Raw genomic sequence first — 83823 nt, 5'->3', positions numbered from 1 at the left:
CACCAAGTGCGCGGCTTCCTGCCGGTACTTCGGGGTGTAACTCTTCCTCTTCGCACCCATGAGGGCATCCTTCCCTGCCAGGCCGAAACCTGACGATCAGGATGTCCACCGAACGGGGTCAACCTCAAGTAGGTGCGCAGCGTCTTGGCGTCGCGGTTATAGGCATCGGTCGAGACGGTGGTGCGGTTGTCGCGCGCCTTGGCCATGGAATCGAAATCGTTGCCGATCGCCAGGATGTACTTCTTGAACGTGGGATTGTTGTAGTTCGTCGTCAGCTTGCGCAGGTCACGCGCGGTGGTGCGGAAGTTGTCACCGGCGGAGTCGAGCTGGCTGGTGATCTGGGTCTTCACCGCGGCATTCCAGCGGGTGACGGCGGCATTCATCTTCGTGTTGGCGGTGAGGCACTTGCTGACCAAAGCGGTGTCCAGGGCTGGTGTGCTCGACGTCGCGCCGCTGGAACTTGGACCACCCGAGCTGGAGGTCGCCCCGCTCGAGCTAGGCGCCGCGCTCGAGGTCGTGCTGGGGGTCGGCGCGGACGACGACGTCGAAGCCGACGACGAGCTGGTGCTCGAGCTAGTGGTGGAGCTGCTGGCCGGGCTGGAAGAGGAGGCGTCGGTGCTGCCACCGCAGGCGGTGAGGCCGAGGGCGGCCACCGCGATCACGGCAGCGGGCGCGAGGCTCCGGGACGTCGGTCGTGCGAGAGTCATGTCTTCCACCATGCACAGCCCGCCAGCGACACACCAAATCGAGCGGCGGCGCGAGCGGCCGGGTCAGGGTTCGAACGGATGGCCGGTCGGGCCGTCATACGGGTCGTTGCCGTCGATTCCCGGACCACCCAGCGGCGCTCCCATCCAGGATCGGGTGACCCACCCCGAAGCCGGCTCGCCCTCGACGACCACGATGCCGGTGTTGGCCAGGGGGTTGTGCCGGGCGAAGTTCATCCCGAGGTTGTGCGAGCGGATGCACGTCCAGGTGCGGATCATCGCGCCGTGGCTGACGAGCACCGCGTGGCGGGTGCCGGAGCGCGCGATCTGCTCGACGCCCGCATCGAATCGGCGCAACACCTCGTCCCCGGTCTCGGCACCCGGCATCCGCACACCGGTGTCGCCCTGCGACCAACTCCACAGGACTTCGAGATAGCGCTGCACGCTCTCCGGATCGGTGTGCTTTTCGACCTCACCGGCCTGGATCTCGTGCGCACCGGCGAGCGTGGTCGGCAGCAGGCCGAGCGCGGACGCGAGCGGCGCGGCCGTCTCGTGAGTGCGCAGCGCACCGGACACCCAGATGCTGTCGATCGGGTCGCCGTCCAGCTCACGCAGCAGGTCGGGCAGCGCCTGCGCCTGCTCGCGACCTCGGTCGGTCAGACCCGGGCCCGGCAGGGCGGTGTCCAGCGAGCCCATGACGTTGGCAGGGGTCTCGCCGTGGCGGATCAGCGTCAGGCGCATGGCCCCCATTCTGCTCGCCGGGGATGGCCGCCGGTTGGCCGGGAGTCAGCGGGTGGCTCGCACCTGGGCGTCGAGTTCGCGCAGCCGGTCATGGGCGGCCGGGTCGGGCTGCGGCTGGCGCACGCGTTCACCGAGAGCGGCCACCTCGTCCGTGTCGAGCCCGTGTGCCTTGGCGCCTCGCAGACTGCGGCCGCTCAGCAGATCGGGCAGCCGGAAGGTCGGAGCCGATCCCCGGCAGTCCACGCCATAACGCACCGAGGGTTTCGCCGGTATGCCGGCCGTCTCGCGCCTGCCGTAGCTGTCGAGGACGGCGCGGGCATACGCCCGGTGACCGAGCGGGGCCGGGTGGAAGGACTCCTCGACCGGCCAGGAGACACCCCTGATCCACTCCACGCGTTCGCAGACACCTTGCCCGGTGAAGGCGCTGCGCACGTCGAGGAAATCGGCGCCGCTGTCGCGGGCGGCGGCGCCGATGACGATCGCGAGCTCGTCCGCGGCCTGGTTCATCCGGCCGATCTCGTGCGGGCTGAAGAAGGTCGCCAGGTTGCAGTCCTCCGGCCGGTCCCACAGTCTCGGATAACCGGCCACGATCAGCCGCGCGTTCGGTGCCTTGGCGCGCACCGCGGCATACAGCGATCGCAGTCTCTCGGGCAGCACGTCGCGGATCACCCAGGCAGCCTCGTCGAGCACGTCGTCGGAGTCGCCCATCCACGCCGGCAGCGCGCAGCGGGTGAGCACCTGGGCGAAGCCGGCGTCATTGCCCCCGACCGTGATCGTCACCAAGGGCGTGTCAGCGCTCAGCGAATCCAGTTGATTCGCAAGCACATCCGCGATCGTCGCGCCGAGGCAGGCGTTGAGCACCACGTCGCGTCCCAGCGCGGTGCCGACCTGGATCGGGTATGCCGACCGCGACCGCCAGCACAGCCCGTCAGGGTCCGGTGAGCCGACGCCCGCGGCATACGAATCTCCAAGTCCGACAATCGCATCCACGTGGCCCATCCTGACCCAGAACCACGCGACCGCACGCGTGCCGTCCCAGCGCGGCGACTATTGCACCGTGATGCCGACGGGGAAGCCCGCGCACGAGCCCTCGCCGTCGCCGCAGCGCACCTGGAAGCTCAGCGAGATCCGGCCGGCACCGGTCGCGGTGCTGCGGGGCACGGTGAACTCGTGGCGGAGGGCCTTCGGACCGGTCCGGCCAGAGCCGAGCTCCAGTTGTCGTTGACTCGCGTCCACCAGCACCACGCTGTATGCCGTGCCCGATGGGCACCGCTCGACCGCCGCCGTGAGCGCTACCCGCTGATCACGTTGTGCCACAGACGGATTCAGACGCAAGGCGCTGGCGAAGCACGCGGGATCCGGAGTCTTCGAGCAACTGGTCAGCGCGACACCGGAGCCGGTGACCACGAGCAGGAGCGCGCCGACGCCCGCACGCGCCCGCTGCCTCGGCGCACGCCGCAGCCACCTCCGGTCGAGCCGTGCTGCGTTCATGTGCGACCTCCCCACCGTCGAGGCTAGGGCGAGCTATGTCGCGCGGTCCAGCATCAGCACATCCACATGCCACAGGAGGCGCACAGAAACCGCAAAGCACCGGCGAGCAAAGTCCTCGACATGAACACTTCACTCGGCTTCCGCCGCACCACCCGCGCCATCGTTGGCGCAGCGTCCGTCGCCCTGCTCGGCACCGCCGCGATCCCCACCGCCGAGGCATCGGCTGCTGGCGTCGCGACCCAGCGGATGCGTTATGTCGCAACGCAATCCGCTGCCGTGAGCCCGAGCGCGCTGCCGTCGGCGTCCACCGCCGGTCCGCGGTATGTCGTCACCGAGTCAGGTCTGCTGCGCCGCCGCTGACCAGAGGAAGAGCGCACGCCCGGGGCAGTGGTTTCGACGCGGCGCTCGCGAGCTCGCGCCTTGCCCTTCGACACGCGCTCCTCCGTCGCGCTGCTCAGGACGCCGCTCAACCAGCAAAGAGGGGCTCAGAGCTTCGGGTAGCGACCGGCATTCACGTCGTCGACATAGCCGTCGTAGTAGGGCACATACCCACGCTCGGCGTCAGTCAGCACATACACCTGGCCACCGGCCTTGTCACCGAAGCCGGAGTCACGCAACTCCACCTTGCGGGACTTGAAGGTCGAGGTGTGCTCCAGCGAGTCGACCACCCGCACGAACAGCGGATAGGCGTATGACGGGAGCCGCTCGGCCACGTGCTTGGCGAGCTCCGGCCCTTCGATCGACGCGCCTTCGCGCAGCACGACCGCCGCCATACCGGCCTTGCCGTCGGCACCCGGCACGGACACGCCATACACGGTGCAGTCCTCGATTTGCGGCTGGTGTGCGAGCAGCGCCTCGACCTCGGTGGTGGCGACGTTCTCGCCCTTCCAGCGGAAGGTGTCACCGAGCCGGTCGACGAAGGCTACGTGCTGGAAGCCCTGGTCGCGCACCAGGTCGCCGGTGTTGAACCACGCGTCGCCGTCCTTAAAGGCGCCGCGGATCAGCTTCTTCTCGGTGGCATCGGAGTCGGTGTACCCATCGAAGGGCTGCCGGTCGGTGACCTTCGACAGCAGCAGGCCGACCTCGCCCTTCTTCACCTTCTTCAGCCGACCCTGCGCGTCCCGCACCGCGTCACCGGTCTCCGGGTCGTACTCGACCACCTTGTAGGGCAGCGGACAGGTGCCCGCGGTCTGGTCGATGTTGTAGGCGTTGATGAAGGCGATATTGCACTCCGAGGCGCCATAGAACTCGGCGATCCGCTTGATCCCGAAGCGCTCCTGGAATTCGTGCCAGATGTCCGGGCGCAGGCCGTTGCCGACGACCACGCGCACCTTGTGCTGCTTGTCGACCGGTCGCTCGGGCTGGGCCAACAGGTAGCGGCACAGTTCTCCGATGTAGACGAACGCGGTGGCGTCATACGCGATGCAGTCCTCCCAGAACTTGCTGGCCGAGAACTTCGGCGCGACCGCCATCGCGGCGCCACCGTTGAGCACCGAGGTGAGCCCGACGGTCACCGAGTTGTTGTGGTAGAGCGGCAGCGGGCAGTAGAGCGTGTCGTCGCCCTTGAGCCGCACGCCCAGCGCGCCGAGCCCGGAATAGGACTTCATCCAGCGGTAGTGGCTCATCACCGAGGCCTTCGGCATGCCGGTGGTGCCCGAGGTGAAGATGTAAAGGAAGGTCTCTTTGCCCTGGATCTCGCTGGTGATCGTGGGGTTGCGGTTGTCCGCGGACTCCGCCTCTTTGCGCAGCTCCTCGAAGGTGATCACCTGCTGGCGCGTGGCGATCTCACCGGCCGAGTCGAGGTCCTCGCGCAGCGGAGCGTCGAGCACGAGCAGCTTGGCCTGCAGGATGCCCAGGCTGTGCGCGAGCACGTCACCGCGCTGGTTGTAGTTGAGCAGGCCGGCCACCGCGCCGATCTTGGCGGCGGCCAGCATGACCAGGATGTTCTCGATGTCATTGCGCGCCATCAGCGCAACCACGTCGCCGCGCCGGACCCCGCGCGCGGTGAAGACCGAGGCATAGCGGTTGACCAGGTCGTTGGACTCGCCATAGGTGAGCACCCGGCCGCCCTCGCCCTTGAGGAAGTGGCGGTGCGGGTGGGCGGCGGCGGCCTTCTGGAAGGTCAACCCCGCCGATGTCTTGTCGCTCGGCTTGCGCAGCAGCAGCCCCGGCGCGCCCTTCAAAATGCCGGGCAGGTCGGGCGCCATGCCGAGCATGCTCTTGCCGAGATCCAGCGCGCTGACCTTGCGGCGGGTGTCGGTGCTCATGGGGGTCCTCCTCGTGCGGGTTACTGCCAGGTAGGTTATCCAGATCACACCGCGGATATGCCGGCTGCGCGCGAATTGCTTGGATCTGTCCGCAGTTCGGCACGACCGGTGGCGCGCAGCCGCGGACGCGCGAGTTCGCAATCCGGTTGACCCCGTATGCCGTGAGCCGTCAGGCTGACACTCGTCATGAAGCACTGAGACCTCACCTCGCTCGCGTCCGCGGCGCTGCCCGGCGAGCCTCCGGCTACCACCGAGGTCTCCACATGTCTGCCATCTCCCCCGCTGCACTCGTGCTCCGCGACGTCCACCGCACCTTCCGCGATCGCGTCGTCCTCGACGGCATCGAGCTGACCGCCCCGCCCGGACAGCGCGTCGGCCTGGTCGGTGAGAACGGCTCGGGCAAATCCACGCTGCTGCGGATCGCCGCGGGGTTGGACGTTCCCGATGGTGGCGAGGTGCATCGGCCGGCCGATCTCGGTTATCTCGCGCAGGACACCGGCCTGGGCACCCGGCATACCGTCGGGCGGGTCCTGCGGGATGCGTTGGCGCCATTGCACGCCATGGTCACCGAGGTTGAGCGCGCGGCCGACGCGCTGCCCACCGACGCCGCGGCCTACGACCGGGCGCTCGAGGACGCGACCAGCCACGACGCCTGGGACGCCGACCGTCGCGCGCAGGAGGCCGCGGCCCGGCTGGGGCTGGAGCAGATCGACCCCTCGACCCGGGTGGGCGAACTGTCCGGCGGGCAGCGGGCCCGGCTCGCGCTCGCCGCGCTGCTCACGCGCCGGCCGGCCTGCCTGTTGCTGGACGAACCGACCAACCACGTGGATGACGACGGCCTGGACTTCCTTGAGTCACAGCTGCTTTCGATGCCGGGTGTCGTGCTGATCGCGACGCACGACCGGGTGCTGCTCGACCGCGTCTGCACCACGATCGTGGACCTCGACCCGTCGCATTTCGGCAGCGACGGGGACGGCGGTCGCGTCTTCACCGGCTCGTATGCCGCCTATGTCCGCGCCAAGGAACAGGCGCGCACGCAATGGCTCGAGGCGTTCATCGCGCAGCGCGAGGAGCTGGAGGAGTTGCGCAAGGCGGCACGCACCACCAACCTCGACATCGCGCACGACCGCGGGCCCCGCGACGGCGACAAGTACATCTACGGGTTCAAGGGGTCGCGCGTGCAGGCGACGGTGTCCCGGCGTCGGCGCAATGCCGAGCAGCGCATCGCCGCCGTCGAACGCGAGCTGATCCCCAAACCGCCTGTGCCACTTCGGTTTCGGGGTGCGATCGCGGGCGCGGCCGGTGCGTCCGCCACGGTTCGTGACCTCTTTGTCGAAGGCCGGGTCGCCGTGGACCGGCTCGATATCGCGACGGGCGACAAGCTGCTGCTCACCGGCCCGAACGGCTCGGGCAAGTCCTCGCTGCTCGCGGTGCTCGCCGGCCGGCTCGCGCCGGACCGGGGCCGGCTCGACGTGCACGTGCGCCGGGTCGGGTTGCTCCCGCAGCAGGTGACCTTCACCGACCCGCGAGCCCTCCCGGTCGACCTGTATGCCGCGACCGATCCGCCGGTGCCGCTGCGCGAGCTCGGGCTGTTGCACCCGCGCGATCTTCGCTCAGCCGTGGGCGAACTTAGTGTGGGACAACAACATCGGCTCGCGCTGGCGCTCCTGCTCGCCGAGCAGGCCGACCTGCTGCTGCTCGACGAACCCACCAACCACCTCTCGCCCGCGCTGGTCGAGGAGTTGGAGGCGGCCGTGCGCGAGACCACGGTGACGGTCGTGATCGCCAGCCATGACCGGTGGCTGCGTGCTCGCTGGGAAGGGTCGGCATACCGGCTGTGAGAGCGGCAGGCGAGCCGGTCGGCATACGGCAAAGGAAAGACCGTCGAGGGTCTCCCACCTCACCCTTCGATCATGCAACAGTGTCCGGTGGCAATCCACCGTGATTGCCGCACATCTGCATGCGCGGGCGCCGCCGGACGGCCCCGCAGAGGAGGTTTCGAGTGTCCAGCCTCGACGGGGCGGCAGCGCCCCACACTGATCAACCCGAGTTGCGCCGACATGTCGGCCTGATCGGACTGCTCTTCGCGAGCGTCGGCTCGATCATCGGCTCCGGCTGGCTGTTCGGCGCGATGAACGCGGCCAAGCAAGCCGGACCGGCCGCAATGATCTCGTGGGCCATCGGCATGGTGATGATCCTGATCATCGCGCTCGTCTACTCCGAGCTCGGCACGATGTTCCCGGTGTCCGGTGGCGTGGTGCGTTTCCCGCATATCGCCTTCGGCTCGTTCAGCAGCTACCTCGCCGGGTGGATCCTGTGGATCGCCTGCGCCACGGTGGCGCCGATCGAGGTCGAGGCGGCGCTGCAGTACGCGACCAAATACGCGCCGTTCACGACCGAGCACATGGTGAACGGCGACAAGGTGCACACGCTCACCACGCTCGGTTACATCTCCGCGGTGATCCTGATGGCGCTCTTCGTCCTCATCAATTACTTCGGCGTGAAGTGGTTCGAGAAGATCAACACGATCCTGGTGTGGTGGAAGCTGCTCATCATCACCGTGGTGATCATCGCCTTCCTCTTCGCCCAGTTCCACGGGTCGAACTTCACCTCCGGCAAGGGCGGGTTCATGCCGTTCGGCTGGGAGGGCGTCTTCACCAGCATCGCGACGTCCGGCATCGTGTTCTCCTTCCTCGGTTTCCGTCAGGGCATCGAGCTCGCCGGTGAGACCGACAACCCCAAGCGCAATGTCCCGATCACCGTCATCGGGTCCGTCGTGCTCTGTGGCCTGCTCTACATCGGCCTGCAGGTGGCCTTCATCGGCGCGCTCAACGGTGGCGACTTCGCCAAGGGCTGGGACGCGCTGGACTTCAAGGACTCCTTCGGCCCGCTCGCTGCGGTCGCGACCACCCTCGGCATGGCCTGGCTCGCCTACCTGCTGTATGCCGACGCGATCGTCTCCCCGGGTGACACCGGCCTGATCTACACCACGGTGACTTCGCGCGTGTCCTACGCCATGGCGCGCAACGGCAACGCTCCACGGGCACTGGCCAAGACCAACAAGAACGGCGTGCCGTTCATCAGCCTGGTGGTGGCCTTCGTGGTGGGGTTGATCGTCTTCCTGCCGTTCCCGAGTTGGCAGCAGTTGGTCGGCTTCATCACCTCGGCGACGGTGCTGTCCTTCGCGTCCGGGCCGCTGGTCGTCGGCGCGCTGCGCCGCACCAAGCCCAACGCGCCGCGGCCGTTCCGCTGCCCGGGCGGCGACGTGCTGCCGCTGCTGGCCTTCATCTGCTCCAACCTGATCGTCATCTGGTCGACCTGGACGATCAACTTCAAGCTGTTCATCACCGTGCTGCTCGGCCTGGTGCTGCTCGCCGTCATGAGCGCGATGGGCCACGCCAAGCCGCCGTTCGAGTGGAAGTCCGGCGCGTGGATGCTGCCGTGGCTGGGCGGCCTGGCGATCCTGTCCTATCTGGCGGGTGACCTCGACGACAAGGCGATCATGAGCTTCGGCTGGTCCTGCCTGCTCACGGTGATCTTCAGCGTCGCCGTCTACTACTTCGCGGTCATGAATCGGCTGCCGGAGGAGCGGATGGACACCCACATCGCCGAGATCGAGCGTGAGGCTGCGCTCGAGGACGACCCGATGCCGGCCTGATCCCGGTCTCCTGCGAAGCCGCCGCCCCTTTGTTGGGGCGGCGGCTTCGTGCTGCGGCTTCCCTGGTTGGGCGACGCGAAACCGCCTCCGGCCGCAAGCCCTGACACCCACGCGGCCCCGCCCGCAACGTCAGCGCCACCGGCCCGCCTCCGGCCGCAATCCCTGACACCCACGCGGCCCCGCCCGCAGCGTCAGCACCACCGGCCCGACCCCGGCCGCAATCCCTGACACCCACGCGGCCCCGCCCGCAACGTCAGCCACCACCGGCGCCGTCGGAGTGCTAGCGACGCGTCATACGGCGCTCGATCGCCCCGGTGGTGCCGAGTTCCTTGGTGGCACCGTCGATGTCGAAGCCGACCTTGCGGTAGAACGCGATCGCTCGCTCGTTGCCGTCCAAGACCCAGAGGTGTGCCGGCCCGGGCGGCAGTCCCGCTGTTACCAGCCGGCCCGCGACGCCAGCACCCCAGTGCTCCGGCAGGACGTAGAGCGCCCACAACTCGGTCGGAGTGGGTGGGTCGTCGTCGCGCCCCGGGCCCACCGAGATCCAGCCGACCGGTTGCCCGTCGAACCGTGCCACCAGGTTCACCGCACCCTCCGCGGACCGCCCGTGCTCCTGCACCTGCTCACCGCGCTCACGCCAGCGACGCGTGGCGGCGGCATCATCGCGTGAGGCGAGCACAGCGGGAGGAAGGAGACCGGCATACGCCTCCCGCCAGATGCGGTTGTGCGCCGGGCCGATCACCTCGGCGTCGCTGGGGCGCAGCGGGCTGATCTCGAACTCCATCCCGCGACGATAGGGGCGACCGCTATTCGACCGTCACCGATTTTGCGAGGTTGCGGGGGCGGTCGATGTCGCGTCCGAGAGCCGTCGCGACGTGATATGCCAACAGCTGCAACGGAATCGTGAGCAGCAGCGGGTCGAGCTCCACCTCGTTGCGCGGCACGTCGATGCGCGCCACCTCGGTGCCTTCGAGATCGATTTCGCTGTGCGTGATCGCGACGACCTTCCCCTTGCGTGCCGTGATCTCGTGCAGCGCACCGATATTGCGGTCGACGAGTTCGTCATCAGGGATGATCGCGACAGTCGGCATCGCCGGGATGATCAGTGCGAGCGGACCGTGCTTGAGCTCGCTGGCCTGGTAGGCCTCGGCGTGCAGATAGGAGATCTCCTTGAGCTTCTGCGCGCCCTCACGCGCGACCGGATAACCACGCACCCGACCGATGAAGAACAGGCTCTGCGCATGGGTGAGTTCCTTTGCAACAGAGGCGATCTCGTCCTCCTTGGCGATGATCTCCGCGACCTGGTCCGGCAGGTTGCGCAGCCCATCGAGGATGCGCTTGCCCTCGGTGAAGGACAGGTCGCGCACGCGCCCGAGAGCGAGTGCGAGCAGGGCGAAGCCCACGCCCATGTGGGTGAGCACCTTGGTCGAGGCGACGCTGACCTCGGGGCCGGCGTGCAGGTAGATGCCGCCGTCGCAGGCTCGCGCGATCGATGAACCCACCACGTTGACGAGGCCGACGACGGTGCCGCCCTTGCGCTGGATCTCATTGACGGCGAACAGCGTGTCGGCGGTCTCACCGGACTGGCTGACCGCGACATACAGGGTGTCCGGCTCGATGATCGGGTTGCGATAGCGGAACTCCGAGGCGGCCTCCGCGTCGGCCGGAATGCGCGCCAAGTCCTCGATCATGGAGGCGCCGAGTTGGCCGATGTAGTAGGCCGAGCCACAGCCAATTGCCTTGACCCGCTTGAACTTTCGCAGCTCGCGCGCCTCGATCTGCAGCCCGTCCAGGCGAGCGGTTGCGAAGCGGTCGTCCAACCGGCCGGACAGCATCCGGCGCAGCGACTCGGGCTGCTCGTGGATCTCCTTGTGCATGAACGTGTCGTGCTCACCGATCTGCGCCTGCACGGCGTCGAGGTCGACGGTCTGCGGTTGCTTGCCGGTGTCGTTGCTCTCCGCGGTGAAGGTGCGGAAGCCGTCGGCGGTCACGACCGCGAGCTCGCCGTCGTCGAGGTGCACCACCGAGGAGGTATGCCGGACCAGGGCCGTCGCGTCGGACGCGACGAACATCTCGTGATCGCCGACGCCGAGCACGAGCGGCGAACCCTGACGGGCGACCACGACGCGGTCGGGCTGCTTGGCGTCGGCGACCGCGATGGCGTAGGTGCCGGTGACCTTGCCGAGGGTCTCGAGCACCTTGTCCTCGAGCGTCTTGGCGCTCGAGCGGGCGATGAGGTGGGCGAGCGCCTCGGTGTCAGTATCGGACTGAAGGGTGACGCCGTCGGCGGTGAGTGCCGCCCGCAGCTGGGCGGCATTGTCGATGATCCCGTTGTGCACCAAGAGGATTCGACCCTCAGCGTCGGTGTGCGGGTGAGCGTTCTCCTGGGTCGCGGGGCCGTGTGTGGCCCAGCGGGTGTGGCCGATGCCGACCGTGGCGGACAGCCGCTTGGGCAGCGCCTCCTCCAGGTCACGCACCCGCCCGACCGCTCGCACGACCTTCGGCCCGCGGGCTGTGAGCACGCCGAGACCGGCCGAGTCGTAGCCGCGATACTCCAGCGTGTGCAGGCCCTCGAGGATGACGGGAGCTGCTTGATTGGGGCCGATGTAGCCGACGATGCCGCACATGGTGGTCTGCTCTTTCCTTGGTGGTTCAGCCGTAGACGATGCGCCGCAGCTGACGCGTGGTGAGTTCGGGCGCGGCGAACGGGCGCCGCTTCAGCTCCCGCGCGATCAGCGCGAAGGTCTCCTCGTTGCGCCGGCCGTAGGTCTGGTGGTGGGCGTGCCTGCGCCGGACATATTCCTCGACGGTCTCGCCGTGCCAGGCGATCACGTCCTCGACCACGCGCGCCGCTTCCGCGGGGCTGAGGCCGGTCGTCTCCGCGACTCTGCGGACCAGTTCTTCGTCAGGCACGAGGAAGACTGTGCATGCTGCGGCGACGAAAACACAAACTTCTGCCCGAAATCGGGCACGTTTCGGGTCGTGCACCCGGCATACAGCAGCGCAAGAACGCCCAACTAGGCGATCGGCGCCACCCCAGCGCCCAGCGGCCCCGCACAAAACGCCCAACTGGACGATCGGCGCCACCCCAGCGCCGGGAACCCTGCACAAAACGCCCAACTGGACGATCGGCGCCACCCCAGCGCCGGCAACCCCGCACAAAACGCCCAACTGGGCGATCGGCGCCACCCCCGCGCCGGGAGCCCCGCACAAAACGCCCAACTGGGCGATCGGCGCCACCCCCGCGCCGGGAGCCCCGCACAAAACGACCAACTGGGCGATCGGCGCCACCCCCGCGCCGGCAGCCCCGCACAAAACGCCCAACTGGGCGATCGGCGCCACCCCAGCGCCCAGCGGCCCCGCACAAAACGCCCAACTGGGCGATCGGCGCCACCCCAGCGCGCTCGGTCTGGTTCGGCAGCGCACCACGTGGAACGATGACGACGCGAGGGGCATCGAAAGGGGCGAGATGACTGGGATCAGCGAACTGCGCGGCACTGCCGTCGCCTGGCGACGACCGATCGCCGAGTTCATCGCTGCCCTCGCCGCCGACGACCGGATCACTTTCACCGAGGTCGTCGCCGAGAACGTGCGGCCCGACCGTCTGCCGACCGAACTCACCGCGCTGCGCCGGGCCGGTGTCGCGATCGTGCCGCACGGCGTCACCCTCGGCCTGGCCGACGCAAGCCGGCCGGACGCAGACCGGCTCCAGCACCTCGCCGATCTCGCCGAGGCCCTCGACTCCCCCGTCATCAGTGAACATGTCGCCTTCGTGCGAGGTGCCGCGACGCCCGACCCGCTGCACGGTGACGTGCTGGAGGCCGGCCACCTGCTGCCTCCCCCGCGCACCCGCGACAGCCTCGCGGTGCTCGTCGAGAACGTCCGCGAAGCCCAGCAGGCCCTGCCCCGCCCGCTCGCCGTCGAGAACATCGCTGCGTTGATGAGCTGGCCCGAGGACGAGCTGGACGAGCCGGACTTCCTCACCGAACTCGTCGACCGCACCGGGGTCCACCTCGTGCTCGACGTCGCCAACCTCTACGCCAGTGCGACGGCACGCGGCACCGACCCGGCGGCCGAGCTCGCGCGCTTCCCGCTCGAACAGGTCGCCTATGTCCACGTCGCCGGCGGCACCGAGCGCGACGGGCTCTACCTCGACACCCACGCCCACCCGGTCCGCGACGAGGTCACCGCCCTGGTCACCCTGCTCACCAGCACGTATGCCGATCGCTGCCTGCCGCTGCCTGGCATCATGCTCGAACGCGACGCCGACATCACCGCGGCTGCGGTGAGCAGCGACCTGGACCGGATCAATACCGCTGTGGCTCAAGGGGTTTCGCATGCCCACGCGTGAGCGGCTGGCGGCGCGCCAACACCGGGTCGTCGACGACCTGCTGCACGGCCGGGTGCCGGACGGCTTCGACGCGCTACGCGCTCGGCATACGGCACGGATCCTCGCGATGAAGCGGGTCGACGCGATCGAGCGGGCCTGTGAGGAAGTCACGTGGTTGCCCGGTTGGCGCGATCTCGCGGTGCGGTTCTGCTTCGAACAGCCCACCCGCGGCTGCGCCCACACCGACCGTGACGAGTTCATCGCCTGGTTGCGTCGCAACGACCTCGCGCGGAACTGGATCCGGCTCGCCGACGTCTACGCGGGGCGGCGTCGGAGCACCGTGTATGACGGCGACCTCGTCGTCTCCTGGCGAAGCGAGGTCGTCCACCTTCGCCTCACACCATCAAGGGGGAATTCATGGCATTCGGACTGATCTTCGTCGGCGCGGTGTTCATCATCATCATCGCGGTCGTCCTCGTCGTCATTCTGGTGGCCGTCAACGGAGGCAGCGGCGCGACCCGGCGACGCAGCGGTTGGAACAGCCACGGCAACAACGCGGCGCTCGTTGGCGGCGGCAGCGAGGTGGGTGGCAGCACGCATCACCACAACTCGTGCAGCAGCTCGTCCTCGTGCAGTAGCTCGTCATCGTCCTGCAGCAGTTCGTCGTGCAGTAGCTCGTCCTGCGGTGGCGGCTCCTCGTGCGGCGGTGGCAGTAGCTGCAGCTCGAGCTGAGCCCTGCCAGGATGGGCGCATGTCCCCGCGACCCACCCTGACCCTGCACGGCATCATCCTGCGGATGCTGGTGCTCTCGCTTGCCATCGTCGGGGTGCTCTGTCTGATCGCTGCATTGTTGTCGGGGGTCATCTACGTCACCCGGTCGGACAGCGCGATGCTGACGCTCGCCATCGTGCTCGTGGTCGGCGCCCTGCTGTGCGGCGGCGGCGCATGGTTCGGCAAACGCCGGTTCCTCACCGGCGACGACTGGTATCGCTGAGCCCATGGCCAAGGCATCGCCCTCGGTGACCCTCGACGTCGACGGCTTCGACGTGCGGGTCTCCAACCCCGACCGGGTCTACTTCCCCGATCTCGGCACCACCAAGCTCGACCTGGTCAATTACTACCTGTCGGTCGGCGACGGCATCGTGCGCGCCCTGCGTGACCGGCCGTGCATGCTGCACCGCTATCCCACCGGCATCACCGGCGAGAAGGTGCACCAGAAGCGGCTGCCGCATGGCGCTCCGCCCTGGGTGGAGACCGTGCAGCTCTACTTCCCGCGGTGGAAGCGCACCGCCGACGAGCTGTGCGTGACCAAGCTGGCCGATGTCGCCTGGGCGGTGCAGATGTCGACCGTCGAATTCCACCCGTGGAACTCCCGACGAGCCGACACCGAGAAGCCCGACGAATGGCGGATCGACCTCGACCCCATGCCCGAAGCCCCCTTTGAGCGCGTGCGCCGCACGGCTCAGGTCGCGCGAGAAGTGTTGGAGGAGTTGGGAATTCGCGGCTTCCCGAAGACCAGCGGGGGTGCCGGGCTGCACATCTACGTGCGGATCGAGCCGGAGTGGGGTTTCCAGGAGGTGCGCCGTGCCGCCCTGGCCTTCGCGCGCGAGGTCGAGCGGCGGGCGCCGGAGGACGTCACCACCACCTGGTGGCGCAAGGACCGTGACCCGGCGGCGGTTTTCGTCGACTACAACCAGAACGCCCGCGACCACACCATCGCCGCGGCCTATTCGGTGCGCGGCAATCCGGCCGCCACCGTCTCGGCCCCGTTTCGCTGGGATGAGCTGGATTCGCTTGAACCGCAGGACTTTACGATCGCCACCATGCCCCAGCGGTATGCCGAACTCGGTGACCTGAACGCCGAGATCGACGACACGGCATACCGCCTCGACACGCTGCTCGAGTGGGCTGAGCGCGACGGTGCGGAGCCGCCCGACCCGGAGGACTGAGCGCGAAAAGGTCGCCGCTCGGGCGACGAAAAGTGCCCGCTCGGCGGTGAAGCGTTGAGGCGGCGGCAGCCTGTCGTTCACTCGCCCGTTTCCCGCCACTGTCAGAGTCACCGGTGGAAACGACGTCTCCGCCAGGAGTGCCGCCTGTGGATTTCAGCGTTGCGCAACTGCTCGGCCCGGAACGCCAGGCCGTGGCCTGGATGCTCGTCTCCTTCATCGGCACCGGTGGCCTCACCCGGTTGGCGACCCGCCGCATCCGAGCGCGGCAGATGACACCGAGCAGGCGAAAGCTGTTCCGCGACATACATATTGCCGGTGTGCACGTGCATCACCAGGTCTGGGGCATGCTCATCGTGCTCGTCGTCGGCCTGCTCCACGTGACCTACGAGCCGCATGGTCGTGCGCTCGTCGCGGTCGCGATCTTCCTCGGCGTCGGGACGGCCCTGGCCCTCGATGAGTTCGCGATGTGGGTGCACGTCGAGGATGTCTACTGGTCGGCGCACGGCCGCAAGTCGATCAGCGCGCTCCTGGTCGCCGCCGCGATCCTGCTCGCCATGACCCTCGGTGCCGACCCGCTCGGCTGGTGGGCCCCCAGCCGCCCGTGGCTGATCGCCTCCGCCTGCCTCACCGTCGCCTGCTCGCTCGGCTGCGCGCTCAAGGGCAAGCTGCCGTTCGCGGTCATCGGTCTCTTCCTGCCGCCCGTCGCCGCAGTGGGCGCGGTGCGTCTCGCCAAGCCGGGCTCGTGGTGGGCACGGCGGTGGTATGCCGCCGGCTCCCGTCGCGACGTCCGGTCGCGAGCCCGCTTCGGGCCGGCCTACGAACGCCGCTGGGCGATGATCCGCGATCTCATCGGTGGCGACCACGAACGGGTGAGCGCCCTGGCCCCGAGCACGCCCAACCCGTCGCCCGTCCCCGGTCTGCTCCCGGCCCGCAACCTGAGGCCGGCACCGCGGTGCACCCAGCTGGTCCGAGGCCGGCGTCCGGTCGAGCGCCAATGCCACCGGGGCGGGCTGGTGTCGAGCTGACCGCCGAGGTCAGGGTTTCGGCTGGGTGAGGTCGTAGAACGTCTGATTGCCGATCGTCACTGCCCGGTAATGCGCCTGCACCCACGCGGAGATCCGACTGGCCGTGCTCGCCGCGCCCTGGCCCGGTCCACCACCTCCGGGCAGGAAGTAGTGAATCCGTCCCGCCGCGACGTCGGCCTGGAACTGCGCGAGCGTCGGGGACGGATCGCTGCCGCTGAATCCGCCGATCGCCATCACCGGGTCGCCGGTCGCGAGTTGCAGCCCGGCCGCACTCTGGCTGCCGACCGTCGCCGCGACCCAGGTGAACCGGCTGCTATCGGTGTGGAGTGCTGTCACCACCGCACTGGTGGGCGTGCCGGCCTCCAGCAGCCCGCCACCACGCGGCATGCCCCCGCCCGCCGGGCGTTGTGGCATCGTCCCTGCCGGTCGCTGCGGTGGCATCGCCCCGGCGGGCGGTCCGGTGAATCCGCCTCCGCCGCCTGGAAATCCGCCGCGCGTGACCGGTCCCGCCGTCACGATCGAGCCGGTGTGCGGACTGCGGATCGTGCTCACGCTGTATGCCGTGGGCCCCGCCAGGCCGGTGATTACGGCCAGGCCAACCGCCACCGGCACGAACCGCCGGTCGAGAGAGCGCACCGCCAACAGCAACAGGGCCGCGACGGCTCCGGCGACGAGCACCCCGAAACGCAGCCACTCGGCATACGCCGTGGTGCGCGACAGGAGGACGAACGACCAGACGGCCGCGGCGCCCGCGGCCGACGCCAGCACGGCCGAACCGACGAGGCCGCCGCGGCGCTCCCATGCCTCCTGGGCGCCCATGCCGACCAGCGCTGCGACGGCGGGAGCCAGGGCGACCGTGTAGTACTCGTGGAAGATGCCCGCCATCAGGGAGAAGGTGAGGGCCGTGACGACCAGCCAGCCACCCCACACGAGGTAGGCAGCGCGACGCAGGTCGGTGCGCGGACGCCGTCCGCGCAAGGCAATCCCGGCCACGAGCAGGATCAGGGCGCTCGGCATCAGCCAGGAGATCTGTCCGCCGACCTGGGTGGAGAACATCCGCCACAGCCCGGTCTGGCCCCACATGGCGCCGCCGGGCCCGGCGTCACCACCCGGCATCACCGAGCCGGTCTCGTTGCCGGTGAGCCGGCCGAAGCCGTTATAACCGAAGGTGAGATTCCAGAACGAATTGTCTTGGCTCCCACCGACATACGGCCTGCTGGACGCGGGCACGAGTTCGACGACGGCAACCCAACAACCGGCCGTGACGACCATGGCACCGACGCCCGCGAGCGCACCTTTGATGCGGCCGCGCACGCCCGTCCGCGCCGCAATCAGGAAGGCCAGGCCAAGGAAGGGCACGACCAGCATCACCTGAAGCGTCTTGGTGAGGAAGCCGAGGCCGATGAACACACCGGTCACCGCCATCCACCGTGCCGATCCCCGCTCGATAGCACGCAATGTCGCCCAGGCTGCGAGCGTCATCAGCAGCACGAGGAGGGCATCAGGGTTGTTGAAGCGGAACATCAGGACCGCGACCGGTGTCACCGCCAGCACCGCCGCGGCGATCAGCCCCGCGACCGCACCGAAGGACCGGCGCACCGTCGCGTACAGCACCGCGACCGTCGCGACACCCATCACGACCTGTGGCATCAGCAGGCTGAAGGAGCTCAGGCCGAAGGCACGCACCGAGAGCGCCATCACCCACAAAGAGGCAGGTGGCTTGTCGACAGTGATCGAGTTCGCGGCGTCCGAGGAGCCGAAGAGGAATGCCTCCCAGTTGACCGAACCTGCTTGTGCCGCAGCCGAATAGAACGAGTTCGCATAGCCGTTCGCGGTCAGATTGCACAGGTAGGCGACCGCGGTCAGGAGCAGCAGGGCGACGAGGGCCGGTCGCGCCCACACCGGGTCCGAGGCCGGCCCACGCCAGCCGCGGGCAACGGCGGCCCGGCCATCGATCAGCCGACGGTGCAGCCACGCGCCGGAATCTGGGTTGGGTAGCTGCGCGGTCGCGGAGTTCATGCCGTCACCGTGGTGCCCGGGACTGTGCCGAGACTGTGGCCGCCCGTTGGACGGCCAGTGGGGTTACATCACGGCATACGGGTCGTAGGCGCGCATGATCTGCTGGCGCCGATTGGTGTTGCCGGCCAGGTAGCGCGACAGCGGATCCCCCGACTCCAGGTAGTTCAGATAGCCGCCGCGGCTCGCCGTGCCGAGCGCTCGGCGCGAGTCACCGATCCACCGCACCGCGCTCTCGTATGCCGAGCCGCCCGTGTACCACTGCAGGCTGGCGACATGGTCTCGCCACGGGAATGCCGTTGCGGCAGAAGCGATATCGCCGACCGCGCCGGTCAACGGATCGAGCAGCGCCGATCCCCCCGCACCGGCCCGCGAGCGAGCCCGCACCGCTCCCAGGATGGTCTCGGCGGTGGTCGTCGACAGCGCGGCCAGCACGTCCGACCCGGCGATGAAGGGCTGCCGCGGCGAGGTGGTGCCACCCCCGAGATAGACCACCGCGTCGAGATAGCTGCCGGACCGGTAGGACGCCGACGTCGCCTTGACCCCGATGGTCGAGATGAGGGAGGCGGCCGCGGCACGCTCGTCCCCCGCGTTCGTCACGCCGAGGATGCTGAGGCGCACCCCGCCCCGCAGATCGGAGTCGACGTGCACGCCGGCCCAGCGCGACCGCGCCGTCGTCGACATCCATCGCGCCCAACCGGTCAGCACGGCAGCCGTCACCGGGAAGGTGAGCCGGAAGATGCCCTTGGCCGTCGCCGGGTGCGTGGCATAGCTGAGGCTCGTCACGATCGCCCCCGCTCCGCCGCCGCCCCCGCGCAGCGCCCAGAACAGGTCGGCGTGCGAGGACGCCGACACCCGCAGCGCCTGCCCGGTGCCGGTCACCACGGTCATCGCCACCAACCGGTCGCAGGTCAGGCCATGGGCCCGCGATTCGACCCCGATGCCCCCGCCGAGCGTGAGGCCGGCGGCTCCCACCGTGGGGCAGGTGCCTGTTGGCACGGCGAGCCCACGGGCGGCCAGGGCGGACTTCACGGCATACAGCGTGCTGCCGGCGTAGACCGTGGCAGTCGACCCGGAAACCGTTGTGGGCCAGGCATATCCGCGCAGGTCGAGGGCGATCCGGCCGGCCGCGGCGGACGCTCCGACATACGAATGCCCGCCCGCCCGCGGCGACAGGTGCAGGCCGTAACGCCGGGCGAAGGCCACCACCTGCTGGATGTCGGCTTGATTGGCCGGGCGCACCACCGCGAGCGGCCGCGCCGCGTCGAAGCGAGTGTTGAAGACGAGCTTGCTCGACGCGTACTGGCTCGATCCCGGCAGATAGACCGGACCGGCCATGGCCCGCGCGAGGCCGGTCCAGTCCGGTCCGGTGCTCGCCGACGTCGGGCGGACGGTGAGCGTGGTCGCGGCCGCGGCGGCCGCTCCTGCCAGCACGGTGCGACGGGTGGGCGTGTTCATGCCCTTCACGACGCTCGTGGCGCGCCGGAGGGTTGGTCACGATCCGGTTGCGGGCGCGGCCCGCCCCGGTCAGCGCTTGGCGGTCAGCGCCTGCAGCTTGTCCAGCATCGGCGGCACCGGCGGCTTGCCGCTCGCGACCCGCTTCCCGGCATACATCATCGCCTTGTCGTATGCCGGCCGTGCGAACCGCTTGGCGCGGTAGGCCGCGTGACCGTCGGGGTCGGTGAGGATGATGAACTTGCCGGCCCGCACACCATCGATGGCGACGCGCGCGATCTGCTCGGCCGAGCGTGGCGCCTCGTCGATCAGGTGCACCGCGTTGGCCTCCATGTCAACGTCCTTGCCCTGCAACGACTTTGCCAGGTTGGTGCGGAAGAAGGCGGGGCAGATCACCGAGACCGACACCTTGTCGCTGACCAGCTCGTGGCGCAGCGTCTCCGACACGGCGACCACCCCGGCCTTGACCGCGTTGTAGGACGACATCGCCGGAGCGTGCACGAGTCCGGCGAGCGAGGCGGTGTTGACGATGTAGCCCGAGCGCTGCTCCTTGAACAACGGCACGAAGGTGCGGCAACCGCGCACGACACCGAGCAGGTTGATGTCGATGATCCACTGCCAGTTGTCCATCGACTCGATGTCGATGCGCCCACCGGCGGCGACGCCGGCGTTGTTGAACAGATAGTCCAGCCCGCCCCAGGTGCTGGTGACCCAGTTGCGGGTCTCCTCCCACTGCTCGTCCGAGCGCACGTCCATCTGGCGGTATTCGACGCCGGGCGGCAGCACCCCTTCGGGAGCCTGCGGGTGCACGTCGACGACGAGCACCTTCGCCCCCTCAGCGGCGAGGATCTTGGTCATCGCCAGGCCGAGGCCGGACGCGCCGCCGGTGACGAGGACGCGGGCACCGGAGAAGGAACGGGCGGGGGCGGATCGCTTGAACTTCATGGCGGCGAGTGTAGGGAGCGGGCGGGCGCTTCGCCCGGGGAACGCAAATACTCCACTACATCTGTGGAGGCGGCGGCAATAACCGCCGGAAAGCTCTACTACGGGTGTAGGAGGGGCGGCGGGCAAGGCGGCGGCAATAACCGCCGGACAGCTCTCCTACGGATGTCGGTCAGTCGTCGGTGAGCAGCGCCCGGATGTCGTCGGCGTCCAACCGCTCACCCGTGGCACCCGCCCCCTCGACCACCCGGTCGAACAGGTCGCGCTTGGCCTGCTGAAGGGCGACCACCTTCTGCTCGATGGTGCCTTCGGACACCATCCGGTAGACCATCACCGGCTGGTCCTGGCCGATGCGGTGCGCCCGGTCGATCGCCTGCGCCTCGGCGGCGGGATTCCACCACGGGTCGAGGACGAAGACATAGTCGGCCTCGGTGAGGGTGAGCCCGACGCCGCCGGCCTTGAGCGAGATCAGGAAGGCCGTCGAGTCGCCCTGCTTGAACCCGTCGATCACGGCCTGGCGGTTGGTCGTCGACCCGTCGAGATAGGACCAGCTGATGCCGGCGGCGTCCAGCGCCTCGCGCACCAGCGCGAGATAACCGGTGAACTGGCTGAAGACCAACGCGCGGTGTCCGCCCGCCTCGAGCTCGCGCAGGTGCTCGACCAGGAAGGCGAGCTTGGCGGGCAGTTCGCGGGCGGCATACTCCGGCTCGATCAGCCGCGGGTCGAGCGCGAGCTGGCGCAGCCGGGTGAGCGAGGCGAGGATCGCGATCCGATTGGCCTCGGGGTCCTCGAGCAGGCCGAGCACGCGCTGGCGTTCGCGCTGCAGGTGCCGGTCGTAGACCGCGCGATGCCGCGGCGTGAGCGGCACCTCCTGCACCTGGATCTGCTTGGGCGGCAGGTCGGCCGCGACGACCTCCTTGGTGCGGCGCAGCATCAGCGGACGGATCCGCCGATTGAGCCGCTGCAGCCGCTCGGTGTCGCCGCCTTCGATCGGGCGGCGCCACTGCTGGGAGAACCGGTCCGGCCGGCTGAGCAGACCCGGCGCGGCGAGGGCGAACATCGCCCACAGGTCCATCAGGGAGTTCTCCAGCGGCGTTCCGGTCACCACGAGCGTGAACGGCCGCGACAACCGGTGCACCACCTGGAAGGTCTTGGACCGGTGGTTCTTGACCTGCTGTGCCTCGTCGAGAATCACTGCGCGCCAACGGATTTCGCCGTAGTCCTCGGCGTCCAGCCGCAGCACGGTGTAGGACGTGACGACCAGCTGAGCGCCCGCGATGAGCTCGGCGAGGGAGCCTCCGCGCGTCGCCGATGTCCGCGGTATGGCGACCACGCGCAGCTCGGGCGCGAAGGTCGCCGCCTCGTGCACCCAGGTGCCGACGACCGACGACGGGGCGACGACCAGCACCGGCTCGGTGAGCTCGCCCCGCTCGTGCGCCCGCGCCAGCATCGCCAGCGCCTGGATGGTCTTGCCGAGGCCCATGTCGTCGGCGAGCACGCCGCCCAGCCCGGCATCCCACAAGCCGGTGAGCCAGCCATAACCGTGCTCCTGGTAGGGCCGCAGCCGGGCCCGCAGGCTCGCCGGCGGCGCGGGTGCGTCGTCGAGGGCGGTGAGCGTCGCCACGCGTGCGCGCCATCCGGCGGCCTGACCGACCGCTTCGCCGAGCCCGTCGAGCTCGGCCCACCAGTCGACGTCATACCGGCTGACCCGCACGGTGTCGCGCGGCCGGTCGGCGATGGAGCGCGACTCCTCGATCAGCTCGCGCAGCCGGGTGAACTCCGGCTGGTCGAGGGAGAACCAAGTGCCCGACTCGAGCACCATCACCTCCTCACCGCGCGCGAGCGCGGCGAAGAGCGGCTCGAAGGGCACCTGCTCGTCGCCGACCGTGACCGACACCCGCAGGTCGAACCAGTCGTTGCCGTCGTCGTCGGCCTCGAAGCTCACCCGCGGTGCCTCGTCGACCTCTTCGTATGCCGGGAGTTCGTCGTCCAGCTGCACCTCGAGGTCGGGGTGGTCGAGCAGGTCGGGCAGCCGGCGCTGGAAGGCGACCGCGGCGGGCCCATCGAACTCGACCACGCTCACCGGCCAGTAGCCCAGGCCGCCGATGGGCTCGACCAGGCCGAGGTCGCGCAGGTCGTCGGCGACCCGCTCGACCAGCTCGCGTTCGGCGACCCGGTCGCGGCCGAACCGGCCGGTGCCGAGCGCGGTGTCGACCACCCGGTCGGCGGCATACCGAAACCCGGTGCTCACCCGCAGCCCGAGTCCGGCGCCCTGGGTGACGTGCAACCGCAGGCGCAACGGCTCGGCGTCGGCCGGGCGGATGTCGAGCCCACGCAGGCGGGGCAGATGCACCTGGCGGAAGTCCTCGGCATGCTCGGGTGGCACGGCGAGCTCGCCCTGCTGCATCAGCCAATGCTCGAACGGGGTGAGCGCCCGCTCGAAGCCGATCAGCCTCAGCCGGTCGTCATCGCTCACCACCAGACCGTGCGCGGGATCGCCCTGCCAGTGCGCCGCGCCGTCGAAGCCAGGCAGCTGCAGGCGCCCGGTCAGGCCACCGTCGTCGGTGGCGGTGAACTCGGGGGCCGGCGTCGGCTCACCGACCGTGAGGGTCACCGCACCGGGTTCATTGTCGGTGTCGCCGAGCAGCACCACTCCGGCGCGCACCGCAGCGTCGAGGTCGTCCCAGACCTCCGGGCCCAGCTCGTCCAGGTGCACGGTCTCGGTCGCCCGCAGGTATGCCGGGCTGAGCAGCTGCCAGCGCCGCATCAGTCGCATGACCGCCGCGTGCTGGGCCTCGTCATAGCTACGCGGCGGCCAGCCCCACCCGGGCTCGGTGACCTCGCGCCAACTCATCTGCCGGATCCAGCGGCCGCCCTTGCCGTGCCGGGTCGGCCGGATCGCGATCCGCGCGACCGGTTTGCGACCCGGACCCATCCAGGTGGGGCGGGTCAGGGCGAACCGCAGCCCGAGCTGCTCGCCGGCCGGCGCTGAGGGCTCCGGCCGCAGGAACCGGTCGGAGAACTCCAGCCAGCTGCGCTCGGCGGTCGCGTTGCCGCCGCCGAGGAATTCGCGCGCGGTCAGCACCATCGCGCCGACATGCTTGCACCGCTCCTGCATCGGGCATGAGCAGCGCGAGGTCCACTGCTGGGGGCCGGCTCCGGCATACGGGATGGTGAGCAGGCTGGAGTAGGGGCGATCGCGACCGCCGGCGACGGTGGCGAGCACCATCCGCCCACCGTCACCGGTGTTGATCGACTCGACCCGCTCGGCATCGGCATACCCGAGAGCACGCTCGAAGGCGAGGTCGCCGATGTGGACGATCAGGTCGGCGTCGGAGACGCCTCGCAGCCACTCGGCACCGCGCACGTGGTAGCGGGAGGCGGGCATGGACACCACGCTAATCGCGCGGGCCGACACCTGCTTCGGGCCCTGTGGGAATCTCCCGCTCGATGTCCTTGAGCCAGGCGTTCGCGTTGCCGTCCGAGGGGGCCCGCCAGTCACCCCGCGGTGAGAGGGCACCGCCGGCGACGACCTTCGGGCCGTTCGGCATCGCCGACCGCTTGAACTGGCTGAAGGCGAAGAAGCGCTTGACGAAGACCTCCAGCCAGTGCCGGATGGTCGGCAGGTCGTAGGCGACCCGGCGGTCGGCGGGATAGCCCGGCGGCCACTCACCGGAGTCCGCGTCGGACCAGGCGTGCAGGGCGAGGAAGGCGATCTTGCTCGGCCGGAAGCCGTAGCGCAGCACGTGGTAGAGGGTGAAGTCCTGCAGCGCGTAAGGGCCGATGGTGGCCTCGGTGGACTGCGGCTTGGCGTCCTCGCCGGCCGGCACCAGCTCGGGGCTGATCTCCTGGCCGAGGATGCCGGTGAGCGTGCGATCCACCTCGGCGTCGAACTGGCCCGAGTCGATCACCCAGCGGATGACGTGCTGGATCATCGTCTTGGGGATGCCGGCGTTGACGTTGTAGTGCGACATCTGGTCGCCGACGCCGTAGGTGCACCAGCCGAGCGCCAGCTCGGACAGATCGCCGGTGCCGACCACGATGCCGCCGTGCTGGTTGGCGAGGCGGAAGAGATAGTCGTAACGCAGGCCGGCCTGAACGTTTTCGAAGGTGACGTCGTAGACCGGCTTGCCGTCGCCGGCCGGGTGGCCCATCGCTTTGAGCATGTCGGTGGCGGCGGGCCGGATGTCGAGCTCGGCGAAGGTGACGCCGAGCTGCTGGCACAGCTGGGTGGCAAAGGATTTGGTCGAGTCGGAGGTCGCGAAGCCCGGCATCGTGTAGGCGAGGATGTCGGTGCGTGGCCGGCCCATCCGGTCCATCGCCTGGGCGGCGACGATCAGCGCGTGGGTCGAGTCGAGCCCGCCGCTCACCCCGATGACGGCCTTCGGATCGCCGATCGCGCGCATCCGCTGCACCAGCCCGGCCACCTGGATGTTGTAGGCCTCGAAACAGTCCTGCGCGAGGCGGGCCGGGTCGTCCGGCACGAACGGGAAGCGGTCGAGCGGCCGGCGCAGCCCGATGTCTCCGCTCGGCGGGTCGAGGGTGAACTCGACGGTGCGGAAGGAGGCGAGGCGGTCGGCATACGTCTTGGCGTTGTCACCGATCGACCCATCGCGCAGTCGGTCCTGCCGGATCCGGTCCAGGTCGACGTCGACGACCGTGCGCCGCGCACCATCGGGGAACCGCTCGGACTCACCGAGCAGCCCACCGCATTCGTAGACCATCGTCATGCCGTCCCAGGACAGGTCGGTGGTCGATTCCCCTTGTCCCGCAGCGGCATAGACGTATGCCGTGAGGCAGCGCGCGCTCTGCGCGCGGCACAGCAGGTGCCGGTCCTCGGCGCGCGCGACGGTGATCGGTGAGCCGGAGATATTGGCGAGCACCGACGCGCCAGCGAGGGAGGCCAGGGAGCTGGGCGGGATCGGCACCCACATGTCCTCGCAGATCTCGACGTGCAGCACCAGGCCGTCGAGGTCGCTGGCGGAGAAGAGCAGGTCGGGGCCGAAGGGGACCTCGCCGCCGCCGAGCGTGATGGTGCGCTGCATCGGGTCGTCACCGGGAGCGAAATGCCGCTTCTCGTAGAACTCGCGGTAGTTGGGCAGATAGGACTTCGGCGCCACGCCCAGGATCGTGCCGCGGTGGATGACGATCGCGCAGTTGTAGAGCCGCAGCCCGACCCGCAGCGGGGCGCCAATCACGATGAGCGGCAACAGGTTTCGGCTCGCTTCGACCACCGTGTCGATCGCTTCGCGGGCCGCATCGAGCACGACATCCTGCAGGTGTAGGTCGTCGATCGCATAACCGGTGAGGCACAGCTCGGGGAAGATCGCGATCGCCGCGTGCTCGTCATGACAGGCGCGAGCCTGGGCGATCACGGCCTCGGCGTTGGTCGCCGGATCGGCGATCGCGACCGGCACCGTGCACGCCGCGATGCGCGCGAAACCGTGATGGTAGGCCGAGGAGAAGTCCATGCCCCGAGTCTGTCAGGTCGCGCGCGGACCCCGGCATACCTGCCGTTCGTCGTCGCGGGCCGCAGCGTTACGGCGCGGCCCGCGACCTCGGACGCGCCCCTCCGGTGCCTCGACGGTAAGTTCCCGGGCCGGTGTGGTAAAGGCCCGTGACCGGATCGTTGCGCGGCACCTACAGTGTGATCGTTCCAGACCGTCGATCCGGGAGATTTCGATGCCGCAGCTGTCGCACACCCAGGGCGAGACCGACACTCCGCTGATCGAGCAGACCATCGGTGACAACCTCGACGCGACGGTCGCGCGGTTCCCCGACCGGGAGGCTCTGGTCGACGTCGCGCAGGGCAAGCGGTGGACGTATGCCGAGTTGCGCACCGAGGTCGATCGCCTCGCCCGCGCGCTGGTGACCGCTGGGGTCGAGGTGGGCGACCGGGTCGGGATCTGGGCGCCGAACTGTGCCGAGTGGGTGTTCACGCAGTACGCCACGGCCAAGATCGGCGCGATCCTGGTGAACATCAACCCGTCATACCGCGCCCACGAGCTGAAGTACGTGCTGCGCCAAGCGGGCATCTCGGTGCTGCTTGGCGTCGAGCAGTTCAAGACCAGCGACTACGCGCACATGGTCGAGGAGGTGCGCGGCGAGTGCCCGGACCTGCGCGAGGCGATCTACTTCGGCACACCTGACTGGGAGCGGCTGCTCGAAGGAGCCAACCAGACCTCGGCCGAGCAGTTGGCGAAGGTGCAGAGCGGGCTCACCAACATCGACCCGATCAACATCCAATACACCTCTGGCACAACGGGATTCCCCAAGGGCGCGACGCTCAGCCACCGCAACATCCTCAACAACGGCTTCTTCGTCGGCGAGCTGTGCCGCTACACCGAGGCCGACCGGGTGTGCATCCCGGTGCCCTTCTACCACTGCTTCGGGATGGTGATGGGCAACCTCGCGTGCACCTCGCACGGCGCGTGCATGGTGATTCCGGCGCCTGGTTTCGATCCGGCCTTGACGCTGCGGGCCACTCAGGACGAGCGGTGCACCAGCCTCTACGGCGTGCCGACGATGTTCATCGCGGAGTGGTCGCTGCCCGATTTCGCCAGCTACGACCTGTCCTCGGTGCGCACCGGCATCATGGCCGGCTCCCCCTGCCCAGCCGAACTGATGAAGCAGCTCATCGCCTCCGGGATCGAGGAGGTGACGATCTGTTACGGCATGACCGAGACCTCACCGGTCTCCACCCAGAACCGCACCGACGACAGCTTCGAGCAGAAGGTCAACACCGTCGGCCGCGTCGGGCCGCACCTGCAGATCAAGATCGTCGACCCGGCGACCGGCGAAATCGTGCCGCGCGGCACCTCGGGCGAGTTCATGACCAAGGGCTATTCGGTCATGCTCGGCTACTGGGAGCAACCGGACAAGACCGCCGAAGCCATCGAGGACGGGTGGATGCACACCGGCGACCTCGGCGTCATGGACGACGACGGCTACGTGCGGATCAGCGGCCGGATCAAGGACATGGTGATCCGCGGCGGGGAGAATATCTACCCGCGCGAGATCGAGGAGTTCCTCTACACCCACCCCGACATCCTCGATGCGCAGGTCATCGGCGTTCCCGACGAGAAGTATGGCGAGGAGTTGTGCGCCTGGATCCAGCTGCGCGACGGCGCCGAACCGATCACCGCCGAGGCATTGCGAGAATTCTGCACCGGAAAATTGGCACACTACAAAATCCCGCGCTATGTCGAAATCGTCACCGAATTCCCGATGACCGTCACCGGGAAGGTGCGCAAGGTCGAAATGCGCGAGAAGACGACCGCGAAGCTCGGGCTGGCGTCGTCCTAGCAGGAGTCCATCGCGGTGCCGCAGAAGGTGCAGGTCTGGTTCGGTGCCGGCACTTTCGTGTTGGCGTAGATGGTGGCGCCGTCGCCGATCTTGTATTTCACGGTCAGGAAGTTGCCGCTGTTGGCGCCGGTGAACCGGATCACCTCTGAGCACTTGCCGTTCACCGTGACCGTCGTGGGCAACGTGGAGCAAAAGGGCTTCAGCGGTGCATTGGTCAGCGGCCCCTGGTTGCCGTCCACCTCCACAATGGTCACCGTCGAACCGGCCGGGGTCGGGCAGCTCGGGTCACTTGTCGCGCAAAACGACAGGTAATAGGCCTGGGGGTCGCTCGGACTGGAACTCCCCGGACATTTGCACGCGCCATCTCCGCTGACGCTGATGACCGGCTGGCAGGGCCCTGGGCTGGTGGCCGCTCGCGCCGCTGGTGCGCCGAGCACCATGACCGGTGTCACCCAGGCCAGACCCTTGGCGACCTGCCGGCGCGTCGGCCGCACCGCCATTTTCTGTGCTCCCATGAACCGTCCCCCACCTTCTCAAATCCCCCGCATCGACTGGCTCAGCCGACGCACTAACAGGGGGCAACGTACTCCTGCCGATACGGAAATGCCAAGAAAAAATTGCTGATCTTTCTGCATTTGTTGTTGCCGACAAAATTGGTCAAGAATATTGCTGGAGGCAATTCTTTTATGGGCACACCCTTGCGGTGAAAGAATGCTGAGCGTGGGCTGGGTCCGGGTGGCCCGCTCGGGACATCCGCGACACCCGCACAGAACGCCCAATTGGGCGATCCGCGCCACCCCCGACCCGCGACACCCGCACACAACGCCCAGTTGGGCGATCCGCGCCACCCTTGAGCGGGACCGCTCGCCCGACTCAGACCACGCGGCCCAGGTGGAGGGCGGCATACATCAGGGCAGCGACGGTCTCACCGTCGGTGATGGTGCCATCGCGCACCCAGGCGAGCACGTCCTCCCATGCAACGAAGCGCACCTCACCGATCCCCTCCGCGTGCTGGTCGGCGCTCATGCCATCGCGTGTGGTCGAGCGCAGCCCGGTGGCAACGAAGACCTCCTCCTGCGCCCGGCAGATGCCGTTGAGGGCATTCATCCGCCCGACCCAATCCCATTGGGCCGCAACGAAACCCGTCTCTTCCAGCAATTCGCGTTGAGCAGCCTCAAGTGGGTTCTGGCCGTCCGACCCACCCGCCGGGACCTCCCAGGAGGCGCCGGTTGTGTAGCGATCGACGCACACCATGAGCACCTCGCCGTCGTCGTTTACCGCGACCACGAAGACCGCCGGATGGCGCACCGTGACGACGCCGTAGATGCCCTCGGTTCCGTCCGGCCGGACCACCCGGTCCTCGTCGACCTGGATCCACGGATTCTCGTATGCCGGGTGCCCGCCGAGCCGTTGCCAGCCGGTCACCGGGTGCCGCGTTCGACGAAGGTCGGCGCCTCCCGCCGCAGGCCCGCTGCCCTGGCGATCTTGGCGTTGCGGCCGAGCAGGATCCCCACCTGCACCCGTCGTTCGGCGGCGAAGGTGCGTCGGGGGCTGGCGCCGAAGCGGGTGTCGAACAGCTTCTTCGCGCCGGCCAGCGCATCCGGTGAACGAGAACTGAGCTCGCGCGCGAAGGCGAGCGCGTCGGCATACGGCTCGAGGGACAGGGTGCCGGCGAGGCCGAGCTCGTGGGCCCGTTCGCCGGAGATCACCTCGGCGGTCATCGTCAGTCGTTTGGCGGTCTCGATGCCGACCAGATCCGACAGGGTGCGGATGCCGGTCATGTCCGGGATCAGGCCCCATTTGCCTTCCAGCACAGACCATTTCGCATCCGGCGCGGTCACCCGGAAGTCGGCGGCCAGCACGATCTGCACCCCGCCGCCGTAGCAGTGGCCCTGCACCGCCGCGATCACCGGCACCGGCACCCGGCGCCAGGCCCAGCACGCCTCCTGGAAGACATTGGTGCCGCGCACGGGGTTGGGGATCAGCCCGACCGGGATCTGCCAGGGCTTCTTGGCGACCGACGCGAAGTCGAGGCCGGCGCAGAACGATTCGCCCTCGCCGGACAGCACTACGGCACGCAGTGAACGATCGCGGCGCAGCCGATGGGCGGTCGACGCGAGGTCGCGCAACATGTCGAACGTCAGCCCGTTGAGCTTGTCGGGACGATTGAGCCGGACATCGGCGATGCCGTCGGTGACGGTGCTGGAGATGAGGGAGGCCACGTCCCGAAGGCTACGTGGCGACCCACCGCCTGGCCCGGGTCGCACCAAAACTCTCCACAATGGCGACTTCCACCGCCGGCGACCCCCGATCCGGCCCACCCAGCCGACAAAACTCTCCAGAATGTCGGCTTCCGCCGCCCGAGGTCCCACCCGGCATCCTGCCCGGCTTAGGCGCAGGTGGCCGGTGCGGCGTCGGGGCAGGCGGGCCGGCCGCCGCGCTCGAGACGCCAACTTGCTGACGCGATCGACAGCGAAACCAGCGCGAGGACGATCGCGGCCCACACCGGAGCCCGCAGACCGAGGCCGGCGTCGAGCACCAGGCCGCCAATCCACGGGCCGGCCGCGTTGCCGACGTTGAAGGCCGAGACGTTGACCGAGGCGGCGAGCGTCGGTGCGTCACCGGCGAAGCCGAAGACCCGTCCGTTCAGCGCGGCCGCGATGGAGAAGGAGGTCGCGCCGAAGAGGAAGGTCGCGATCACCACGCCGACGGCCGACCCGGCGAGCGTGACCAGCGCCAGCAGGGCCAGCACCATCGTGCCCAGGCTGAGGAACACGTTGAGCAGCGGGTCGCGGTCGGCATACCGCCCGCCGATCGTCACCCCGACGAAGGTTCCGACGCCGAAGAGCAGGAGCACCAGCGGCACGCGGGACTCCGGGATGCCGGAGACCTCGGTCAGCAGCGGGGCGAGATAGGAGAAGCAGGCGAAGACGGCGGCCTGGAAGGTCGCGGTGGTCGCCAGCGCCAGCCAGAGTCGACGGTCACCGAAGGCCGCCACCTCGCGGCGGACGAGCACCCGCATCGGCGTCGCGGCGTCGTGCGGTTGGCGCGGGATCATCAGCCGCAACACGAGGGTGACGGCCAGGGTTGCGATCGCCACCGCGACGAACGCCGCCTGCCAGCCGGACCGTTCGCCGATCCAGGTGCCGAGCGGGACGCCGAGAACGTTGGCGAGCGTCAGCCCGCCGACGATCGCGGCGAGCGCGCGGGCCGTGTGTTCGGGTCCGGCGAGGCGCACGGCGATGACCGCACCCACGGCCCAATAGGTCGCACACGCGACCGCGGCGACGACGCGGCCGACGAGGACCGCGGCATACCCGTCGAAGGCCAGCGGCAGCAGGTGCACCGCCGAGAAGACGAGCGCGGCGCCGAGCAGCGTCGCCCGCCGGGGCAGCCGCAGGGTGACGAGGGTCATGAGCGGCGCGCCGAGCGTCATACCGACGGCGAATGCTGTGATGAGCAGCCCGGCGCGGGAGATCGAGACGCCGAGGCCGGCCGACAACTGAGGCAGGAGCCCGGCCAGCATGAACTCGGAGGTGCCGATGCAGAAGGTGCCGAGGGCGAGGATGTAGACGGAGAGCGGGAGGCGCGCCTTAGCCGGCGCGATGGGTGCGGGCTCGGTCGCGAGCGACACGGGGTGGGCCTTTCTGGACGGTTCGGTTCAGAATCGGGGCGAGGCCGCGCACTGCTGTGCGGGGCCGACGGGCGTCAGATGAGCGAGAGCAGGGTGTGCAGAGCCTTGGTGAGATTGGCCGGGTCGGTGCTCACCCGGGCCCTCACCTGCAACCCGATGAGCGTCGTGTGCACGACGGTGGCCAACTCGGCCGCCGGCACGGTCGAGGTGATCGACCCGTCGTCCTGCCCGCGGGCGATCAGCGTCGCGAGCATCTCCTGGAAGCCATCGAAGCTGGCCCGCGACAGGGCGGCGACCTGCGGGTCGTTGTCGCCGATCTCCACGGCGGCGTTGATGGCCATGCAGCTGCGTCGGTCCGGGTCGTCGCACTGCAGGCCGAGCACGTCGGCGAGCAGGGCGGTCAGCACCTCGCGTCCGGTGCCGGGCCGGTCGAGATAGTCGTTGCGCTCGGCGGCCTTGACCTGGTCGTAGCGCTGCAGCGACCGCCGGTAGAGGTCGGATTTGCAGCTGAAGGTGTTGTAGAGGCTGCTGCGCGACAGGCCGGTGGACGCACACAGCGCCTCGGTGCTGGTGGCGGCGAAGGAGCCGGACCAGAAGGTCTCGAGCGCGCGGTCCAATGCGGACTGCTCGTCGAACTCCTTGTGCCGGGGCATGCCGACGAGCCTGGCACATTCTGGACCGCTCTGTCCAGAACGCGTCAGGCTCGCCGTCGATCAAACCGTCGCCGGCACGCTCTCCTCGACCTCCGTCACCGCGGCAGGCTCGGCGCGCAGTTGCGTCCCGACCAGCACGGCCGTCACCGCGACCACCACCGCGTTGACGCCGATCGCGACGCGCAGCGAGCCGAGCGCCTCCAGCGAACCGGCGGCCGTGGCGACCGCGCTCATCAGCGGCACACCCATCGCGACGCCGACCTGCTGGGTCATCGTGGCCAGGCCGGTCGCCAGGCCCTGCTCGTGGTCGGGCAGGCCGGAGGTCGCCGCAACCATGAAGCCGACGATCACGCAGACATGCCCGATCGCGCCGAGGAAGGCCACGCCGGCGACGACCCAGACCCAGCCGGCCGCGGTGCCGAGCAGCACGAGCAGCGCGGTGAAGGCCGCCTGCACGATCAGCCCACCGGCCAGCGTGCGGCGCACCCCGGCAGCGGCGATCACCCGCGGCCCGGCCATGCCGCCGAGGATCGCGCCGAGGCCCAACCCGCCCAGCGTCAGGCCGGTCTGCAGCGGGTTGAGGTGCAGCACGTGCTGCAGGTAGAGCGTCAGCAGGAAGACCAGCGAGCTTTCCGTCGCGAAGGTGACGAAACCGGCCACATTGCCCCAGCCGATCGTGCGGCGGCGCAGGATCGCGGTCGGCACGAGCGGATGCGTATGCCGACCCTCCGTCCGCCAGAACGTCCCCAGCAGCACCACCGCCGCCACCAGCGACAGCACGGCCCACCCGTCGCTCCAGCCGAGCTCCCCCGCCCGGGTCACGCCGAACACCAGGGCCAGCAGGCCGCTCGTCACCAGGATCGCCCCGGGCACATCGAGCGGCGACCGCTCACGATCGGCGCTATCGGTGAGCAGCATCGGCGCGAGCACCAGCACGATCGCCGCCACCGGCACGTTGACCAGGAAGGCCCAGCGCCAGCTGAGCAGGTCGGTCAGCACGCCGCCGAGGATCGCGCCCGCGGTGAAGCCAGTGGACATCATCACGCTGTTCAGCCCGAGCGCCCGCGAGCGCAGCGGCCCCTCCGGGAACGAGGTTGTGAGCAGCGAGAGACCGGCGGGCGTGACGGCAGCCGTGGCCAGACCCTGGGCGACGCGCGCGGCGAGCAGCATCGCGGGAGTGGTGGCGAGCCCGCCGACGAGGGATGCGATGCCGAGCGCCGCCATACCGATGAGGAACATCCGGCGACGCCCGACATAGTCACCGATCCGCCCGAAGAGCAGGGTGAATCCGGCCGCGCAGAGCGCGAACGAGGTGGCGATCCATTGCAGGTTCGCCGGGGTGAAGCCGAGGCCGGCACCGACCGTCGGCAGCGCGACATTGAGGATCGAGAAGTCGACGGCGAGCATGAACTGCGAGGCGAGCAGCAGCGCCAAGACCAGCAGTTGTCGCCGGGACATCGAGTGGGGTGAGGCGGTGGTCACGGGGGTTCTCCCAGCAGGTCGTGGATCGGGAACGACCTCCAACCTCGCTGCGCGCGGGCGGGCCAGCCAGATCCCTGCGCCGCCTACTCTCGGGCTGCCTAGCACTGTCAGGGTGAGGCTGATCGTCGCCGGGTCGCTCACAATGGCCGTATGACGACCGAGCTGGGCGAGTTCCTGCGCATCCGTCGGGCCGCGATCAACCCCGAGGACGTCGGCGTGGTGTCCTATGGCACCCGCCGGGTCCCGGGGTTGCGCCGGGAGGAGCTGGCGCAACTCGCCGGCGTGAGCGCGACCTATTACACCCGGCTGGAGCAGTCCGCCCAGCACAACGCCTCCGACGGCGTCATCGACGCGCTTGCCCGGGCCCTGTCGCTCAACCCGCAGGAGCACGAACATCTGCGCCGGCTGGCTCACCCCGAGCCCGGCCGACTGCCGCGCCGGCCGAAGCCCACCCAGGCTCGCCCCGAGACGATCGCGATGATCAACTCGATGTCCAATCCCGCGGTCATCCTCGATCACTGCAACGACGTGCTCGCGTGGAACTCGTTGGGACACAAGCTGATCGGCTCGCAGACCTGCTTCGATCACCCGCGCCAGACCCGCAACCGGCCCAACCTGCTCAAGATGTTCTTCCTCGACGAGGCCGGCCGGGAGTTGTATGTCGACGCCGGTCAGGTCGCCAAGGACATGGTCGCCTTCCTGCGTTTCTCCTCGGGCAACAATCCCGAAGACCCGGCGCTGACCGCCTTGGTCGGCGAGCTGTGCCGCAAGAGTGACGAATTCGCGACGCTGTGGTCCAAGCACCTCGTGCAGGACTGCGGGTATGGCGTCAAGCGCTTCCAGCACCCGCTCGTGGGGCGCATCGACGTGGCCTACGAGGTGCTCAGCCTCTCCGACAGCACGCATCGGCTCGGCATCTACCACGCCGAGCCGGGCTCACCGGCCGCCGATGGGCTGGAGTTGCTGGCCCGCAGCTAGCGCGACGCTCAGGACTGGAGTTGGTGCACCGCGTCGCGCACATAGCGGTGGCCGAACCACTCGTAGCTCACGACCACCACCCACGGCGCCAGCATCAGCAGGAAGAGACTCACCGCGACATCCAGACCGAGCGCGGCGAGCCCGACCGATGCCGCCAGCACCAGCATGCTGGCGATCAGGATCGGCGGGTGGATGCGGTCGACGCGGCCCGCCATACCGTCGAAGATCCCGAAGACCGCGAGCAGGAAGATCGCGATCGGCGCCGCGAGGGCGGTGATCGCGCCGAACTCGGTGAGTTTGGACTTGTCCTCCAGGGACAACCCGACCAGGTGCAGGCCGGCGCCGGTGGCGGCGATCGCGCCGAAGATCACCATGTGGCCGTAACCGAAGATGAAGGACGAACTGCGCCGGGCGTGCAACATGTCGCCGAACGGGCTGATGAAGTAGACCCACCACATTCCGAAGGTCAGCACGATGCCGGCGACGACGACCGCGATCGCGTCGAGGGTCCAGCCGTGTGAGCCGAGCAGACCCTGCGATGACGCGGCATACGCCCGGAGGCCGAGAACCTCGGTGGCCCGCTGAGCGAGCGCCTCCCGGGACGCAGGGGCGCGACTGGCGACCCGCACCTCGACGATGTCCACCACAGCCGAGAGGGCCCACAACTGGGTCCACGCCTGGGAGCCGGCACCGACCAGGCCAACGGTGGCAGGCGCCGTCGGTCCGAGGAGGGCAGCCGCCGCACCGCCAAGAGCCCCGGTGCGGGCGGGGCCGAGGTCGTTGCCGACGTGGACCGCCAACACCTCACCGGTAGTGGCGTCATGCACGACAACCACCTGCTGGTCCTGCGGTGTCGGGATCGTGTCGTACGCCCGATAGCCGTACCAGCGCGGCCCCCGGCCAGCGGTCACCACGAGCGCCCCGTCTCCAAGATCGGCGCGCAGGCGTGGCGGCGCCATCAGATCACCGCCCGCGCGCAGCCGCAATGCTTCGAGCATCCAGTCGACCGCGTCCCGCGGGCGGAGACGCGCCAGGTCTTCGTCGGTCAGCACCAGTGCCATGAACCCATCGAAGGACCTCGAGGGGGCTTGAGGTCAAGTGCTCGACATCCGCGAGCCGGGTCGGGGCTAGTGATGGGTGCCGCTGTGGTTGGTGGTGTCAGCGTCGAGCGGTTCCCGCCCCGGAGGCTGCACGGGCCTCGGCGTGAGGGGCTCGAGGCGCTCAATCGGCATACTGACCGGTTCCTCCGTGGTGAGCAGGAAGGGCTCGCCGTGGTGCGCGAGCTGGACGTGCGCGTCAGGCCCGTCCTCGAGGTGATAGGTCGCGTGGTCGGCGTGCACATCGACCCGGATTTTGCAGCCGCGCCAACGGATGGCGAAGGCGAGCCGGGTGATCTTCTCCGGCAGGCGCGGCGCGAAGGTCAGGTCGCCGTGGTGGTCGCGCATGCCACCGAAACCACAGACCAGCGCGAGCCATGCGCCGGCCAATGACGCGACGTGCACGCCGTCGGCGGTGTTGCGCTCGAGGTCCCGCAGGTCCATCAGCGCGGCCTCGGTCAGGTAATCGTGGGCGAGCTCCAGATGGCCGAGCTCGGCGGCGATCACCGATTGCGCGCAGGCCGACAGGGAGGAGTCGCGCACCGTGATGCCCTCGTAGTACTCGAAGGCCCGCGCCTTCTCCTCCGGAGTGAACTCGTCACCGCACCAGTGCATCGCCATGATCAGGTCAGCCTGCTTGATGACCTGCTTGCGGTAGATCTCGAAATACGGGTAGTGCAGCAGCAGCGGGTAGCGGTCGGTCGCGGCGGTGTCCTCGAAGTCCCAGACCTCGTGATCGGTGAAACCCCGATCCTGTTGGTAGACATCACGTTCGGCGTCAAACGGCATCGCCATCACGTCGGACGCGGCCCGCCATTCACCCAGCTCCTCGTCGGTGACGTCCAGCGCCTTGGCAGCCTCCGGCCAGCGCTCGGCGGTCTCGGCGGCATACCGCAGGTTCCGGGCGGCCATCAGGTTGGTGAAGATGTTGTCGTCGACGATCGCGCTGTATTCGTCCGGGCCGGTGACGCCGTCGATGTGGAAGTGGCCGTCGTCGCCGTGGTAGCCGAGGTCAATCCACAGCCGGGCCGTCTCGACCAGCAACGGCAGGGCGAACTCGCGGTCGAACTCCTCGTCCCCGGTCCAGAAGACATACCGCGCCGCCGCCACCGAGATGTCGGCGTTAATGTGGAATGCCGCCGTCCCGGCCGGCCAGTATGCCGAGCACTCCTGGCCGCGGATCGTGCGCCAGGGGAACGAAACCCCGCGTCGATGAAGGGTTTTCGCGCGTTCCCGAGCCAGGTCCATGGTGGTCGCCCGCCAGCACAGCGCGTCCCGCGCGGCCTTCGGGTCGGTCGCGATCAGCACCGGCAGCACGTAGGCCTCGGTGTCCCAGAAGGAATGCCCGTCATACCCCGGCCCGGTCAGTCCCTTGGCCGCGATCGCCCGGCCTTCGGCGCGGGCACCCGCCTGCAGGACGTGCCACAGGGCGAACCGGACGGCCTGCTGGACCGCGGGGTCGCCGTCGACCTCGACATCGGCGCCGTCCCAGAATTCCTCCATGTATGCCGCCTGCTCGGCCACCAGGCCGTCCCACCCGGCATACAACGCGGCCGAGAGAGCGGCATCCACCTGATCCCGCAGGGCGGGGACGGTTCGCTGCGAGGACCACCCATAGGCGACGAACTTGGTGAAGCCGAGGGACTGGCCCGGTGCGAGCGCCGTGCCCATCGTGGTGCGGGCCCAGTCCTCCTCAACATAGGTGTGCGACTGGACCTCGGGGTTGTCCAGCACGTGATCGGCGGCCGCCGCCATCCGCAGCTTGCTGGCCTTGGTCGAGTGGATGAGCAGTGACCGGTTGTCGTTGCCGTCGTGCACCTCCGCCTGCAGTGGGCGCTCCAGCAGCGCAGCCACCCGCGGATCGCCCGAGGTCGCCGGCAGTTCCTCGTTGGTGACCAACTCGGACTGCACCACTACCCGCAACGGGTCGTCGACCGCTTCGACGACGTAATTGACCGCGAGGATCGCGCGCTGGGTGAAGCTCACGAGGCGGGTGGACTTGATCCGCACCTGCTTGCCGGCCGGCGTTTCCCAGAGCAGGTCCCGGTGCAGCAGCCCGGTTCGCAGGTCGAGCCGCCGCTCCTGGTGACGCACGGTGCCATAGCGCAGGTCGAGCGGCTGGTCGTCGACGAGCAGGCGAATGATCTTGCCGTTCGTGACATTGACGACCGTCTGCCCGGACTCCGGGAAGCCGTAACCGGCTTCGGCATACGGCAGGGGTCGTTTCTCGTAGAAGGAGTTCAGGTAAGTGCCCGGCAACCCGCTGGGGTCGCCCTCGTCGAGGTTGCCGCGGACGCCGATGTGGCCGTTGGCCAGGGCGAAGATGGACTCCGCCTGCGCCAGTCGGCCAAGGTCGACCCCGACCTCGCGCACCTGCCATGGCTCGATCTGAAATCCGTGGCCCAGCGTCATGCTCAGCTCCCTTCACCGGCGTCGCCGTCGGTGTCGGCGTCGAGCAACTCGGCCAGGTCCTGCACCACGATGCTCGCGCCATGTGCCGTGAGGGCTGCAGCGTGACCGATCCGGTCCACCCCGACGACGTAACCGAATCCGCCGGCTCGTCCAGCCTGCACACCGGAGATGGCATCCTCGAAAACCGCTGAGTTCGCAGCGGATTCGCCGGCGAGCTTTGCGCCGGCCAGGAAAGAGTCAGGCGCCGGCTTGCCCTTGATGTGCTGCTCGGCGAGGGTGACGCCGTCCACCCGGCCCTCGACGAACGCGTCCAGACCGGTGACCCGCAGCACCATCTCGGTGTTGGCGCTGGACGAGACGACGATCCGGCGCAGCCCGGCCTCGGCGGCCGCCTGCAGATAGCGGCGCGACCCCTCATAGACCGTGACGCCGTCACTGGCGATCCGCGCCTGGACCTCGTCGTTCTTGCGATTGCCCAAGCCCCAGACGGTCTCGGCGCCTGACGGGTCGTCCGGCGTGCCGTCCGGGAGAGTGATGTCACGCGAGGCGAGGAAGTCGCGGACACCGTCCTGCCGAGGCTTGCCGTCGACATATTCGGCGTAGTCGGCGTCGGTGAACTCGTCTCCGTCTCGCCCGCGCAGGAAGTCGTCGAACATCTGCTTCCACGCAGCGCGGTGCACGCTCGCGGTGTCGGTCAGCACCCCGTCCAGATCGAACAGGCAGGTGGTGATGTGGTCCGGCAGTCCGAGCATGATCCCCCACTGAAGACGCAGCGTCGTGACGGCGCCCCTGGCGAATGGGCACCCACAGCGAGGCTAGACCCGTGCGGCGATCCTGCCTATGCCCACAGCCACCCCCGCCGGTCGAGGAGGCATCACCCACGCGGATCGAGGAGCTGTCGCCCTCGCCGGTCGAGTAGGCGGAGGAGCCGTCACCCACGCCGGTCGAGTAGGCGGAGGAGCCGTCACCCACGCCGGTCGAGTAGGCGGAGGAGCGCAGCGGGGGAGCCGTATCGAGACCCGCTGCGCCGCAACGTATCTCGCAGTCACCTCAGCTGACCGAGCGGAGGTACTTACCGAAGTGGGGGACGGTGAACGCGATGCGGCCGCGCTCGCCGGAGTAGATCAACCCCTTCTTCAGCAGCGCATCCCTTGCAGGAGAAAGGGATTGAGGCTTGCGACCGAGCACCTCGGCCACCGCGGAGGTCGGCACCGACTCGACCTCGTCGACCTCGTCCGGGCCGAGCGCGGACGCCGCGTCCGCCATCGCGCGCAGGTACTCCCGCTCCCCCGGCGTCGCCCGCTCATAGCGTGACCCGAAGAAGCCGACCGCCAATTCGGCCTCCGCCGCGGGTGCGGCGACCGCCACATCCTCGGCCGAGATCGGCGACTGCGGCGCGACATCCCAGGCCACCTTCCCGTACGCCTGGATGAAATACGGATAGCCGCCGGTCGCGGCATACATCGCCTCGAGCGCGTCCTTGGCGTATGACGCCTCCTCGTCCTCCGCGGGCCGCTGCAGAGCAGCGTCCGCCGCGTCCCGCGAAAGCCGGTCGATGCGGGCATAGCGGAACAGGCGCTCGGAGTAGGACTTCGACGCGGACAGCACCGCGGGCAGGTGCGGCAGCCCAGCGCCGACGACGATGACCGGCAGCGACGCCTGGCTGATCTCGTGGCAGGCCGCGCACAACGCGGACACGTCGTCGGGGTGCAGGTCCTGCATCTCGTCGATGAAGATCGCGACGCCGCGACCGAGGTCGGCAGCCAATCCCCCTGCGTCCGTGAGCAATTCGACCAGGTCGATCTCGATGTCGCCCGAGTCGGCCCGCCCCGGCACGGCCGGCGCGTCGATGCCCGGCGACCACTTGTCGCGCAGCTTGGCATTGGGCGCAGCGTCGCGCTGGGCGAACGACTTGATGACCCCGAGCACGTGGTCGACGTCGTCGGACTGCGGGTGCCCGAGCTCGCGCACGGCCTGGTGCAGGGCCGAGGACAGCGGCCGCCGCAGGCGCTGCTCGGGTCGCGCCTCGAGCTTGCCGGTGCCCCACTTGGCGCGCACGGCCGCTGACCGGAGCGCGTTGAGCAGCACCGTCTTGCCGACCCCGCGCAGGCCGGTCAGCACCATCGACCGCTCCGGCCGACCGCGCGCGACGCGCTCCAGCACGACCCGGAAGTTCTCGAGTTGCTCATCGCGGCCGGCGAGTTCCGGCGGTCGCTGCCCGGCTCCGGGCGCATAAGGGTTCCTGATCGGGTCCACGATCAGACCGTATGCCGCTCTCTAGCCCCCAGCCGATATTTGCCTAGCGTGTCCGATCGAGTCATTCAGGGCTTGACAGATTAGGTTCTCAAGAGAACATTATCTGTATGTCGAGCGCCGACTACATCGACCTCGCGGAGACATCCGAGCGTCTCGGCGTCTCAGTGCAGCACGTTCGCAGACTCGCGATGTCGGGCGAGATCACGAAGGTCGCGCGCGGGCTGTTCGACGCTCACTCGGTCGATGCTTATCGACTCTCCCACCCGCTCGTCCGCACCCGCGCCTGGGCGGAACACACGGCATGGGGCGCGATCGCGATCCTGAGCGGATCGGACGCGCCGTGGTTGGGCACCACTCAGGCGGCGCGCGTTCGCAGCACACTCCGCGAACTCACCGACCCCGCGCACCTCGCCGTACGCCTGCGCGAGCGCGCTCGCGTCCACCGCCTTGATGCGCATCATGCGGCCGTGTCTCGCCTCAAGAACGTGCTCGTCGTGCCGGATCTCAGCGCCCTGGGCTTGGCGGCAGCCAGCGATGGCGACGTCGACGGGTATCTGCACCGGTCTGATCTGGCGGCGACCATTCGCGCTCTCGGCCTACTCCCAGATCCCCGCGGGAACGCGACCATTCGCGCGACCGGATTCGACCTAGCCGCCGTCGCCGACATCGCCGAACGCAGTCCCGTGCTCGCCGCCCTGGACGCCACCGCCTCCGTCGACCCGCGCCTGCGCGGCCTCGCCGAACGGGCATTGACCGACCTTCTCGGTGCCTTTCAATGACGCCGCAACGTCCCATCTCGACAATGCGGATCACACCTCCACCGGGAGGCTGGCTTCCGCCGTGGCCGAGCGTCGCCGAACTGGCAGGGGCGCTCCCGCCGGGCAGTTGGACCCTCGTCGGCGGCTTAATGACCCAGTTGCACACCATCCATCGCGGAATCGGCATCGTGAGGCCTACCAATGACGTCGACATCGTGCTGCACATCGAGGCGCGACGTGGCCTCCCCGCCTTGGCGGCGCGGGAGCTCGAAACTCTGGGCTACCGGTTGTTGCCGTCCATCGATCCCCGCAACAACACGGCGCACCGCTTCGTGCGCTCCTCGAACACCGTCGACCTCGTGACGAGCACCGCGGACGAACAGGTAGACATGCTGATCGCAGACCATGCCGCGCCACGGGTCATCGAAACCCTGAGAGGCCGGACCATGGTACAGATCGACGGAGGCACGCAAGCACTGAGACGCACGATCAACGCTGAGATCACGCTCGGGTCGGGTGGTGACGTCACGATTTCGGTGCCCCGCGCGTTCGGTGCGCTCATCCTCAAAGCGGCGGCATACAGGACAGATTCACGGGACCGCGATCGGCATCTGTTCGATGCGGCGGCGCTCCTCGCCTGCATCGACGACCCCGTCGAAGAAGGTGAGGCTCTCCGCGGCTCCGACCGCGGCCGCATCGCAACCCTTCAGCACGCGCTTCAGCGAGACCACCCGGCCTGGCGGCAGCTTCCTTCCCGGGTTCGCGGCGATGCGGAAGCAGCGCTCCGCATCCTGGCGGCTCACTAACCCGGCATACCCAAGCTCCGCCCGCGAAGGCCGCCATTGTGGAGACTTTTGCCGCGGCCCCAGCCCGGTCCGCCGCTCAACCCCGCCATTGTGGAGACTTTTGGCGCGGGCCGCCGACGGGCCGGCCGCGTCACGCCGGAGCGGCACCCCGCGCATACCGCCGCGAGGCCTCGACGAACCACACATTCCAGCCGCCCATCAGCGCGATCGCCGCGATCTGCACCACCGTCGTCGCGATGACGGCTCGGTCGACGTCGAGCCGATAGATCAGCACGATCCGCAGCAGCGCCTCGACCACCAGGCCGAGACCCCACACGGACGTCATCAGATACATCCCGCGCCGAAACGCCGCCGACTCTGCCCATCCCCGCTGCAGCTCGCCGCGCGAGTGTCCGTCACCGGCCGCGAGCCGCTTGGCCACCTCGAACGACAGCGGCCGCCGCACCAGCGACGACGCCGCGAAGATCACCCCCACGACCACCGTCGCGAAGCAGCCCTTGAGCAGCAGGAAGCGCGCGTCCCCCGTCCACCACGACAGCGCCAGCCCGCCGGCGAAGACGAACACCATGAATGCCGAGAAGCCATCGACCTCGCCTTGGCGCCGGATCAGGTAGACCATCCGCACGCCCGCGGCGATCGTCGAGGCGAGCAGCGCCCAGGTCGTCGACAGCCCGACGAGCCGCGCCACGACATACGTGAGGACCGGGATCGCGAGGTCCCACGCCAGCATCGTCGCCAGCCCGCGCATCGCGATCCGCGGCGCGAACGCCCCACCCTCGGCCATCTGCGCCCGCTGCCAGGCGAGAAGTCTGCGCACCATCGGGTCAGGCTCGCACGAGGGCGCCCGGCATACCTCTCGATTGGCTTCGATCACCCCGTATGCCGGACTCTAGGCTTCTCGGCATACATCACTAGTGAGCCCGATCGAGAGCGAGACTGAACCCGGTCGCGCCCGGCCCGCCACGCGGGGTTGAATAGCCACGGACCCGATCCCTCCGCGCGAAGGACACCGATGGCCAGCAGCAAGCCCACCCAGAAGAGCCCTGCGACCACCAAGACCACCAAGGCCACCAAGGCCACCAATGCCGGCAAGGCCGCCGCCAAGCGAGGTGGCGCGAAGCACGAGCGCAAGCCGACCGGCCTGGAGCCGAAGGTCGCGCCGCTCCTGGCACCGGACGCGCCGACCGACACCTGGAAGGTCGGCTATCCCTACGACCAGAAGATGTCGCGGCACGAATACGAGCGGATCAAGCGCGATCTGCAGATCGAGATGCTCAAGATGCAGGCCTGGGTCAAGGCCGGCGGCCACAAGATCGTGGTCATCTGCGAGGGGCGCGACGCGGCCGGCAAGGGCGGCGCGATCAAGCGGTTCACCGAGCACCTCAACCCGCGTGGTGCGCGCGTCGTCGCGCTGGAGAAGCCGACCGAGCGCGAGCGGACCGAGTGGTATTTCCAGCGGTATGTCGTGCACCTGCCGGCCGGCGGGGAGATCGTCTTTTTCGACCGTTCCTGGTACAACCGCGCCGGCGTCGAGAAGGTGATGGGCTATGTCTCGCCGGAGGCCTACGACGAGTTCATGCGCAGCTGCCCCGAGTTCGAGGAGTTGCTCGTGCGCGGCGGGATCAAGCTGATCAAGTTCTGGTTCTCGGTGGGCCAACAGGAGCAGCTGACCCGATTCGAACGCAGGCGTGTCGACCCGGTTAAACAGTGGAAGCTCAGCCCGACCGACCTGGCAAGTCTGGACAAGTTCGACGCCTATACCGAGGCGAAGGAGGCGATGTTCGCCGCCACCGACACCTCGTGGGCGCCGTGGACAGTGATCAAGTCCAATGACAAGAAGCGCGGCCGTCTGGAGGCAATGCGCTATCTGCTGTCGAGCCTGGACTACACCAACAAGGACAGCGCGATCGTCGGCGTCCCCGACCCGCTCATCGTCGGCTCGGCCAAGCAGATCCTGGTCGAGGGTGAGTCAGGTTTCCAGGGCGGTTACCGGGCCGGGCGGTGAGCGAGCTGCGGCTGCGGCCGATCACCGACGCCGATGCCGCGGACGAGCGCATCATCGGCTGGCACACCGACCCTGAGGGTTACCGGTTGATGCTGGAGGAGCCGCGCTCGCCCGGCGAGGCAGTCAGCGCGATCCGAGAGTGGGCGGCGGCCTGGGAACGGGACGGGCTGTCCTACTGGGTGGCCGAGCGCGACGGCGAGCCGATCGGGATCGGCGGGTTGCGGCAGTTCACCCACAAGGGCGTGGGCTATCTCAACCTGTATTACCGGCTTGATCCGTCCGAGCGCGGACGCGGCACGGCTCGCGAAATCGCCCGTGCTGCAACGGCTTTCGGCGTTGAGCATCGGCCGGACCTCCCCATCGTCGCGCGGATCGGACCGATCAACGAGCCCTCGCTGCGCACTGCCCGTAGCGCCGGGATGATCGAGCTGGGCGAGTTTCGCCTGCCGCACGATCCGCCGGGTGAGGCGTCCATCCTGTTCAACGCGCCTCATGTGGTCACCGGTCCGCCGACCGATGCTGAGCGCTCGGAGCTGCTGGACCTGTGGGTAGCGGTGAACGATGCGGGTGGCGCGGTCGGGTTCGAGGCGGGCGCGCCGCGGGCTGAGGTGGCGCGCGTGCTCGACGAACACCTGAGCTCGGACATGCTCGTGCGGCTGGTGCATCCCACGATGGACACCTTTTACGACCCGAGCTCGTATGGCGCGCTGATCGGCTTCGGCTTCCTCCGCCGGCCCACCGCTGCTGTTGCGCGACACCGGGTTTCGCTGCTGCGCGTCATGACCGATCCGGCGCTGCGCGGGCGCTGGTTTGGTCGTCTGCTGGTCGCGGCGCTGCACGGCCAAGCGCGTCGGTCGGGCGCGGAGATCGCCGAGATCGACTACCGCGGCGGCACCGGCCTCGGCGAGTTCTACGAGCAGTGCGGGTATGCCGAATCCGGTCGCGTCGTCGACGGCCTCAAGTTCTCGTTCGGCTACCGCGACGACGTCTCCATGACCTGCCGCCTCACGCCTCCAGTCCAGCAGCGGCGTTAGCTCAGGTCCGCCGACACGACGGTCTCTCGGACACTGAGCCGGCCGAGGCTCTCTGCCGGGGGTGAATTTGTATCGAGAGTTCGTGGCACTGGCAGTGCGCGGTCGCGGCGTTCAGAGATAGCGGCGTGTGGCACTGGCAAACTCAGGGACCCCTGCGTCGGCCAGCCGCGCGAGGAGGTCCTCCATCTCAAGCTTCGGACTCGCGTAGTCGGCGATCAGCTGGCGCAGCACGCCGACCGTCGGGTCCGGGTATAGATCGAGCTGGTCCAGGAGGAACTTGTCCGGGTGCACGATCTCGATGTCGTATGCCGCGACGCTGTCTTCGGGGAAGTCCTTGAGATTGAACGTCACGAGCACTTCGCAGTTCGCGCGGATTGCTGCGGCGAGCACATGGCGATCCTTCGGATCGTTCGTCATGTTCTCGACGAGGTCTTCGTATCCGTGGACCCTCGCATCCGGGAAGGCGCGTTGCATCGCATCGATCCGCCGCTGGGCGTTTGCCTCCGGCAGGCCGTGTTCGATCAGGTTGTCCGCTAGTTCCACCAAGATCTGCTCCGACCAGAGCGGCCGAAACAGACCGCGCTCCGCCATTCCGAGGATGACGTCGTTCAGGTGAAAGCCGAACAGGACGTTCGTATCGAACAGCGCCGGGAAGGTTGCCATCAACCCTCAGACTGGGAGCGCCGCTTCAGCGACGGGACACCCTTCGGCAGCTTGTCATAGTGCTCAATCGAGTCCTTGGCGAGTTCGGACAGAGCCGCGCGGCGCTCACGCTGTGCGCGAGCCTGGTAATCCACCACGTCTCGCAGCGTCACGCGCCGATGCCGTCCTGCCATCTCGAAAGGAATGGCGCCGGACTGCAGGATCTTGACGAACGTCGGACGGGACATGCCGAGGAAGTCGGCCGCTTCCTGTGTCGTCAACTTCGCCGAGTACGGCAGGATCGAGATGCCATCGCCGAGAGCGAGAACGTTGGCGGCCTCTTCGAGCACTCGGAAGAGTTCGGCAGGGATCGGGACCTGCTTGCCGTCGGGACCGACGAGCATGGCGCGCCCGGGGTCGCCGACAGCGATGTTGATGCCGTTCAACACCTGGGCGAACTTGAGCAGCTCTTCGCGCTCCTGGTCAGGCAGGTACGTCTTCGATCGCCGCAGCCGTGCGGCCGCTTCCGTGGTTGCCATGGCCACTACCCTACTCGAAATATTCGAAAACGGGTGGATCGTGCCATGCTGACGTCCGCCTGCCGCACGACCCGCCGGGTGACGCCTCGATCCTGTTCAACGCACCGCACGTGCTCACCGGTCCCCCGACCGACGCCGACCGCTCGGAGTTGCTCGACCTGTGGGTGTCGGTGAACGCCGCGGGCGGCGCTGTCGGCTTCGAGGCGAGCGCGCCGCAGGCAGACGTGGCGCGCGTGCTCGACGAACACCTGGGCGCCGACGCGCTCGTGCGGCTGGTGCATCCCACGATGGACACCTTCTACGACCCGAGCTCGTATGGCGCGCTGATCGGCTTCGGCTTCCTCCATCGGCCCACCGCTTCCGTTGCGCGACACCGGGTTTCGCTGCTGCGGGTGATGACCAATCCGGCGCTGCGCGGGCGCTGGTTCGGCCGACTGCTGGTCGCGGCCCTGCACGGCCAAGCGCGTCGGTCGAGCGCGGAGATCGCCGAGATCGACTACCGCGGCGGCACCGGCCTCGGCGAGTTCTACGAGCGGTGCGGGTATGCCGAATCCGGTCGCGTCGTCGACGGCCTCAAGTTCTCGTTCGGCTATCGCGACGACGTCTCCATGACCTGCCGCCTCACGCCTCCAGTCCAGCAGGGGCGTTAGCTCAGGTCCACCGCCGAGACGTTCTCGCGAGCCACTGCCTGACCACAGTGCCTTCGCCGGACAGGTCTAGGCCCGCGTTGGACAGCGTCCGAATGTGGCCGAGTGGACCCAATCGGCCGCCATTGCCGCTGCGAACGACTGTCTGGTGGGCGTCTACCTCGACATCACCAACCGCCGCCGGCATCGGTTACGCAACTGGGCACCGCCAGGTACCATGTCACACATGGTTTCCGCAGACGTGTCTTCCCAGCTGCGGCGCGGTGTGCTTGAGTTCTGTGTCCTTGGCCTTCTGAAGCGTCGGGACCGCTACGGGTTCGATCTGGTGCGCGAGCTAGGAGACCTCGGCTTGGTCGCCGGCGAAGGCACCATCTACCCGCTGCTGTCCCGACTTCGTCGTGACCGCCTCGTGGAAAGCATCTGGCAACAATCGGAGTCTGGGCCTCCACGCCGGTATTACCGACTGACAGCTGAGGGTGCAGCACGAGCCGAGACCTTCGTGCAGCTCTGGATGCCCTTCCGAGATGCGGTCGACTCGATCCTCACCCCAGAGACGGAGCAGACATGAGCATGACTCGTGACCCCGAAGTGCAAGATTTTCTCGACCGACTGCGCAGCGCTTCCGAGGGTCTCCCACCACAAGACTTCCGAGACCTATGGGACTCGGTGAACGATCATCTCGCGGCAGCTCAGGCCGAAGGGATACCAACACGTTCAGCCCTCTACCGTCTGGGATCACCGGAAGCGATCGTGGCGGCAGCGCGGGAGGCAATGCCCCCATCTCACGGAGGGCATCAAATGCCGGCGCCTATTAGTCCATCCACCCACAGAGCGAATTGGACCGTCGCCTTGCTCGGTCTCGGACCGCTATTCGTCATCGGATGGGTCGTGGGAGTCGCTCGCCTCTGGGCTATGAACATGTGGACCTTCCCACAAAAGATCCTGGGCACCGCCACACTACCGGTCACGCTCCTGCTTGCCTCGCATTTCTGCGACGGCCCGGTCGTCCCCGCCGCTGGGCTGCTGACCAACGGCCTAGCCGCCTGCTACCTGTCACTGAGGCGGGCTCCTCGGCGCGGCTTTGAGTGGTAGTAGTGTGGTCAAGGAGGAGCTCCTTGACCGATGGGGCCCGGGGCCCTAGTGTTCACGCATCGGCACGAGGAGATGCCGACTGAAGCCCGAATAGGGCCTCCATCTCGAGGGGAAACTTCTGTGAATATATCGCGATGCCGTCTGCCCATTTTTCTAGTCAGCGCTTCACTGGCCGCCACCACCTTTCTGGGCGTTGGGACAGCCGCAGCGACAAGCGATACATCGGAGCCCTCACCCCCACAAGTCACTAGCGTTACGGGCGCTACGCTAAACAGCTCTGATGGCTCGGTAAGTTTCAACACACCCCTGGCCAGCACTGCCACAGTCAACTACTCCGACGGCACCCAGGCCGTCATCGAAACCAGCGCGGAGCAGCCCCTCTCGACCTCTGCCATGGGTCCAGTTGAACCTGACAATATTTGTCGCGGTCTAACAAATGTTTACCGGAAAACGGTCAAAGTAACAACGCGGTCAATGACCTATGCCTGGTCCGCTACCATGTATGCCACCTTCGACTACGACTACTGTTGGGGCGGCCCGGGATGGGGGGTCGTAGCGGTTGCCCAAGACTGCGGCCAGGAGTACGGCGTTGGCTTTAGCGTCGGAATCCAATCATGCACTCACGCCGGTTACGACTACATGACGTCACGGGAACATCAGGGATTCTGGTCAGTTTTCAAAGTCAGCACCACCGGTGGTGTCGTGTCTGGCACTCATAAGCACTACATCATAGGCTCTTACAACGGGAGCTTCTCGTACGGACGCTATTACTGAGGTCAAGCGGAGAAGAGCCCTAGCTTTTGATCGGGCAGTTAGTGTCGAGCGATGATGAGAGCACACGCGATCGGTCGTCGAGACGTACCGCGACCCTGCGCTACTACTAACTATCGAGCAGTGAGTATCACGACGACGCGCTCAGTCGGGTAATCCGGCGATAAGTCGTACTCCGACGCATTACGGAGCTCACCGGACTAAAATTGCCTGCCGCCACCAGGGCTCCGCCTGGCGACTCAAACATGACTCCGCTTCTAACCTTCCAGCCCTGTCCCTCAAGGTCTACATCTGGAGGTTCAGTCTCCAACACCCCAAATTCCAAGGCTAGGTTCTGGGTCGAATAGACGTTGCACCAAATGCCAATGCTGCCCGGCCCCTGACTGACGGCAATGCTCGTCCTCGACGGCATCACCGGATCGTATGTGTGGTCACCCAGAGCGGCGCGGATGGTGAGGGTGTGGTGCGTCACGGGTACATGAAAGCGTCTCACCGCACTCCTGCTCCGACGACCATCATCAGCAAGCCACCACGCCGTTCAGCGCGCGTGGATGCGGTTACGCCCCTCGTGGCCGCATCAGCAGACGGATCGGTCCCCATCTGCGCATTCAACACCTTTGCGGACCAAACGGAGCTGATGACACGAGCAGACCCTTCGGGGCTCACCGCAATCGGGTGACCTCGAAGCGGCCTTCGGGGTGGGCGATGCGCTCCTGGGAGGTCACGAGCTGGATCTCGCGGGTGCCGGCCCGGTGGGTGGCTTCCATGATGCCGAAGACCGAATCCGCGGTCGCCGCAAGGCAATCGGGCGCCGACTTCCCGTTCAGCACGTGCGCCAGGAAGATCGCGGCGGTCGCATCGCCGGCGCCCGCGACATACATCGGCAGCAACGGCGTGGTGACGATCCAGGCACCCTCGTCGTTGACGACAGCCATCTGCACCGAGTCGGCGGGCGTCTGGTCGGTCTGCACCGACGTGGCCAGCACGGTCGACGGCCCGGTCGCGCGCAGCGTGTCGGCGGCGGCCAGCAGATCGTCGACCGAGTGCACCTCGATGCCGGAGAGGAACTCGAGCTCGAACTGGTTCGGCGTCACGATGTCCGCGGCGGGAATCACCTTGTCCCGCATGAATTCCGGTATGCCGTCGCGCACGTAGAAGCCCCGCCCGACATCACCCATCACCGGGTCGGCGCAGTAGATCGCCCGCGGGTTCGCCGCCTTCACCCGAGCCACCGCGTCGAGGATCACCTCGCCGATGCCCTCACCACCCTGATAGCCCGACAGCACCGCGTCGCACTCCGGCAGCACGCCGCGCTCCTCGATCCCGGTGATCACCTCGCGCACCGTCTCGGCGTCGAAGACCGGCCCGCGCCACTGCCCATACCCGGTGTGATTCGAGAAGTGCACCGTGTAGACCGGCCACACCTCGTGCCCGAGCCGCTGCAGCGGGAAAACGGCCGAGGAGTTGCCCGCGTGTCCGTAGGCGACCGACGACTGGATCGACAGGATCTTCATGGCGCCCGATGTTAGTGATCGTCGGTGAGTCGCCCGACCATCCAATGGCACCACTGCACGCGCGCCCGCTCGGCCAGCAACCCAGCCTGCAACACCGACCAGTTGCCAAACGCCGGGTAGCTCGGATCCTCAACGGCCACACCGTGATCCGCACGCAGTTGCGCCTCCAGCGACTCGTACTCGCCGATGCGCGCCTCCGCGCGCGCCGCGAGTTCGGCATACAGCCGCGTCGCCCGCGAGCGATCGGCGAGCGAGACGGCATACGCCCGCACCATCACCTCGTCACGCGGCGGTTGACGGTCCGGCGTCGACGCCAGCCACCGACGCAACTCGCGCCGCCCCTTCGGGGTCAGCCGATACCGCTTGCGAGGACGTATGGCGCCCGCGGACTCCACGTCGAACCGCACCAGCCCGTCGGTCACCAGGGCGGCCAGCTGGGGGTAGATCTGGCTGTGCGGCGCCGACCAGAAGAAGCCCACCGGGTCACGCAGCCGCTGCGCCAGCTCCTGACCGGTCGCCGGCTCCCGCCCGAGCAGGGCAAGCAGCACGAAGCGCACGGTCGGGGTCGACATGGTCCGAACTCTAAACCCCTTGTGCCCGTGGGCGATACGTGTTTGTATCAACAGGCAAAACCTTGGGGGTTGGGATGCGACGGTGGGTGTTGGCGCTGGTCGTCCTCACGCTGACGGCGTGCGGAGGGTCGGCGACCCAAGGCGGGTCCGGCGCGAGCACGGGCCCGCCCGCGAGCTCAGCGAGCAGCACAACCAGTGACCCGCCGCCAACCGCGGAGAGCTCCGTCACCAGCCCGACGTCGACGGCCGCCACGCCCGACCCGTCGCGCTATTCCTGCGTCACCCGCGCCGAACGCAGCCGGTTGATCAGCGTGCCGGCCAAGTCCGGAGCGTTCGACGCCTATGTCGCCGGCGCCGGCTCGGTCGGGGTGGTGCTCAGCCACCAGTCCGACGGTGACCTGTGCCAGTTCCACGACTACGCCAACACCCTCGCCGCGCGCGGCTACCGCGTCATCGCGGTCACCAACGAGGACTTCAGCACCGAGGTGGTGACCGTCGCGGCCGCCTACCTGCGCCGCAAGGGCACCAACTCAACCGTGCTCATCGGCGCCTCGCGCGGGGGCACAATCTCGATCGCCGCCGCGCCGTCCGTGCCCGACGTCAAAGCCGTCGTCGCGCTCTCGGCGCCCGCCACCTATTTCGACCTCGACGCCCGCACCACAATCGCGAGGCTCACCTGCCCGATCTTCATCGCCGTCGGCGGCGGCGACACGCAGTTCGTCTCCAGCGCACGCGAATTGCGTTCTGCGGCAAAGAAATCCAAGAGGGTCGAGTATGTCGAGGTGCCCGGTGACGACCGCCACGGCGTCGGCTTCATCACCGGCACGCCCACCGTCGGCGGACCGCTGACCGTCTTCCTGCTCACCTACGCCCCGGCCGGCTGATTCAGTCGACGATCACCTGCAGGTTGACCGGCCGTCCGCCGGGGAAGGCCGGCTGCCCGCCACCCTCGAGCAGCTTGAACCGCACGAAGCAGAAGGTCGCCACGTTCGGAGCCGTCACGGTGACGCTCACGTCCACCGTCTGGCCCGGCTGCGCCGTCGGCACCGGCACGTCGGTGATCGTCTGACAGTCGCGCGCCCCCTGCGGGACATCGAGGCGGCGCATCGTGTAGCCGGTCCACACCAGCGTCCCGGTGTTCTTCAGCCGCCAGGTCTTGGTGAAGGTCGCGCCGCGCTGCACATGCGAGCAGTCCGGCACCGTGACGTCCTTGACGAACCGCGCGTGGTCGCCCTCCCGCTTCGGCGGGGCGCTCGGCGGATTCGTCAGCCGCACCGGGCAGTCGGCCGCGGCATACGTCGGCTTGGCCGGACTCGGCGCCTTTTCCCGCGTGATCAGGTATGCCGTGAGCCCGCCCACCGCCAACGCCACGGCCACCGCGATGGCGACCAGGATCGGCCAGCGCTTGCGCCGCGCAGGACCGGCCGACTCCTGCACGGACCCACCCTCGACCGGCCGCTCCCGGGCCCCGCCGGCGGAGTCGTCCAGCCCCCCGTCGGCCGGACCCGCGCCGGACACCACCGCGTCGGCCTCCCGCCAGGCCGCCTCGTGCTCACCCGGGTCGGCGCCGCAGGCCTTGAGGAATTCCACCGTCGTCGCCCAGCTCGGCAACCGATGGCCTTGCACCGCATCGTGCAGCGTGGTGTGCGAGATCGCGCCGGACCGGCCGGCCATTTCCCGAAATGGCGGGTTGCCGGCCTCCGCGCGCACCCGCGCCAGGCGCGCCGCGAACCCTTCGATCGCGGCGGCCCGTGCTGCTTTGGACCCCTGAGACACGACTGCGCTCCTCGACGCCTCGCCGACCCACTTCGGCCGGGGACAGGGTAGCGAGACCGGAGCGGACGCCATACCGGCAGGACGAAAGCAGGCCCACCGGGCGAGCCGGTGGGCCTGCGAGAGGACGCCGCGATCAGGAGCGCAACGCGATGTCCCGGTAGTAGGAGCGCAGGATCGTGCGGTAACCCTGGCCGCTGCGCGCCTTGTCCCGCGAGCCGTACTGCGACATCCAGTTGCCGCTTACCCACGCCGAGCAGGCGGTCGAGGTCGCGCAGTAGTGCGCCTGCAGGATGTTGCCGCTGCGGGTCATCCGCACGCCCCAGGTGGCGTCGACCGCCGCGTTGGTCGAGGCGGTCGCCGAGCCGGGCCGGTAGACCTGGCTCTGGGTGTCGTCGGTGACGTCATAGCACTGGCCACCCGGCGTGCGCTTGGTCGAGTGCAACGCCCAGTACCAGCCGAAGCTCTTCACCGCGACCGCGCCGGCCTTGAGCGACTCCCGCGGCCAGCTGGTGATCCACTCGTTCGGCAGCACGTTCTTGACGTAGGTCTTGAACGGGACCCGGTCCACCCGGTGCTGCTTGACCCGGTAGACCAGGATCGTCGTCGGCAGCTTGGTGTTGGTGCCGTCGGTCTTGCAACCGCGCGGGCCGGGCGTGAGGAACTCGTGCGAGGCGTTGTTGTTCTTCAGCGTGGCGTTGAGGTTCACCCGGGCGCCCGGCTTGACGTCCTGGTGGGCCCCAGCGAAGTTGCTGTTGTAGTAGACCCGGACGGTCCTCTTCGAGCGGTTCCACGCCGACGCCGCGTTGTTCTTGACGCACTTGCAGCGGCCGTTGCCCCGGCCCTTGAACTCATAGCAACTCGGCTGGCTCGCGCCGTAGTCGTCCTGCGAAGCGCCGAAGTCCGACACCGATCCGGCCTGGTTGCTGTTGAAGTAGTAGCAGAACTCCCCGGTCTCGCAACTGCCGTTGCGGGCGGTCGCCGCGGACGCGTCCGGGGCGAGCACCACCCCGGCACCGGTGCCCGCGAGCAGCGTCGCGCCGAGCAGAGCCGACAGCACAGTCTTCTTCTTCGTCATGGTCATCGCCTCACTTGACGTTGTAGCCCTGGCTGCGCCAGAACGTGTTCGGGTTGGGGTTGGACAGGGTGTAATCGCGCACGCTCTTGGCGGCGCGGTCATGCCAGCCGGGGCGCATCTCCACGTGGGTGTGGGCGATGCCGGAACTGGACAGGCCCCGCCAGGACTCGTGCCCGATCAGCTGCCCGCGCGAGATCTTCTGCCCCTTCTTCAGCGCGACCGGGTCGGAGTGCAGGTAGATGACCGTCCTGCCGAGCTTGGCGTTGTAGATCGCGATGGTCGACAACCCACTGCTGCCCTTGGCGCCCTGCGCGACATAGGTCACGGTGCCGCCCACGAGCGCGTAAACCGGCGAACCGATGCTGCGGGCGATGTCAATGCCCTCGTGCCGGCCGGGGGTATTGCGGTAACCGTCGAAATAGCAGGTGATGCTGCCACCGGCCCGCTTGTAAAGCGCCCGGGACATGTTCACCCGCGCGGTGCTGCCCGGGGTGACGAACTCGTGCGAGGCGTTCTGGTTCTTCAGCGAGGCATTGAGGTTGACCTTCGCGCCCGGCTTGATGTCCTGGAAGGTGCCGCCGAAGTTGCTGTTGAAGTAGACCCGCACGGTCTTGGTCGAGCGGTTCCACACCGAGGCGGCGTTGTTCTTGACGCACCGGCCCTTGCCGTTGCCCCGGCTCTTGAAGTCGTAGCACCCCGGCTGCGTGGTGCCGTAGTCACCGACCGAGCGGGCGAAGTCGGAGACCGACCCCTGGTTGTTGCTGTTGAAGTAGTAGCAGAACTCCCCGGTCTCGCAGCTGCCGTTGCGCGCGCTGGCGGCCGAGGCCGAACCGCCCGGGAGCGTGACGACCGGGACGCCGATCGCTGCGGCTGCGCCGAGCAGAGTCACTGAGCGAATGAGCTTGTTCATCGTGCTTCCTCCTGGTGAATGGGTGGGGGTGCTGGGCGCCGGTTCATCGCTGAACTTCTTCCCAGGTCCTGATCACGACCCGAGGGCCGTCGTCGGGGTCGCGCCCCGACAGTCCGTTGAGGCCGAGGTAGAAATCCCCGACCTGGTGCTGCGCCTGCGGCGCCAGATCCGTGTCGCTGATCGCGACCGCGTGGATATGCCACGGCCAGTCGTCCTGCTGCGGGTTGCGCAGCCACGCCGCGAACCCGACCCGGCGCAGAGCCCGCAGCAGAGCGGTCCTGGTGGCGGTCGGCATACGGCGGACGTTGATGTCGACGACCCCGCCGCCGTCGTGCGTGCCGACCGAAGTCGGGTCGCCACCCGGGTTGTAGGAGCCCTGGTCGAGCACGATCCGCACGCCGGCCCGCCGCTGGGCGGCGCGCAACATCGCCGCGGTGCGCGCGTTGACGGTCTTGCCGGTCCAGGTCGTCCGGACGCCGGGCCCGACCGGCCGGGTGACCGTGAACCGTCCCCGGCCGAGCTGGCTGAGCGACGCGCGGCCCGGTATGCCGTTCGCGGCCAGTCCGCGATAACCGAGCGATCGCTGGTATGCCGTGTAGGCCGCCACGGTCTGGCTGCCGAAGTAGCCGTCCACCCACTCGGCGGCGAGCAACCGCCGGGCCTGCAGCGCCCGCTCGATGGCCAGGACGCTCGCCTTGGCACCGGGGGTGAGGGTGTGGTCGGCGCGGCGCGGGTCGATCTGGGCGGCCTTGACCGCGGCTTCCATGTCGACCACCGCGAGCGCGGGATCGGCGGGGTCGGCGGCCAGCGCTCGGCCGGCCGGCACCGCGGCGGCTGCGGCGAGCGCCGCGACGGGGACGAGGGCGACGGTGCGTCGGTTGATCTGGGTCATGCCGCAACCGTCAACGGCCGCGGTGTCGTCCGGTAGGGCTCTGACGTTGTCCGATCGGCGGGCACCTGTCAGGGGCCGCTGACCTGCGCTGACACCGTGTTGTCAGGGTCGATCGGACCGCGTCAGGGCGTCCGCTGACACACTGGCCGTATGCCGAAGATCGTCAAGACTTCCGAACTGGCCGACGACGCCGTCCTGCTGGACGTGCGCGAGCAGGACGAATGGGACGCCGGGCACGCACCGGGTGCGGTGCACATCCCGCTGGGCGAGGTGCCGCAGCGGCTGGGTGAACTGCCCGAGGGTGAGCCGCTGCCGGTCATCTGCCGCTCCGGCAACCGCTCCGGCCGCGCCGCCGACTGGCTGGAGCAGCAGGGTTTCGAGGTCGCCAATGTCGAGGGCGGCATGAAGCAGTGGGCCTTCGAGGGCAAGCCGGTCGTCGGCGCCGACGGCACCGAGGGCCAGGTCATCTGACCCCACGGCTGCCGTTCGACCGGAGCCGCTCGCAACGGCGAGGTTCCGCTGGACGGAAGCTCCCGGCATACAGCGTGAGCGCGACTGTCTACGGTCGCGCTCATGGAGCGAACCCCCGTGGCCATTGTCGGTGCCGGACCCGCGGGGCTGATGCTGTCCCACCTGCTCTCGCGCGCCGGCGTCGACTCGGTCGCCATCGACCTGCGCACCCGCGCAGAGATCGAAGCCACCCACCGGGCGGGGATCCTCGAGCACGTCAGCGTCCGGCTGCTCGTGGACGAGGGCGTCAGTGACCGGGTGCTACGCGAGGGCGACGAGCACGAAGGCATCGCGCTGCGGTTCGGCGGACGCAGCCACCGCCTCGACTTCCGCGAGCTGGCCGGCTCCTCGGTGTGGCTCTACCCGCAGACCGAGGTCTTCGTCGACCTGGCGGACGCGCGCCGCCGCGACGGCGGTGACGTGCGGTTCGGGGTGCGCGACGTCCAGGTCGACGTCACCGGCGAGCGGCCGCTGCTGCGGTTCACCGACGCCGACGGCACACCGGTCCACCTCACCGCCGACCTCCTGGTCGGTGCAGACGGCTCACGCAGCGTCTGCCGCCACCTGGTTCCGGAGGCCGACCGCCGGCGCTACACCCGCGAATATCCCTTCGCGTGGTTCGGGATCCTGTGCCAGGCGCCGCGCAGCCACGACGAACTCGTCTACACCCGATCCGAGCGCGGCTTCGCGCTGATCAGTTCGCGCACCGAGACGCTGCAACGGATGTACTTCCAATGCGACCCGGCCACCGACCCGCACGCGTGGTCGGACGATCGCATCTGGGCGGAACTGCAGGCCCGCGTCGCCGGCGAGGATTCGTTCACGCTGCGCGAGGGACCGATCACCGAGCGGGCCGTGCTGCCCTTCCGCAGCTTCGTCCAGGAGCCGTTGCACCACGGTCGGCTCGCGCTTGCCGGGGACGCCGGGCACACCGTCCCGCCGACCGGAGCCAAGGGGCTCAACCTCGCGCTGCAGGACGTCCGGGTGCTCGCCGAGGTGGTCCCCGATGTGCTGCGCCGCGACGACCCGAGCCTGCTCGCGCACTATTCGCAGCGGGCTTTGCAGCGGGTATGGCGGGCCCAGCACTTCTCCTACTGGATGACCTCGATGCTGCACAACGCACCGGACGGCTCACCCTTCGACGACCGGCGCGCCCTCGGCGAGCTGACCGGCCTCACCCGAAGCGCGGCCGGCAGCTGCTATCTCGCCGAGGGGTACACCGGCTGGCCGAGCTGACCGACCGCGTCGATCACTCGGCCCGGGCAGCCGGGCCGGTCAGCCGGCCACGATCGGCACCTGCAGGCGCTCGGCGAGCTCGGCGAACGCCATACCGTAGGTCGCGGTGACCATCACAGCCTCCGGCGTCACCGCGAAGGTCGCGACCTCGGTGTAGACCCGGTCGACGCAGGCCAGCCCGGTGAGCGGATAACTGCACTCCGGCACGAGTTTGGGCGAGCCGTCCTTGGCGAAGAGCGACATCATCACCACCACCCGCTTGGCGCCGATCGCGAGGTCCATCGCGCCACCGACGGCCGGGATCGCGTCGGGCTCACCCGTGTGCCAATTGGCCAGGTCGCCGCGCGCGCTCACCTGGAAGGCGCCGAGCACACAGACATCCAGGTGACCGCCGCGCATCATCGCGAAGGAGTCGGCGTGGTGGAAATATGCCGCGCCCGGCAACTCGGTCACCGGCTGTTTGCCGGCATTGGTGAGGTCGGGGTCGATCGCGTCGCCCTCGGCGGGCGGACCCATGCCGAGCATGCCGTTCTCGGTGTGCAAGGTCACCCGCTGCGCGGGATCGAGGTATGCCGCGACCGCGGTGGGCCGGCCGATGCCGAGGTTGACATAGGACCCGGTCGGGATATCGCGCGCGACTGCGGCGGCGAGGCCGGCGGTGTCCAGGCGTTCTGCGTGCTGCTCCATCACTGCTCTCCTCGCGCCGCTCGCTCGCCGGTGACCACGATCCGATCGACGTAGATGCCCGGGGTCACGATCGCTTCAGGGTCGAGGCTCCCGGCCGGGACCACCTCGCTCACCTGGACGACCGTTGTGCGGGCCGCGGTGGCCATCACCGGGCCGAAATTGCGGGCGGTCTTGCGGTAGACCAGGTTGCCGACCTCGTCAGCCCGGTGCGCCGCGATCAGCGCGACATCCCCAGGCAGCGGGTACTGCAGCACCTGCAGCCGCCCGTCCAGCTCACGGGTCTCGGCGCCCTCGGTGAGCGGCGTGCCGGCCCCGGTGGGCGTGAAGAAGGCACCGATCCCGGCGCCGGCAGCGCGCAGGCGCTCGGCCAGGGTGCCCTGCGGGACGAGCTCGAGCTCGACCTTCCCGGCGCGGTAGAGGCCGTCGAAGACCCACGAATCGTGCTGCCGCGGATAGGAACACACGACCTTGCGCACCCGCCCGGCGGCGAGCAGGGCCGCGAGCCCGGTGTCCCCGTTGCCGGCGTTGTTGGACACGATCGTCAGGTCCGTCGCGCCCTGCTCGATCAGCGCGTCGACGAGGGCGACCGGCATACCGGCCATCCCGAATCCGCCGACGAGCACCGTCGAGCCGTCCTCGATCCCCGCGAGCGCCTCGGCGGCGCTCGCGCAGACCCGGGAGTATGCCGGGGCGGTCACGACTCGTCCGCCAGCGCCGCGCGCGCGACGGCGAAGGCGGCATTGGCCGCGGGCACACCGCAGTAGATCGCGCACTGCAGCAGGCATTCGCCGATCTCGGCCACGCTGAGCCCGTTGCGGCGCGCGGCGCGCACGTGCAGGGCGAGCTCCTCGTGATGACCACCGGCCACCAACGCGGTCAGCGTGATGAGCGACCGGCTGCGACGGTCCAGGCCCGGGCGGGTCCAGATCTCTCCCCAGGCATAGCGGGTGATCAGGTCCTGGAAGTCGGCGGTCAGCTCGGTGGTCGCGGCGACGGCCCGGTCGACATGGGCATCGCCGAGCACCTCGCGCCGGACCGCGAAACCGCGTGCGCGCCGTCCGTCGTCAGTGTCGGCGGGGTGCTCGGTGCCGGAGGTGTCGGGCGAGGTCACGAGAAGGACTCCATCTGGTCGAGGACGAGTTGCGTCACGCGGTCGGGGGCTTCGGCGGGGGCGAGGTGGGCGACCTCGGCGAGCTCGACGAAGCGGCCCTCGGGCACGCCGTCGGCGATCTCGCGCAGGGACGCCGGTGGGGTGGCCCGGTCATCGGCACCCGCGACGGCGAGCACCGGCATCGCCACCTCGGACAGCCGGTCCCGGGCGTCGAAGTCCGCAAGCGCGTGGCACACCGCGGCATATCCCTCGGTCGAGACCGACGCGAGCGAGGCCAGCAGCGCATCGGCAACCGCGGGCTGCCGCGCCCCGAAGCCGGGCGCGAACCAGCGCTCCTGCGCGGCCGCCACCAGCGAGCCCGGTCCGTGAGCGCGGACCTGGGCGACCCGGTCGTGCCACATCGCCGGGCTGCCGATGCGGGCGCCGCTGCACAGCACGGTGAGGGTGGTGAGGCGCTCCGGCGCGCGCAGCGCCAGCTCCAGCCCGATGCACCCGCCGACCGAAACGCCGGCGTAATGAAAACGCTGCAGCCCACGGCTGTCGGCATACCGCTGCAGATCCGCCGCGAGGTCGGCCATGGTGAGCGGACCGGGTACCTGTTCCCCGCTGCGGGTGCCGTGGCCCGGCAAGTCCCACAGCAGGATGTCGGCGCGGTTGGCGAGCCGCTCGGCGACCTGCCCCCACAGGGCCTCCGCGGCCGTCCCGAGCGATGGGCCCAGGACGAGGGCGGGGCGGTTCACCGCGTCTTCCCGAGGTCGCGGCGGGCGCGCTGAAGGCTCGCGGCGACGAGCTGCTCGCTCTCCCCGAGGTAGTCCGGCGCCGGCTCGTGCCCGGCCAGCTCGGCCATCGACCGCTGCTCGGCGAGCACGTCCTGGCCTGCGCGCTGCAGGTTCGCGGCCATCACGTCGGGGTGGACCTGCAGCCCGGCGAGCAGATCTTCGAGCTGCCCGGCCGCGACGAGGACGATCTGCAGGAGTTCGACGAAGGGGCGCCACTGGGCCTGCCAGGATCCGGCCGGCCGCTCGTCGCTCTGATCCGCGGCTGCGGCGTGCAGCGCAGCGAGCAGAGCCGGTATGACGAACCCGGCCCGGCGCACCTGCGTCGCGAGCACCGGATTGCGCTTGTGCGGCATCGTCGAGGACCCACCGGGCTGCGACTCGCTCACCTCGCTCTGGCCGGCGTCGTTGCGCGCGAGCGAGAGCACCTCGCCGGCGATCGAGGCGCACGCGTCACCGGCGCGCGCCACCGCGTCGGCGATGCGAGTCATCGGGGCGCGGTCGGTGTGCCAGGGGCGACCGGCTTGCAATCCCAGCGTCTCGGCGAAGACGGGCGTCGGCCCGCCCGGCGGCAGGCCCAACTCGACGCCGGCCGCCCGGGTGCCGACCGCGCCGCCATACTGCACCGGGAAGGTCAGCCGGTCGAGGTCGTCGACCGCGTCGAGGATGCGGTCCAACCAGTTCGAGGCGCGCACCCCCCAGGTCGTCGGCGCGGCCGCCTGGGTGAGCGTGCGGGCGAGCAGGGGAGCCTGACCGTGTTGCTCGATGGAGATGACCAGAGCCGAGGCTGAGGCCCGAAGTCGTTGACGCAGAAGGGAATTCGCGTCCCGAGCCAAGAGGATCAGAGCCGTGTCGACGACATCCTGACTGGTGAGCCCGCGATGCACCCAGCGGGCAGCATCCGGATGCTTGCGCCGCAGCCGGTCGACCAGGGCGGGCACCGGCGTGCCGTCGGTTTCCGTGGCGGCAGCGAGCGCGGCCAGCGCGGCTTCGTCGAGGACGGTCGCGTCCAGGCGGCCCCGCGCCTGCTGCGGAGCGACGCCGGAGCCGACCAGCACCTCGAGCCAGGCCTGCTCGACAGCGATCATCGCCCGCGCGAAGTCTGCGGAGCCCAGACCGTCCGCGCGGTGCGCGCCCGACCACAGCAGGTCTGCGGTCATCGACGGTCCCTTGCGGAGAAGTCGAGGAAGACCGTCTCCTGGTCGCCCTGCAGGTGGATGTCGAAGACAAACCCGTCGTCCTGCGCCCGAGCGACGAGGGTGCCCGCCCGGTCCTGCGGCAGCGTCGACAGCCAGGGATCGCTCGCGGCGGTCGGCAGGTAAGCGCGGGTGAAGAGACGATGCATCAGCCCCCGCGCGAAAACCGCGAGGCTGAAGAACCCGCCGCCGGGCACGCGCGTCCAGAACTCGTACCACCCGTCGGCGTCGGTGGCGGCGCGACCCCAGCCGGTGAACTCCCCGGCCGACCGGCGCAAGGAGCCCGCCTGCTGCACGACCGCTCCGTCGGTGTCGCTCTGCCACAGCTCCACCATGGCGTCGGGCACGGGCGATCCGGCGCCGTCGAGCACGCGGCCGTGCAGCCGCACCGCCCCGGCGGCACCCGCGGGCGCGATCTCGGCGCCTCCCGGCACGGGCAGGGCGAAGCCGAAGAAGGGCCCCACGGTCTGTCCGGGCGTCGGGTCGAGCGCGGGAGTCTCCACCGGCCGTATGCCGCGAGCCTCAGGCATCCACGTCCTCCTCGGTCGGCGTGCGGCGCGTCCCGTCGAGGACGATGTCCCAGCGGTAGCCCGTCGCCCATTCTGGCTGGGTCAGGTCATGGTCGTAGCTCGCGATCAGCCGCTCGCGCGCCGCGGGGTCGAGGATCGACTGGTAGATCGGGTCGAGCGCGAAGAGCGGGTCGCCCGGGAAATACATCTGGGTGACCAGCCGCTGGGTGAACTCGGTGCCGAAGAGCGAGAAGTGGATGTGAGCCGGCCGCCAGGCGTTGCGGTGGTTGCGCCACGGATAAGGACCCGGCTTGATCGTCTGGAACCGGTACCAGCCCTGGTCGTCGGTGAGGCATCGGCCCACGCCGGTGAAATTCGGGTCCAAAGGCGCCGGGTGCTGATCGCGCTGGTGGGCGTAGCGGCCGCTGGCGTTGGCCTGCCAGACCTCGACCAGCTGCCGGCGCACCGGCCGGCCGTGGGCGTCGAGCACCCGCCCGGTGACCACGATGCGCTCCCCGAGGGGCTCGCCGGCGTGGACCGCGGTGAGGTCGGCTTCGACGGCGGCGACGTCACGCTCGCCGAAGACCGGCGACCACAGCTCGACGCCCTCCGGATCGACCGGCACCGGATCCTTCGTCGGATGCCGCAACACACTCGAGCGGTATGCCGGGTAGTCCAGTCGCGGGTGTAGCTCTCGTCGGCCGTGGTCGGCCAGGCCGCGCAGATAGGACTGCGCCGCGTCCTCCATCTGGGCGGAGATCTGCGCCTGGGTGACATCGGGGGTGCTGGCGTCCACCGGCTGCCGGACTGTGTCGGTCATAACCCCGACCGTAGGCACCGCCGGCTCACTCCGTCGTGACCGGCCTTCCGCTGAACGGAACCACGCTCTTGTATGCCGCCCGCCCTCCTTGGGAATTTCCCCTGCACCTACGCGCCGCCTCGCTGGAGCCGACGCTCTCTTCAAGGAGGAAGCCTCATGACGACGACCTATCCCACCCACTCCGCCACCCACCCGGCCACCACGGGTCGGTGGCTGGTCATCCTGTGCTGGATCGCCATGGCCCTCGACGGGTTCGACCTCGTCGTCCTCGGCACCGTCATACCGACGCTCATCAAGACCGGTGATCTCGGCCTGACCAAGGCCTCGCTCACGACCGCCTCGACGCTGGGGCTGGTCGGCGTCGGCATCGGTGCGGTGCTGATCGGACCGCTCACCGATCGGCACGGCAGGCGCCGCGCACTCATCGCCTCCATCGCGATCTTCTCGACCTTTACCCTGGCAATTGCGTTGGCGCAGAACGCAACTCAGTTCATCCTCCTGCGCTTCCTCGCCGGCCTGGGCCTGGGCGCCTGCCTGCCGACCGCGCTCGCCTTCGTGAGCGAGCAGTCGCGGCGGGACCGCGCCGGGACGGCGGTGACCCGCACCATGACCGGCTACAACGTCGGCGCGGTCCTCACCGCGCTGCTCGCGCTGTGGCTCGTGAGCGACATGGGCTGGCGGGTGATGTTCGTCATCGGTGGTGTCCTCGGGCTGCTCACCCTGCCGCTCATGTGGGCCAAGCTGCCCGAATCGCAGTCCTATCTCGACGCGGCCGCAGCGCGCGCTCGTGGCGAGCAGGCCGATCCGTCCGTCCGGTTCCTCGACGTCATGCGCGGCCGCTATCTCGCCGTGAGCGTGGCGCTGTGCGTCACCTCGTTCATGGGTCTGCTGCTGGTCTACGGCCTCAACACCTGGCTGCCGACCATCATGGGTGAGGCCGGCTACTCCATCACCGCGGGCATCGGTCTGCTGCTCGTGCTCAACTTCGGCGCGGTGTTCGGCCTGCTGCTCGCCGGCCGCACCGCTGACCAGCGGGGCACCAAGCCGGTCACCGTGCTGTGGTTCGGTCTCGCCGCCGTCATGCTGGCGCTGCTGTCGGTGCGGCTGCCGAGCACGCTGCTCGTCTACGCCGCGGTCATGTTCGCCGGGGTCTTCGTCTTCAGCGCCCAGGTGCTGGTCTACGCCTTCGTCGGGCACCTCTACCCGACCCGGCTGCGGGGCACGGCCCTCGGCATGGCCGCCGGCATCGGCCGGGTCGGCGCGATCGTCGGTCCCTTCTTCGGCGGGATGCTCGTCACCTCCGGTGTCGCGTATCCGTGGGGCTTCTACGCCTTCGCCGCCGCAGCGGTGTTCGCCGCCCTCGCGCTGCTCACGGTGCCCGCTCACCTCGAGCACGAGTGACCCCGGCCCACTCACCGCTCGCGGGGATGGCCGAAGCGTCGCGACCCGGCGTGCGGGACAATCACCCCATGGTTGTCCCGCCGCCGGGCCGCGGTGCGCCGCCGGACCACGTCCCGTCGGGCCGTGGTGCGAGCGTCACCAGCCGCGCGTTGGCGATCCTCGGCGCCTTCGACGAACGGCATCGGGTGCTGACGCTCACCGAGCTGTCGAAACGTGCCGGTCTGCCACTCACCACCACCCACCGGCTGGTCGGTGAGTTGCGCCAGTGGGGCGCCCTGGCGCGCACCGCCGGCGGCTCCTACTCCATCGGCCGGCGCATCTGGGACCTCGGCATCCTCGCGCCGGTCCAGCGCGGTCTGGTCGAGGTGGCCTCGCCCTATCTGCACGATGTCTTCGGGGCCACCCGGGCCACCGTCCATCTCGGCGTGCGCGACGGGCTGTCGGTGCTCTACCTGGACCGGCTCGGCGGGACGACCTCGGTGCCGATCGTGAGCACCATCGGGTCGCGACTGCCGCTGCACACGACGGCCGTCGGCAAGGTGCTGCTGGCCCACGCTCCGGTCGAGCTGCGCCGGCAGGTGCTGTCGACCCTGCCCACCCAGCCCCGGCCCACGCCCTACTCCATCACCCAGCCCGGGCTGCTGCGGCGCCAGCTCGCGGCCGTGCTGGACAACGGCTATGCGACGACGAGCGAGGAGATGAGCCTGGGCGCCTGTTCGATCGCCGTCCCCATCTGCGACCGCGACACGGTCGTCGCCGCGCTCGGGATCGTCGTGCCCTCCCTGCGCGGCGAGGCGCGCCTGGTCACGGCCTTGCGGGTGGCGGCCAACAGCATCGGCCGAGAGCTCACCCGGGGAGCCGCGCCCGGAGCGCTCGGCGAGGGCTGACGGCATACCCCCTCATTTGAGCAGGCGGGACATCCGGCGGTCGGCGAGGGGTTTGCCGCCGGTCTGGCAGGTCGCGCAGTACTGCATCGACCGGTCGGCGAAGGACACCTCGCGCACCACATCGCCGCACACCGGGCATTTCTCGCCGGTGCGGCCATGCACTCGCATGCCGGACCGCTTGGCGTCCTTCAGGTCCTTGGCCGGCTTGCCGCGGGACGCCTCCACCGCCGAGGTGAGCACCGACTGGAGGGCGGCATACAGCACGTCGACCTCCTCGGTCGACAAGGAACCGGCGATCGCATAGGGCGACAACTTCGCCGCGTGCAGGATCTCGTCCGAATACGCATTGCCGACGCCCGCGATCAGCGACTGGTCGCGCAGCACGCCCTTGATCTGCGAGCGCCGCCCCTCCAGGATCGCCGCGAAATCCGCGCGCGACAGCCCCAGCGGCTCCGGCCCCAGCGACGCGAGCCCCGGCACCTCCTCGGGGGAATTCACCAGGTATGCCGCGAGCCTCTTCTGGGTGCCGGCTTCGGTGAGGTCGAAGCCGGAATCGTCGGAGAAGCGGACCCGCAGCGCGATCGGCGATTTGCCCGGCCGCAGCATGGTGGTCGGCGCCTGCTCGGACCAGCGCAGCCAGCCGGCTCGCGCCAGATGGAAGATCAGGTGGATGCCGTCGACGTCGAGGTCGATGAACTTGCCGCGCCGTTGCACATCGGTGACGAAGAGCCCGGAGAGCGCGGTGGGTGCCGGCGAATAGGTCTTGAGCACCGAGATCGAGCCGAGCTCCACGCCGGTGACCGCCAGCCCGACCACGCGGGAGCGCAGGAAATCCGCGAGCGCCTCGACCTCTGGCAGTTCAGGCATGGGCGGCCGCCCTCTCCGTGCGGTGAACCAGTCGATGCAGCGTATAACCGTCCGGTCCCTTGAAGACGGGCGCGCGATCGTCCGCCCGCGACATCGGGGAGCCGTGCGAGAGCAACTGCTGGGCGACGGTCAGCTCGCGGATCGCGATGAGGTCGATCGACTCGGGGTGGTCGCGCGCGAACTCGGTGTAGAGCTCGGGGTCGTGCTGACCGTCGTCACCGACCAGCCGCCACCGGATCTGCGGGAACTCGCGCGCCAGCCGGCGCAGTTCACGCCGTTTGTGCTCGGGGCCGCTGCGGAAGAAGGAGGTCTCGGTCGCGCCCCAGTCGGTGAGCAGCAGTGGGCCGAGCGGGAAGGAATACCGCCGGAAGAACCGGCTGAGCGTCGGCCAGGTGTTCCACGCGCCGGTGGACAGATAGACGATCGGCGCGCCCGGGTGGTGCGCCAGCCAGGAGCGATACATCGCCGCCATGCCGGGCACCACCCGCCGCGCGGCCTCCTGCCGCACGAAGGTGTTCCAGGCGGCGATGAGCGGGCGCGGCAGCGACGTGATCAGACAGGTGTCGTCGATATCGCTGATGATCCCGAAGGTCACCTCCGGTCCGATGATCTGCACCGAGGCGTATGCCGTGACCTCGCCCGCACAGACCTCGGCCGGGTGCCAACCCGGCTCCAGCCCATGCCCGCTCAAGGACACGTCGACGTAGCCGCCCCGGTCGCTCGTGGTCTCGATCGTCGCCGCGCCGAGCCGGACGGTCACCGGCACCTCGGTCAGCGGTGCGGCTAGGAAGCCACGGAACCCGCGCTGGGTGCTGTCCACCTCGAGGATCGGAGCCGTGCCGGGTTGGCCGTCCCGCGCGAGCACCACCCGAGCCAGCACGCGGGCGAAGCCCGCGCCGCCATACCCGGTGAACGGCATCAGCCGGGTCTGCCAGCCGCGCCGGCCGAGCACGTCGGCGAGGGCGCCGTTGAACGCGTCCTCGGCCCTGGCTGCCGGGTGTTTCGCGGCCATGCCGTCAGCGTATGGCCTGCCACCGACGGCACGGCGCACGGTGGCGGCGGGTCAGCCCTCGTCGCCGACGGTGACGGCCTGCGCTTCGGCGATCGAGCCGTGTGCGGGCGCCTCCTCGTCGTCGATGTGCGCGAGCGACCGCTGCGACGCGGCGAGGATGGCCAGGCCGATGACGACCGCGCCCGCACCCATCCAGAAGGGCAGGTGCACATTGCGCTCGCCGAGCTTGCCCGCGAGGTATGGCGCGACGGCTCCGCCGCCGAACCGCACGAAGCTGTAGGCCGCCGACGCCACCCCCCGGTCCACCGGGGCCGCCTTCATCACGACCTCGGTGATCAGCGTGTTGTTGATGCCGAGGAAGAGACCGGCGATGACCACGCCGCCACCGAGGACCAGCTTGGAGGAGGTGCCGAGCGCCATCGCGGCGAGCACGAGTGCGAAGCCGGTGAGCGCCGCGCACGCCGTCGGCACCGTGCCGAACCGGCGCTGCAAGGCCGGGGCGACGAACACCGAGGACACCGCGAGCAGCAGACCCCAGCCGAAGAAGATCAGACCGACACCGGTCGTCGACATCTCCAGCGGGAACGGCGTGAACGCCAGCAGCGTGAAGAAGCCGAAGTTGTAGAACATCGCGGTCAGCGCGACGCGCAGCAAGGCGCCGTGCCGAAGGGCCCGGAAGGGCGCCACGATCGAGGTCGGCGTCTTGGACGGCGGCGTGCTCGGCAGCAGGACCAGCGTGGCCAGCAGGCCGATCGCCATCAGCACCGCGACGCCGAAGAACGGGCCGCGCCACGAGATCGAGCCGAGCGCGCCACCGAGCAGCGGGCCGGCGGCAATGCCGACACCCAACGCCGCTTCGTAAAGGATGATCGCCTGGGCGACCGAGCCCCGCGCCGACTGCACGATCGCGGCGAGCGCCGTCGCGACGAAGAGCGCGTTGCCGAGCCCCCACACCGCCCGCCAGCCGACGATGCCGCCGATCGAGTCCTGCATCCCGGCCACGGCCGAGCCGACGATGATGATGCCGAGGCCGATGATCAGGGTCTTCTTCGCGCCGATCCGGCTGGACACCCAGCCGGTGATGAGCATCGCGACACCCATGACCGCCATATAGCTGGTGAACAGCAGCGAGGTCTGGCTCGGGGTCGCGCCGAGCTTGTCGGCGATCGGCTTCAGGATCGGGTCGACCAGGCCGATGCCCATGAACGCGATCACGCACGCGAACGCCACGGCCCAGACGGATTTCGGTTGACGCCACACGGCTTTCACGTCCTCCTTGTTTTTCTCGTATGCCGGCTCTTTGTGCCGGGCTTCTCTTCTCGTATGCCGGGGTCGCGCGGTGCGCGCCTCGGCGGGGTATCTGTCAGTCGGTCTCGCGCGCCTCGCGGCCGCGCCGCAGGAGGTCGTCGGTGAGGGCGACCATGCGGGACATCGCCTCGCGGTCGGCGGGGTCGAGCTCGTCGAGCACCGGGCCGAAGACCGCGGCGCGAGCGCGGCGTGCGTCCTCGAGCGCGGCGGCGCCGGCCGGGGTCAGCGCGACCAGGCTGGCGCGGGCGTCGGTGTCGTCGGCGGTGCGCCGCAGCAGGCCGGCAGCCTCCAGGCGCTGCACCTGGGTGGTCATCGTCGGCTGGCTGCAGTGGTCGGCCGCAGCGAGTTCACCGATGCGGGCGGTCCCGAATTCCTCCACCAGGCTGAGCAACCGGGCTTGGGCATGCGGCACCGGCAGGTCGGCGTGCTTGTTCACCCACCGGTTGAGGCGGGCGACGGCACTGAGGAACCGGATGCCGAGGTCATCATCGGAGCGCGTCACGCCTTCCAGTGTCGCATAGATAAGCTATGCACCCAAATCGGGCACCCGCCCACCAAAAGTCTCCAGAATGGCGACTTCCAGCGCCCCGGCCGCCCATCGCCCCACCAAAAGTCGCCATCATGTCGAGTTCCTCAGCCCTGACGAGCGACGGAGATCGGCCCCGGCATACGAACTCGACACAATGTCAAGTTCCTCGGCCCGAGACGGGCGCGGAACCGGTCAGAGCCAGGAGACGTGGCTGCGCAACAGGACGTAGCCGACGAACGCCACAACATCCAGCAGCGTGTGCGCAATGACGAACGGCATCACCCGCCGCACCCGCAGGTAGACCAGCCCGAAGAGCAGCCCCATCAGCACATTCCCGACGAACCCGCCGAACCCCTGATACAGGTGATAGCTCCCGCGGATCACCGCTGAGGTGATGAGCACGATCGGCAGCCGCCACCTCGCCTGCGTCCACCGGGTGAACAGGTAGCCGAGCATGACCACCTCTTCCAGCACGGCGTTCTGCGCCGCCGCGAGGATGAGCACCGGGATCGACCACCAGTGGTCACCCAACCCGGACGCGGCGACCGTCGTGTTCAGACCGAGGGCGCGCGCGGCGGCATACAGCAACAGACCGGGTATGCCGACGACCGCGGTGAGGATCGTTCCGAGCGCCAGATCCGGTCCCGGCTTGGTGAGGTCGAAGCCGAGATAGCTTGTGGCAGAACGCAATTCACGTGCAAGCAGGTGTATGGCGAGCAGCGCGGGCACGACCCCGAAGCCGATGCCAACCAACTGATAGAGCAGGTCCAGCCAGCCCGCCTGCGCCTGGCTGGGGTTGAGCGTCGAGGTCTGCTTGTTGAGCGCGACATGGGTCGAGAGCATCCGCAGGATCGCGAGGATGGAGTAGACCGCGCTGGCGCCGAGACCGACGGCGAGCACCAGCGCGGTTTCCTGCAGCAGGGTGCGACGCGACAACCGGGTGCGCGGCACCGGCATCGGTCCGCGCAGCATCCCCCGGAGCGCGGTGATCACCGCCGGTCGTCACCCTTCGTCGAGGTCGAGGTTGCCGCATAGGGCGTGAGCGGCACGTCGGCCGGCGTGCCGTACGGACGCAACTCGACATCCGGCCGCACCGCCTTGGCCACGGGAGCAGCCGCCTTAGGTGCGGGCGCCGCCGCCTTAGGTGCGGGCGTCGACGGCTTCGCGGGTGGTGCGGGTGCATGGGTAGCTGCCGAGCGAACCGGTGTCGTCGCAGGCTCGGGCGTCGGCGCAGGCTTGGGCGCTGAGCCTGTGGGCGTCGTTGTTGGCTTCCGAAGCGAAGCGGCCGCGCGCACCAGCCGGCCGCGTGGGCTGGACTCAGCCCGCCCCGGAGCGTGGCCCGACTCCGCACGCGCCGCGGTTTCCTGCTTCGCCGGCTCGGCGCCCTGCGTCACCGGAGGCGTGGCAGGCTTCTTCGCCGGCGGCACGGCGGCGTCCTTGGCCGACGCAGCCGGCTCCCTCACCGCCTTCTCCGCCGGAGGCGCAGCCGGCTCCTTCACCGACGCGCCGCCCTTCGTGGACGCAGCCGGCTCCTTCACCGACGCGCCGCCCTTCCTGACCGGCACCACGGGCGTGACAGGGGCCGGGCGCGCGACGGGCGCCGTAGCTGCCTCGGCCGGCCGAACGGCAGACTCCTCGGCCGGCGCAACAGCAGACTCCTCGGCTGACGCGGCCGGCTCCGTGACCCGCGCAGCTGCAGCCGCAGCTCGCGCCGCAACCCGGCGCTCGTCATACGGCCGAAGTTCGACATCCTCGACGTCCGCCGCGACCGGCCGGCGCTCCCGCTCCTGCGCCGCGCACTGTTCCTTCTCCTCGGCCTGCCGCCGGCGCATGTCCTTGCGTTCGGCGACCAGCGCTGCGCGCGCCGCCGATCCGCCGATCCGGCCGCGCGCGATCGCGACAAAGGTGAGCAGGAAGCCGAGCGCCAGACTCACCAGCACCCACGGCCATACCTGGGCGAAGAGCCACGTCATGCCACGCTCTCCTTCGCCCTCGCCGGCCGAGCCGGCCCGTCCTCGCCGTCGCCGTCATCGAGATCATCGTCGGTCTCGTCCAGCGGCCGGTAATACCCGCGCTCGTCGAAGTCCTTCTCGTGCGGCCAGAGCATGACGCCGAGCAGCCACGCCGCGAGCGCGCCGATCGCGAATCCGATGGCACACCAGATGATCGTCTGCAGCATCAACCAGGTCATGGCGTCACCCGCTTGACCACGACGGTCCGCACCCCGGGGATCGCCGACACCGCCTGCTCGGCCTTGTCGCCGTCGGCGTCGGCGGGCACCGACACGGTCACGTCGCGCCCGTCGGTGCGGACCTTGGCCCCGTCGATGCCGCTGCCGGCGATCGCGGTCTGGGCGCGCTGGGTGATCGTCCGCTCCATCTGGGCGGCATTGGCCTGCGCACCGGCGAACCCCAACACCACCGGCACCGCGACAGCCAGCGCCCACCACCACGGCGCGGGATTGCGGCGCACCCGCCCGGTGTGTGGCGAGCCGGTCAGCGCGGTGGCTCCGACCCGTGATGAGGTGGCCGGTGGGTCACCGGCGCGGTGGGCGTCGCTCGCGTCATTCACAGCGCGCTCCTTTGTGGGCAGGGTCTGCGGGCGAACCTATCGTGCCTGCCTAGGCTGCGTTCCGTGCGCGTTTTGTTCCGTCACCCCAAGATCTGGACCGGTATGACGACCGTGTCCGGCCTGCTCGTCGACGACGGGCTGATCGTTGCCGCGGGTGCCGCGGCCGACCTCGAGGCACCCGGGGTGCGGGTGCACGACCTGCCCGGCGAGCTCGTCATACCGGGGTTGCACGACGCGCACATCCACACCGCGGCGTTCGCGCGCGACCTGGCCGGGGTCAACCTGCGCGGGGTGCGATCGGTGCAGGAGGCCCAGGACGTGCTGCGGCTGCACCAGACCGGACTCACCGACGCCGAATGGGTGCTCGGTGGGTTCTGGGACAGCAACCGCTGGGAGGTGCCGGTCCAGCCCGGGCGCGCCGACCTCGACGCGGTCACCGGCGACCGGCCCGCGGTGCTGTGGAGCGTCGACTGCCACACCCTCTGGGTCAACTCCGCCGCGTTGCGCGCGGCCGGCATCACGGGGGCGACCGACGATCCACCCGGCGGCGAGATCGTGCGGGATGCTCACGGCCAGCCCACCGGCATACTGCGTGAAAACGCCTGTGCGGCAATCGAATCCGTGATCCCGTCGGACGCGGACACGCTCGCCGACAAGCTGCGGGTGGCGCAGGATTCGCTGCTGCGGCTCGGCCTGACGAGCATCACCGACATCGACGGCGAGGACGCGCTCGAGGCCTTCCGGCAGCTGTATGACGCCCGCGGCCTGGCCGTGCGTGTCACCAAGGCGGTGCGCCAGCCGGCGCTCGACCTCGCGATCGCGCAGGGGCGGCGCACCGGCGACGGTGACGACCGGTTGCGGACCGGGCCGGTGAAACTGTTCAGCGACGGTGCGCTCGGGTCACACACCTCGCACATGAGCTCACCGTTCGCGGGCGAGGGCGACAACTGCGGGCTGGCGACGCTGTCACCCGAGGAGCTCTACGACCTCACCCGGCGCGCGGTCGACGCGGGGTTGTCGGTGGCCACGCACGCGATCGGAGACGCGGCCGCGGCGGCGGTGCTCGATGCCTACGAGCGAGTGCTGGCCGAGACCGGCACCTCGCTGCGGTTGCGGATCGAGCACGCCCAGCACCTGCGCCCGGCCGATATCCCGCGAATGGCCCGGCTCGGAGTCGTCGCCTCGATGCAGCCGACGCATTGCACGAGCGATCTGGACCTCGTGGACTGGCTGCTCGCCGGGCACGACATCGTGTCCTATGGCTGGCGCACGGTGCTCGACGCCGGGGTGCCGCTCGCCTTCGGCTCCGACGCCCCCGTGGAGTCGCCCAACCCCTTCCTGGCTTTGCACGCGGCGGTGACCCGGCAGCGGGCCGACGGCATACCGCCGGGCGGGTGGCAGCCGCACGAACGGGTGACGCTCGCCGAGGCTCTCTCGGCGCACACTCTCGGGGCTGCGTATGCCGCGGGCGACGAGGCGCGCAAGGGCACGCTCGAACCGGGCAAGCTGGCCGACTTCATCGCCGTCGACACCGACCTGTTCGCTGTGGCCGAGACCGACCCGGTCGCGATTGCGCAGGCCACGGTGCAGGAAACGATCATCGGTGGCGAGTCCGTCTTCACCGCCTAACCGCAACGAAGCCCCGCCGGTTGAGCACCGTCCCCCTCGATGGTTGAGCGTCGTCCTGAGCAGCGCGACGAAGGAGCGCGTGTCGAAGGGCAAGCGGGGGAGCGAAGCGGAGGAGCGCGTCGAAACCCACATACCCGGTGGTTGAGCGTCGTCCTGAGCAGCGCGACGAAGGAGCCCGCGTCGAAACCCACATACCCGGTGGTTGAGCACCGCTCCGCTCGATGGTTGAGCAAGCGGGGGAGCGAAGCGGAGGAGCGCGTCGAAACCAGGAGCCCGCGTCGAAACCACGTGCAGCACAACGCATTTCGAGCGGACGAACCGGGCGACGCAACCCGCCTGCGCGAAACGCCTCAGTCCTGAATGCGCGGAAACGGTCGTGCAGCCTCGACCTGCAGCGCCACCTCGAGCAGCAACCGTTCGGCGCCGTGGGTCGCCGACAGCATCGCCCCGAAGGGCACCCCGTCGGCGTTCTGGCCGGCCGGCAGTGAGATCGCCGGTCCACCAGACGCATTGGCCAGCGGAGTGAACCCACAGAGGTCGAGCAGCCGTTGAAAGTGCACCGCGGGGTCGACATCCGCGCCGAGGAAACCAAGCTGCGGCGTCGCCTGCGTCAGCACCGGCGTGAGGACCAGATCCGGGCCGCGCCGGAAGGCCAACCGTGAGGCGGCCGAGGAGGCGAGCAGTCGCGGCAGGAAGACCGGCGCCTTCGCTAGTGTCCGCAACCCATCGGAGGCGAGATAGTCGGTGAGCGGTTCGAGCTTGCTGCGGTCGAAACCCTCGCCGAACATCTGCCGGCCCATCCGCGATCCGAGCAGTGCCAACAACCGCCAATAGGACGCGAAGTCGTCGGCGAAGAACTCCGGCACCGGGGCGGCATACGGCTCGACGGTGTGACCGAGCGACTCAAGCAGGCGGCCGAAGTCCTCGACACCGGCACGCACGACTGGGTCGGTCGGCGGCGCGGCCGGCGAGTCGAGCATCAGCCCGACGCGCAGGCGACGCTGGGTCGGGCGGTCCACCAGGCCGATCGGGGGCAGCGTGCGATTGCGGTAGCTGCGTTCGGCGTCGGCGAAGAAGCCGGCGACATCGCGCACCGATCGGGCGAGCACGGAATTGCTGACGATGCGCACCGGCATCGTGCGGTCCGCTTCGGGGGTGCGCAGCCGGCCGCGAGTGGGTTTGAGTCCCACCAGCCCGCACGCGGACGCCGGGATGCGGATCGAGCCGCCGCCGTCATTGCCGTGCGCGATCGGCACGACGCCGGCGGCGACATAGGCCGCCGATCCGCCCGAGCTGCCGCCCGACGAATAACCGGTGTGCCACGGGTTGTGCGTGTCGCCGCGCAACGTTTCGGTGCTCGCGGTCCAGCCGAACTCCGGCATCGTGGTGGTGCCGATCGGGATCAACCCGGTGCCGAGGAACTGCTGCACCAGCGCGTCGTCCTTCGCGACCGGGGTGGTCGGGAAGGCCGCCGAGCCCTCGGTCATCGCCAGGCCCGCGACGTGCACATTGTCCTTCAACGCCGACGGCACCCCGCTGAACGCTCCGGGCCGCGGTTCGCTCGCACGGCGGCGGGCCCGGTCGAAGTCGTCGCGCACCAGGCCGTGCAGCTCGCCTTCGACCGCGGCGCTGCGGGCGATGGCGGCACCGACGGCTTCGGCCGCGCTGATGCTTCCATCGCGGATGGCCGCGGCAACGCCGGTCGCGTCGAGGTCGCCGAGCGCGTCGTCGGTGAAGGCGTGCACCCGCCGCCCGGCGGCCCGTGTGGCCTCGGACTGCGCGGGCTGGCCGGCGGACGTCGCCTCGGAGCGCGTGTGCTGACCCGCGGACGTGGTGGCCTCGGACTGCGCGGGCTCGGTCGAGTTGGTCATGCGTTCAACTTAGAGGGTCGGTATGCCGCCCGCCCACCTTCCGCCGAAACGTCACTTAAAACTCGCGAAACGTCACCAAAAACTCGCGAAACGTCACTTATGCATCGCGAGACGTCACGCCGGCATCGACGGTGACGCTTCGCGAGGAACTAGTGACGCTTCGCGAGGAACTAGTGACGCTTGGCGAGGAACTGGTGACGTTTCGCGGAGATCTAGTGACGTTTCGCGATGCATTACTGACGTTTCGCGAGGAACTAGTGACGTTTCGCGAGGAACTAGTGACGTTTCGCGATGCATTACTGACGCTTCGCGGTTAGGCGGTGGCGCCGGCGGCGTCGCGACGTTCGGCCCGCGCCACCACCTGCAGCAGCGCACGCGAACCCGCGGCATACGCCGGGACATGCTCGAGCCGGTCGGCCTCGACCGCCCGCACCACCCACGACAACACCGGCCGGGGCGCCCACTGCACAAATTCCTCCAGCTCGGCGACCGGCCGAGACACCACCCACTTGCAGAAGCGGGCGTTGGGCACGAACCCGCGCGACCCCGCAATCAGCAGCACGTCGCTCATCGACCGCACCGCCACCGCGTTGAGGCGCGCTTCGACGGTGGGTTCGCTCGCGCAGGCGTGCGCGTCGACCAGGTAGAGGTGCTCGATCTCGTCGGCTCCACCCGCGCGCAGCGCAGCATCCATCGACAGTTCATGCGTGCCAGTCACCCGTATGTCGTCCAGCGCGACCACCCGTCGGCCATCCAGTCGCACACCCGGCCCCAGATGCATCGCCGTCTCCGACACCGCGAGCGCGCGTTGCGCCGGCGTCATCCCCGCGTAATCACCCGGGCTGACGTTGTCGCGATGCACGCGCACCGGAGTCACCGACAGGTCCGGGCGCGCCCGCCGCAGCGCTCCGATGAAGGGCAGCACCATCGACTGCGCGGCCGGCGGCACCTGGCCATAACCGGACGAGGTCACGATCAGCTCCGCGCCGCTCGGCAGGTGCTCGCGCTCGGCATACCGCCGGGCCAACTCGCGCGCGAACCGCACCGAGGCGCGACCATCGCCGTATTTGAACCGGCTGTATGCCGCCGCCGGCACCGGTCCGTCGACCGGCAGGCCTTGCGCTCCAAACTCCAATCGGCACAACGCAATTCGCTCAGACATGGGCCACCTCCGGCGCGCCGAGAGCTTCCCGCAAGGTGGCCACCCCGGTGGGATAACCGGCCACGAAATCAGGGCCGGTCGCGAGCGCCCCGGCATACATCTGCTCGACGAGCGCGCGCGGCACGGCGGCGACGAAGGCCGGCAGCGATGCCGACGCCAGCGCCCGCTTGAGGAAGCGGATCGTGAGGCGGAAGTCGCCCCGCTGCACCACCGGCACCAGGTCGAGGATCGATGCGACGGCGGCGTGGTTGAGTGCGGATTCGACGTGCGGCGAGGCGGCCAACTCAGGCGTGCAGACCGCGACATAGGCGGTCACCACCCGGGCCGGGGCCGAGTCGGCGAGCGCCCGCAGGATCGTCGCCTCGGCCATGCCGGTCACCCGCACGTCGTCGATGAGCACGACCTGGGCGCCGTCGACGGGTTCGGACAGGGCGAATCCGATGCGCGACAGCTCAGCCGCGCGATCGGCCTGGCTGGCGGTGGCGTAATCGGTGTGGGTCACCGAGTCCTTGTGCACCTGCACGATCCGGCCCGGCGCGTTGCCGTGGCCGAAGCGGGCGTCATCGAGCCGGGCCAGCACCCGCTCCGCGAGCACATGACAACTCGGCGGCACGGCCAGCCAGGCCACCGGGAGCACCAGCGGCGCCGAGTCGGTCACCAGCGACGGCACCGCGGCGATCAGGCGCGCCGCCAGCCGCGCCGCGAACACGTCGGCGGCCCGCACGTCACCGTGCTTCATCCACGAGTAGGTGGCGACCTCGAAGGGCCCGCCCTCGGCATCGCGCACGGCATCGACCGCACCGGTCAGCCGCGCGGTCGTGACCTCGATCGGCTCCATCGTTCTCCCCTCACAACAGCTGCCGCAGCGCGGCGGCCGTCCCTTCCCCGTCCGGCGCTACCAGCAGGGCCCGCAGGCCCGCCGCGGTGGCACCGTCGACGTCGGCGACCGGGTTGTCACCGAGGTGTATGACGAATCGTGCCCCCTCACAGGTTTCGTCCAGGTTTCGTGCCATCTCGATGGTGCACGCGAAGATCTGCGGTGCGGGTTTGGCCCAGCCGGTCTCGTTGGAGAACACCTCGCCGAGCCCCGCCGGAAATCCGGCGAGCGCCAGCAACTCGCGCATCAGCGAGCCGGGCAGCATCCCGGTGTTGCTGGTGAGGACGACCGCCTTGGCGGCCGCCGCAGCAGCGACGAGTCCCGGCAAGTCGGGGTGCAGCGGGCGCGGATGATGGGTGCGCGCGAGGTCCGCCTGCGCCGCCATCAGGTCGTCGACCTGCTCCGGTATGACGGCCCCCGCGCCGAGCCGTGCCAGCGCCAGGTCGAGACGCTCGGTGAAGCCGACATCGCGGCCTCTCGTCATACAGATCTCGTCGGCGTCGCGATCGGCGGCCCGCAAGGTGGCGTCGAAACGGTCGGCGGCCACCGACGGCGCCAGCGCGCGCCGCAACATCTCGTTGCGCGCCGGCTTGAAGGCCGGGTCCGACCCGACCAGGGTCCCCCAGATGTCGAGGCTGATGCCCCGCACCGGCTGCGCGCTCTCCGGCTGTCCGCCCTCCGGCGCGAGCGCCGGACGACGGACGGTGTCGCTCATACCGCCTGCAGTGCCAACGGGGCCAGATCGTGGGCGGTGCGGCCGTTGCCGGGCTGGCCGATCGCGGTGAAGGTCCAGCCGTTGCCCGAGCGCGACACCTTGGCCATCACCAGCGCGGTGTGCGTGCCGGAGCCGGTGAGCTGGAAGCGGGCGAGCTCCTGGTCGCGGTTGGCCGAGTCGACGACGCGCACGAAGGCGTTCTCGATCTCGCTGAAGTTGTCACCGCTGTAGGAGTTGACGACGAAGACGATGTGCTCGACCGAGGGAGCGACCACCGGCAGGTCAACGATGATCGACTCGTCGTCGCCCTCGCCGGCTCCGGTCAGGTTGTCGCCGGTGTGGTTGATCGCGCCGTCGCGCGAGCGCAGGTTGCCGTAGTAGATCGTGTCCAGCACCTGGCCGCCGCCGATGACGAGCGCCGAGGCGTCCAGGTCGATGTCGCGCTGCACCTGCTTGGTGCCGCCGAACATGCCCTTCTTGGTGACGACCTTGACGTCCCAGCCCAGGCCCATGCGGACCCGCGTGAGCGCGCCGCCGTCGGCCTTGGCGAGGTTGACGGACTGACCCTTGGAAAGGTTGACGGACATGGCGGATCCTCCTGATGAGTGGGACTACGGGACCTTGGCGGGCTCAGCCGCCTGGGACTGTTCGAGGGCGGCCTCGCGCCGGTTCGCGCGGATCGAGGTGAGCCAGGCGGCCAGGATGAAGGAGATGCCGACGCCACCGATGACGACCTCACCGAGGTGGAACTTGATCGACAGCACCAGCATCACTGCGAGCGCACCGATCGCCCAGTGCGCGCCGTGCTCGAGGTACTTGTATTCGGCGAGCGTGCCGTTCTTGACCAGGTAGATGGTCATCGACCGCACCGCGAGGGCACCGACACCCAGGCCCATCATGATGATCAGCGGGTCGGGCGTGACCGCGAAGGCACCGATGACACCGTCGAAGCTGAAGGTCGCATCGAGCACCTCCAGGAAGATGAACATCGAGAAGGCCGCCTTGCCGGCGAGCAGCGCGGTGTGCCCGTGGCTGGCCCGGTCGGCCTCCTCGAACTCGCGATCCTTCTCCGCCTCGCGCGCTTCCATCAGCGAGGACAGCCCGTTGACCGCCAGATAGAGCACGATGCCGAGGACGCCGGAGAAGAGCACGTTGGAGCGCTCCGGCACGTTGTCGACCAGGGTCTCGGAGGCGACCAGCAAGAAGGTGCCGGCGACGATCACCGAGAGCATGTCGAGCTTGCCGAGCTTTTGCAGGGGGTTCTCGATCGGCTTCAGCCAGGTGATCTCACGCTCGGAGTCGAAGATGAAGTCGAGGAAGAGCAGCAGCAGGAACATGCCACCGAAGGCGGCGATCGACGGGTGCGCTGCGTTGAGGATGTAGCCGTAGGTCCCCGGTGTCTCGACGTCACCCTTCTCCAGGGCGAGCCGCAGCGCCTCCATCGGTGAGATCGAGCCGGACAGACAGACGATCACGAAGGGGAAGACCAGCCGCATACCGAAGACGGCGACCAGCACACCGACGGTGAGGAAGATCTTCTGCCAGAAGTCGTTGAGCCGGACCAGATATTTGGCGTTGACCGCGGCGTTGTCGAAGGAGAAGACGATCTCCACGATGATCAGGACGGTGGTCAGCCAGACGGCCGCGAGACCGCCATACAGGAAGGCAACGACGAGAACGATCGCGCCGATGACGAAGTCGAGCCAGAAGTGACGGAGGGTCTGCATCGAGAACTTTCGTGACGGGGGACGGAGCGCCGGCGAGCGCTAGGGGCGCGCCCGCCGGCGGACGTATGACGGGTGCTCAGCCCACCTGCAGGCCGAAGTCGGTGATGACGCCGGCCAGGCCCGAGGAGTAGCCCTGCGCGATCGCGCGGAACTTCCACTCGCCGCCGTTGCGGTAGAGCTCACCGAAGATCAACGCGGTCTCGGTCGACGCGTCCTCGCCGAGGTCGAAGCGGACGCCCTTCTCGGTGTTGGTCGGGTCGTCGGCGTCGAACACGCGGATGTAGGCGTCGGAGACCTGACCGAAGTTCTGGCCACGCTGGTCGGCCTGGTCGATCGAGGCGATGAACGCGATCTTGGCGACATCCGGCGAGACCTGCGCCAGGTTGATCAGGATCTGCTCGTCGTCACCTTCACCCTCACCGGTGCGGTTGTCACCCTGGTGGGTGACCGAGCCGTTGTCGGCGCTGAGGTTGTTGTAGAAGACGAAGTCGGCGTCGCTGCGGACCTTGCCGTTCTCGCCGCACAGCAGCGCGGACGCGTCGAGGTCGAACGCCGCGCCGTCGGTGGTGCGCGGGTTCCAGCCGAGACCGACGACCGCGTTGAGCATGCCCGGTGCGGCCTTGGCCAGCGAGACGTTGCCGCCCTTGGAGAGGCTGACTGCCATGGTGGGTTCCTTTCGATGGCGAGGTTGCTGCCGTCAGATCAACGGCGTGAAGGGATCACGCCAGGAGATCGCGTCATATCCATAGACGCTTGCGACCTGCTGCAATGTTCCCGAAAACGGGTCGTGTTCGGCGCGCAGCACCAGTCTGCCCTCCACGAGGTATGCCGTGAGCAGGGCCTTGGCGCCATACGTCGAGTTGGAGTCAAGCGGGATTTCCAGGCGCGCGCCGCCATACAGCCCGACCGTGAGGGTGCCGCCGGGCATCATCCGCCCGGGCGTGCGCACCAGCGCGATCACGAAGAATCGCTCCAGCTCGGTGACGAACCGCAGGTTGACCGAGAGCGAGCGTTCGGTCGCGCGGAAGATCGGCCGCCGCGGGTCGGGGCCCTGCGGGTGCGTCGTCGGTATGACGGCCCACTCGCGCTGGTCGCGCGTCTCGAAGAAACAGGCGAGTTGCAGTTGTGGCCCGGCCGAGGTCTGCGGGGTGAACTCCAGCCCACCCGCGATCGATTGAGTGCGGGTGAGCGCGACGACCGGGTCGTCGAGGGTGAGGATGCGACGCTCCGCGCCCGCGATGCCCGGCAGCCCGAGGTCATGCCCCTCCAGCTTCGTATGCCGCGAGCTCGTCCCGCCCGCCCCCGACAGATTCAACTCGCCGCTCGAGCGCAACTCCACCTCGTTGGTTGAGCGAGGAGCCGACGAAGGAGGCTCCGAGTCGAAACCCCCCGACCCCAGGTCCAACGGGTTCGACGACTCCCGCACCTCGCGGGCGCGCGGCATTTCCAACTCGTCGGTTGAGCGCTGTCCTGAGCTTGTCGAAGGGGGAGGAGCCGACGAAGGAGGCTCCGAGTCGAAACTCCCCGACCCCAGGTCCAACGGGTTTGACGAGGGTTGAGCAGCTGGTGTGGACGGTGCGACCGGTGGCTCCGGCTGAGCCCGGCCGGGTCGCGCGGCGCGCCCACTCAAGAAGTCCTGGACCGCCGAATTGCCCTGAGTTGCAGGTGGTTTCGAGGCGGGCCCTCGTTCCTCGGGCCCTTCCTCAACCAACGGAGGGGAGTGCTCAACCAGCGATGGGGAGTCAGGGGCTCGTTCCTCGCCCCTCCGCTCAACCAACGATGGTGGGCGGAGGGGACGGCGGCGCAGCCAGGGCAGGTCGGTGCGAGCACTCACAAGGTGATCCCGAAGTCACGGGCGACCCCGGCGAGGCCGCTGGAATAGCCCGCACCGAGCACCCGGAACTTCCAATCCCCCTGATGCCGGTACAGCTCACCCAGCGAGACCGCCGTCTCATTGTTCAGGCCCTGCGACAGATCGACCGTCGAGGTGATTGCCGCGCCATCGGCCAGGTTGAGCAGCCGCAGCGTGCACCGTCGCAACTGCCCAAGGGTGCGACGCCCGCCGGACCCTTCGCCGACATACAGGATGAAGACGATTCGCTCGATCTCCGGCGGGACGGCAGCGAGGTCGACCTCGACCTGTTCGGCGTCGTCGCCGCGCGTCTGCTCGAGGGCCGCCGTCGACAGGTCGGCCGACACCATCTGATTGAAATGCACGACGTGGTCATCGGACAGCGCCCGCTTGTCCGCCCCGCAAAGCACGGTGAGCATGGCGAGGTTGTCACCGAGAGCGCGCTCCGCCCCCGCATCGAACGACACTCCCACGATGACCCCGGTCAGGCCGGGGATCTCCTTGGTGAGGGCGACGTTGGCCCCCTTCGCCATCGGACTCACGCCCGCCACCCTAGTAGTCGCCTCGCGTGACCTGGGCCGCGAGCGAGGATGCCGCCTGCCCAGGTTTGCCGCACGGCCTCAGAGCGCCAGGTCGGAGCCGGAGAATTTCGTCTCCAGGAACCGGCCGTGCACCTCGAGGGCTTGCACGTCCCGCTCGGCCGAGGCCCGCGCGAGATCTTCGACCGACCGCCGCAGCGTGGCCAACTGCTCGACGAGGGCGTCCGTGGCGGCCGGCGCGCCACCGGGTCCTGCCGCGCGCACGGCCGCGACATACGTCCGGATCGAGCCCGGCAGGTAGTCGGTGAGCACGCCGTTGATCGCCACCCGCACCGAGATGTCGAGTCGCGCGGCCTCCGGCGAGCGCAACACCCGGCCGACCGTGTCGGTCACCGCGCGTGCGAGCACCACCCCGAGCGGCGGCAAATCCCCTGCGCTGCGGTTGATTTCGAGCACCAGCGCCTGGTTGGCCGCGACCAGCGAGGGCACATCGTCGGGCTGGCTACCGCGGGAGGCGGGAGCGGACGGCATACCGGAATGTCCGCGCAAGCCCTGCGCACGGGCGCGATCGGAGGTGACCGCACCGCGCGCCGCCTGACCGGTCGCCGGCTCGGGCTCGAAGAGCCGGGAGAGCAGCCCCATCGCGACTACTGACGCGGCGGCAGCTGCTGCGAGGTCGAGGCGTCGATGCCCTGCTGGCGCAGCGAGCGCTCGAGGTAGGGCTTGGCGCGCTGCACCTGGCCCTCGAGAGCGCCGATGGTCTGCGCCATCGATTGCGTCGCCTGGCTGCGGAAGCTGTCGATGGCGTCCATCGTCTGGAAGACGTTGTCGAACGCCCGCTGCAGCTTGTCGATCTCGATGGTGCTCGACGCGGCCTGCTGGTTGATCTCGGTGCCCTGCGTCTTCAACTGCTCGCTGGTCGCCTCGATCAGGTTGGAGGTGGTCGTGTTGAGCGCGGTGATCTGGTCGAGCACGACCTTCTGCTGGGCGAGCGCCTGGCTGACGATCACGGCGGTGCGCAAAGCGGAGACGGTCGTCGTCTGGGCGCGGTCGACGCCGCGGATCAGCTCGTTGTTGTTCTTGCGCACCAGGTCGAGCGCGAGATAACCCTGCACCGACACGGCCATCTGGGTCATGATGTCCTGCCGCCGCTGGCGCACCGCGAAGAGCACGTCGGACTTCATGATGTCGGCCTCTTCGGTCTTGCCGGCGGCCTGCAACTCGGCGATCTTGCGCTCGACCGCACCGTCAAGGGCGGTGGCGAGCTGGTTGTACTCGCCGAGCTTCTGCATCGCGGTCCACATGTTGTCGCGCTCGACGTCGATCGAGGCGTTGTCCTTGCGCAACTCGTCCTGGCCGCTCGCCAGGCTGCGGATGATCGCGTCGAGGTGGCTCTGCGCCGACTGGTATTTGGCGAAGTAGTTCTCGATCTTGTTGCCGCCGGGCAGCCACTTGAGCACCTTCTTGGCGCCCTTGAGGTCATTGCGGTTGGGGTCGAGGTCGGTGATCGTGCGGCGCAGATCGATCAGCGTGCCCGAGACCTTGGACTGGGCGCTGTCCTTGCCGGCCTGCGCGGCCGGGCGCTGCAACATGCGGTTGGACACATCCGAGGACTTGCGGATCTCGGTGTCGCCCATCAGCACGATGGAGTTGACCTTCTCGGTGAAGGCCGGGGCCTTCATGTCCATGCCGGCCAGGTCGGCGACGAACGCCTCGGCCTTCTTGTCGATCTCGGATTTGGCCGCGTCGTTGACCGGGACAGCCTGCACCGCCTGCTGCTCCTGCACCACCGCGACCGGCGCGGGCGCCTCGAGCACCAGCCCGTCCGGCGGCGGCGTGGTGGCGGCCTGAGCCTGCGGCTGTGCCGAGCCTCCCTGCTGGCCACCGCTCAGGTTCAGATCCGACATACCCCTGCCTCCTTGGCTTAGGAACCCCGTTCTTTGGGACCACTGTATGAGCAACGCCCAAGCGGGTGGGTTCCCTCCCGCTGCTGCGTGCGCGACCGTGGAGTCATGGACGTGCGGATTGAGCAAGGTGACATCACCCAGTGCCGCGTCGACGCGATCGTCAACGCGGCCAACTCCTCGCTCATGGGCGGAGGCGGCGTCGACGGCGCCATCCATCGGGCGGGCGGTCCGCAAATCCTTGCCGTATGCCGTGAGCTGCGCGCCTCTCGCTTCCCCGACGGGTTGCCGACGGGGCAGGCGGTCGCCACTCCGGCGGGCGAGTTGCCGGCGCGCTGGGTGATCCACACGGTCGGGCCGGTCTACGGCCGAGGCGACGGATCGCTGCTGGACTCGTGTTATCGCTCCAGCCTCGAGGTGGCCGACGAGATCGGCGCACGCACGCTGGCGTTCCCGTTGATCAGCGCTGGGGTCTATGGCTGGCCGAAGCAGGACGCGATTGAGCGAGCGCTGCGGACGCTGGGCTCGACGCCGACTGAAGCGACCGAGGCCACGCTGGTGCTCTTCGACCGCGCGACTTACGACCTGGCGCTTGAGGTGCAGCAGTCGGTCGACTGAGGCCGGGGAGGATCGCATCACCCCCGCGAACCTCGCGAGGCTTCGTACCGAGGCGATCCCGATGACCTATACGCCTCCACC

At 69.2% G+C, this 83823-nt stretch carries 83 protein-coding genes; 25 read left to right on the top strand and 58 right to left on the bottom strand.

Going from position 1 to position 83823, the window contains the following annotated elements; genetic code table 11:
- The 4 genes from G9U51_RS17105 to G9U51_RS11095 all read right to left on the bottom strand — a co-directional run.
- A partial coding sequence (locus tag G9U51_RS17105) for a hypothetical protein (protein ID WP_207948229.1) occupies positions 1 to 383 on the bottom strand: 383 nt, incomplete at its 3' end.
- A 387-nt stretch (positions 384 to 770) separates the two neighbouring features.
- Positions 771 to 1445: a histidine phosphatase family protein gene (locus G9U51_RS11105; RefSeq protein WP_166196956.1), complete on the bottom strand. Its 675-nt coding sequence runs from the start codon at positions 1443 to 1445 to the stop codon at positions 771 to 773.
- A 45-nt stretch (positions 1446 to 1490) separates the two neighbouring features.
- Positions 1491 to 2435: an SGNH/GDSL hydrolase family protein gene (locus G9U51_RS11100; RefSeq protein WP_166196954.1), complete on the bottom strand. Its 945-nt coding sequence runs from the start codon at positions 2433 to 2435 to the stop codon at positions 1491 to 1493.
- A 57-nt stretch (positions 2436 to 2492) separates the two neighbouring features.
- Positions 2493 to 2936: a hypothetical protein gene (locus tag G9U51_RS11095; RefSeq protein WP_166196952.1), complete on the bottom strand. Its 444-nt coding sequence runs from the start codon at positions 2934 to 2936 to the stop codon at positions 2493 to 2495.
- A 120-nt stretch (positions 2937 to 3056) separates the two neighbouring features.
- On the opposite strand from G9U51_RS11095, the gene G9U51_RS11090 reads away from it, so the two are divergent.
- Positions 3057 to 3296 carry a hypothetical protein gene (locus tag G9U51_RS11090; protein ID WP_166196950.1) on the top strand — a complete coding sequence of 80 codons (240 nt, stop codon included), beginning with the start codon at positions 3057 to 3059 and terminating at the stop codon, positions 3294 to 3296.
- A 125-nt stretch (positions 3297 to 3421) separates the two neighbouring features.
- On the opposite strand, the gene G9U51_RS11085 is transcribed toward G9U51_RS11090, so the two are convergent.
- Positions 3422 to 5203: a long-chain-acyl-CoA synthetase gene (locus G9U51_RS11085; protein ID WP_166196948.1), complete on the bottom strand. Its 1782-nt coding sequence runs from the start codon at positions 5201 to 5203 to the stop codon at positions 3422 to 3424.
- 263 nt (positions 5204 to 5466) lie between these two features.
- Between G9U51_RS11085 and G9U51_RS11080 the strand changes: the two genes are divergently transcribed.
- Together G9U51_RS11080 and G9U51_RS11075 are read left to right on the top strand one after the other, a co-directional pair.
- Entirely contained in the window at positions 5467 to 7044 is a 1578-nt protein-coding gene (locus tag G9U51_RS11080; RefSeq protein ID WP_166196946.1) for an ATP-binding cassette domain-containing protein, read from the top strand.
- Between the two features lie 161 nt (positions 7045 to 7205).
- Positions 7206 to 8861, top strand: a complete 1656-nt coding sequence (locus tag G9U51_RS11075; protein ID WP_207948228.1) for an APC family permease — start codon at positions 7206 to 7208, stop codon at positions 8859 to 8861.
- A 280-nt stretch (positions 8862 to 9141) separates the two neighbouring features.
- Here the strand turns inward: G9U51_RS11075 and G9U51_RS11070 are convergent, their stop codons facing one another.
- Genes G9U51_RS11070 through G9U51_RS11060 form a run of 3 tightly spaced genes read right to left on the bottom strand, consistent with a single transcriptional unit; the run spans position 9142 to position 11774 of the window.
- A complete protein-coding gene (locus G9U51_RS11070) occupies positions 9142 to 9645 on the bottom strand; it encodes a GNAT family N-acetyltransferase (protein ID WP_166196941.1) in 504 nt (167 codons plus the stop codon).
- 22 nt (positions 9646 to 9667) lie between these two features.
- Positions 9668 to 11488, bottom strand: coding sequence for a glutamine--fructose-6-phosphate transaminase (isomerizing) (glmS, locus tag G9U51_RS11065; protein ID WP_166196939.1), 1821 nt, complete (start codon positions 11486 to 11488; stop codon positions 9668 to 9670).
- Between the two features lie 25 nt (positions 11489 to 11513).
- Positions 11514 to 11774 carry an HU family DNA-binding protein gene (locus G9U51_RS11060; protein WP_166196937.1) on the bottom strand — a complete coding sequence of 87 codons (261 nt, stop codon included), beginning with the start codon at positions 11772 to 11774 and terminating at the stop codon, positions 11514 to 11516.
- Positions 11775 to 12330: 556 nt separating this feature from the next.
- On the opposite strand from G9U51_RS11060, the gene G9U51_RS11055 reads away from it, so the two are divergent.
- From G9U51_RS11055 to G9U51_RS11030, 6 genes are all read left to right on the top strand, one after another.
- Positions 12331 to 13212: a DUF692 domain-containing protein gene (locus tag G9U51_RS11055; RefSeq protein ID WP_166196935.1), complete on the top strand. Its 882-nt coding sequence runs from the start codon at positions 12331 to 12333 to the stop codon at positions 13210 to 13212.
- Positions 13199 to 13624, top strand: coding sequence for a hypothetical protein (locus G9U51_RS11050; protein ID WP_166196933.1), 426 nt, complete (start codon positions 13199 to 13201; stop codon positions 13622 to 13624). Before G9U51_RS11055 ends, G9U51_RS11050 begins: the two co-directional genes overlap by 14 nt.
- Complete coding sequence (locus G9U51_RS11045) at positions 13609 to 13923, top strand: hypothetical protein (RefSeq protein ID WP_166196626.1); 315 nt, start codon at positions 13609 to 13611, stop codon at positions 13921 to 13923. Before G9U51_RS11050 ends, G9U51_RS11045 begins: the two co-directional genes overlap by 16 nt.
- A gap of 19 nt (positions 13924 to 13942) precedes the next feature.
- On the top strand, positions 13943 to 14185 hold the full coding sequence (locus tag G9U51_RS11040) for a hypothetical protein (protein ID WP_166196931.1): 243 nt from the start codon (positions 13943 to 13945) through the stop codon (positions 14183 to 14185).
- A 4-nt stretch (positions 14186 to 14189) separates the two neighbouring features.
- Positions 14190 to 15140 (top strand): non-homologous end-joining DNA ligase, encoded by a 951-nt coding sequence (ligD, locus tag G9U51_RS11035; RefSeq protein WP_166196929.1) that lies wholly within the window; start codon positions 14190 to 14192, stop codon positions 15138 to 15140.
- Between the two features lie 146 nt (positions 15141 to 15286).
- Positions 15287 to 16165, top strand: coding sequence for a hypothetical protein (locus G9U51_RS11030; RefSeq protein WP_166196927.1), 879 nt, complete (start codon positions 15287 to 15289; stop codon positions 16163 to 16165).
- Between the two features lie 9 nt (positions 16166 to 16174).
- Here the strand turns inward: G9U51_RS11030 and G9U51_RS11025 are convergent, their stop codons facing one another.
- From G9U51_RS11025 to G9U51_RS11005, 5 genes are all read right to left on the bottom strand, one after another.
- Positions 16175 to 18184, bottom strand: a complete 2010-nt coding sequence (locus tag G9U51_RS11025; RefSeq protein WP_166196925.1) for a glycosyltransferase family 39 protein — start codon at positions 18182 to 18184, stop codon at positions 16175 to 16177.
- 63 nt (positions 18185 to 18247) lie between these two features.
- Positions 18248 to 19639 carry an FAD-binding oxidoreductase gene (locus tag G9U51_RS11020; protein WP_166196923.1) on the bottom strand — a complete coding sequence of 464 codons (1392 nt, stop codon included), beginning with the start codon at positions 19637 to 19639 and terminating at the stop codon, positions 18248 to 18250.
- Positions 19640 to 19708: 69 nt separating this feature from the next.
- Entirely contained in the window at positions 19709 to 20581 is an 873-nt protein-coding gene (locus tag G9U51_RS11015; RefSeq protein WP_166196921.1) for an SDR family NAD(P)-dependent oxidoreductase, read from the bottom strand.
- Positions 20582 to 20750: 169 nt separating this feature from the next.
- On the bottom strand, positions 20751 to 23966 hold the full coding sequence (locus tag G9U51_RS11010; RefSeq protein WP_166196919.1) for a DEAD/DEAH box helicase: 3216 nt from the start codon (positions 23964 to 23966) through the stop codon (positions 20751 to 20753).
- Between the two features lie 10 nt (positions 23967 to 23976).
- The gene (locus G9U51_RS11005; RefSeq protein ID WP_166196917.1) at positions 23977 to 26049 is read right to left on the bottom strand and encodes an NAD(+) synthase; all 2073 of its coding nucleotides are present in this window, start codon (positions 26047 to 26049) and stop codon (positions 23977 to 23979) included.
- 211 nt (positions 26050 to 26260) lie between these two features.
- Between G9U51_RS11005 and G9U51_RS11000 the strand changes: the two genes are divergently transcribed.
- Complete coding sequence (locus G9U51_RS11000) at positions 26261 to 27883, top strand: AMP-binding protein (RefSeq protein ID WP_207948227.1); 1623 nt, start codon at positions 26261 to 26263, stop codon at positions 27881 to 27883.
- On the opposite strand, the gene G9U51_RS10995 is transcribed toward G9U51_RS11000, so the two are convergent.
- The 6 genes from G9U51_RS10995 to G9U51_RS10970 all read right to left on the bottom strand — a co-directional run bounded on the left by G9U51_RS10995 (position 27880) and on the right by G9U51_RS10970 (position 33652).
- Complete coding sequence (locus G9U51_RS10995) at positions 27880 to 28398, bottom strand: hypothetical protein (protein ID WP_166196915.1); 519 nt, start codon at positions 28396 to 28398, stop codon at positions 27880 to 27882. The genes G9U51_RS11000 and G9U51_RS10995 overlap by 4 nt on opposite strands.
- 358 nt (positions 28399 to 28756) lie before the next feature.
- Complete coding sequence (locus G9U51_RS10990) at positions 28757 to 29308, bottom strand: NUDIX domain-containing protein (RefSeq protein ID WP_166196913.1); 552 nt, start codon at positions 29306 to 29308, stop codon at positions 28757 to 28759.
- Positions 29305 to 30105, bottom strand: coding sequence for a crotonase/enoyl-CoA hydratase family protein (locus G9U51_RS10985; protein ID WP_166196911.1), 801 nt, complete (start codon positions 30103 to 30105; stop codon positions 29305 to 29307). The genes G9U51_RS10990 and G9U51_RS10985 overlap by 4 nt, the downstream gene beginning before the upstream one ends.
- Before the next feature lie 167 nt (positions 30106 to 30272).
- The gene (locus G9U51_RS10980) at positions 30273 to 31517 is read right to left on the bottom strand and encodes a Cmx/CmrA family chloramphenicol efflux MFS transporter (RefSeq protein WP_207948225.1); all 1245 of its coding nucleotides are present in this window, start codon (positions 31515 to 31517) and stop codon (positions 30273 to 30275) included.
- A gap of 74 nt (positions 31518 to 31591) precedes the next feature.
- Entirely contained in the window at positions 31592 to 32170 is a 579-nt protein-coding gene (locus tag G9U51_RS10975) for a TetR/AcrR family transcriptional regulator (RefSeq protein WP_166196909.1), read from the bottom strand.
- Positions 32171 to 32230: 60 nt separating this feature from the next.
- Entirely contained in the window at positions 32231 to 33652 is a 1422-nt protein-coding gene (locus tag G9U51_RS10970) for an MFS transporter (RefSeq protein WP_328823438.1), read from the bottom strand.
- A gap of 150 nt (positions 33653 to 33802) precedes the next feature.
- On the opposite strand from G9U51_RS10970, the gene G9U51_RS10965 reads away from it, so the two are divergent.
- Positions 33803 to 34630 (top strand): helix-turn-helix transcriptional regulator, encoded by an 828-nt coding sequence (locus tag G9U51_RS10965; RefSeq protein ID WP_166196907.1) that lies wholly within the window; start codon positions 33803 to 33805, stop codon positions 34628 to 34630.
- An 8-nt stretch (positions 34631 to 34638) separates the two neighbouring features.
- Here the strand turns inward: G9U51_RS10965 and G9U51_RS10960 are convergent, their stop codons facing one another.
- The 4 genes from G9U51_RS10960 to G9U51_RS10945 form a co-directional block, all read right to left on the bottom strand.
- Entirely contained in the window at positions 34639 to 35691 is a 1053-nt protein-coding gene (locus tag G9U51_RS10960) for a low temperature requirement protein A (protein ID WP_166196905.1), read from the bottom strand.
- 66 nt (positions 35692 to 35757) lie between these two features.
- On the bottom strand, positions 35758 to 38139 hold the full coding sequence (locus G9U51_RS10955; protein ID WP_166196903.1) for a glycoside hydrolase family 65 protein: 2382 nt from the start codon (positions 38137 to 38139) through the stop codon (positions 35758 to 35760).
- Between the two features lie 2 nt (positions 38140 to 38141).
- The gene (locus G9U51_RS10950) at positions 38142 to 38891 is read right to left on the bottom strand and encodes an HAD family hydrolase (RefSeq protein WP_166196901.1); all 750 of its coding nucleotides are present in this window, start codon (positions 38889 to 38891) and stop codon (positions 38142 to 38144) included.
- A gap of 298 nt (positions 38892 to 39189) precedes the next feature.
- The gene (locus tag G9U51_RS10945; RefSeq protein ID WP_166196899.1) at positions 39190 to 40395 is read right to left on the bottom strand and encodes an ATP-binding protein; all 1206 of its coding nucleotides are present in this window, start codon (positions 40393 to 40395) and stop codon (positions 39190 to 39192) included.
- A 107-nt stretch (positions 40396 to 40502) separates the two neighbouring features.
- Between G9U51_RS10945 and G9U51_RS10940 the strand changes: the two genes are divergently transcribed.
- Both G9U51_RS10940 and G9U51_RS10935 read left to right on the top strand, forming a co-directional pair.
- Complete coding sequence (locus tag G9U51_RS10940; protein WP_166196897.1) at positions 40503 to 41174, top strand: MerR family transcriptional regulator; 672 nt, start codon at positions 40503 to 40505, stop codon at positions 41172 to 41174.
- Positions 41175 to 41302: 128 nt separating this feature from the next.
- Positions 41303 to 41959: a hypothetical protein gene (locus G9U51_RS10935; RefSeq protein WP_207948224.1), complete on the top strand. Its 657-nt coding sequence runs from the start codon at positions 41303 to 41305 to the stop codon at positions 41957 to 41959.
- Between the two features lie 130 nt (positions 41960 to 42089).
- Here the strand turns inward: G9U51_RS10935 and G9U51_RS10930 are convergent, their stop codons facing one another.
- Positions 42090 to 42779 carry a VC0807 family protein gene (locus tag G9U51_RS10930; protein ID WP_166196893.1) on the bottom strand — a complete coding sequence of 230 codons (690 nt, stop codon included), beginning with the start codon at positions 42777 to 42779 and terminating at the stop codon, positions 42090 to 42092.
- 192 nt (positions 42780 to 42971) lie between these two features.
- Here G9U51_RS10930 and ppk2 point away from each other — a divergent pair, with 192 nt between their 5' ends.
- Both ppk2 and G9U51_RS10920 read left to right on the top strand, forming a co-directional pair.
- Positions 42972 to 43964 (top strand): polyphosphate kinase 2, encoded by a 993-nt coding sequence (ppk2, locus tag G9U51_RS10925; RefSeq protein ID WP_166196891.1) that lies wholly within the window; start codon positions 42972 to 42974, stop codon positions 43962 to 43964.
- Positions 43961 to 44998, top strand: a complete 1038-nt coding sequence (locus G9U51_RS10920) for a GNAT family N-acetyltransferase (protein ID WP_166196889.1) — start codon at positions 43961 to 43963, stop codon at positions 44996 to 44998. Before ppk2 ends, G9U51_RS10920 begins: the two co-directional genes overlap by 4 nt.
- Positions 44999 to 45109: 111 nt before the next feature.
- Here the strand turns inward: G9U51_RS10920 and G9U51_RS10915 are convergent, their stop codons facing one another.
- Together G9U51_RS10915 and G9U51_RS10910 are read right to left on the bottom strand one after the other, a co-directional pair.
- Positions 45110 to 45661, bottom strand: coding sequence for a PIN domain-containing protein (locus G9U51_RS10915; RefSeq protein ID WP_166196887.1), 552 nt, complete (start codon positions 45659 to 45661; stop codon positions 45110 to 45112).
- A complete protein-coding gene (locus G9U51_RS10910) occupies positions 45661 to 46179 on the bottom strand; it encodes an excisionase family DNA-binding protein (protein ID WP_166196885.1) in 519 nt (172 codons plus the stop codon). The genes G9U51_RS10915 and G9U51_RS10910 overlap by 1 nt, the downstream gene beginning before the upstream one ends.
- A 110-nt stretch (positions 46180 to 46289) precedes the next feature.
- On the opposite strand from G9U51_RS10910, the gene G9U51_RS10905 reads away from it, so the two are divergent.
- From G9U51_RS10905 to G9U51_RS18020, 3 genes are all read left to right on the top strand, one after another.
- Positions 46290 to 46829, top strand: a complete 540-nt coding sequence (locus G9U51_RS10905; protein ID WP_166196883.1) for a GNAT family N-acetyltransferase — start codon at positions 46290 to 46292, stop codon at positions 46827 to 46829.
- A gap of 94 nt (positions 46830 to 46923) precedes the next feature.
- Entirely contained in the window at positions 46924 to 47394 is a 471-nt protein-coding gene (locus G9U51_RS10900; protein ID WP_328823437.1) for a PadR family transcriptional regulator, read from the top strand.
- Complete coding sequence (locus G9U51_RS18020; RefSeq protein ID WP_407941437.1) at positions 47391 to 47918, top strand: HAAS signaling domain-containing protein; 528 nt, start codon at positions 47391 to 47393, stop codon at positions 47916 to 47918. The genes G9U51_RS10900 and G9U51_RS18020 overlap by 4 nt, the downstream gene beginning before the upstream one ends.
- A gap of 1433 nt (positions 47919 to 49351) precedes the next feature.
- Here the strand turns inward: G9U51_RS18020 and pdxY are convergent.
- Both pdxY and G9U51_RS10890 read right to left on the bottom strand, forming a co-directional pair.
- On the bottom strand, positions 49352 to 50203 hold the full coding sequence (gene pdxY / locus G9U51_RS10895; protein ID WP_166196881.1) for a pyridoxal kinase PdxY: 852 nt from the start codon (positions 50201 to 50203) through the stop codon (positions 49352 to 49354).
- Between the two features lie 11 nt (positions 50204 to 50214).
- Complete coding sequence (locus tag G9U51_RS10890; protein WP_166196879.1) at positions 50215 to 50775, bottom strand: PadR family transcriptional regulator; 561 nt, start codon at positions 50773 to 50775, stop codon at positions 50215 to 50217.
- A gap of 74 nt (positions 50776 to 50849) precedes the next feature.
- Between G9U51_RS10890 and G9U51_RS10885 the strand changes: the two genes are divergently transcribed.
- Complete coding sequence (locus G9U51_RS10885) at positions 50850 to 51659, top strand: alpha/beta hydrolase family protein (protein ID WP_166196877.1); 810 nt, start codon at positions 50850 to 50852, stop codon at positions 51657 to 51659.
- A gap of 1 nt (position 51660) precedes the next feature.
- On the opposite strand, the gene G9U51_RS10880 is transcribed toward G9U51_RS10885, so the two are convergent.
- The 4 genes from G9U51_RS10880 to G9U51_RS10865 all read right to left on the bottom strand — a co-directional run bounded on the left by G9U51_RS10880 (position 51661) and on the right by G9U51_RS10865 (position 55428).
- Entirely contained in the window at positions 51661 to 52551 is an 891-nt protein-coding gene (locus G9U51_RS10880; protein ID WP_166196875.1) for an NBR1-Ig-like domain-containing protein, read from the bottom strand.
- 133 nt (positions 52552 to 52684) lie between these two features.
- Complete coding sequence (locus G9U51_RS17100; RefSeq protein ID WP_207948223.1) at positions 52685 to 53632, bottom strand: SpoIID/LytB domain-containing protein; 948 nt, start codon at positions 53630 to 53632, stop codon at positions 52685 to 52687.
- A gap of 4 nt (positions 53633 to 53636) precedes the next feature.
- Positions 53637 to 54536, bottom strand: coding sequence for a peptidoglycan DD-metalloendopeptidase family protein (locus G9U51_RS10870; RefSeq protein ID WP_166196873.1), 900 nt, complete (start codon positions 54534 to 54536; stop codon positions 53637 to 53639).
- A gap of 43 nt (positions 54537 to 54579) precedes the next feature.
- Complete coding sequence (locus G9U51_RS10865; RefSeq protein ID WP_166196871.1) at positions 54580 to 55428, bottom strand: peptidoglycan-binding domain-containing protein; 849 nt, start codon at positions 55426 to 55428, stop codon at positions 54580 to 54582.
- Between the two features lie 150 nt (positions 55429 to 55578).
- Here G9U51_RS10865 and G9U51_RS10860 point away from each other — a divergent pair, with 150 nt between their 5' ends.
- Entirely contained in the window at positions 55579 to 55899 is a 321-nt protein-coding gene (locus G9U51_RS10860) for a rhodanese-like domain-containing protein (RefSeq protein WP_166196869.1), read from the top strand.
- A 102-nt stretch (positions 55900 to 56001) separates the two neighbouring features.
- Complete coding sequence (locus tag G9U51_RS10855; RefSeq protein WP_166196867.1) at positions 56002 to 57174, top strand: 4-hydroxybenzoate 3-monooxygenase; 1173 nt, start codon at positions 56002 to 56004, stop codon at positions 57172 to 57174.
- Positions 57175 to 57213: 39 nt separating this feature from the next.
- Here G9U51_RS10855 and G9U51_RS10850 read toward each other — a convergent pair whose 3' ends face one another.
- Genes G9U51_RS10850 through pcaH form a run of 7 tightly spaced genes read right to left on the bottom strand, consistent with a single transcriptional unit; the run spans position 57214 to position 62273 of the window.
- Positions 57214 to 57861 (bottom strand): 3-oxoacid CoA-transferase subunit B, encoded by a 648-nt coding sequence (locus G9U51_RS10850; RefSeq protein ID WP_166196865.1) that lies wholly within the window; start codon positions 57859 to 57861, stop codon positions 57214 to 57216.
- A complete protein-coding gene (locus tag G9U51_RS10845; RefSeq protein ID WP_328823436.1) occupies positions 57861 to 58559 on the bottom strand; it encodes a 3-oxoacid CoA-transferase subunit A in 699 nt (232 codons plus the stop codon). The genes G9U51_RS10850 and G9U51_RS10845 overlap by 1 nt, the downstream gene beginning before the upstream one ends.
- Positions 58556 to 58972: a 4-carboxymuconolactone decarboxylase gene (pcaC, locus tag G9U51_RS10840; protein WP_166196860.1), complete on the bottom strand. Its 417-nt coding sequence runs from the start codon at positions 58970 to 58972 to the stop codon at positions 58556 to 58558. Before pcaC ends, G9U51_RS10845 begins: the two co-directional genes overlap by 4 nt.
- Complete coding sequence (locus G9U51_RS10835; protein ID WP_166196858.1) at positions 58969 to 59712, bottom strand: alpha/beta fold hydrolase; 744 nt, start codon at positions 59710 to 59712, stop codon at positions 58969 to 58971. Before G9U51_RS10835 ends, pcaC begins: the two co-directional genes overlap by 4 nt.
- Positions 59709 to 60908 (bottom strand): lyase family protein, encoded by a 1200-nt coding sequence (locus G9U51_RS10830; protein WP_166196856.1) that lies wholly within the window; start codon positions 60906 to 60908, stop codon positions 59709 to 59711. Before G9U51_RS10830 ends, G9U51_RS10835 begins: the two co-directional genes overlap by 4 nt.
- On the bottom strand, positions 60905 to 61474 hold the full coding sequence (gene pcaG / locus G9U51_RS10825) for a protocatechuate 3,4-dioxygenase subunit alpha (RefSeq protein ID WP_166196854.1): 570 nt from the start codon (positions 61472 to 61474) through the stop codon (positions 60905 to 60907). The genes G9U51_RS10830 and pcaG overlap by 4 nt, the downstream gene beginning before the upstream one ends.
- Positions 61467 to 62273 (bottom strand): protocatechuate 3,4-dioxygenase subunit beta, encoded by an 807-nt coding sequence (pcaH, locus tag G9U51_RS10820; RefSeq protein ID WP_171715606.1) that lies wholly within the window; start codon positions 62271 to 62273, stop codon positions 61467 to 61469. Before pcaH ends, pcaG begins: the two co-directional genes overlap by 8 nt.
- A 156-nt stretch (positions 62274 to 62429) precedes the next feature.
- On the opposite strand from pcaH, the gene G9U51_RS10815 reads away from it, so the two are divergent.
- Together G9U51_RS10815 and G9U51_RS10810 are read left to right on the top strand one after the other, a co-directional pair.
- Entirely contained in the window at positions 62430 to 63674 is a 1245-nt protein-coding gene (locus G9U51_RS10815) for an MFS transporter (RefSeq protein WP_235945959.1), read from the top strand.
- Positions 63675 to 63742: 68 nt separating this feature from the next.
- Positions 63743 to 64561, top strand: coding sequence for an IclR family transcriptional regulator (locus tag G9U51_RS10810; protein ID WP_166196852.1), 819 nt, complete (start codon positions 63743 to 63745; stop codon positions 64559 to 64561).
- 12 nt (positions 64562 to 64573) lie between these two features.
- Here the strand turns inward: G9U51_RS10810 and G9U51_RS10805 are convergent, their stop codons facing one another.
- From G9U51_RS10805 to G9U51_RS10770, 8 genes are all read right to left on the bottom strand, one after another.
- Positions 64574 to 65428: an Fpg/Nei family DNA glycosylase gene (locus tag G9U51_RS10805; RefSeq protein ID WP_166196850.1), complete on the bottom strand. Its 855-nt coding sequence runs from the start codon at positions 65426 to 65428 to the stop codon at positions 64574 to 64576.
- A complete protein-coding gene (locus G9U51_RS10800; protein WP_166196848.1) occupies positions 65421 to 66440 on the bottom strand; it encodes an App1 family protein in 1020 nt (339 codons plus the stop codon). Before G9U51_RS10800 ends, G9U51_RS10805 begins: the two co-directional genes overlap by 8 nt.
- Positions 66441 to 66491: 51 nt before the next feature.
- Entirely contained in the window at positions 66492 to 67700 is a 1209-nt protein-coding gene (locus G9U51_RS10795) for an MFS transporter (RefSeq protein WP_166196984.1), read from the bottom strand.
- 103 nt (positions 67701 to 67803) lie between these two features.
- Positions 67804 to 68250: a MarR family winged helix-turn-helix transcriptional regulator gene (locus G9U51_RS10790; protein ID WP_328823434.1), complete on the bottom strand. Its 447-nt coding sequence runs from the start codon at positions 68248 to 68250 to the stop codon at positions 67804 to 67806.
- 219 nt (positions 68251 to 68469) lie between these two features.
- Positions 68470 to 69270: a CPBP family intramembrane glutamic endopeptidase gene (locus G9U51_RS10785; RefSeq protein WP_328823433.1), complete on the bottom strand. Its 801-nt coding sequence runs from the start codon at positions 69268 to 69270 to the stop codon at positions 68470 to 68472.
- Positions 69267 to 70250: a hypothetical protein gene (locus G9U51_RS10780; protein ID WP_166196846.1), complete on the bottom strand. Its 984-nt coding sequence runs from the start codon at positions 70248 to 70250 to the stop codon at positions 69267 to 69269. Before G9U51_RS10780 ends, G9U51_RS10785 begins: the two co-directional genes overlap by 4 nt.
- Entirely contained in the window at positions 70247 to 70468 is a 222-nt protein-coding gene (locus G9U51_RS10775) for a hypothetical protein (RefSeq protein ID WP_166196844.1), read from the bottom strand. The genes G9U51_RS10780 and G9U51_RS10775 overlap by 4 nt, the downstream gene beginning before the upstream one ends.
- Positions 70465 to 70848, bottom strand: coding sequence for a hypothetical protein (locus G9U51_RS10770; RefSeq protein ID WP_166196842.1), 384 nt, complete (start codon positions 70846 to 70848; stop codon positions 70465 to 70467). The genes G9U51_RS10775 and G9U51_RS10770 overlap by 4 nt, the downstream gene beginning before the upstream one ends.
- Positions 70849 to 70911: 63 nt before the next feature.
- On the opposite strand from G9U51_RS10770, the gene G9U51_RS10765 reads away from it, so the two are divergent.
- A complete protein-coding gene (locus tag G9U51_RS10765) occupies positions 70912 to 72477 on the top strand; it encodes an amidohydrolase (RefSeq protein ID WP_328823432.1) in 1566 nt (521 codons plus the stop codon).
- A 350-nt stretch (positions 72478 to 72827) separates the two neighbouring features.
- On the opposite strand, the gene G9U51_RS10760 is transcribed toward G9U51_RS10765, so the two are convergent.
- The 11 genes from G9U51_RS10760 to G9U51_RS10710 all read right to left on the bottom strand — a co-directional run bounded on the left by G9U51_RS10760 (position 72828) and on the right by G9U51_RS10710 (position 83127).
- Complete coding sequence (locus G9U51_RS10760) at positions 72828 to 74348, bottom strand: amidase (RefSeq protein ID WP_166196840.1); 1521 nt, start codon at positions 74346 to 74348, stop codon at positions 72828 to 72830.
- A gap of 313 nt (positions 74349 to 74661) precedes the next feature.
- Positions 74662 to 75510 carry a phosphoribosyltransferase family protein gene (locus tag G9U51_RS10755; RefSeq protein ID WP_166196838.1) on the bottom strand — a complete coding sequence of 283 codons (849 nt, stop codon included), beginning with the start codon at positions 75508 to 75510 and terminating at the stop codon, positions 74662 to 74664.
- A complete protein-coding gene (locus G9U51_RS10750; protein ID WP_166196836.1) occupies positions 75503 to 76348 on the bottom strand; it encodes a phosphoribosyltransferase family protein in 846 nt (281 codons plus the stop codon). Before G9U51_RS10750 ends, G9U51_RS10755 begins: the two co-directional genes overlap by 8 nt.
- 10 nt (positions 76349 to 76358) lie before the next feature.
- Entirely contained in the window at positions 76359 to 77102 is a 744-nt protein-coding gene (locus G9U51_RS10745) for an HAD family hydrolase (protein WP_166196834.1), read from the bottom strand.
- Entirely contained in the window at positions 77099 to 77689 is a 591-nt protein-coding gene (locus G9U51_RS10740) for a TerD family protein (protein ID WP_166196832.1), read from the bottom strand. Before G9U51_RS10740 ends, G9U51_RS10745 begins: the two co-directional genes overlap by 4 nt.
- A 24-nt stretch (positions 77690 to 77713) precedes the next feature.
- The gene (locus tag G9U51_RS10735) at positions 77714 to 78829 is read right to left on the bottom strand and encodes a DUF475 domain-containing protein (RefSeq protein WP_166196830.1); all 1116 of its coding nucleotides are present in this window, start codon (positions 78827 to 78829) and stop codon (positions 77714 to 77716) included.
- Positions 78830 to 78905: 76 nt separating this feature from the next.
- Positions 78906 to 79493, bottom strand: a complete 588-nt coding sequence (locus G9U51_RS10730) for a TerD family protein (protein WP_166196828.1) — start codon at positions 79491 to 79493, stop codon at positions 78906 to 78908.
- A gap of 33 nt (positions 79494 to 79526) precedes the next feature.
- The gene (locus G9U51_RS10725) at positions 79527 to 80162 is read right to left on the bottom strand and encodes a hypothetical protein (RefSeq protein ID WP_166196826.1); all 636 of its coding nucleotides are present in this window, start codon (positions 80160 to 80162) and stop codon (positions 79527 to 79529) included.
- 497 nt (positions 80163 to 80659) lie between these two features.
- On the bottom strand, positions 80660 to 81214 hold the full coding sequence (locus G9U51_RS10720; RefSeq protein WP_207948244.1) for a TerD family protein: 555 nt from the start codon (positions 81212 to 81214) through the stop codon (positions 80660 to 80662).
- Positions 81215 to 81301: 87 nt separating this feature from the next.
- A complete protein-coding gene (locus tag G9U51_RS10715; RefSeq protein WP_166196822.1) occupies positions 81302 to 81862 on the bottom strand; it encodes a hypothetical protein in 561 nt (186 codons plus the stop codon).
- Positions 81863 to 81867: 5 nt separating this feature from the next.
- On the bottom strand, positions 81868 to 83127 hold the full coding sequence (locus G9U51_RS10710; protein WP_166196820.1) for a toxic anion resistance protein: 1260 nt from the start codon (positions 83125 to 83127) through the stop codon (positions 81868 to 81870).
- Between the two features lie 105 nt (positions 83128 to 83232).
- Here G9U51_RS10710 and G9U51_RS10705 point away from each other — a divergent pair, with 105 nt between their 5' ends.
- Positions 83233 to 83742, top strand: a complete 510-nt coding sequence (locus G9U51_RS10705) for an O-acetyl-ADP-ribose deacetylase (protein WP_166196818.1) — start codon at positions 83233 to 83235, stop codon at positions 83740 to 83742.
- Positions 83743 to 83823: the final 81 nt, after the last annotated feature.

Source organism: Metallococcus carri, from assembly GCF_011440275.1.
GTDB classification, from domain to species: domain Bacteria; phylum Actinomycetota; class Actinomycetes; order Actinomycetales; family Dermatophilaceae; genus Metallococcus; species Metallococcus carri.
Note: the sequence above shows the minus strand (reverse complement) of the source record. Positions and strands in the feature narration are given on the sequence as shown.

What these genes read in the sequence shown, in the direction of transcription:
- G9U51_RS10850 (WP_166196865.1), bottom strand. Translation starts at nt 57,861, where the DNA reads ATGGAGCAGCACGCAGAACGCCTGGACACCGCCGGCCTCGCCGCCGCA.
- G9U51_RS10810 (WP_166196852.1), top strand. Translation starts at nt 63,743, where the DNA reads ATGGTTGTCCCGCCGCCGGGCCGCGGTGCGCCGCCGGACCACGTCCCG.
- G9U51_RS11005 (WP_166196917.1), bottom strand. Translation starts at nt 26,049, where the DNA reads ATGGACTTCTCCTCGGCCTACCATCACGGTTTCGCGCGCATCGCGGCG.
- G9U51_RS11050 (WP_166196933.1), top strand. Translation starts at nt 13,199, where the DNA reads ATGCCCACGCGTGAGCGGCTGGCGGCGCGCCAACACCGGGTCGTCGAC.
- pdxY (WP_166196881.1), bottom strand. Translation starts at nt 50,203, where the DNA reads ATGAAGATCCTGTCGATCCAGTCGTCGGTCGCCTACGGACACGCGGGC.
- G9U51_RS11045 (WP_166196626.1), top strand. Translation starts at nt 13,609, where the DNA reads ATGGCATTCGGACTGATCTTCGTCGGCGCGGTGTTCATCATCATCATC.
- G9U51_RS10815 (WP_235945959.1), top strand. Translation starts at nt 62,430, where the DNA reads ATGACGACGACCTATCCCACCCACTCCGCCACCCACCCGGCCACCACG.
- G9U51_RS11020 (WP_166196923.1), bottom strand. Translation starts at nt 19,639, where the DNA reads ATGAACACGCCCACCCGTCGCACCGTGCTGGCAGGAGCGGCCGCCGCG.
- G9U51_RS10860 (WP_166196869.1), top strand. Translation starts at nt 55,579, where the DNA reads ATGCCGAAGATCGTCAAGACTTCCGAACTGGCCGACGACGCCGTCCTG.
- G9U51_RS10960 (WP_166196905.1), bottom strand. Translation starts at nt 35,691, where the DNA reads ATGGCACTGGTGCTGACCGACGAAGACCTGGCGCGTCTCCGCCCGCGG.
- G9U51_RS10885 (WP_166196877.1), top strand. Translation starts at nt 50,850, where the DNA reads ATGCGACGGTGGGTGTTGGCGCTGGTCGTCCTCACGCTGACGGCGTGC.
- G9U51_RS18020 (WP_407941437.1), top strand. Translation starts at nt 47,391, where the DNA reads ATGAGCATGACTCGTGACCCCGAAGTGCAAGATTTTCTCGACCGACTG.
- G9U51_RS11000 (WP_207948227.1), top strand. Translation starts at nt 26,261, where the DNA reads ATGCCGCAGCTGTCGCACACCCAGGGCGAGACCGACACTCCGCTGATC.
- G9U51_RS11025 (WP_166196925.1), bottom strand. Translation starts at nt 18,184, where the DNA reads ATGAACTCCGCGACCGCGCAGCTACCCAACCCAGATTCCGGCGCGTGG.
- G9U51_RS10720 (WP_207948244.1), bottom strand. Translation starts at nt 81,214, where the DNA reads ATGGCGAAGGGGGCCAACGTCGCCCTCACCAAGGAGATCCCCGGCCTG.
- G9U51_RS10830 (WP_166196856.1), bottom strand. Translation starts at nt 60,908, where the DNA reads ATGACCGCAGACCTGCTGTGGTCGGGCGCGCACCGCGCGGACGGTCTG.
- G9U51_RS10940 (WP_166196897.1), top strand. Translation starts at nt 40,503, where the DNA reads ATGTCGAGCGCCGACTACATCGACCTCGCGGAGACATCCGAGCGTCTC.
- G9U51_RS11055 (WP_166196935.1), top strand. Translation starts at nt 12,331, where the DNA reads ATGACTGGGATCAGCGAACTGCGCGGCACTGCCGTCGCCTGGCGACGA.
- G9U51_RS10955 (WP_166196903.1), bottom strand. Translation starts at nt 38,139, where the DNA reads ATGACGCTGGGCCACGGATTTCAGATCGAGCCATGGCAGGTGCGCGAG.
- G9U51_RS11070 (WP_166196941.1), bottom strand. Translation starts at nt 9,645, where the DNA reads ATGGAGTTCGAGATCAGCCCGCTGCGCCCCAGCGACGCCGAGGTGATC.
- G9U51_RS10995 (WP_166196915.1), bottom strand. Translation starts at nt 28,398, where the DNA reads ATGGGAGCACAGAAAATGGCGGTGCGGCCGACGCGCCGGCAGGTCGCC.
- G9U51_RS10775 (WP_166196844.1), bottom strand. Translation starts at nt 70,468, where the DNA reads ATGACCTGGTTGATGCTGCAGACGATCATCTGGTGTGCCATCGGATTC.
- G9U51_RS10780 (WP_166196846.1), bottom strand. Translation starts at nt 70,250, where the DNA reads ATGACGTGGCTCTTCGCCCAGGTATGGCCGTGGGTGCTGGTGAGTCTG.
- G9U51_RS11080 (WP_166196946.1), top strand. Translation starts at nt 5,467, where the DNA reads ATGTCTGCCATCTCCCCCGCTGCACTCGTGCTCCGCGACGTCCACCGC.
- pcaG (WP_166196854.1), bottom strand. Translation starts at nt 61,474, where the DNA reads ATGCCTGAGGCTCGCGGCATACGGCCGGTGGAGACTCCCGCGCTCGAC.
- G9U51_RS10870 (WP_166196873.1), bottom strand. Translation starts at nt 54,536, where the DNA reads ATGAACAAGCTCATTCGCTCAGTGACTCTGCTCGGCGCAGCCGCAGCG.
- G9U51_RS10935 (WP_207948224.1), top strand. Translation starts at nt 41,303, where the DNA reads ATGACCCAGTTGCACACCATCCATCGCGGAATCGGCATCGTGAGGCCT.
- G9U51_RS10800 (WP_166196848.1), bottom strand. Translation starts at nt 66,440, where the DNA reads ATGGCCGCGAAACACCCGGCAGCCAGGGCCGAGGACGCGTTCAACGGC.
- G9U51_RS10915 (WP_166196887.1), bottom strand. Translation starts at nt 45,661, where the DNA reads ATGGCAACCTTCCCGGCGCTGTTCGATACGAACGTCCTGTTCGGCTTT.
- G9U51_RS10740 (WP_166196832.1), bottom strand. Translation starts at nt 77,689, where the DNA reads ATGTCCGTCAACCTTTCCAAGGGTCAGTCCGTCAACCTCGCCAAGGCC.
- G9U51_RS11090 (WP_166196950.1), top strand. Translation starts at nt 3,057, where the DNA reads ATGAACACTTCACTCGGCTTCCGCCGCACCACCCGCGCCATCGTTGGC.
- G9U51_RS11015 (WP_166196921.1), bottom strand. Translation starts at nt 20,581, where the DNA reads ATGAAGTTCAAGCGATCCGCCCCCGCCCGTTCCTTCTCCGGTGCCCGC.
- pcaH (WP_171715606.1), bottom strand. Translation starts at nt 62,273, where the DNA reads ATGACCGACACAGTCCGGCAGCCGGTGGACGCCAGCACCCCCGATGTC.
- G9U51_RS10750 (WP_166196836.1), bottom strand. Translation starts at nt 76,348, where the DNA reads ATGGAGCCGATCGAGGTCACGACCGCGCGGCTGACCGGTGCGGTCGAT.
- G9U51_RS10705 (WP_166196818.1), top strand. Translation starts at nt 83,233, where the DNA reads ATGGACGTGCGGATTGAGCAAGGTGACATCACCCAGTGCCGCGTCGAC.
- G9U51_RS10735 (WP_166196830.1), bottom strand. Translation starts at nt 78,829, where the DNA reads ATGCAGACCCTCCGTCACTTCTGGCTCGACTTCGTCATCGGCGCGATC.
- G9U51_RS10715 (WP_166196822.1), bottom strand. Translation starts at nt 81,862, where the DNA reads ATGGGGCTGCTCTCCCGGCTCTTCGAGCCCGAGCCGGCGACCGGTCAG.
- G9U51_RS10950 (WP_166196901.1), bottom strand. Translation starts at nt 38,891, where the DNA reads ATGCTCGGACTGCCGGACCACATCACCACCTGCCTGTTCGATCTGGAC.
- G9U51_RS10730 (WP_166196828.1), bottom strand. Translation starts at nt 79,493, where the DNA reads ATGGCAGTCAGCCTCTCCAAGGGCGGCAACGTCTCGCTGGCCAAGGCC.
- G9U51_RS10760 (WP_166196840.1), bottom strand. Translation starts at nt 74,348, where the DNA reads ATGACCAACTCGACCGAGCCCGCGCAGTCCGAGGCCACCACGTCCGCG.
- ppk2 (WP_166196891.1), top strand. Translation starts at nt 42,972, where the DNA reads ATGGCCAGCAGCAAGCCCACCCAGAAGAGCCCTGCGACCACCAAGACC.
- G9U51_RS11085 (WP_166196948.1), bottom strand. Translation starts at nt 5,203, where the DNA reads ATGAGCACCGACACCCGCCGCAAGGTCAGCGCGCTGGATCTCGGCAAG.
- G9U51_RS10965 (WP_166196907.1), top strand. Translation starts at nt 33,803, where the DNA reads ATGACGACCGAGCTGGGCGAGTTCCTGCGCATCCGTCGGGCCGCGATC.
- G9U51_RS10855 (WP_166196867.1), top strand. Translation starts at nt 56,002, where the DNA reads ATGGAGCGAACCCCCGTGGCCATTGTCGGTGCCGGACCCGCGGGGCTG.
- G9U51_RS10865 (WP_166196871.1), bottom strand. Translation starts at nt 55,428, where the DNA reads ATGACCCAGATCAACCGACGCACCGTCGCCCTCGTCCCCGTCGCGGCG.
- G9U51_RS11010 (WP_166196919.1), bottom strand. Translation starts at nt 23,966, where the DNA reads ATGCCCGCCTCCCGCTACCACGTGCGCGGTGCCGAGTGGCTGCGAGGC.
- G9U51_RS10975 (WP_166196909.1), bottom strand. Translation starts at nt 32,170, where the DNA reads ATGCCCCGGCACAAGGAGTTCGACGAGCAGTCCGCATTGGACCGCGCG.
- G9U51_RS10930 (WP_166196893.1), bottom strand. Translation starts at nt 42,779, where the DNA reads ATGGTGCGCAGACTTCTCGCCTGGCAGCGGGCGCAGATGGCCGAGGGT.
- G9U51_RS11095 (WP_166196952.1), bottom strand. Translation starts at nt 2,936, where the DNA reads ATGAACGCAGCACGGCTCGACCGGAGGTGGCTGCGGCGTGCGCCGAGG.
- G9U51_RS10710 (WP_166196820.1), bottom strand. Translation starts at nt 83,127, where the DNA reads ATGTCGGATCTGAACCTGAGCGGTGGCCAGCAGGGAGGCTCGGCACAG.
- G9U51_RS11040 (WP_166196931.1), top strand. Translation starts at nt 13,943, where the DNA reads ATGTCCCCGCGACCCACCCTGACCCTGCACGGCATCATCCTGCGGATG.
- G9U51_RS10890 (WP_166196879.1), bottom strand. Translation starts at nt 50,775, where the DNA reads ATGTCGACCCCGACCGTGCGCTTCGTGCTGCTTGCCCTGCTCGGGCGG.
- G9U51_RS10745 (WP_166196834.1), bottom strand. Translation starts at nt 77,102, where the DNA reads ATGAGCGACACCGTCCGTCGTCCGGCGCTCGCGCCGGAGGGCGGACAG.
- glmS (WP_166196939.1), bottom strand. Translation starts at nt 11,488, where the DNA reads ATGTGCGGCATCGTCGGCTACATCGGCCCCAATCAAGCAGCTCCCGTC.
- G9U51_RS10910 (WP_166196885.1), bottom strand. Translation starts at nt 46,179, where the DNA reads ATGGCAACCACGGAAGCGGCCGCACGGCTGCGGCGATCGAAGACGTAC.
- G9U51_RS17100 (WP_207948223.1), bottom strand. Translation starts at nt 53,632, where the DNA reads ATGACCATGACGAAGAAGAAGACTGTGCTGTCGGCTCTGCTCGGCGCG.
- G9U51_RS10755 (WP_166196838.1), bottom strand. Translation starts at nt 75,510, where the DNA reads ATGTCTGAGCGAATTGCGTTGTGCCGATTGGAGTTTGGAGCGCAAGGC.
- G9U51_RS11105 (WP_166196956.1), bottom strand. Translation starts at nt 1,445, where the DNA reads ATGCGCCTGACGCTGATCCGCCACGGCGAGACCCCTGCCAACGTCATG.
- ligD (WP_166196929.1), top strand. Translation starts at nt 14,190, where the DNA reads ATGGCCAAGGCATCGCCCTCGGTGACCCTCGACGTCGACGGCTTCGAC.
- G9U51_RS10805 (WP_166196850.1), bottom strand. Translation starts at nt 65,428, where the DNA reads ATGCCTGAACTGCCAGAGGTCGAGGCGCTCGCGGATTTCCTGCGCTCC.